The sequence below is a fragment of the Streptomyces sp. ICBB 8177 genome, assembly GCF_003144095.1.
Taxonomy (GTDB): Bacteria; Actinomycetota; Actinomycetes; order Streptomycetales; family Streptomycetaceae; genus Streptantibioticus_D.
The window spans coordinates 42,749-155,705 of record NZ_NSKH01000018.1; the positions used below are offsets into that span (position 1 = coordinate 42,749).

Consider the following 112,957-nt stretch of genomic DNA (forward strand, 5'->3'; position numbering starts at 1 on the left):
TTCTCCAGCTTATCAGATCTTTTCGGACCCGATTCCCGCCGGCGGGATTTTGTTTCGCGCCTTCCGGCGTGTCCACTACTTTAGCGGATTTCCCCGCCGACTCATAATCGAGCCGGTCGAATGCGATTCCGGGCAAGCCGAAATACATCCCGTTGGGGAGGCCGTGCAGTAGTGGTGTGCCGCCGGGCGGCAGGAGTGGCTGCCGTTTGCCCCTCTCGGGGCGTGGCAACTGTTCGACTCTACACCAGCGGGTCTGGCGCGTTCAAACCACGCCACGCCGGGGTGTGGGCTATGCTGCCGGCATGACTTCGCACGCGCTCACGCAGCAGTGGTGGGCCGCCTGACGGCGGCCGCCCTCCAGCGCATGCGATCCAACGGCCGCCGCCTCGGCGGCCGTTCGCGTATCTCCACCCAGACGGCGGCCACCGCGGGCAGCGGCCCCGAACCGTCGGGAGACAGACGAGATGACGCGCATCTTCAGCGGTATCAAGCCCACCGGCCACCTGACCCTGGGCAACTACCTGGGCGCCCTGCGCCGGTGGGTCCAGGTCGACCAGCACGCCGCTGACGCCCTGTTCAGCGTGGTCGACCTGCACGCCCTGACCGTCGACCACGACCCTGGGCGGGTACGCCGGCTGAGCCGGCAGGCGGCGACGCTCATGCTGGCGGCCGGGCTGGACCCACGGGTCTGCACGCTGTTCGTCCAGAGCCACGTCGACGAGCACACCCGGCTCGCGTACCTCATGGAGTGCACCGCGAGCGACGGCGAGATGCGGCGCATGATCCAGTACAAGGAGAAGGAGGCGCAGGAACGGGCGCGCGGGCGCGGTGTGCGCCTGTCGCTGCTGACGTATCCCGCGCTGATGGCGGCGGACATCCTGGCGTACCAGGCGGACGAGGTCCCGGTCGGCGAGGACCAGACGCAGCACGTCGAGCTGACCCGGGACCTGGCCGTGCGCTTCAACCAGCGGTACGGGCACACCTTCACGGTGCCGCGGGCGACGCGTCCGCCGGTGGCGGCGCGGGTGATGGACCTTCAGGACCCGACGTCGAAGATGGGCAAGTCGCACGCCGCGACCGCCGGGATCATCTACCTGCTGGACGAGCCGGAGGCGATCCGCAGGAAGGTCATGCGCGCGGTGACCGACAGCGGCAACGAGGTGGGCTACGACCGCGAGGAGCGGCCCGGCGTCTCCAACCTGCTGGACATCCTCGCCGCCTGCACCGACGGCGACCCGGAGCGGCTCGCGCAGGACTACGACAGCTACGGCGCGTTGAAGAAGGACACCGCCGAGGCGGTCGTGGAGGCGCTGCGGCCGGTGCGCGAACGGCACGCCGAGCTTTGCGCCCAGCCGGAGGTCGTGGCGGACGTGCTGCGCGAGGGGGCGGAACGCGCTCGGGCGCTGGCCCGGCCCACGGTGGACGCGGCGTACGCGGCGGTGGGGCTGCTGGGCCGGGAGTGAGACGGGAGTGGGAGGAGAGCGGGGCGGAGGGGGCGTGCGGGCGCGCCCCCTCCGCCCCCGTCCGCGCCCGCCTCGCTCGCCAGCCCGCGCCCCCTCGCCTCCGGCGAACGCGTCCCCGCCCGCCCGCGCGGCCTGCCTCAGCTCTTGCCCTCGGCCAGTTCGCGGCTGCGGTCGCGGGCGGCTTCCAGGGCGGCGAGCAGGGCCGCCCGTACCCCGTGGCTCTCCAGTTCGCGGATGGCGCTGATCGTGGTGCCCGCCGGGGAGGTGACCGCCTCGCGCAGCTTGACGGGGTGTTCACCGCTGTCGCGGAGCATCACGGCGGCCCCTATGGCGGACTGCACGATCAGGTCGTGCGCCTGGGAACGCGGCAGGCCGAGCAGGATGCCGGCGTCCGTCATGGCTTCGACCAGGTAGTAGAAGTACGCCGGGCCGGAGCCGGACAGCGCGGTGGCCGCGTCCTGGTGCTTCTCCGGGACGCGCAGCGTCTTGCCGACCGGGTTGAAGATCTCCTCGGCGCGCCGCAGGTGCTCCTCGGTGGCGTGGCTGCCGGCCGAGATGACGGACATGCCCTCGTCGACCAGGACCGGGGTGTTGGGCATGACGCGGACCACCGGGGTGCCCTCGGCGAGGCGTTCCTCGAAGAACGCGGTGGGCACGCCCGCCGCGGCGGAGATCACCAGGCGGTCGGCCGGGACGTGCGGGGCCAGCTCGTCCAGGAGGGCGGACATGTCCTGCGGTTTGACGGCGAGGATCAGGGTGTCGGCGGTCTTGGCGGCCTCGGCGTTGGTGACGCAGGCGACGCCGTAGCGTTCGCGCAGTGCGGCGGCGCGGTCGGCGCGGCGGGTGGTGACCAGGAGTTCGCCGGGCGCCCAGCCCGCGCGGATCATGCCGGACAGCAGCGCCTCACCGATCTTGCCGGTGCCAAGGACGGCGACTTTCTGGGTCATGGAGCGGCTCACCTCAGCCTTGCGGGGGTTACGCGTATCTGCCGTGCTGCGGTCATCCTCGCACCGGCGCGGGGTGCGGCGTACGGGCGTCTCACGGCGCGGGCGGGCGAGGGCCCCCGCCGGGGGTGGGCCTACCCCCACCCCGATCGGGGCGCTGCGGGCAGTGCCCCGAAGGGCCCGGCTGACCGAGACTGCTGGCATGAGGGAACGACGGGGTCACGGGCCGTACCGCGATGGCCGGGGCGGAGCCGGCGGGGACGGGTGGCGTTCGCAGTTGCGGGAGTGGCACGAGGAGCACCACCGCGAGCAGATGGCCGTGCACGACGAGATGGTGCGCGAGAGGCGCGAGCAGTGGCGCCGGCACCAGGAGGTCCACCGGGAGCGGGTGCGCGAGCGGCGCGAACGCCACCGGGAACGCACCGAGCACCGCCGGGAGCGGTACGAGCTGCGGCGGGCCCAGCGGCACGAGCGGGCCGTCGAGCGCCGCAGGGCGGTGGCCCTGGGCCTGCGGTTGTCCGGCCGGTCGCTCAGCACCGTCTTCGGACTGGTCGTCGCGGTGGCGGGGATCGCGCTGACGGTCTGCCTGCCGTTCGTCGGGCCTCCGGCGCTGCGCACGACGCGGTGGTTCGCGCGGCGGCAGCGGCGGTTGCTGGCTGAGGTCTTCGGGCGTGAGGTGCCGGAGGCGTACCTCCCGGCCATGACCGGGGAGCGCCTGCCGGGCGGGAAGTTCCGCTACGGGGACCGGATCGAGCGCAAGGAGCGGTCCCCCTGGGAGGTGGAGTTCTGGCGGCTTTTCGGTGATCCGGCGAGCTGGCGCGATCTGAGGTGGCTGGCGTGTGCGCCGCTGCTGGGGCTGGTGGCGCTGGTGCCGACGCTGTGCCTGCTGGTCGGGGCGCTGGGCCAGCTGCGGGTGATCAGCGGGCCGGGGCACGTGATGCTGGCGGCGCTGTTCGTCTCCGGCTGGCTGATCGCGCCGGGGTGCGTGGCCGCGTACCGGCGCTGGTCGGTGGCGCTGCTGGAGCCGCCGCGCAACGCCGCGCTGGAGCAGCGGGTGCAGCGGCTCACCGAGACCCGCGCGGACGCGGTGGACACCCAGGCGGCGGAGCTGCGGCGCATCGAACGCGATCTGCACGACGGGGTCCAGGCGCGGCTGGTGGCGATGGGCCTGAACCTGGGCACGGTCGAGCAGTTGATGGAGACCGACCCGGCGGCGGCCAGGGAACTGCTGGCGCAGTCGCGTGAGGCGTCGGCGAACGCGTTGCGGGAGCTGCGCGGTCTGGTGCGCGGCATCCATCCGCCGGTCCTGGCGGAACGCGGTCTGGCGGACGCGATCAAGGCGCTGGCGCTGGACAGCCCGCTGACGGTGGAGGTGGCGGAGGACCTGCCGGGGCGGGCCGAGCCGCCGGTGGAGTCGGCGGTGTACTTCGCGGTGAGCGAGCTGCTGACCAACGCGGCCCGGCACTCGGGGGCCGGCCGGGTCTGGATCGACCTGCACCACACCGGTGACGCGCTGCGGGTCCAGGTGACCGACGACGGACGGGGCGGCGCGGACCACCGGTCCGGCCCGGGCACCGGGCTGCGCGGGATCGAGCGGCGGCTCGGTACGTTCGACGGCGTACTCGCCCTGAGCAGTCCGCGGGGCGGCCCGACCATCGTGACCTTGGAGTTGCCGTGCGCGTTGTCCTCGCGGAGGACCTCTACCTGCTGAGGGAAGGCCTGATCCGGCTGCTGGAGGCCCACGGCTTCGAGATCGCGGCGGCGGTGGAGAGCGGGCCGGAGTTGCAGCGGGCGCTGGTGGAGTCGCGGCCGGACGTCGCGGTGGTGGACGTCCGCCTGCCGCCGACCTTCACCGACGAGGGGTTGCAGGCGGCGCTGGCGGCGCGGCGGCAGGTCCCGGGGCTGCCGGTGCTGGTGCTGTCGCAGCACGTGGAGCAGTTGTACGCGCGCGAGTTGCTGGCGGACGGCAGCGGCGGGGTGGGCTACCTGCTCAAGGACCGGGTGTTCAACGCGGAGCAGTTCACCGACGCGGTGCGGCGGGTGGCGGCGGGCGGTACGGCGATGGACCCTGACGTGATCGCCAAGCTGATGGCCAGCAACTCGCGCGACGAGCCGCTGGCGGCGCTGACGCCGCGCGAGCGGGAGGTGCTGGAGCTGATGGCGGAGGGGCGCTCCAACGCGGCGGTGGCGCAGCGGCTGTTCATCAGCGAGGGGGCGGTGGGCAAGCACACCACGAGCATCTTCACCAAGCTGGGCCTGGCCGCCTCGGACGACGACAACCGCCGGGTGCTGGCGGTGCTGGCGTACCTCAACGGCAGCTGAGCCCGGCCGCCGCGGGCGCGCTTTCCCGCGCTACTTGCGCTTGCGTTTGCCGTTCGCGCGCCGGGCCTTGGCCTTGCGCTCGTACGCGGTGCGGGCGGCCTCGTACTCGGCGCGGTGCAGGCCCTCCCCGGGGGCCTCGGTCAGGCAGCGCAGGGCGTAGGCGACCAGGATGCCGATGAAGCCGATGAACAGCAGGCCCCTGCTGTCCGCCCGGCTCGACTGCGACCTGCGCTGGAAGCCGCTCCAGGTCTGGCCGAAGGCCAGCGCGGTGCAGACGGCGACGGCGACGACGAACAGCAGCTCGACGAAGCCGCCGACGTTCGCGTCGTCGAAGCCCTGGTACGCGAAGCGGATCAAGAACGCGCCGGCCGCGGCGGCGACCAGCGCGCCGGTCCCGAGACCGGCGCGCCGCGCCGCGTAGCCGCCGTCGTGGTCGACCCAGGTCGTGCCGAAGAACCGCAGGGGTTCGGGGGCCGGGGCTTCGTCGTGCTGTGCTGCTGGTGTCTCGCTCACCCCGCGATTGTCACCCGAGCGCGTCGACGTCGCGCACGGCCCCCTTGTCGGCGCTGGTGGCCATCGCCGCGTAGGCGCGCAGCGCGGCGGAGACCTTGCGGTCGCGGGCCTTCGGCGCGTAGACGCCGCCCAGGGCCGCGCGCCGGGCGTCCAGTTCCTTCTGCGGGACCAGGACCTCGATGGTGCGGCCGGGGATGTCGATGCGGATCCGGTCGCCGTCCTGGACCAGCGCGATGGTGCCGCCCGCCGCCGCCTCCGGGGAGACGTGGCCGATGGACAGGCCCGAGGTGCCGCCGGAGAAGCGGCCGTCGGTGATCAGCGCGCAGGCCTTGCCGAGGCCGCGGCCCTTGAGGAATGCGGTCGGGTAGAGCATCTCCTGCATGCCGGGGCCGCCCTTGGGGCCCTCGTAGCGGACGACGACCACGTCGCCCTCCGCGACCCGCTTGCCGAGGATCGCCTCGACCGCCTGTTCCTGGGACTCCACGACCACGGCCGGGCCCTCGAAGACCAGGATCGACTCGTCGACACCGGCGGTCTTGACCACGCAGCCGTCGAAGGCGAGGTTGCCCTTGAGCACCGCGAGGCCGCCGTCGGCCGAGTAGGCGTGCGCCAGGTCGCGGACGCAGCCGTGCTCGGCGTCGGTGTCGAGCGACTCCCAGCGCTCGGACTGGGAGAACGCGGTGGACGAGCGCACGCAGCCGGGGGCGGCGTGGAACATCTCGACGGCCCGGGGCGACGGGGAGCCGCCGCGCACGTCCCACTGCTTGAGCCAGTCGGCGAGCGAGGCGGAGTGCACCGCGTGCACGTCCTCGTTGAGCAGTCCGGCTCGGTGCAGTTCGCCGAGGATGGCGGGGATGCCGCCGGCGCGGTGCACGTCCTCCATGTGGTACGAGCCGTTGGGCGCGACCTTGCACAGGCACGGCACGCCGCGCGAGAGCTGGTCGATGTCGTCCATGGTGAAGTCGAGCGCGGCCTCACGGGCGGCGGCCAGCAGGTGGAGGATGGTGTTGGTCGAGCCGCCCATGGCGATGTCCATGGCCATGGCGTTCTCGAACGCGGCGCGGTTGGCGGTGGCGCGCGGCAGGACGGTGGCGTCGTCCTGGTCGTGGTAGCGCTTGGTGATCTCCACGACCGTGCGGCCGGCGTCCTCGTAGAGGTCCTTGCGGGCGGTGTGGGTGGCGAGCACCGAGCCGTTGCCGGGCAGGGCCAGGCCAAGCGCCTCGACCAGGCAGTTCATCGAGTTGGCGGTGAACATGCCGGAACAGGAGCCGCAGGTGGGGCAGGCGGCCTCCTCGACGCGGGCGAGGTCCTCGTCGCTGACGGTCTCCGAGACCGCGTCGGACATGGCGGAGATCAGGTCGAGGCCGGTGCGCACGGTGCCGTCCACCAGGACCGCCTTGCCGGCCTCCATGGGGCCGCCGGAGACGAAGACGGTGGGGATGTTCAGGCGCAGCGCGGCCATCAGCATGCCGGGCGTGATCTTGTCGCAGTTGGAGATGCAGATCAGCGCGTCGGCGCAGTGCGCCTCGACCATGTACTCGACGGAGTCGGCGATCAGGTCGCGGGAGGGCAGGCTGTAGAGCATGCCGCCGTGGCCCATGGCGATGCCGTCGTCGACGGCGATGGTGTTGAACTCGCGCGGGATGCCGCCGGCGCGCTTGATCGCCTCGGAGACGATGCGGCCGACGGGCTGGAGGTGGGTGTGGCCGGGTACGAACTCGGTGAAGCTGTTGGCGACCGCGATGATCGGCTTGCCGAAGTCCTCGCGCTCGACTCCGGCGGCGCGCAGAAGGGCGCGCGCTCCCGCCATGTTGCGGCCGTGGGTGACCGTACGTGACCTCAGCTCGGGCACGGTTGCTCCACTCCTTCGACGTCCCGCCACGCCTCGCGGCGCGGTCCAGATCCTTCCGAGGGTACGCCTGACGCCCAAGATCTGGACGCGCTGTCCGAATGACGGACGCGGCGTTCAGTCCTCGGTCAGCGGCGGCCGACCTGGGCGGCGGAGGCGAGGTGGAGGCGGGTGAAGGCGAGCGCCTCTGCGAGGTCGGCCTCGCGTTCGGCGGCGGACAGCGAACGGCGGGTGTTGACCTCGACCACCACGTGCCCGGTGAAGCCGGAGGCGGCCAGCCGCTCCAGCAGCGCGGCGCACGGCTGCGTACCGCGGCCCGGCACCAGGTGCTCGTCCTTGGCCGACCCGTTGCCGTCGGCGAGGTGCACGTGGGCGAGGCGGTCGCCCATGCGGCCGACCATCTCCAGCGCGTCGTTGCGGGCGGTGGCGGTGTGCGACAGGTCGACGGTGAAGTGGCGGAAGTCCTCGGTGGTGGGGTCCCAGTCGGGCGCGTACGCGAGCATCTCGCGGTCGCGGTAGCGCCACGGGTACATGTTCTCCACCGCGAACCGCACGTCGGTCTCGTCCGCCATCCGCCACACGCCGCGCACGAAGTCGCGCGCGTAGCTGCGCTGCCAGCGGAACGGCGGGTGGACCACGACGGTCGAGGCGCCGAGCCGCTCGGCGGCGGTGCGGGCGCGCTGCAGCTTGGTCCACGGGTCGGTGGACCACACCCGCTGGGTGATCAGCAGGCAGGGGGCGTGCACCGCGAGGACGGGCACGCCGTGGTAGTCGGACAGGCGTCGCAGCGCCTCCACGTCCTGGCTGACGGGGTCGGTCCACACCATGACCTCGACGCCGTCGTAGCCGAGACGCGCGGCGATCTCGAAGGCGGTCGCCGTCGACTCCGGGTAGACGGAGGCGGTGGACAGCGCGACCTTGGCCTCCGGAACGGACACGGCGCGCCCGCGGGGCACGCCGTACGCCTGGGGGTCGTCTCCTGGGTCGGTCACGGGCAACAGCGTACGGCCCTGGCGTGAGGGGACGGCGGGGACGTCACGCGATTTCGGCCCGGGGGCCGTGCTGCGCGCCTGCCTTTGATGCCCGGTCGCTGCGCGACTGGGGTGGCTCACGGAAGGCGTTTGGCGCCGGGGAGGGCGGAGGGTTCGCGGATTAGTTGCTTCCCCCTTGTCTCCGGCAAGGAGTTGTCACCGCTAGATACTTGTCGGAGACAACGGTGAGGCAACTGATCCGGAACCCCTATGTCCCCCCGGGTCGCGAAGCGGACCGGTTCCCCTCAGTCTCGCCGGTCGCGCAGCGACCGGGGACCAAAGGCAGGTGCGCAGCACCGTGGGCACCCCGCCTCCGCCCCTCAAGCCGCGCAGCGGCGCAGACGCAACACTCCGCGGCAAGGCCGCTCACCCCATGTGGTCCAGCCTGCGCAGGATGACCCCCTCGCGCAGGGCCCACGGGCAGATCTCCAGTTCGTCCACGCCGAACAGGTCCATCGCCGCCTCCGCCACCAGCGCTCCCGCCAGCAGCTGGCCCGCGCGGCCCGGGGAGACGCCGGGCAGCGTCGCGCGTTCCCTCGTGGTCATTCCCGACAGCCGCGGCACCCACTCCTCCAGCGCCGTCCGGCCCAGGTGGCGCGGTACGTACACGCCTTCCGCCGAGCGCGCCGCGCCCGCGATGCGTGCCAGCTGCTTGAAGGTCTTCGACGTGCCGACGACGTGGTCGGGCGTGCCCAGGCGGGCGAACTCCGCGACGGTGCGGGCGATTTCGGCCCGTACGTGCTTGCGCAGCGCCCGTACGTCCTCCGGGCCCGGTGGGTCGCCGGGCAGCGCGGAGGCGGTGAGGCGGCCGGCGCCCAGCGGCAGCGAGATCGCCGCGTCCGGGTCCTCGTCCATCCCGTAGGCGACCTCCAGCGAGCCGCCGCCGATGTCCAGCACCAGCAGCCGGCCCGCCGACCAGCCGAACCAGCGGCGGGCGGCCAGGAAGGTCAGCCGGGCCTCGTCCTCGCCCGACAGCACGGTCAGCGCGGTGCCGGTCTCGTCGGCGACGCGGGCCAGCACCCGTTCGCCGTTGGGCGCCTCGCGTATCGCGGAGGTCGCGAACGGCAGGACCTCCTCGACGCCCTTGTCCTCGGCGACCTGGCGGGCCTCGGCGATGTGGGCCACCAGGCGCTCCACGCCGTCCTCGCGGATCGCGCCGTCCGCGTCGAGCAGTTCCGCCAGTCGCAGCTCCGCCTTGTGCGAGTAGGCGGGCAGCGGACGCGCGCCCGGGTGAGCGTCCACCACCAGCAGGTGAACGGTGTTGGATCCCACGTCGAGCACTCCGAGTCGCATGGGCAAGACGCTAGCGCGATCCGTGCCCCGCGATGACGGCACCCAGGACCTACCCTGGGCTGCGTGGCAAAAGCGGCAAAGGCGAAGTCCAAGATGAAGCACCGCGAGACGGTGGCCGACGAGGTCGGGCTCGACTTCGCGCGGGCGTGGGTGGAGTTTCCCGATCCGGCCGACGACGAACAGGTCTTCCGCTGCGATCTGACCTGGCTGACCTCGCGCTGGAACTGTGTGTTCGGCCGCGGCTGCCAGGGCATCGAGGCGGGCCGGGCCTCCGACGGGTGCTGCACGCTCGGCGCGCACTTCTCCGACGAGGAGGACGAGGAGCGGGTGGCCAAGCACGCGGCGCGGCTCACCCCGCAGCTGTGGCAGTACCACGCGACCGGGACCGGACCGGACGGCTGGGTGGAGGTCAACGAGGACGGCGACCGGCAGACCCGGCGGGTGGACGGCGCCTGCGTCTTCCTCAACCGGCCCGGCTTCCCGGCCGGCTCGGGCTGCGCGCTGCACACCCTGGCGCTGCGGGAGGGCCGCGAGCCGCTGGAGACCAAGCCGGACGTGTGCTGGCAGCTGCCGATCCGGCGCACCTTCGACTGGGTGGACCGGCCGGACGACACCCGGGTGCTGGTGGTCTCCATCGGTGAGTACGACCGGCGCGGCTGGGGCCCGGGCGGTCACGACCTGCACTGGTGGTGCACGAACGCCCTGTCCGCGCACGGCGCGAGCGATCCGGTCTACGTCTCCTACCGGCCCGAGCTGATCGAGCTGATGGGGGCGCCCGCGTACGAGCGGCTGGTGGAGCTGTGCGAGGCCCGGCTCGCCGCGGAGCTGCCGATGGCGCCGCACCCGGCGGACCCGGTGACGCCCACCGCGTGACGCGGGGCGCTCACGACGCCGACGGCACCGGGGTGGCCGTCGGCGTCGGGGTGGGGGTCGGCGTGGGCGTGCCGGTGGGCGTCGGGGTCGCTCCCTGGCCCTCGATGGTCACGGCGGAACCGGACGGCTCGAAGACGATGCGGCCGCGCCAGGCGCCCGCCGGTTCGCTGTCGTGGTCGACGGCGACGGTGATCGTGACGCTCTGTCCCGGGCCCAGTTCGCCCGCGGTCTCGCTGAGCTGGAGCCAGGAGGCGTGGGTCGTGGCCGTCCAGCGCACCGGCGAGCCGCCCTCGTCGGTGACCGTGATGACGGTGTCGTCGCCCTGCGGCTGCGCGGCCACCGTGATCCAGCCGGGGCCGGCCTGCGTCGGCGTGCCCGCCCGGGCCGAGGGCGAAGCGGAGGCCCGCGAGGGCGAGGGCGTCCCGCTCGCGGAACGGGACGGTGACGCGCTCGGGGCCGCGGCGGAGTGGCCGGGAGCGGTGGCCGGTGCGCCGCCGGTGCGGTCGCGGCCGAAGTCGTCCTTGCCGTCGGACTCGGTGGCCGAGACCGGGTTGGCTTCCTGGCCCTCGCCGGTGTGCGGCGCGTGGCGGTAGGCGGCCCACAGGGTGAGCGCGGGCGCGGCCACCACGGCGGCGACCACGGTCGTGGTGACCGCGCGGTGCCGGATCAGGGCGCGCCGGGCGGCCCGCTCCTTGTCGTCCAGCGGAAAGCCCCTGCGGTCGAAGTGCGGTACCAGGGGGGCGCCGCCCCGTGGATCGCGCACGCCTGCCCGGATCGCCCGCTGGGAGCGCAGCATCGCGGTGTACGCGGCCTGGCGTGGCGCCTCGACGATGCCGAGGACCGCCGGGGTGGCGGTGCCGGGCCAGGGTCCCGCCGCGTCGGCGCGTTCCGCGGTGTTGCGGCAGACCGGGCACTCGTCGACGTGGCGGACCAGGTCGCTGCGCAGGGCGTTGCCCAGCAGGACGCGGGTGTCGCCGGCGATCCGGGCGACCGAGGGGCAGCGGCCGAGTTCGGCCACCGCCAGCGCCGTGCGGGTGCGTTCGATCTCGCAGGCGGCGCGGGAGACCAGGGAGCGGGCGCCGTCCGGGTCGGTGCCCAGGACGGCGGCGATCTCCGATTCGGTGAGCTGGTGGCGTACCGCGAGTTCGATGGCCTCGCGTTGCTCGGGGGTGGTGCCCGCGGCCTCCGGCCAGGCCAGCGCGGCCAGTTCGGCGCGGTACCGGGACGCCGTCCCGGCGGAAGGGTCCGGTTCCGGCTCCGCCGGGCCGGGGCGGGGCGCGGGGCGGCGGCGGGCGAGGCGGCGCAGGCAGACCCAGCGGGCGAGCGCGTACAGCCAGGCGCGGCGCAGGCGCGGGTCGCGCAGGCGGCCGCGGGCGCGTTCGGCGAGGGCCAGGGTGTCGCCGAGCGCGGCGACGGCGGCCTCGTGCTCGCACAGTACGGACAGGCAGTAGGTGAACAGCCCGTCGAGGTACGGCTCGTCCTGCGTGGGCGGATGGTCGGGGAGCGCGCCCGCGGTCGTGCGCCGGGGCACACGCGGGACCGCCCGGTGTGCGCCGGTGATGGGGTGGTGCGACGGGGAGTGCTCAGACCTGCTCATCACTGGCCGACGGTAGGCGGAGGGCGCGCCCCCTCCTACCCCTGGAGGAGAGCTTTAACGCTTTCGGGTGGACTTCACCCCCTAAAGGGGACAGTTGAGCGATTCGTGTGGGTGACGCGGGGAGCCGGGCGCAGCGGGGGCGCACCGAAGCGCGGGGCGCTGTCGTACCCCACCGCTACGGTGACACCCATGGCTGCCCGTACGCGTACCGCTTCGAAGGACCGACCGTCCTACCGCTGCACCGAGTGCGGCTGGACCACCGTCAAGTGGCTGGGCCGGTGCGGCGAGTGCCAGGCGTGGGGCACCGTCGAGGAGTACGGCGGCGCGCCCGCCGTCCGCACCACCGCGCCGGGCCGGGTGACCGCGCCCGCGCGCCCCATCGGCCAGGTCGACGGCCGCCGGGCCACCGCGCGTGGCACGGGCGTGCCCGAGCTGGACCGGGTGCTCGGCGGCGGCCTGGTGCCCGGCGCGGTCGTGCTGCTCGCCGGTGAGCCGGGGGTCGGCAAGTCCACGCTGCTGCTGGACGTGGCGGCCAAGGCGGCGGGCGAGTCGGCGCGCACGCTGTACGTCACGGGCGAGGAGTCGGCCGGGCAGGTGCGGCTGCGGGCCGACCGCATCGGCGCGATCAACGACCACCTCTACCTGGCGGCGGAGACCGACCTGTCCGCCGTGCTGGGGCACTTGGACGACGTCAAGCCAGCGCTGCTGGTGCTGGACTCGGTGCAGACGGTCGCGTCGCCGGAGATCGACGGGGCGCCGGGCGGGATGGCGCAGGTGCGGGAGGTGGCGGGGGCGCTGATCAGGGCGTCGAAGGAGCGCGGGATGTCGACCATCCTGGTCGGTCACGTCACCAAGGACGGCGCGATCGCGGGCCCGAGGCTGCTGGAGCACCTGGTCGACGTCGTCCTGCACTTCGAGGGCGACCGGCACGCGCGCCTGCGGCTGATCCGCGGCGTGAAGAACCGCTACGGGGCGACCGACGAGGTCGGCTGCTTCGAACTGCACGACGAGGGCATCACGGGCCTGGCCGACCCCAGCGGGCTCTTCCTGACCCGGCGCGACGAGCCGGTGCCCGGCACCTGTCTGACGGTCACCCTGGAGGGGCGCAGGCCGCTGGTCGCCGAGGTGCAGGCGCTCACCGTGGCGTCGCAGATCCCCTCGCCGCGGCGTACCACCTCGGGCCTGGAGACCTCCCGGGTGTCGATGATGCTGGCGGTGCTTGAGCAGCGCGGGCGCATCCACCAGATCGGCAAGTGCGACATCTACAGCGCGACGGTCGGCGGCGTGCGGCTGTCGGAACCGGCCGCGGACCTCGCGGTGGCGCTGGCGCTGGCCAGCGCGGCGAGCGACACGCCGCTGCCGAAGAACCTGGTGGCGATCGGGGAGGTCGGGCTGGCCGGCGAGGTGCGCCGGGTGACGGGCGTGCAACGGCGCCTGGCGGAGGCGGCCCGGCTGGGCTTCACGCACGCGCTGGTGCCGCAGGACCCGGGGAAGGTCCCCGCGGGCATGAAGGTCACGGAGGTCGCGGACGTGGGCGAGGCGCTGCGGGTTCTCCCTCGGCGCGGCTGAGGCGACCGCCCCGCCGCCCACCCGTGCGGTCACCCGCCGCACCGGCCCCGAGACTCTCGGCGGCACCGGAGGCGTAAGTACACCGTCGCGCCCTTCCCCCCGTTCCCGCGGGCCATGCCCGGTGCGGGTGAAGCCCGCGCCCCTCGTGCGCCCCCCGGTAGACTTTGCCCCGGTCTCGCCCGTGCGCCGGGCATCCGTGCGACCGGAATCCGTACGACCGGAGGAGTGCAGTGGCAGCCAACGACCGGGCAGGATCTTCCGGCGGCGACGGCCTGATGCGGTCCTCGTTGAGCGCGGTGGCGCCGGGTACGGAGCTGCGGGACGGCCTGGAGCGCGTGGTGCGCGGCAACACCGGCGGGCTGATCGTGCTCGGGATGGACAAGACCGTCGAGTCGCTGTGCACCGGCGGCTTCGTGCTGGACGTGGAGTTCACCGCGACCCGGCTGCGCGAGCTGTGCAAGCTGGACGGCGCGCTCATCCTCGACAAGGACATCACCAAGATCCTGCGCGCCGGCGTGCAGTTGGTGCCCGACTCGACGATCCCCACCGAGGAGACCGGCACCCGGCACCGCACCGCCGACCGGGTCAGCAAGCAGGTCAACTTCCCCGTGGTGTCGGTCAGTCAGTCGATGCGGCTGATCGCGCTGTACGTCGGCGGCCAGCGCCGCGTGCTGGAGGACTCCGCCGCCATCCTGTCCCGCGCCAACCAGGCGCTCGCCACGCTGGAGCGCTACAAGCTGCGGCTGGACGAGGTGGCGGGCACGCTGTCCGCGCTGGAGATCGAGGACCTGGTGACGGTCCGCGACGTGACGGCGGTCGCGCAGCGGCTGGAGATGGTGCGCCGGATCGCCACCGAGATCGCCGAGTACGTGGTCGAGTTGGGCACCGACGGGCGGCTGCTGTCGCTCCAGCTGGACGAGCTGATCGCGGGCGTGGAGCCGGAGCGGGAGCTGGTGGTACGGGACTACGTGCCCGAGCCGACCGCCAAGCGCGCCCGTTCGGTGACCGACGCGCTGGCCGAGCTGGACGCGTTGCCGCAGAGCGAGCTGATCGAACTGACCACGGTGGCGCGGGCGTTGGGCTACACCGGTTCGCCCGAGTCGCTGGACGGCGCGGTCAGCCCGCGCGGCTACCGGCTGCTGGCGAAGGTGCCGCGGCTGCCGAACACCGTCATCGAGCGGCTGGTCGAGCACTTCGGCGGGCTGCAGAAGCTGCTCGCGGCGAGCGTGGACGACCTGCAGATGGTGGAGGGCGTCGGCGAGGCGCGCGCCCGTTCGGTACGCGAGGGGCTCTCCCGGCTGGCGGAGTCGTCGATCCTGGAGCGGTACGTCTGAGGACGCGCCGGGCGGGGGCGGCCGGCGTTCAGGAGAGCGTGAAGTCCGCGCGGGCGGTGCCCAGTCCGCTCGCCGCGACCTCGACCCGGTACGAACCGGAGCCGGCGGACCGCGCGGCGGGCGTCGCGCACTGCGGGGCGGTCTCGGCGCGGTTCCAGTCGACGTCGTAGGTGGCCGTGCCGTGCGCGGGGACGGCCACGAGGTACGCGGACCGGCTCGCCGGGCAGTCGTCGGACGCCCAGACGTGGTGGCCGGAGGAGTCGGTGACGGTGACCACCGCGGAGACGGCGGAGAAGTTCACCTTGCAGGCACTGCCGCCCGAGTTGACCGCCGTCAGCACGAAGCGGGGCTGCTCACCCGCCGCGTAGGACGGCTTCTCGCTGCGCACCGCGATCCGCACCTGCGACCCCCCGCAGTCCGGAAGCGAGCTCCCGGCCGCCAACGCGCCGCCCGAGGTGCCGCCCTCGGAACCCGCGCCGTTCGCGCCGCCCGATCCGGAACCGCCCGCGGAGCCCGAACCGCCCCCCGAACCCGTACCGTCGCCTCCGCCGTCCGAGCCCGACCCGCCGCCGGAACCAGAGCCTCCTGAGCCCGTGCCGCCGCTGCGTCCGCCCGGTTCCGTGGTGATCCCGGTCTGGCTGGTGGACGGGCCCGGGGTGATCGAGGGCAGCGGGGTGCGGCCGTGGCCGCCGGGGCCCTGGGCGCCGGTGTGGCTCCCGGAGGAACCGCCGGTCGAGGTCAGCGCCCACACGACGAGCGCGACGAGGGCCGCGAACAGGCAGAGCACAACCGCCCGCCGCCGCCAGTAGATGGAGGACGGCAGGGGGCCCACCGGATTGCGCACGTTGCCCACGCGCAAACTCTAGGGGAGATCGGCGACGCGTCCGTGCACCACCCGCCGCACGAACGCACTCTTTTCACGATCATCATCCCGCGCACCCGCCCGTGGTCACGCGGGCGCCTCGGCCACGGTCGCCAAGCCGCCCCGCCCGCGCTCGCCCGGCCGTCCAACGCGGTCCAGGAGCGGGACCGTTGGCGCCCCGATGTGCCCCGTTTCGCCGCCGCCGTGCCGGACGTGTCAGGATCGTCGGTGCCATGACTGCGACCACCCCCGCCGCCGAAGCCGCGCGCAGCGCCCCGGCCGCCGACACCGCCGCCCTGCACACCTCGGTCACCGCGTGGTTCGCCGCGCACGCCCGCGATCTGCCGTGGCGGCGGCCGGAAGCGGGGCCGTGGGGGGTGATGGTCAGCGAGTTCATGCTCCAGCAGACCCCGGTCAGCCGGGTGCTGCCGGTCTACGAGGAGTGGCTGGCGCGCTGGCCCCGCCCCGCCGGCCTGGCCGCCGAGCCGCCGGGCGAGGCGGTGCGCGCCTGGGGGCGGCTCGGCTACCCGCGCCGCGCCCTGCGTCTGCACGCCGCCGCGACCGCGATCACCGAGCGGCACGGCGGCGAAGTCCCGGACGACCACGACGCGTTGCTGGCGCTGCCGGGGGTCGGCGAGTACACCGCGGCTGCGGTGGCGTCGTTCGCGTACGGGCGGCGGCACGCGGTGCTGGACACCAACGTGCGCCGGGTCCTGGCCCGCGTGGTGACCGGTGTCCAGTACCCGCCGAACGCCACGACCGCCGCCGAACGCCGCCTGGCGCAGCGGCTGTTGCCGGGCGACGAGGCGACCGCGGCGCGCTGGGCGGCGGCCACGATGGAGCTGGGCGCGCTGGTGTGCACCGCCCGCACGCCGGACTGCGGGCGCTGCCCGGTGGCGGCGTACTGCGCCTGGCGGCTGGCCGGTTTCCCGGCGCACGACGGGCCGCCGCGCCGGGGCCAGACCTACGCGGGCACCGACCGCCAGGTGCGGGGCATGCTGCTCGCGGTGCTGCGCGAGGCCACCGGCCCCGTCACCCAGGAGCAGATCGACGCCGTCTGGGACGAACCGGTGCAACGCGCACGGGCGTTGGACGGCCTGGTGGCGGACGGCCTGGTGGAGCCGGTCGCGCAGGGTGTCTACCGGCTTCCCCTGGAGTGACATCCGGGCCCCCGGGTTCCCACTGTTACACAATCGACGGGTTGCTGTGAGCCTCCTGTGCGGTCGGCGCGCGTCATTCCGCAACAGCCCCTCCCTAGCGTCCTGTGCGTCGGCCTGACCAGTCGGCGGATCACAGGAGCGACCACGGCCAGGGGCGACCACGGCTGTGTGACGAACGGGACGGATGGAGGCGGTCATGGCGACTGGCACTGCGACGGACGGCAGGACGCTGGACTTCGAGGAGTACGTGCGGTCCCGGCAGGACTCCCTGCTGCGCAGCGCACGCCGCCTGGTGCCGGACCCGGTCGACGCGCAGGACCTCGTGCAGACCGCGCTGTGCCGCACGTTCCCGCGCTGGGACCGGATAGCCGACAAGGGCCTGGCCGACGCGTACATGCGCCGCGTCATGATCAACACGCGTACCGAGTGGTGGCGCTCGCGCAAGCTGGACGAGGTGCCCACCGAGAACCTCCCGGACGCGAGCGTCGACGACGGTACCGAGCAGCACGCCGACCGTGCGATGCTGCTGGCCGCGCTGGCCGTCCTGGCGCCCAAGCAGCGCCAGGTCGTCGTCCTGCGACACTGGGAGCAGATGAGCACCGAGGAGACCGCCCGGGCGCTCGGCATGTCCACGGGTACGGTCAAGAGCACCCTGCACCGCGCCCTGGCCCGGCTGCGCGAGGAACTGGAGCGGAACGCCTGCGGCTACGGCGCGGGCCACGGGGAACGGCAGGAGCTGAGGGAGGACGCGTGCGCCGCATAAGCCCCACGACGTGCGCGTTCTTCGCCGCCGCGCTCGTGCCGCTGGTCCTGGTGACCGGCTGCGCCGAGAGCGGCGGCGTCCGCGTCGAGGGGACCGCGGCGACCTCGGCGGTGAACACCTCGCCACCGCCGCCCAGGGCGACCGGGGTGCGCAAGATCGACCCGGTCGCGCTGCTGCGCGAGGACCCCAAGGTGGGTGCCGAGATCAAGTCCGACCTCAAGCCCTGCGGCGGCGACGAGTACCCCGTCGACACCAGCTACGGGAACCTGACCGGCGGCTCCGTGCCCGATGTGGTGATAAACGTCTCCAGCTGCGGCGATGGGGTCGGATTGGGTAGTTACGTCTACCGTATGGAGAATGGCCGGTACACCGACGTCTTCGGCGACGAGCAGCCGCCGGTCTACCTCGACATCGACAAGAGCGACCTGGAGCTGACCCGCCAGGTCTACAGCCCCGGCGACTCGGTGTGCTGCCCGTCCGGCGAGGACGTGATCACCTACCACTGGTCCGGGGACCGCTTCACCGAGACCTCCCGCACCCACAGCGACTACGGAAACAAGGCGAATGGCTGAGACGCATGTCCTGTTCGTGGAGGACGACGACGTCATCCGCGAGGCGACCCAGCTCACCCTGGAGCGTGACGGCTTCAAGGTGACCGCGGTGCCGGACGGGATCGTCGGGCTGGAGTCGTTCCGGGCCGCCAAGCCCGACATCGCGCTGCTCGACGTGATGGTGCCCGGCCTCGACGGGGTGAGCCTGTGCCGCCGCATCCGCGACGAGTCCACGGTGCCGGTGATCATGCTGTCCGCGCGGGCCGACTCCATCGACGTGGTGCTGGGCCTGGAGGCAGGTGCCGACGACTACGTGACCAAGCCGTTCGACTCCGCCGTGCTGGTCGCCAGGATCCGCGCGGTGCTGCGCCGCTTCGGGCACGCGGCGGGTGGCGGCGGTCCTGAGGCGGCCGACTCCGGTGACAGCGGTCCGCTGCGCTTCGGCGACCTGGAGATCGACACCGACGGCATGGAGGTACGACGGGACGGCGAACCGGTGGCGCTCACCCCGACCGAGATGCGGCTGCTGCTGGAGTTCTCCACCGCGCCGGGCTCGGTGCTCTCCCGCGACCGCCTGCTGACCAGCGTGTGGGACTACGAGTGGGGCGGCGACACCCGCGTCGTCGACGTCCACGTGCAGCGGCTGCGGACCAAGATCGGGCAGGACCGGATAGAGACCGTGCGCGGTTTCGGATACAAGCTCAGGGCCTGATCCGCGGTGTCCGAGTTGAACCGGCCCGGGCTGCGCTGGCCCGGCCTGCGCTGGAAGCTGACGGCGGCGATCGCCGTGGTCTCGGCACTCGTCGCGCTGGCGATGGCGGTCGTGGTGCACAACGCAGCCCGCGTCAGCATGCTCAACAACGCCCGCGATCTTCAGGACACCCGCCTGCAGATCGCGGCGAAGATGTACGAGTCCAACCACCAGCTGACCTTCCACGCCCGCCTCGACGACCCGAAGCTGCCGGCCGGGCTGCGCGTGACCGCCGCCAAGGGCCAGCGGGCCACCGACGTGCAGGAGACCGCGGGCGAGCCCATCATCTGGGCCTCCACCCCGCTGCCCGGCAACCACATCCTCAGCATCAACAGCCGCTTCACCGACCCCACCGCGATCCTGGAGAGCGTCGACGGCGTGCTGGTCGCGGGCTGCGTGGCGGTGGTGCTGGCCGGCTCCGCGCTGAGCGTGCTGGTCGGCGGGCAGTTGTCGCGGCGGCTGCGCAAGGCCGCGCTGGCCGCGCGCAGGGTCGCGGACGGCGACACCCACGTGCGCGTACGGGACTCCATCGGGCGTCGGGTGCGCGACGAGACCGACGAGCTGGCCCGGGCGGTCGACGCGATGGCCGACGCGCTCCAGGACCGGCTGGAGGCCGAGCGCCGGGTCACCGCCGACATCGCCCACGAACTGCGCACCCCCGTCACCGGCCTGGTCACCGCCGCCGAACTGCTGCCGCCGGGGCGCCCCTCGGAGCTGGTGCGGGACCGGGCGCAGGCGTTGCGCACGCTGGTCGAGGACGTGCTGGAGGTGGCCCGGCTGGACGGCGCGGAGGAACGCGCCGACCTCCAGGAGATCGCCCTGCCGGAGTTCGTGCGCCGCCGGGTCGCCAGGATCGCGCCCGAGGCCCGCGTGGAGGTCGTACGGGACGCCTGGGCGCAGACCGACGTACGGCGCCTGGAGCGCATCCTCGGCAACCTGCTGGCCAACGCCGAACGGCACGGCCGGGGTCCGGTCGAGGTCACGGTGGACGGCGCGGTCATCCGGGTGCGCGACCACGGGCCCGGCTTCCCCGAGGTGCTGTTGCGCGAGGGGCCGAGCCGTTTCCGCACCGGCAACAGCTCCCGGGCCGGCAGCGGACACGGCCTGGGGCTGACGATCGCGGCGGGGCAGGCCAGGGTGCTGGGCGCGACGCTCTCGTTCGACAACGCGTCCGAGGAGGAGGGTGGCGGCGCCATCGCTCAGCTGCGGCTCCCGGAGGCGGACGATCCGGAAGCGGACGACGTCCTGGAAAGCGGCGCGAACGCGTGAGGCGCGGTTCCGCGTAGTCGCGGTATTTTCACCGGCCCCGCGGCGGCCTATTCACGCGCACGGAGGGCAAGGCCCCATCCCGCCCGCAAATCAGGCAATATTCGCTTTCCACCCATAAGGCTCGGGCATTCCGTACGGGAATTCCTCTCGTTGAATCCGGGACGAGTTGGACGGGAGGGCCTTCGGGCATGGGCATGGGCATGGGCATGGACAAGGGGCTGCCCCCGGCGGCCGTGTGAACGGTGGCCGGGGGCAGCCCCTCAGCGGTGCGGCGTGCGGTTTCGCCCTTCCGCTTACGCGTCCTTCGACAGGTTCGGGCCGGTGCCGCCGCTGCCGGCCGCCTCGATGGGCGGCGCGTCGGCGACGGTGACCTTCTCCTCGCCGCGGAAGGTGAAGGTCTTGCTCTCGCCTTCGCCCTCCGTGCCGACGACCACGATGTGACCGGGGCGCAGCTCGCTGAAGAGGATCTTCTCCGACAGCGCGTCCTCGATCTCGCGCTGGATCGTCCGGCGCAGTGGCCGGGCGCCCAGGATCGGGTCGTAGCCCTTCTTCGCCAGCAGGGACTTGGCCTCCTGGCTGAGCTCGATGCCCATGTCGCGGTCCTTGAGGCGCTCGTCCACTTTGGCGATCATCAGGTCGACGATCTGGATGATGTCGTCCTCGCTGAGCTGGTGGAAGACCACGATGTCGTCGACGCGGTTGAGGAACTCCGGCCGGAAGTGCTGCTTGAGCTCCTCGCCGACCTTCGCCTTCATCCGGTCGTAGCCCGCCTGGACGTCGCCCGCGGCGGCGAAGCCGAGGTTGAAGCCCTTGGAGATGTCCCGGGTGCCGAGGTTGGTGGTCATGATGATCACCGTGTTCTTGAAGTCCACGACCCGGCCCTGGGAGTCGGTCAGGCGACCGTCCTCCAGGATCTGCAACAGCGAGTTGAAGATGTCCGGGTGGGCCTTCTCGACCTCGTCGAAGAGCACGACCGAGAACGGCTTGCGGCGCACCTTCTCGGTGAGCTGGCCGCCCTCCTCGTACCCGACGTAGCCGGGGGGCGAGCCGAAGAGCCGCGAGACGGTGTGCTTCTCGCTGAACTCCGACATGTCGAGCTGGATCAGCGCGTCCTCGTCGCCGAAGAGGAACTCCGCCAGCGTCTTGGACAGCTCGGTCTTACCGACACCGGACGGGCCGGCGAAGATGAACGAGCCACCGGGGCGCTTGGGGTCCTTCAGGCCCGCGCGGGTGCGGCGGATGGCCTGGGAGAGCGCCTTGATGGCGTCCTTCTGGCCGATGACGCGCTTGTGGAGCTCGTCCTCCATGCGCAGCAGCCGCGAGGACTCCTCCTCGGTGAGCTTGAAGACCGGGATGCCGGTGGCCGTCGCCAGGACCTCGGCGATCAGCTCCTCGTCCACCTCGGCGACGACGTCCATGTCGCCGGCCTTCCACTCCTTCTCCCGCTTGGCCTTCGCCGAGAGCAGCTGCTTCTCCTTGTCGCGCAGGGAGGCTGCCTTCTCGAAGTCCTGGGAGTCGATGGCCGACTCCTTCTCCCGGCGCACGTCGGCGATCTTCTCGTCGAACTCGCGCAGGTCCGGCGGAGCGGTCATCCGGCGGATGCGCATCCGGGAGCCGGCCTCGTCGATCAGGTCGATCGCCTTGTCCGGCAGGAAGCGGTCGGAGATGTAGCGGTCGGCCAGGGTGGCCGCCGCGACCAGGGCGGCGTCCGTGATCGAGACGCGGTGGTGCGCCTCGTAGCGGTCGCGCAGGCCCTTGAGGATCTCGATGGTGTGCGGCAGCGACGGCTCGGCGACCTGGATGGGCTGGAAGCGGCGCTCCAGGGCCGCGTCCTTCTCCAGGTACTTGCGGTACTCGTCGAGCGTCGTGGCACCGATGGTCTGCAGCTCGCCGCGGGCCAGCATCGGCTTGAGGATGCTGGCGGCGTCGATCGCGCCCTCGGCGGCGCCCGCGCCCACCAGGGTGTGCAGCTCGTCGATGAACAGGATGATGTCGCCGCGGGTGCGGATCTCCTTGAGCACCTTCTTCAGGCGCTCCTCGAAGTCACCGCGGTAGCGGGAGCCCGCGACCAGGGCGCCGAGGTCCAGCGTGTAGAGCTGCTTGTCCTTCAGCGTCTCGGGGACCTCGCCCTTGACGATGGCCTGGGCCAGGCCCTCGACGACGGCGGTCTTGCCGACGCCGGGCTCGCCGATGAGGACGGGGTTGTTCTTGGTACGGCGGGACAGCACCTGCATGACCCGCTCGATCTCCTTCTCGCGCCCGATGACCGGGTCGAGCTTGGACTCACGAGCGGCCTGGGTGAGGTTGCGGCCGAACTGGTCGAGGACCAGCGAGGTGGACGGCGTGCCCTCGGCGGGGCCGCCGGCCGTGGCCGACTCCTTGCCGCCCTGGTAGCCGGAGAGCAGCTGGATGACCTGCTGCCGCACCCGGTTCAGGTCGGCGCCCAGCTTGACCAGGACCTGGGCGGCGACGCCCTCGCCCTCGCGGATCAGGCCGAGCAGGATGTGCTCCGTACCGATGTAGTTGTGGCCGAGCTGGAGGGCCTCGCGGAGCGACAGCTCCAGGACCTTCTTCGCACGGGGCGTGAAGGGGATGTGGCCGGACGGGGCCTGCTGGCCCTGGCCGATGATCTCCTCCACTTGCTGGCGGACCGCCTCAAGCGAAATGCCGAGGCTCTCCAGGGCCTTAGCGGCGACACCCTCACCCTCGTGGATCAGACCCAGGAGGATGTGCTCGGTGCCGATGTAGTTGTGGTTGAGCATCCGGGCTTCTTCCTGAGCCAGGACGACAACCCGCCGCGCGCGGTCGGTGAACCTCTCGAACATCGTTAATCGCTCCTCAGAGCGGTCAGGCAGATCGGGGCCGGTCCCCTCCCTGTCCTTCCGCATGCTAGTCCCGGCGAGCGGGACAGCTCACTTCAACCGTCGACACCCATGCGGTCAGTTCCGCCCCGCACAGCCGACAACAGCTCCAACCCGATGGTGCGAGACGATGTTCCCGCAGGCCAGGCGGATGAACCGTTATCCCGTACGCCCGTGGCGAACGCCCACCTCTCCGGCCTCCTGGTCGCCCCATCCCACTAGGACCTTCTTACCCGCTCACCCTGGCAATCCATGCGGCGCGCACCCTTGCTGTCTGCTACCAGCGAACAACCTTGCGCCGGATCACCGCCGGTCGCGCGCCGTTCGCGGTGACCCGGGGCGATTCGTCCGCGACGGTGCGTAACCCTTGCGGCGTCCGGCAGTTGCTCCGGGCATGGGCGTCACACGCATCGGCGGGCGGCCGGGCATCCGCGAGTGGTACGCGAGCGAGCTGGGCTGGCCGACCGGTGGTACGGACGACGCGCCGCAGTTGCTCACCGGGGTGCGGTTCGACGCGCTGGACGTGCCGCTGGCGGCCGGGCTGGCGGTGCTGCGGCGGTTCGCGCGCACCGGTCCCGCGGCTGCGACGGGCGGCCGGGCGCTGCTGCTGGTGGCCGAGGGCTCAGGGGCGGAGCTGCCGGGGCTCCTCGACTGGCTGGAGTGGGGCGGCATCGCGCTGGACCTGGCGGTACGGGGAGCGGGCGACCGGATTCCGGCGCCGCGGCCCGCGTCGTGGGGTCCGGCGCCGCGGGGTCCGCGGGCGGTACGCGCCGCGGGCACGCGTGCGGCACGGGAGGCGTACTGGCTACGGCCTCCCGTGCCGGGGCACGCGGTGGAGCCCACGCTGCCGTCCCTGTGCGTCGGCACCGGTGTCGGCGTCGGCACCGGCGCGCGGGACAGCGAGGACGGCGACGGCCGTCCCGTGGATCTCGCGTCGCTGGTCGGGGCGGTGGCCACCGAGTGCCACCGGGCCCGGATCCTGACGGCTGCTCAGGTGCGGTGGGCGGGCCACCGGACCGGTCAGGCGTGCTCCTTCTCGTACGCCTCGCGGATGGTGGCGGGGACGCGGCCGCGGTCGTTGACCTCGTAGCCGTTCTCCTTGGCCCAGGCGCGGATCTTGGCGGTGTCCGGGCCGGAGGCGCTGCCGCCGGTGGCACGCGAGGCACGCGCCCGGCCGCGCGAGGCACGTCCGCCGGTCTTGCGGCCGGCGTCCACGTAATCGGCGAGCAGGCCGCGCAGCTTGTCCGCGTTCTCCGTGCTGAGGTCGATCTCGTACGTCGCACCGTCGAGGGCGAACGTCACGGTCTCGTCGGCCTCGCCGCCGGTGATGTCGTCAACGAGAAGAACCTGGACCTTCTGCGCCACGGGCTTCCCTTTCATCGATATGGACCGGGGAGTCCCCGGGATAATGGAGTACGGGTAAAAGCAAACCGCTTTTCCCCGGAAAACTCAAACCCTTGGGCGGAACCGGTCCGGGCATGGTTGTGTGAGTAGGACGTGCGCATGGCGCGATTCGGACATAACCGATCACAGATGCAAGAGCATGCGGCTGTTGCCCAAGGTGTTCGGCTTCACTCGTTCGAGGTCGAGGAACTCGGCGACACCCTCGTCATAGGAACGCAGCAGCTCGCTGTAGACATCCGTGTCCACCGGAGTCTCGCCGATCTCGACGAAGCCGTGCTTGGCGAAGAAGTCGACTTCGAAGGTGAGACAGAAAATTCGCCGCACGCCGAGCCAACGCGCCGTCTGCAACAGCTTGCCCAGCACGAGGTGCCCCACGCCTTTGCCGTGCAGATCGGGACGGACGGCAAGGGTGCGCACCTCGGCGAGGTCCTCCCACATCACGTGCAGCGCTCCGCATCCGACGACCTCGGCGTCCTCGTCGCGTTCGGCGACCCAGAACTCCTGGATGTCCTCGTAAAGGGTGACGGTCGGCTTGCCGAGCAGGATGCGGTCGCGCACATAGCCGTCCAGCAAGGCGCGGACCGCGGGGACGTCACTGGTCCTGGCGCGGCGGACGGTGAAGACTTTGGAGAGGGAAGACCCCGGCGCGGCTGACGACATAGCCGGACGTTATCGCCCGCCGCCTTCCCCGGGTCCGGCGGGTGGGGCGCCGGAACCGGTGCCCTGGCCGGGCGCGTCGGTACCGTCGGGCGGCGCTTCGGGCTGCACGATGCGCGAAGCGTCCCGCAAGGCTTCGCGTTGTTCCGGGGACATCATGCTGAAGAACTGCACAAGGGCCGCGGCGGGGTTGTCGCTCGCGGCCCAAGCTTCGTGCATCAGTGCGGCCGCGTAGGCGGGACGCGTGGAAACGGCCTCATAGCGATAGGCGCGCCCTTCGTGTTCGCGGCGCAGCCAGCCCTTCTGATGCAGGTTGTCCATTACGGTCATCACCGTCGTGTAGGCGATGGACCGTTCCTGCTGTAGGTCTTCGAGGACTTCGCGGACCGTGACCGGGCGGTTCCACTGCCACACCCTGGTCATGACCGCGTCTTCGAGATCTCCCAATGGCCGTGGCACACCTGAATTGTAGAGGCAAATGTCACGGATGCGGCTTTTTTCGGCGCGGAGCGTTAAGGACGGCTCTGCTGAAGGACCCGGTCGAGGATCACTCCGGCGGCCGAACGCGGGTCCCCGCTCCGCCCTTCCGCCCGTCTACCGCCCTACTGCTGCTCGGCGGTCTCCTTGGCGGCTTCGGCACGCGCCAGCATGCTGTCCACGACAGCGTCTTCCCTGGCCTTGTTGGCGCCGCCCTGGTGCTTGATGATCGTGACGACGAGGGCCGTGAAGGCGACCGCCATCACCAGGGGCGGTACCAGCGCCGAGACGTACTGCACGGTTCGCTCACTCCTTCTCCGGGGTTCCCCGGAGCGTTCTCCGGAGGCGCCTTTCGCGCGACTTCCAGAGTAGCCACGCCGGTTTCCCGCCCCGCGCCCAGGTGGCGCGTCGGGCGGAGCACGGGGCGGGAGGCGGCGCGGGCCAGGAATGTTGTGTGAATTCTGTGAGCAATTCCGCCGTGTGAACGTGGCCGATACGGCGCCGTTGCCGTGCGGCCGGGTGCGGATCAGCCGCCGATCGCGCGCCGTGCGGCCCGCTCGCCGTGGTCCGGCACGCTCCGGCGGCGCGGCGGCCACAGCTCGGCGGGGGTCGGCACCCGCCGGTCCGGATCGGGTTCCGGCTCGGGGGCGGGGCCGGACGGCTGGGGATCGGCCGCGCGGGCGCCGCGAGGCGTCGCACCGGACGCCGGTACGGGGATCAGGACGTCGAGCGCGCCGGGCCCGGCCGGCCTGACGACGCGTCCGCCCGGCACGGCCGACAACCGGGCGCGGTCGGCGGGGTGGTCCTCGCCGAGCGGCGCGCACCGGGGACGGCCCGCCAGCTCCTCGCAGCGGCGCCGCAGCCCGTCCCTGCGCCAGGCCTCCGCCTCGCCGCACGGGAGCCGCTCCAGCGAGCGCAACGCGTCCAGGTCCTCCGGGCCGGGCAGGTGGCCGGCGTCCAGTGCCTCGGACAGCCGCTCCAGGTAGTCGGCGGCGGTACCGGGCAGCGCGTCGCGGTAGAGGGCGAGGTCGGCGAGGAGGAACGCCCGCAGGCGCGCCCCCTCGTGGACCGCCTCGTCCAGCGCCTCGGACAGCCGCCGGTACTCCCGGGCCGACCCGGGCTCCCGGGCGGGCGCCGGGATCGGCGGGAACGGCGGGAACGGCTGGGCCGTCGTGGTGGTCGCTGCGGTGCGGAGGGCGTCGGCGAGGGCGCGCCGCAGGACGCGCAGTTCGTCCGCGCTGAACGCCATGCCGCCTCGGGTCCCGTGTGGCGTGGGCATGCGCCGACTTTACGTACTAAACGGACAATTGTTGCGGATTGTGTCCGCCCGGCGGGTCGCCGCCACCGCGCGCCCCCCGACGCGCCGGCGCGACCGCCCGCCCGGCGTGTCCGCGCCTCCGGACCGAGGCGTTCAGTTCCTGGGGAGCCTCAGGCGCCTCAGCTGGTAGAGACGTTCCGCTCGTACACCAGGCGCAGGCCGATCAGGGTCAGCCAGGGCTCGTGCTCGTCGATGATCGACGACTCGCCCAGCACCAGCGGGGCCAGTCCGCCGGTGGCGATGACCGTGACGTCGTCGGGGTCGTCGGCCAGTTCCCTGGCCATCCGTTCCCCGATGCCGTCCACCTGGCCCGCGAAGCCGTAGAGGATGCCGGACTGCATGGCCTCCACGGTGTTCTTGCCGATGACGCTGCGCGGCCGGGCCAGCTCGATCTTGCGCAGTTGCGCGCCGCGCACCCCCAGTGCCTCCACCGAGATCTCGATGCCGGGGGCGATCGCGCCGCCGAGGTACTCGCCGCGCGCCGAGACCGCGTCGAAGGTGGTCGCGGTGCCGAAGTCGACGACGATGCACGGGCCGCCGTACAGGTGGACGGCGGCGAGCGCGTTGATGATGCGGTCGGCGCCGACCTCCTTGGGGTTGTCCGCCAGGATCGGCACGCCGGTCTTGACGCCCGGCTCCACCAGCACCGACGGCACGTCGCCGTAGTAGCGCCGGGTCACCTCGCGCAGCTCGTGCAGGACGGACGGGACCGTCGAGCAGATGGAGATGCCGTCGATGCCCTCGCCCAGGTCGTCGCCGAGCAGCGGGTGCCGGCCCATCAACCCCTGCAACAGCACCGCCAGTTCGTCGGCGGTGCGCCGGGCGTCGGTGGAGATCCGCCAGTGCTCGACGATCTCGTCGCCGTCGAACAGGCCGAGCACGGTGTGGGTGTTGCCGACGTCGATGGTCAGGAGCATGCCGCTCAGTCCTCCGCGTCCGCGGTGTCGTCGGCGGCCTGCTCGCGCAGGTCCAGCCCGATGTCGAGGACCGGCGAGGAGTGGGTGAGTGCGCCGACGGCCAGGTAGTCCACGCCCGCGGCCGCGTAGGCGCGGGCGACGTCCAGGGTGAGGCGGCCGGAGGACTCCAGCGCGGCCCGCCCGGCGACGATCGCCACCGCCTCCTCGGTCTCCGCGGGGGTGAAGTTGTCCAGCAGGATCAGGTCGGCGCCCGCGTCCAGCACCTCGCGGACCTGGTGCAACGTGTCCACCTCGACCTCGATCGCCAGGTCGGGGAACTCCTCGCGCACCGCGCGGAACGCCTGCGCCACGCCGCCCGCCGCGACCACGTGGTTGTCCTTGACCAGCGCCGCGTCCGACAGCGACATGCGGTGGTTGACGCCGCCGCCGCAGCGCACCGCGTACTTCTCCAGGGCGCGCAGGCCCGGCGTCGTCTTGCGGGTGTCGCGCACCCGGGTCCTGGTGCCCTCCAGCACGTCGGCCCAGGCGCGGGTGGCGGTGGCGATGCCGGACAGGCGGCACAGCAGGTTCAGCGCGCTGCGCTCCGCGGTGAGCAGGTCGCGGGTGCGGGTGCGCACGCTCAGCAGCACCTGGCCGGGCTCGACCCGGTCGCCGTCCTCCACGTGCCGTTCCACCTCGAACTCGTCGGTGCACACCACCGACAGCACCGCCTCGGCGATCCGCAGGCCCGCCACCACGCCGGCCTGACGGGCCGTGAAGTCGCCCACCGCGACGGCGTCCTCGGGGATGGTCGCCACCGTGGTGACGTCGACGCCGTTGTCGAGGTCCTCCTCGATGGCCATGTGCGCGATGTCCTCGACCTGCACCGGGTCGAGACCGGCGTCGGCGAGCAGCTGCGCGAGGTCCGGGTCGAGGCCGCACTCCAGCGGGTCGAGGGCGTACGCGTCGTCGCCCCCGCAGCCGCAGCCGTCACCGCAGCCGCCGCCCGCGCCCTCGCCGGGGCGGCCGATCTGGATCAGGGGCAGGTCGGGGGTGCTCATGCGGAGTGCTCCGGGGTCTCGACGGGCGGGAAGTCCGTGCTGGTGGTGGAACGGACGGCGGGCGTGCCGTCCGGGGCGAGGGTCACGACGAGGTGCCGGGCCCAGGCCGCATCGTCGCGCTCCGGGTGGTCCTCGCGCCAGTGGCAGCCGCGGGTCTCCTCGCGGCGGGACGCCGCGGCGACCAGGACGCGGGCGACCAGGCTGAGGTTGGTGGCCTCCCAGGTCTCCACACAGGGCTCCGCGGTCTTCTCGTCGCGGGCCAGGTCCTCGGCGGCCCGGGAGTGGATGGCCTCCAGCGCGGCGGCGGCCCCCGCCAGGCTCTCCGCGCTGCGCAGCACGCCCGCGCCCGCCGTCATGATCCGCTGGACGTCGTAGCGCGCGCCGTGCTCCAGCAGCGGCGCCCCGGACGGCCCGGGCAGGACCGCGGGGCCCGGCGCGGGGCGCTCGCGGGCGAGGACGTCGTCGGCGATGCGCTCGGCGAAGACCAGGCCCTCCAGCAGGGAGTTGGACGCGAGCCGGTTGGCGCCGTGGACGCCGGTGCAGGCCACCTCGCCGCACGCGTACAGCCCGGGCACGGTGGTGCGGCCGCGCAGGTCGGTGCGGACGCCGCCGGAGGCGTAGTGGGCCGCCGGGGCGACCGGGACCGGCTCGGTCACCGGGTCGATGCCGTGCGCCCGGCAGGCGGCCAGGATGGTCGGGAAGCGCCTGGCCCACATCTCGGCGCCGAAGTGCCGGGCGTCCAGGTACATGTGCTCGGTGCCCTGCTCCAGCATCCGGCGGGTGATCGCCTTGGCCACGATGTCGCGCGGGGCCAGCTCCGCCAGCTCGTGCTGCCCCAGCATGAAGCGGACGCCGTCGGCGTCGACCAGGTGGGCGCCCTCGCCGCGTACCGCCTCGGAGACCAGCGGCTGCTGGCCCTCGGCCTGCGGGCCCAGCCACAGCACCGTCGGGTGGAACTGGACGAACTCCAGGTCGCTGACCTCGGCGCCGGCCCGCAGCGCCAGCGCCACGCCGTCGCCGGTGGACACGGCCGGGTTGGTGGTGGCCGAGAAGACCTGGCCCATGCCGCCGGTGGCCAGCACGACCGCCGGGGCCCGCACCGCGCCGACGCCGTCGCGCCGCCCCTCGCCCATCACATGCAGCGTGACGCCCGCGGTGCGGCCGTACGCGTCGGTGAGCAGGTCCAGCACGAGCGCGTTCTCGACCGTCTCGATGCCCGCGCCGCGCACCGCCTCGACCAGCGCGCGGGAGACCTCGGCGCCGGTGGCGTCGCCGCCCGCGTGGGCGATGCGGCTACGGTGGTGGCCGCCCTCGCGGGTCAGCAGGATCTCGCCGGTCGTCTCGGAGGTGTCGAAGCGGGCACCGGAGGCGATCAGCCGCCGCACCGCGTCCGGGCCCTCGGTCACCAGCAGCCGTACCGCGCCCTCGTCGCACAGCCCGGCGCCCGCCACCAGCGTGTCGTCCAGGTGCTGCGCCGGGGTGTCGCCGTCGCCGAGGGCCGCGGCGATGCCGCCCTGCGCCCAGCGGGTCGAGCCGTCGTCGAGGCGGGCCTTGGTGACCACGGTGACGCGGGCCCCGCCCGCCGCGCAGCGCAGCGCCGTGGTCAGCCCGGCGACGCCGGAGCCGACGACGACCACGTCCGCGTCGATCGCCCAGCCGGGCGCGGGGGCGAGCAGACGTATGTCGCTCATCGGGACGCTCCAAACTCCGCGGGCCGGGAGCGCGGGGTCCCGAACTCCAGGGGCAGGTTGTCGATCAGCCGGGTGGTGCCGACCCGGGCGGCCACCGCGAGGACCGCCGGGCCAGTGTGCGCCGGGCCCGCCTCGGTGAAGTCGGCGGGGTCCACCAGCGCGAGGTAGTCCACCGCGATCCCGTCCGTCTTCTCCAGGATCGCGCGGGCCGCCTCCCGTACGGCGTCGGGCCCGGCGTCCAGCGCGTCGCGGCCCGCGAACAGGGCGCGCGAGAGCGTCAGCGCGGTCTCGCGGTCCTCGGCGGACAGGTAGCGGTTGCGGCTGGAGAGGGCCAGGCCGTCCGGCTCGCGCACGGTGGGCACGCCGACGATGTCCACGCCGAAGTTCAGGTCGGCCGCCATCCGCTGGATCAGGGCGAGCTGCTGGGCGTCCTTGCGGCCGTAGAACGCGACGTCGGGGGCGGTGAGGTGGAGCAGCTTGGCGACGACGGTGAGCATGCCGTCGAAGTGCCCGGGGCGGGCGGCGCCCTCGTAGCGCTCGCCCATCGGTCCGGCCGCGATCCGCACCCGAGGCTCGCCGCCCGGGTAGACCTCCTCGACGGAGGGCGCGAACACGATGTCGGCGCCGGCCGCGGCGGCGACCTCGACGTCGGCGTCGAGGGTGCGCGGGTAGCGGTCGAGGTCCTCACCGGGGCCGAACTGCAACGGGTTGACGAAGACGGTGACCACGACCTGGCCGTCCGGGCCGACGTGGTCGCGGGCGGTGCGGATCAGCGTGGCGTGGCCCTCGTGCAGCGCGCCCATGGTCATCACCACGGCACGCCGGCCCGGGTGCGCAGCGCGCAGCCCGTCCGCGGTACGCAGCAGCTTCACGGTCATCGGGCTCCTTGGTCGTCCGGCCGGTCGGCGAGCGCGTCCAGCAGGGGTTCGGCGAGTTCCGGCTTGAGCATCCCGTTGACGAGGGCGCGGTCGGCGGTGGCCCGGGCCATCGCGACGTAACTGGCCACCGTCTGCGGCGAGTGCGCCCGCAGCTGGTCGAGGTGGGCCGCGACGGTGCCGGCGTCGCCGCGCGCCACCGGGCCGGTGAGTGCCTGGTCGCCGGAGCGCAGCGCGTTGTCGAGCGCGGCGCCGAGCAGCGGGCCGAGCATCCGGCCGGGGTGCGCGACGCCCGCCGCCTGGAGCAGTTCGCGGGCCTGGGCGACGAGGGTGACCAGGTGGTTGGAGCCGATGGCGAGCGCCGCGTGGTAGAGCGGGCGGTTCTCCTCGGCGATCCACTCCGGCTCGCCGCCCATCTCGACCACCAGGGCCTCGGCGGCCAGCCGCAGCTCCTGCGGCGCGGTCACCCCGAACGAGCAGCCCTCCAGGCGCTGGACGTCGACGGTGGTACCGGTGAAGGTCATCGCCGGGTGCAGGGCCAGCGGCAGCGCACCGGCCCGGCGCGCGGGGTCGAGCACGGCGACCCCGTACCGCCCGGAGGTGTGCGCCAGCAGTTGCCCGGGCCGTACCGCGCCGGTCTCCGCGAGCCCCGCCACGAGGGCGGGCAGCGCGTCGTCGGGCACGGTGAGCAGCACCAGGTCGGCGCGGGCCAGCACCTCGGCGGGCTCGACCAGCGGCACGTCCGGCAGCAGGGCGGCGGCACGGCGCCGGGAGGCGTCGGAGACCCCGGAGACGGCCACCGGGCGGTGTCCGGCCAGCCGCAACGAGGCGGCGAGGGCGGGCCCCACCCGTCCGGCGCCGACCACGCCGACGGTGAGCCGGGCCGGGCGGTCCTCGACCCCGCCGGGCCGGGGCCCGGGGGTGTGCGATGCGTTCACGCTTCGGTCGCCTTCCGTTCCAGTCCTCACACGGGTACCGGACGCATTCTCGTCAATGCTACGCGAAGGGTCGGGGAGGCAGCGGGGCCGAGGCGCGGCGGCCCACGGCGGACAGCGGGGGCGGTCGGTGGGCGGCTGCGGGGGGGAACGGCTGCTACGCCGCGCCTCCCGCGCGGACCAGGCCCGTCTCGTACGCCAGCACCACCGCCTGCACCCGGTCGCGCAGTTCCAGCTTGGTCAGGATGCGGCCGACGTGGGTCTTGACGGTGGCCTCGGACAGCACCAGGCGCTGGGCGATCTCGCCGTTGGACAGTCCCTGGGCGACCAGCAGCAGCACCTCGCGCTCGCGCTCGGTCAGCCGGCCCAGTCGCGGGCTGGTGGGCTCCGTGGCGTGCGGCAGCAGCGGCGCGAAGCGGTCGAGCAGCCGCCGGGTGGTGGACGGCGCGACGACCGCGTCGCCGCTGTGCACCGCGCGGATCGCGGTCAGCAGCTCGGCGGGCGGCACGTCCTTCAGCATGAAGCCGCTGGCCCCGGCCTTGAGCGCGGCGAAGGCGTACTCGTCGAGGTCGAAGGTGGTCAGGATGAGCACCCGGGGGCCGCCCTCGTGCTCGTGCTCCGGGCCGCCGCAGATGCGCCGGGTCGCCTCCACGCCGTCCATCTTCGGCATGCGCACGTCCATCAGCACCACGTCGACCTCGGCGGTGCGCAGCACCTCGATCGCCTCCCCGCCGTCCCCGGCCTCGGCGACGACCTCCATGTCGGGCTGCGCCTGGAGCACCATGCGGAAGCCGGTGCGCAGCAGCACCTGGTCGTCGACGAGCATCACGCGGATCGCCATGGGGGCCTCATCATTCGTCGGGTCTCGGGGGCGTACGGCGGGGTTGCGGGCAGGGGGCCGTGCCGATGGTCTCGCGGGCGCGGCCAGGACGGGTCAGCGGGCCGGCTTCAGGGGCAGCGCCGCGGCGATCCGGAAGCCGCCGCCGGGCCTCGGGCCGGTGTCGATCGTGCCGCCGACCATGGCGATCCGCTCCCGCATGCCGATCAGGCCCTGGCCGAGGCCGTCCGCCCCGCCAGCGCCGTTCTCGTAGTGCTCGCGCTGGGCGCCGCGGCCGTCGTCCTCGATGAGCATCCGCAGTTCGGCGTCGCCGTAGGTCAGCCGCACGGTGGCGCTCACGTCGGGGCCGCCGTGCTTGCGGGTGTTGGTCAGCGCCTCCTGCACGATGCGGTACGCGGTCAGCTCGACGCCGGAGGACAGCGGGCGCGGCCGGCCGGCCACCGCGAACTCCACCGGCAGGCCCGCGCCGCGCACCTGCTCGATCAGGTCGCCGAGCTGGTCGACGCCGGGCTGCGGCACGTACTCGCCGCCGCTGTCGTCGGAGGCGCGCAGCAGCCCGAGCAGTCGGCGCATCTCGGCCAGTGCCAGGCGGCCGGTCTGCGAGATCGTGCCGAGCGCCTGCTTGGCCTGGTCCGGAGAGGAGTCCAGCACGTAGGCCGCGCCGTCCGCCTGCACCACCATCACCGACACGTTGTGCGCGACCACGTCGTGCAGCTCACGCGCTATCCGGGCGCGCTCGGCGGCGACCGCGGCCTTGGCCTGCGCCTCCCTCTCGCGGTGCAGCCGCTCGGCGCGTTCCTCCAGCTGCGCGTAGTACGCCCTGCGGGTGCGCACGCTGTCGCCGATCACCCAGGCCAGCGCGAACGGGACGGTCAGGAAGACCACGCTGACGATCCGGTTGCCGCTGCTGTCGACGTTGGACGGCCAGCGCCAGTCGGCCAGCGCGGCCGCGCTCAGGGCGCCGAGGAGGGCGACCCGCGAGGCCCAGCGGGCTCCGCAGGACGCCACCGTGTAGACGATCATCAGCATCGCGAAGTCCGCGACGACCACCTGGGTGTCCAGCACCAGCTGGGCGACGCCCGCCGCGATGGCCAGCAGCAGCATCTTCTCCGGGTAGCGCCGGCGCAGCGCCCACACCAGGCACAGCAGCCCCGATGTCCCCGCCATGGCCAGCCGGTTCAGGCCGCCGTGCCCGCTCTCCTCCAGGACCTGGAGCGCCGACATGCCGAGCAGGATGACGGCCCAGAAGGAGTCGACCCCGGTCGGGTGTCTGCGGAGGAAGTCGTAGAGGCGCTGCACGTAACCCAGCGTAGGCACGGGTGGCGAGTACGGGGGTCAGCCGGTAGAGCGATCCTGCGCGGGGCGCGTACTCCCCAAGGTGGACGCCGGGTGGACCGCAGGCGCCGGGGGCCGGGGCGCAGGGCTCCGCCTTCGCCGAAGGCGGCGGGCCGGGCGCGTGTCCGCGGCGCCTACGGTGGAGCGGTGACGACGCGGTGGTGCGGGTGGCGGGAGGCCACCGAGCGGGCACTGTACGGGCCCGACGGCTTCTTCGTGACCCCTGACGGACCCGGTCCCGCCGGGCACTTCCGCACCTCGGTGCACGCCTCGCCGCTCTTCGCGGGCGCGGTCGCCCGGCTGCTGGAGCAGGTGGACGCGGCCCTCGGTCACCCGGACGGGCTGGCCCTGGTCGACGTGGGCGCCGGACGCGGTGAACTGCTGACCGGGGTACTGGCCCGGGTGCCGGAGGCGCTGGCCGCCCGGCTCGTCCCGTACGCGGTCGAGCGCGCGCCGCGCCCGGCCGGGGTCGAGCAGCGGGTGCGCTGGAGCGACCGGGTCCCGCGGGGCGTGCGCGGGCTGCTGTTCGCCAACGAGTGGCTGGACAACGTGCCCGTGGACGTCGCGGAGACCGGGGAGGACGGGGTGCCGCGGTACGTGGAGGTGTGCGAGGACGGCACCGAGCGGCCGGGCGCGGAGGTGGACGGCGCGGACGCGGCATGGCTGGCGCGCTGGTGGCCGATCGCCGGTGAGCCCGGGGCGCGCGCCGAGATCGGGCGGCCCCGCGACCTCGCCTGGGCGGCGGCGGCCGGGGAGCTGGCCGAGGGGCTGGCCGTCGCGGTGGACTACGCGCACGAACGCGGGGCCCGCCCACCGCTGGGCACGCTGACCGGCTTCCGCGGCGGGCGGGAGGTGCGGCCGGTGCCTAACGGCACGTGCGACCTGACCTGCCACGTCGCCCTGGACGCCTGCCGGGGCCCGGGCGCGGTCCTGCTCCCCCAGCGCGACGCGCTGCGCGCGCTGGGGGTGAGCGGGGCCAGGCCGCCGCTGGAGCTGGCCTCCCGCGACCCGGTGGGCTACGTGCGGGCGCTGGCCGCGGCGGGCGAGGCGGCCGAGCTGACCGCCCCCGGCGGGCTCGGCGCCTTCACCTGGCTCGCCCAGCCGGTGCGCGCCGAGCTGCCGCCCGCGCTGCGCGTGACCGGCCCGGGGGCACCGGGACCAGGGGCGGGCGGCGCGGGCTGAGAGACTGTGGGCATGACGGAGACGACGGTCGGCATCGGTGGGGCCGCCGAGGGCACCGACATGGTGCTCAACATCGGCCCGCAGCACCCCTCCACGCACGGCGTGCTGCGCCTGCGCCTGGTCCTGGACGGCGAGCGGATCCGCGAGGCCGAACCGGTCATCGGCTACATGCACCGGGGCGCGGAGAAGCTCTTCGAGGCCCGCGACTACCGGCAGATCATCATGCTGGCCAACCGGCACGACTGGCTGTCGGCCTTCTCCAACGAACTCGGCGTGGTGCTGGCCGTCGAGCGGATGCTCGGCATGGAGGTCCCCGAGCGCGCGGTGTGGACCCGCACCCTGCTCGCCGAGCTGAACCGGGTCCTCAACCACCTGATGTTCCTTGGCTCCTACCCGCTGGAACTCGGCGGCATCACCCCGGTCTTCCACGCGTTCCGGGAGCGCGAGGAGTTGCAGACCGTGATGGAGGAGATCTCCGGCGGCCGGATGCACTACATGTTCAACCGGGTCGGCGGCCTCAAGGAGGACCTGCCCGCCGGCTGGCTCGGCCGCGCCCGGCGGGCCGTCGCCGACGTGCGCTCCCGGATGGACGTCTTCGACCGGCTGGTGCTCGGCAACGAGATCTTCCGCGGCCGCACCCGCGGCGTCGGCGTCCTGGCCCCCGCGACCGTGCACGCCTACGGGGTCTCCGGGCCGATCGCCCGCGCCTGCGGTGTCGACTTCGACCTGCGCCGCGACGAGCCGTACCTCGCCTACGGCGAACTGGGCGACGTGCTGAAGGTGGTCACGCGGACCGACGGGGACTGCCTCGCGCGGTTCGAGTGCCTGCTGGAGCAGACGCACAACTCCCTGGAGCTGGCCGACGCCTGCCTGGACCGCCTGGAGCAGTTGCCGCCGGGCCCGGTCAACCAGCGACTGCCGAAGGTGCTGAAGGCCCCCGAGGGCACCACGTACGCCTGGACCGAGAACCCGCTCGGGATCAACGGCTACTACCTGGTCTCCAAGGGCGACAAGACGCCCTACCGGCTCAAGCTGCGCTCGGCGTCGTACAACAACATCCAGGCGCTCACCGAACTGCTGCCGGGCACCCTGGTCGCCGACATGGTGGCGATCCTCGGCTCGCTGTTCTTCGTCGTCGGCGACATCGACAAGTAGCGGCCCGCGGAAGGGACACGGCAGGAGGGGCGCGGCCACCGCGGCCTGCGCCCCTCCTGCCGTGCCGGTACGACGGCTACGAGTGGGCCCGCAGCACCGCCACGTCGATCTGCTCGGTCTCGTCGTGCGCGGTCAGGTCGATGACCGCCGCGTCCTTGTCGTCCCGCGCCGCGTCGGACTCCCGCTCGGCGCTCCTGCTGAGGGCGACGGCCTCGTCGCCGACCACGTCCGCCAGGTCGTCGGCGGCGGGCGTCTTGTGGACGCCGAAGAAGTCGAAGCCCCCCTGCGGCCTGCCCGCCGGGCGCTTGGGCTGCGCGTACGGCAGGACGGCGGCGGTCGCGACGGCCGCCGGGACGAGCCGGTGGTCGCGGGGCTCCTCGGCGGGTTCCCGGTCGCGGGCCTGACCGGAGGGGGCTTCCGCCTCCTGCCGGTCGGCCTTCTGGCGGGCGGCGTTGCGGCCGAAGTCGCGCAGCGCCTCGGCGGCCCTGCGGTAGGCGTCGGGGCCGACCGCCACGGTGGCCGGCATGTCGATCGCCTTCGGTGCGGCGGCGGCCTCGATGGCGAGGCGGCGGCGGCTCTCCAGCGCGCGGGCCCGCTCGCTCTCGGCGGTCGCGTACCGGCGCAGCAGCGCGGCGTGCTCCCCGCGCAGGCGGCCCATCTCGGCCCGCTTGGCGCGCAGTTCGCGCTCCAGGCGGTGCCGCAGCTCGCGGGACTCCTCGACGTCGCTCTCCAGCTCGGCTATGCGCTCGTCGGTGTGCCACTCGTCGCGCACCCGGGCGGCCTCCAGATCGGAGACCCGCTTGCCGGCGGCGCGGTCCCACTGGCGCAGCAGGACCGCTCCGGCGCACGCGGCGGCGGCCGCCGCCGCGACCAGCACGCGCAGCACCACGCCGTCGTCACCGGTGGGACTGAACCAGGCACCGACGGCGACGACCGAGGCGGACCCGGCGACCGTCAAAGGGGGAAGAAGCCGGTGCAGCGGCGGTGAATGGCGGTGTCGTCCACGTGGCATGGCTTGAAACTTAGCGTGGAAAAGGAGCCGGCGGGAGCCGACGGCCCGATTTCGCACAACCTGTTGTGTCACATACGGGATTGCGGGGCCCGATATACACGCAGGGCATTCACGCAAACACATTCCGCCCAACAAGAACGATCTTGCCGGGCCCCGCTCTCGATCACTCGGCTCTCCCGGTCGCTCAGCTGCCGAGCAGGCCCTTCGACTTCAGATACGCGTCGGCGACGTCGGAGGGCTTCTCGCGGTCCGCGTCGACCTGCTTGTCCAACTGGGTCAGGTCGGCGGTGGTGAGGACCTTCGTCAGCTTGTCCAGCGCGTCGGCGACGCCCGCGGACCCGGCGTGCGCGGCGTTGACCACCGGCAGCACGTAGTCGGCGTTCTGCAGGTGCTTGTCGTCGGTGAGCAGCACCAGGCCGAACTGGTCCAGCGTCGCGTCGGTGGTGGTGGTCAGCACCAGCTGGTCGGTGCCGTCCTTGACCGCCTGCTTGGACTGCGGGGTGCCCACGCCCTTGGGGTCGATGCCGGTGACGTCGATGCCGTAGCTCTTCTTCAGCCCCGGCTCGCAGTACGGCCGGTCCGGGCACTCGTCGCCGGCCGCCAGCTTCACCTTCAGGCCCGACTTGCCCAGGTCGGAGAGGGTCTTGAGGTGGTGCTGGGTGGCGAAGGCCTTCGAGACCGCGAACGCGTTCTGGTCCACCGCCTGGCCGGCGGGCAGCACCTTCAGGCCGCGCGGGGTGGCGAGTTTCGTCAGTGCCGCCACCGTGGAGGCCACGTCGGGAGAGGCGACGGGACGCGCGGAGGCGCCGTTCACCTTCTGGTTGAGGAATTCCGCGAGAGTCGCCGCGTACTCCGGAACGACGTCGATCTGGCCCTTCTCCAGAGCCGGTTCATAAAGCTCGCGGTTCTGCACCGTCTTGACGGAGGTGGCGTAACCGGCGTTCGACAGCAGCTTCGCGTACAACTGCGCCAGCACTTCGCTTTCGGTGAATCCGGCGGATCCTATGACCAGCGATCCCTTGCCGCCGCCGGACGCCGAGGCGGAACCGCCCTTGTCCTCCAGCGACTTGCCGCCGCACGCGGACAGCGACGCGGCCAGGACCGCCGCCACCGACACCGCGCCCACGGCACGCACGCCGCGCAGGCCCTTGTTCATTCGGTCACCCATCTCTTCGACATTCCACGGGAATTGACTCCTGCGCGACGTGAGCGGCGCTGGTGGCGCAGCGGATCGCCGAACCGCGCCACCCCCGCGAAGACCGCCTCGACCAACAGCGCCAGCGCCGCGACCAGCACCGCGCCGCCCACCACCTGGTAGGTGTGCTGCTGGGCGAAGCCCGCGGTGATCAGCCGGCCCAGACCGCCGCCGCCCGGCAGCGCGGCGAGGGTGGCGGTGGCGACGATCTGCACGGCGGCGGTGCGCACCCCGGTCATGATCAGCGGGAAGGCCAGCGGCAGTTCGACCCGCAGCAGTATCCGGGTGCCGGTCATGCCCATCCCGCGCGCCGACTCCACGACGTCGCGGTCGACCTCGGTCATCCCCACGTAGGCGTTGGTCAGCAGCGGCGGCACGGCGAACAGCACCAGCGCGATCACCGTCGGCCACTGCCCGTACCGCCCCAGCGGGCTGAGCACCAGCAGCACCAGCACCGCGAAGGTGGGCACCGCGCGGCCGACGTTGGACAGGTTGATCGCCAGCGTGCCGCCGCGCCGCAGGTGGCCCAGGACCAGGGCGACCGGCAGCGCCAGCGCGCAACTGACCGCCAGGCACACGACGGTGAGGTAGACGTGCTCGCCCAGCCGGTGCCAGATGCCGTCGCCGCCGGACCAACTGGCGCCGGTGGTGAGCCAGTCCCACGCCTGACCGATCGCGTCCATCAGGCCGCCGCCTCTCCGGTACGGGCTCGGGAGGCGCGGGCGGAGCGGGCCGTGCGCCGCGTGCGCGTCCAGGGCGTCAGCAGCCGCTGCACACCGAGCAGCAGCAGGTCGGCGGCGACCGCGAGCACCACGCAGATCGCCGAGGCGGTCAGCACCTCCGCCTTGAACAGGGTGTTCATGCCGTCGTAGATGAGGTTGCCCAGGCCGCCGTAGCCGACGATGGCGCCGACCGTGGTGAGCGAGACCGCGGAGACGGTGGCGATGCGCAGTCCCGCCATCACCGTGGGCAGCGCGAGCGGCAGTTCGACCCGCAGCAGCAGGCGCAGCGGCCCGTAGCCCATGCCGCGCGCCGCCTCCCGGGCGTCCTCTGGCACCGCCTGGAGTCCCGCGAGGATGTTGCGCACCAAGATGGTGAGCGAGTAGAGCACCAGGCCGGTCACCACCACCGAGGCGGAGATCCCGAAGACCGGCAGCAGCAGCGAGTACATCGCGAGCGAGGGGATCGTGTAGAGCACGGTGGTGAAGCCCAGCACGGGCCCGGCGACCGGTTTCCAGCGCCGCGCGACCAGCGCCAGCGGGAAGGCCACCACCAGCGCGAGCGCCACCGAGACCCCGGTGATCCACAGGTGCTGGAGGGTCGCCGCGGTCAGGTCGTGCGCGCGGGTGCGCACGTACTCACCGCAGATCCAGTCGTTGGCCACCAGGCAGTTGTCCGCCGCCATCGCGCACCTCCCCCGTCCCGTCCGTTTCTCCGAGTGCTCCGCGAGCCTAACCCGGGGCACCGACAACCGGGCCGGACCGCCACATCCCGGCAACACGGCCTTCACATCCGGGCGGCAGGGTACGGTCGGGGCACCGGCAGACCTACGGTCGGGGCACCCGCAGACCGCGAGCAACGAGGGCGCATGATCCGTTTCGAGCACGTCACCAAGCGCTACCCGGACGGCACCACCGCCGTGGACGACCTGTCGTTCGAGGTCGCCGAGGGCGAGCTGGTCACCCTCGTGGGCCCGTCCGGCTGCGGCAAGACGACGACGATGAAGATGGTCAACCGGCTGATCGAGCCGAGCGAGGGCCGCATCCTGGTCGACGGCGAGGACATCGCCGGCGTCGACCCGGTGAAGCTGCGCCGCCGCATCGGCTACGTCATCCAGCAGGTGGGCCTGTTCCCGCACAAGACCGTGCTGGAGAACACCGCGACCGTGCCGCACCTGCTGGGCTGGTCGCGGCGCAAGGCCCGCGAGCGCGCGGCGGAGCTGCTGGACCTGGTCGGCCTCGACCCGGCCGTCCACGGCGACCGCTACCCCGATCAGCTCTCCGGCGGCCAGCGCCAGCGCGTCGGCGTGGCCCGGGCGCTCGCCGCGGACCCGCCGGTGCTGCTGATGGACGAGCCGTTCGGCGCGGTCGACCCGGTGGTGCGCGACCACCTGCAAAGCGAGTTCCTCCGTCTTCAGCGGCAGGTCCGCAAGACGGTGCTGTTCGTCACCCACGACATCGAGGAGGCCGTGCGGCTCGGCGACCGCATGGCGGTCTACGGCGCCGGGCGCGTCGAGCAGTTCGACACCCCGGCCACGGTGCTGGGCGCCCCCGCGTCGCCGTACGTCGCCGACTTCGTCGGCTCCGACCGCGGGCTCAAGCGGCTGTCGGTGACCGCGATCGGCGAGGACGACCTGGAGCAGCCTCCGGTGGTGCGGCTGGACGACACGGTGGACGCCGCGGCCGTGACGCTGGCGGCACAGGACGCGCGGTGGGCGGTCGTGCTGGACGAGGGCGGCGCGCTGCACGGCTGGGTGGCCCGCGAGGCGCTGGCGGACGGCGCGGCGGTGCGCGACCACGCCCGGCGGATGGAGGCGTGGCTGCCGCTGGGCGCGTCGCTCAAGCAGGCGTTCAGCGTGATGCTCCAGCACGACGCGGGCTGGGTCGCCGTCCTCGACGAGGACGAGCGCTTCCGCGGCGTCCTGACCCCCGCGGGGCTGCACGAGGCGCTGCGGCGGTCGGTCTCCGGGGCCGAGGAGCTGGAGTCGGTCGCGGGCTCGTGAGCCGAGCCGGGCCGCCGGCCCGCCTCACGCCTTCGTCGCGTCTCACGCCTTCGTCGCGTTGCCCGGGCCCTGGTCCTCGTCGTCCGGGAGCTTGCAGACGCGTTCCATGAAGACCGCCGCGACGACCACCGCCGCGCCCGCGACCACCGCGAAGCCCGCGTAGACCGCCTGGTCGCGGCGGGCGGGGACGGACAGCTGGGAGGCGACCAGGTAGACGCACACGCCGCCGTAGACGCCGGCGACCAGCGCCGCGACCAGGGCGCTCGCCTGGCCGAAGACGACCGCGCGGGCGGCCAGCAGCGGATCGACCCCCTTGGCGTCCGGCTCGCGGTCGCGCTGGGCCCGCAGCCGGGCGCGCAGGCTCAGCGCCGTGCCGAGGATGACGACGGCGATCAGCGCCAGCACGATGGGCGCGGCGACCGGCACGCCGGGCAGCACGCCGACCGCGTTCCACAGCCGGGCCGCCGCCCAGGCCAGCACGCCGGCCACCACGAACAGCCCGATGAGCACCCGGAACCGCAGCTGCTTCACGAAGTCTCCTCCACACGTCGCCGCCGAAGCGGCAACGTCTACTCCGGGAGCCGGAGTTCCACGTCCTCGCGCTCCCGTACGTCGGATGCGTCCAGCCCCGCCAGCAGCTCGGTGACCGGACCGCGGCCCGGCAGCTGAGCCTGCGGGTCCACGTCGTGCCACGGTACGAGGACGAAGGCGCGCTCGTGCGCACGCGGGTGCGGCAGGGTCAGCTCCGGGTCCTCGCTGACCACGTCCTGGTACGCGACGATGTCCACGTCGATGGTGCGCGGGCCCCAGCGCTCGTCGCGCACCCGGTAGAACGCCTCCTCGATGGCGTGGGCGCGCTCCAGCAGGGACGACGGCGGCAGCGTCGTCTTCAGCAGCACGATCGCGTTGAGGTAGTTCGGCTGGGTGCCGGGCTCGACGCCCCACGGCTCGGTCTCGTACACCGGCGAGACCGCCTTGACCCGCAGACCCGGGGTGTCCGCGAGCGCGTCCACCGCGCCCTGGAGGGTCTCCAGCCGGTTGCCGAGGTTGCCGCCGATGGAGACCACGGCCCATTTGGGGTTGCTCAGCGTGCTGTCGGCCGCGTCGACCCGCTCCTCGACGGAGGCGGGGACCGGCTGCACGGTCGGGTCGGAACTCACGGGCGCCTCCTGAGGATGGTGATGGACACGTCGTCGAACGGGACGGTGATCGGGGCGTCCGGCTTGTGCACGGTCACCTCGACCTCCCGCACCACCTCGTGCGTGAAGCACTGGTCGGCGATGCGCTGGGCGAGCGTCTCGATCAGGTTGACCGGCTCGCCCGCCACGACGGCGGTCACCTGCTCCGCCACGATGCCGTAGTGGACGGTCCTGGTCAGGTCGTCCCCGGCGGCGGCCTCGGTGGTGTCGAGGCCGAGCACGAGGTCGACCAGGAAGGTCTGGCCCTCCTCCCGCTCCCGGGGAAAGACCCCGTGGTGCCCACGGGCCTTCAGGCCGCGCAGCGCGACGCGATCCACGAGACATCCTCCTGCTGGTCGAGACGTACGGGCGCCGTCCCGCCTCCGTCTGGAGGGCCGCCCTGCCGAAAGCTACGAGCCGAATCTACCTTCGGGCACCGACAGCCCGTTCCCACGGGGGTCCCCGGTGGACGCGCCCCTACCCTGCGTGCCGGGCTCGCACTCCCCTGCGGCCGCATTGTTGGCTCGATCGTGTGCACGGCGTTGACCTGGCTGACGGCCCGTCACCCGCCGGGCGGCTCAGGCGGACTCGTCCGGGCCCTGCGGGTACCCCCCGGCGGTACCGGTCCCGCCGTCCTCCTCCTCGGGGCCGTCGGACAGCACAGGCGATCCATGGTGGGACCACAGCCGCCAGCCCGCCGGTGTGCGGCGGAACACATTCGTGGCCACCACCAGACCGCCCACCAGGTCCCCGGCCGACCCGTCCTCCTGTGCGGGACCGCCGCTGAGGATGTTCTCGCTGCACGTCACGATCGCGGTGCCGTCCGCCGACGCGATCTCCACGTCGGTCAGGAAGAACTGCATGTAGTCGGTGTTCGCCATGATCAGCGCGTACGAGCGCAGCACGTGACCGCGCCCGCGCAGCACCGGCCAGCCCGGGTGCACCACGCTGACCGACTCGCCCTGCTCACCGTCGAGCAGCAGCTCCCCGAGGGCCTCCAGGTCACCGGCCTCCACCGCGTCGTAGAACGCCTGGTTGGCGCGCTCGACCGCCTCCCGCTCGGCCCGCGCCGCGCCGCCGTCCGCACCCCCCGCGCCGGCCGCCGTCACGTCGCCGCCTCGACCGCCCGGGCCACCCGCACCGCGTCGGCGGTCGGCCGCACCTGGTGCACCCGCACCGCCCAGGCCCCCTCGCGGGCCGCGATCGCGGAGACCGCGGCGGTCGCCGCGTCCCGCTCCCGCGCGGGCGGCGGATCGCCCTCGCCACCGGCCAGCACCCGGCCGAGGAACCGCTTGCGGGAGGCGGCGACCAGCAGCGGACGGCCCAGCGCACGCAACCGGTCGAGGTGCGCGACGAGCGCCAGGTCGTGATCGGCGTCCTTGGCGAAGCCCAGGCCCGGGTCGATCACCACGCGCTCGGGGTCGACACCCGCCGCGACCACCGCGTCCAGCCGCGCCCGCAACTCGTCGACGACCTCGGCCACCACGTCGCCGTAGACCGCGCGGGAGTTCATGTCGATGCTCGCGCCGCGCCAGTGCATCACCACGAACGGGACGCGGGCCTGCGCCGCCACGGAGAGCATCGCCGGGTCGGCCAGGCCGCCGCTGACGTCATTGACCAGCCGGGCGCCCGCCTCGACGGCCCGCTCCGCCACCGACGCCCGCATGGTGTCCACGCTGACCACCGCACCGGCCGCGGCCAGCTCCCGCACCACCGGGATCACCCGGCGCAGCTCCTCGGGCTCGTCGACCCTGCGGGCGCCGGGGCGGGTGGACTCGCCGCCGACGTCGACCAGGTCCGCGCCGGCGGCGATCAGGTCCAGGCCGTGCTTGACGGCACGCTCCGCGTCGAACCACAGCCCGCCGTCGCTGAACGAGTCGGGCGTGACGTTCACCACGCCCATCACCGCGCAGCGGTCCCAATCGGGCAGACCCGCCACCCGGCCTCGCAACGTACTCATACCCAAAGCGTAGGCGGTGCGCGGCGGGCCGAGGCCGGTCAGGCGGCCTTACGGCCGAGCGGGGTCACTCGCTTGTCCTGCGGATGCGCGCACTCCTGTTGGCGCGGCTCCCGGCTGACACCGGGAATCCAGCGGCGCACCCGGGCGGGCAGCTCCAGGGTGATGAAGGCCTCCGCCTGCATCACCGCGAAGCCGATCCTGGGCAGGTCGCGGTTGTTGGGGAAGACCATGAACCGCGGCTCCCAGACGGGCTGGAACTTCGCGTTGAACTTGTACAGCGACTCGATCTGGAACCAGCGGGAGAGGAAGACCAGAAGGCCGCGCCAGAAACGCAGCACCGGGCCGGCGCCGATCCGCTCGCCGCGGGCCAGCGCCGAGCGGAACATCGCGAAGTTCAGCGACACCCGCGTGATGCCCATCTCGGGTGCGTTGCTGAGCGCGTGCACGATCAGCAGCTCGTTCATCCCCGCGTCGGCCGAGCGGTCGCGGCGCATCAGCTCCAGCGAGATGCCGTCCTTGCCCCACGGCACGAAGTGCAGCACGGCCTTGAGGTCGCCGTGCGGCGAGGGGTCGTTCTCCTCGGTCTTGTGCGCGGTGACGACCACGCAGTCGCCGTCCTCCGGGTCGCCGAAGCGGCCCAGCGCCATCGAGAAGCCGCGCTCGGTGTCGGTGCCGCGCCAGTCGGCCGCCGCCGAGCGGATCCGGGCCCGCTCCTCCTCGGTCAGCTCGCTCACCCGGCGCATGCGGCAGGTGTAGCCGTTGCGCTCGACGCGCTTGACCATCTGCCGCACGTTGCGCATCGCCCGGCCGGACAGCGAGAAGGACCCGGTCTCCACGATCGCCTCGTCGCCCAGCTCCAGGGCGTCAAGACCGGTCTCGCGGGTCCACACCTCGCCGCCGGTCTCGCTGCACCCGACGACCGCCGGGATCCAGGCGTGCGCCCTGGCCTCGTCCATGAACCGCTCGATGGCGCCCGGCCAGGCCTCCACGTCGCCGATCGGGTCGCCGCTGGCGAGCATGACGCCGGAGATGACGCGGTAGGAGATGGCCGCCTTGCCGGTGGCGGAGAAGACGACCGACTTGTCGCGGCGCAGCGCGAAGTGGCCCAGCGAGTCACGCCGTCCGTGCTTGGCCAGCAGCCCCCGCAACCGCTCCTCGTCCTCCGCGCCCAGCACCGCGGTCGGGTGCTCCGGCCGCAGCACCAGGTACGCGGTGGTGAAGAGGATCAGGAAACCGAGGCCGCCCAGCGAGTAGCCGACCAGGTCGGCGGTGCGGTCCGAGGCGTAGTGCACCGGGCCGCCGAGGCCGAAGAGCCCGTAGAAGACCGTCTGGCACCGGTCGAGGAATCCCGGGTCGCCCATTTCCGACTTCGGGTGGGAACTGACGATCAGCAAACCGATGCCGAAACAGACGATGCTGAGCACCACGAAGTTGTAGACCGCGCGCCAGCGGGTACGAGGATCGGAGAGCGCCGCGAACTGCTCCCGATGGGTCAGCAAAGTGACGAACAGTCCGATCGAGAGCACGACGTCCACCGGGGACACGTGGTGGTGCAGCGCTTCCGCGGCCACCCCCGCCGGAAGCAGGACCACCGCCGCCGTCCAGGCACGTCGCTTGCGGCGCTTGAGGCCGTGGGCGAGCATCAGCAGCAGGAGGCCAACGATGATCGACGCGGCGGCCGCGATGCTGCTCACGGTGCCCGGCAGATACCCCGCCCAGGTGTGGATACGGCTGTGCCGGAACCGCGGAATGATGCCGTTGGCCAGGTTCAGCAGCCCGATCAGGGCGCACACCGTGCCCACCAGAGCGGGTGCCTTCGTCCCGGGTACGAGAACCACCCGGCGCTTCCGTGTGGCGGACGCCTCAGTCATCGATGCCGCCCTCTGACGGAACCCCTTTGAGGCAATCGGCATCTTTCTGTGCAGACATCGGTCTCCCAGCCCCGATAAGCGGATCTTGCGGCCCTGATACGCCCACGCGCTGCGTCAGGCGCCCTCTAGGACGTGAACACGGGCCCCGGGGTTCCACTCCCGGGCCAGGACGGCCGAACCACCGAACGGAAAGCGCCTCATGGGTCTCACCAGCAAAAAGCTCCTGGTCTTGGTCGTCGTCCTCGCGGTGGCCATGTTCTGCGCCACGATCTGGCTGTGGCCTCGGCTCTCCCGTACCGGAGTGAAGCCGGTGGCGGGCCGGGTCGGCCTGCTCTTCGGTGGCCAGCTGACGATCCTGGCGGCGCTGGGTCTGGCGATCAACTCGTACTTCGGCTTCTACTCCTCCTTCTCCGACCTGCTGGGCACCGACCAGGACCCCGGCCAGGTGGTGGACTACTCCTCCGGCGGCACCCCCGGCAAGCTCGGCCTGCAGCACCTGGGCCACGAGGCGGTCGGCGTGGCGGGCGGCGGCAACGCGGCGAAGGCCGGGCGGATCGACAAGGTGGAGATAAAGGGTGCGAAGACCGGCATCGTCACCCCGGCCTACGTCTACCTGCCCCCGCAGTACTTCCAGCCCGGCTTCAGCAAGGAGAACTTCCCGGCCGCGGTCATACTGACCGGCTACCCGGGCACCGCCGAGTCGCTGATCACCCGGATGAAGTACCCGCAGACGGCGACCGAGCACATCCAGAAGGGCAAGATGCAGCCCATGATCCTGGTCATGCTGCGGCCCTCGGTGGTGCCGCCGCGCGACACGGAGTGCATGGACGTCCCGAACGGCCCGCAGGTCGAGACCTTCTTCACCAAGGACCTGCGGCAGGCGATCTCGGCCAACTACCGGGTCGGCCCGAGCGCCCAGAACTGGGGCATCATGGGCGACTCCACCGGCGGGTACTGCGCGGTGAAGATGTCGATGCAGCACCCCGAGGCGTTCTCGGCGTCGGTCGCGCTGTCCGGCTACTACAGCACCCACAACGACCCGACCACCGGCGACCTGTTCGGCGGCAGCGCCCAGCTGAAGAACGAGAGCGACATGATGTGGTGGCTGAAGCACAAGCCGGCCCCCGACATCTGGACCCTGGTGACGACCAGCCGCAAGGGCGAGGGCAACTACAAGCAGACGCTGGCGTTCATCAAGGCGGTCAAGCAGCCGATGCAGGTCGCGTCGATCATCCTGCCGAGCGGCGGCCACAACTTCACCACGTGGAACCGTGAGCTGCCGGCCGCCCTCGACCAGCTGAGCCAGCACCTCACGCAGTGACCCCGGGCCCCGAAGCGGGGCGGCGATCCGTTCGCAGACAAAGCGGCCAGGAAGGCGACGCCTTCCTGGCCGCGGTGGTTTCCGGGGCCGGTCTGCCCTGGGGATCAGCGGGCCAGTATCAGGCTCATCGCCTCGGCCCGGGTGGCCGCGTGCCGCAGCTGGCCGCGCACCGCCGAGGTGGTGGTCTTGGCACCGGGCTTGCGGATGCCGCGCATCGACATGCACATGTGCTCGCACTCCACCACGACGATCACGCCGCGCGGCTCCAGGATCTCCATCAGGGAGTCGGCGATCTGCGTGGTGAGCCGCTCCTGCACCTGCGGGCGGCGGGCGTAGACGTCCACCAGCCGGGCCAGCTTGGACAGGCCGGTGATCTTGCCGGAGGTCGCCGGGATGTAGCCGATGTGCGCCACGCCGTGGAACGGCACGAGGTGGTGCTCGCAGGTGGAGTACACCTCGATGTCCTTCACCAGCACCATCTCGTCGTGCCCGAGGTCGAACGTGGTGGTCAGCACGTCCTCGGGGGACTGCCACAGGCCCGCGAAGATCTCCTTGTAGGCGCGGGCCACCCGGGCGGGGGTGTCGCGCAGGCCCTCGCGGTCGGGGTCCTCGCCCACCGCGATGAGCAGTTCCCGGACCGCGTTCTCGGCCCGCTTCTCGTCGAACTCGCCGGCAGGGCCGACGCCGTCCAGCGTCACCGGGTCGGTCATATGAGCCTCGTTCCTTTACAGCGTGCGCGCGCACGTGCGAAAAGCCGCGCCCCCCAGGCTAGAACCCTGGGGGGCACGGCGTTCATTCCGGGGGCGGACCAGGCCGCCCGGGCGTCAGCTGTCGCCGTTGCCCGAGTCCTCCGGCAGCTCGACCGCGTCGGCCGGCTTCTTGACCGTGGAGACCGACGGCGGGGTGGCGCCGTTGGCGGTCGTCGCACCGTTGGTCAGGGCCAGCTCCCGCGGGGAGAGCACCGCCGGACGGGTCGAGGGCGTCCGCCGGGAGGAGCCGGTCCAGGCCGGACGCGGCGGGCGCTTGACGACCGGCTTGAAGATCTCGGCGATCTCCTCCTTGTTCAGCGTCTCCTTCTCCAGGAGGGCCAGAACGAGGTTGTCGAGGACGTCGCGGTTCTCGACCAGGATCTCCCACGCCTCGTTGTGCGCGGTCTCGATGAGCTTCTTGACCTCTTCGTCGACCAGTCCGGCGACCTCTTCCGAGTAGTCGCGCTGGTGAGCCATCTCACGGCCGAGGAACGGCTCGGAGTTGTCCTGGCCGAACTTGATCGCGCCCAGTCGCTCGGTCATGCCGTACTGCGTGACCATCGCGCGGGCCGTCGCGGTCGCCTTCTCGATGTCGTTGGCCGCGCCCGTGGTCGGGTCGTGGAAGACCAGTTCCTCGGCGGCGCGCCCGCCCAGCATGTACGCGAGCTGGTCGAGCATCTCGTTGCGCGTCGTGGAGTACTTGTCCTCGTCGGGCAGGACCATGGTGTAGCCGAGCGCCCGGCCGCGCGACAGGATGGTGATCTTGTGCACCGGGTCGCTGTTCGGAGAGGCCGCCGCGACCAGGGCATGACCGCCCTCGTGGTACGCGGTGATCTTCTTCTCCTTCTCCGACATGATCCGGGTGCGCTTCTGCGGACCCGCGACCACGCGGTCGATCGCCTCGTCCAGGAAGCCGTTGTCGATCAGCTTCTTGCTGCTGCGGGCGGTCAGCAGGGCCGCCTCGTTGAGCACGTTGGCCAGGTCGGCGCCGGTGAAGCCGGGGGTGCGGCGGGCGACGGCCTGCAGGTCGACGTCCGGGGCGACCGGCTTGCCCTTCTGGTGGACCTTGAGGATCTCCAGGCGGCCCTGGAGGTCGGGGCGGTCCACCGCGATCTGGCGGTCGAAGCGGCCCGGACGCAGCAGCGCCGGGTCGAGGATGTCCGGCCGGTTGGTCGCGGCGATCAGGATCACGCCGCCCTTGACGTCGAAGCCGTCCATCTCGACCAGCAGCTGGTTGAGCGTCTGCTCGCGCTCGTCGTGGCCGCCGCCGAGGCCCGCGCCGCGGTGCCGGCCGACGGCGTCGATCTCGTCGACGAAGACGATGGCCGGGGCGTTCGCCTTGGCCTGCTCGAACAGGTCGCGGACCCGGGAGGCGCCGACGCCGACGAACATCTCGACGAAGTCGGAACCGGAGATCGAGTAGAACGGCACGCCCGCCTCACCCGCGACGGCGCGGGCCAGCAGCGTCTTGCCGGTGCCGGGCGGGCCGTAGAGCAGGACGCCCTTGGGGATCTTGGCGCCGACGGCCTGGAACTTGGCGGGCTCCTGGAGGAACTCCTTGATCTCCTGGAGCTCCTCGACCGCCTCGTCCGCGCCGGCGACGTCGGTGAACGTGGTCTTCGGGGTGTCCTTGGTGATCAGCTTGGCCTTGGACTTCCCGAAGTTCATCACCCGGGAGCCGCCGCCCTGCATCTGGTTCATCAGGAACAGGAAGACCACGACGATCAGCACGAACGGCAGCAGCGACAGCAGGATGCCGACGAACGGGTTCTGCTTCGACGGCGACACGGTGTAGCCGTCGGGCAGCTGGGTGCCGCCGCGCTGGTGGTCGCTGATCTGCGTCTGGAGCTTGTTGATGACCTCGGTCGCCTGCTGCGAGGTCGCGTAGCTGGCCTGGATCTTGCTGCCCAGGTCCTTGCCGTCGACCTTCGCGCCCGACTTGAGCTGGACCTGGATGGTCTGCGAATCGCCGGTGGTGATCTTGGCCGACTGGGCCTGGCCCGAGTCGATCGCGGCGACGACCTGGCCGGTGTCCACTGTCTTGTAGCCGCCCGAGGAACCGACGACCTGCATCAAGACGACCACGGCGAGGACGGCCAGCACGATCCACATGACCGGCCCACGGAAGTAGCGTTTGACGTCCATCCATGCGGGGCGGCGACGCCCCGTCCCTCCTGCCACAGTGAGAGCACCACGGCCACTTTCCGGCCGCCGTGCGCTAGCTAGGTGTATGACCCGACCTTCGGACGGTACCTCAGCATTGTCACTCCAAGCTGCCGAGGACCGTTAACAAACCCCTCTTCCCTTGCTCCAACGGCGAGAAACCGCGTTCGGTTCCATCAGGGGCATCCGAATGGCGGCCCGCCGTTCGACCTGCGGCGTCAGCCGCTTGTCAGCCGCCGTAGACGTGCGGAGCGAGGGTGCCGACGAACGGGAGGTTGCGGTACTTCTCCGCGTAGTCCAGGCCGTAGCCGACGACGAACTCGTTGGGGATGTCGTAGCCGACGTACTTCACGTCGATGGCGACCTTGGCCGCCTCCGGCTTGCGCAGCAGGGTGCAGACCTGGAGCGAGGCCGGGCCGCGGGAGCTGAGGTTGGACAGCAGCCAGGACAGCGTCAGGCCGGAGTCGATGATGTCCTCGACGATCAGGACGTCGCGGCCCGCGATGTCGGTGTCCAGGTCCTTGAGGATGCGGACCACGCCGGAGGACTTGGTGCCCGCCCCGTACGAGGAGACCGCCATCCAGTCCATGGTCACCGGGGTGGACAGCGCCCGGGCCAGGTCCGCCATCACCATGACGGCGCCCTTGAGGACACCGACGATCAGCAGGTCCTTGCCCTGGTAGTCCCGGTCGATCTCAGCCGCCAGCTCGGCGAGCTTGGCATCGATCTCTTCCTTGCTGATGAGCACCTTCTCCAGGTCGGTGCCCATGTCCTTCTCGTTCACCCGCGCTACTTCCTGCAAGGCCTGCCGGCTCGGAACGTCGATCAGTCATTCGGCTGCGGTTGCGCGCCGGAAGACCAGTCTGCCATCCGACCGGCGGGCCTCGACGCCCCCGGGCAGGTTGATGGGGCCCTGACCACGCCAGTCGGTGACCAGGCGGTCGGTTTCCTCCACGTGCCGTGCGAACAGCGATCCGGCGGGACTGCCCGCGCCCACCGCGGCCGACCGCAGCACCCGGCGGCGCACCGCGGCGGGCAGTAGGGCCAGCCGGTCGACGGCGAGCGCGCCGTCCGGGTCGCCGTCGACCGCCGCGTCCCGTCCGGCGCAGGCGGCCCACTGGTCGAGGGCGTCGGCGTCGTCGCGGAAGAGCTGGGCGGTGCGGGCCAGCGAGGCGACCACCCCGCGGCCGAGCGACTTCTCCAGCACCGGCAGCGCCTCGTGCCGCACCCGGGCCCGGGTGTAGGCGGGGTCGGCGTTGTGCGGGTCCTCCCACACGTCGATGCCCTGCGCCAGGCAGGCCTTGCGGGTGGTGTCGCGGTCCAGCAGCAGGAAGGGGCGCCGGTAGCGTCCGCCGGGCCCGGAGACGGCGGCCATGCCGGACAGTGAGCGGGTTCCGGAGCCGCGGGCGAGGCCGAGGAGAACGGTTTCCGCCTGGTCGTCCCGGGTGTGGCCGAGCAGGACCGCGGTCGCGCCCAGGTCGCGGGCGGTGCGCTCCAGCGCCGCGTAGCGGGCGTCGCGGGCGGCGGCCTCGGGACCGCCCTGGCGGCCGACGGTGACGCCGACCGCCTCGACCGGGTCGAGGCCCAGGTCGCGCAGGCGGGCGGCGACGTCCAGCGCGCGGGCGGCGGAGCCCGCCTGTAGGCCGTGGTCGATGGTGACGGCGCCGGCCCGTACGCCCAGTTTGCGGGCCTCGAAGGCGAGGGCGGAGGCGAGCGCCATGGAGTCGGCGCCTCCGCTGCATGCGGCGAGGACGAGGGGGACGGGCCGCGGATCGCGGCGCAGCGCGTCGGGGACGCCGGAGCGGTCGAGGGCGGCGGCCTGGCGGACGGCGGAAGCGGCGGACGCACCGGCGCGCAGGGCGCTCTCGCGGCGCCCGCCGGGCAGTCCCGCGCCCCGGACCGGCTGGACGGGGCCGCCGCAGGGAACGGTGTCGGGGGTGGTGCGGGGCCGGCCGGCCGCGGTGGCGGCGGTGTCGGCGGCCAGGTCTTCGGTGAGCGCGTCGTGCAGTACGTCGTGCAGTACGCGGCGGACCGCCAGGCGTATCGCGGCGACCGCGGGGTGGGGACCCATGTCCAAATCCCTCCTGGAGACCCAGTTCCTCCACGGGGACGAGCGGGGAGGCGATAGGGTGCAATGACGGAGCGTAGCTAGATGGTGACAGATGTCAGCCTGTACCCGAGCATCGCACGCCTACCCATCGGCCATGGTCCCTCGGACGGGTGAAAGCTGGGGCGCTCCGGGCTCACGCGTCCCCGTGCCGGTGCACCCTCGCGATCCAGTCCGCCGGTTTGGCGATCTCCGCCTTGGTCGGAAGGGTGTTGGGCGAGGTCCACACGCGGTTGAAGCCGTCCATGCCGACCTCGTCGACGACCGCGCGCACGAAGCGCTCGCCGTCGCGGTACTGGCGCAGCTTGGCGTCGAGGCCGAGCAGCTTGCGCAGCGCCTGGTCGAGGCGGCCCGCGCCGGAGGCCCGGCGCTTGGAGAACTTCTCCCGGATCTCGGCGACCGAGGGCACGACCGCGGGGCCGACCCCGTCCATCACGTAGTCGGCGTGGCCCTCCAGCAGCGACATCACGGCGGTCAGCCGGGCGAGGATCTCGCGCTGGGCCGGGGTCTGGACGATCTCCAGCATGCTCAGGTTCTCGCGGCCCTCGCCGCCCTCGCCGTCCTCCTCGGGCCGGGAGCCGCCGACCACCGACTGGGCGGCCTGCCGTACGCGTTCGAGCAGGGTGGCCGGGTCGATGTCGGTCTGGGCCAGGAACTCCTGGATCTCCGCCTCGATGTGGTCGCGCAGCCACGGCACGGCGGTGAACTGGGTGCGGTGGGTCTCCTCGTGCAGGCACACCCACAGCCTGAAGTCGTGCGGGTCGACGTCGAGTTCGCGTTCGACGTGCACGATGTTCGGCGCGACCAGCAGCAGGCGTCCGGTGCGGCGCTCGCCGGGTCCCGGGGTGGCGGGTCCCGCGGGCAGGTCGCGGGTGGCCGGGGCGAACGTCTCGTACTGCCCGAGCACCCGGGAGGACATGAACGACAGCAGGGCGCCCACCTCGACGCCGGTGACCTTGCCGCCGACGGTGCTGAGCACGGCGCCGCCCGGCAGCACGGAGCGGCGGGCGGCCATCTTCTCCAGCAGCGGCTTGAGGATCTCGCGGAACCCGGCGATGTTGGCCTTGATCCAGCCCGCCCGGTCCACCACCAGCACGGGCGTCCCGTTGTCCGCCGCGCCGTCCTCGGCCGGCTCGCCGGGGCCGTACATCCTGGTGAAGGCGCGGACGTGTTCCTCGGAGGACTTGGCGTGCGCGCGCAGTTCGGTCACCACCGCGCGGGCCTCCTCGCGGCTGACCTCCGGGCCGGGCCGCGCGAGCCGGGTGGCGGTCGCCACCGCGAGGTTCCAGTCGACCATCCCAGGAGATGCGGACCCACCGATGCTCGTCATGGCTTCACCGTACGTGCAGTGGCGCGCGTTTGGACGGCCCGGCGCCGGTTTCAGGGTTTTCCCGGGGTACGGACGCGGGCCGGGGCGTCCCTAGCGGCAGCCGCAGCCGGCGACCGCCGAGGCGAGCCGGTCCAGCGCGCCCTGGGCGGCGTCCGGGTCGGTGGTGCCGGAGGTCATGAAGGCGAAGACCAGCAGCCGTCCATCGCCGTCCACCACGGTGCCGGCGAGGGTGTTGACGCCGGTGAGGGTGCCGGTCTTGGCGCGCACCAGGCCGGCCGCGGAGGAGGGCGGGCCGCCGGCCGCGGCGGTGTCGCCCTCGCCGGACTGGAAGCGGTCGGCCAGCGTGCCGGTGAACCCGGCGACCGGCAGACCGCTCAGGACGGAGCGCAGTTCGGGGTGGGCCGGGCTCGCGGAGTCGAGCAGCAGGTGGGCGAGGAGGTCGGGGGTGAGCCGGTCGTCGCGGTCCAGGCCGCTGCCGTCGTCGAACACGGTGCCGGCCAGCGGCATGCGCAGCCGGGTCAGCTGCTCGCGGATCGCCTGCGCTCCCCCGGTGAAGCTGACGGGGGTCCCGGTGCCGAGGGCGGCCTGACGGGCGAGCGCCTCGGCGATGTCGTTGTCGCTGTTGGTCAGCATGCGTTCGACCAGCGCGGACAGCGGCATCGACAGCACCTGCGCGAGCGGCGCGTGCGTCCCGGCGGGTGCGGAGCCCGGCTTCACCTGGCCGCGGACGGTGATCCCGTCGCGTCCCAGCAGCGTCGCGAAGGTCCGCGCGGCGGAGGCGGCGGGGTCGGCCTGGCGGGGGGCGTCCTCGGTGGAGGCCGGGTCGGTCCTGCCCTCGTCGGCCATCAGCGCGGTGACCGGGGCGATGTTGTCGTTGACACCGATGGGGTGCAGGAGCGGGCCGGTGTAGAGCGAGGTGTCGTAGGTGAGCGTGACCTCGGTGGTGCGGCGGGCCCGCAGCGCCTTGGCGGTGTCGGCGGCGAGGGTGACGAGGGAGGCCGGGGTGGCGTCGGGGTCGGCGCCTGCCGGGGTGGGGCTCGCGGTCAGCGTGGGGTCGCCGCCGCCGACCAGCACGATCGCGCCGGGTCCCGCGCCGGGCAGCACGCGGGTGGCGATGCGGTGGCCGGGGCCGAGGGCCTCCAGGGCGGCGGTGGCGGTGGCGATCTTGGTGGTGGAGGCGGGGGCGGACGCCGTGTCCTGGTCGTGCCCGTACAGCAGGCGTCCGGTGCCCGCGTCGAGGACGGCGCCGGTGCGGGTGCCGCCGAGGGCGGGGTCGTCGAAGAGCGGGCCTGTCGCGTCGGCCAGGCCCTGCGTGGTGGGCGCGGGGACGTCGGGGCCGGCGGGCGCCGGTCCGGCCGACGTGGTCCCGGCGTCGAGGCCGGTGAGCACCGGTGGGGCGGCGGCGGAGGGCAGGGCGAGTCCCGGCGGCGGGCCGGGGCGGCGTATGCCGTCGCGGCGGTCGGCGGCGCGGCGCTCGGCGGTGCGCTGGCCCGACTGCCAGGGGCCCGCGGCGGCGACCGACGCGAGCGCCACCGCCAGACCCGCCCCGGCCGCGGTCACCACGAGCCTGCGGACCGCCGTGGCCTCGGTCTTCTCCACCCCGACCAGCCCCTTTCGCCAGCACACACCTGCGTGAGGGACACTTAATCACCCGAAGTATGTGCTGATCATCGCTGTCGATGGAGGAGTCTTGGAGTTCGACGTCACGATCGAGATCCCGAAGGGTTCGCGCAACAAGTACGAGGTGGACCACGAGACCGGTCGTATCCGCCTGGACCGCAGGCTCTTCACGTCCACCAGCTACCCGGCCGACTACGGCTTCGTGGAGAACACGCTGGGTGAGGACGGGGACCCGCTGGACGCGCTGGTCCTGCTGGACGAGCCGACGTTCCCGGGCTGCCTGATCAAGTGCCGTGCCATCGGCATGTTCCGGATGACCGACGAGGCGGGCGGCGACGACAAGCTGCTGTGCGTCCCGGCCTCCGACCCGCGTATGGAGCACCTGCGCGACATCCACCACGTCAGCGAGTTCGACCGCCTGGAGATCCAGCACTTCTTCGAGGTCTACAAGGACCTGGAGCCGGGCAAGTCGGTCGAGGGTGCCGACTGGGTGGGCCGTGCCGAGGCCGAGGCCGAGGTGGAGGCGTCCATAAAGCGTCTCGAGGCGGCGGGCGGCCACTGAGCCGTGCGCCCCGGTGGCGTGACGCCCCGAGGTGACGACGAGGACCCCGGACCAATGCGGTCCGGGGTCCTCGCGTTCGGGCGCTTCGTCGCGGCCGTACGGGTCAGAAGCCGCGGGTGCGCTTGGCCGCGCGGCGGGCCTGGCCGCCGATCGGGACCTTGACCATCATCCGCAGCAGCTCGCCGCCGAGGTTGACGCCGATGGCGATGGCCAGCGCCAGGGCGACCGCCTTGGCCAGCGAGGCGACGCCGAGGTCCTGGCGGCCCTGGGTGAAGGCGAGCAGCCCGAAGTAGGTCGCGCTGCCCGGCAGCAACGGGCCGATGGCGGCGGTGACGTAGGGCAGGGCCGAGGCGTGCTCGTAGCGGGCGAGCAGTTGGCCGAAGACGCCGACCATCCCGGCGGCGACCGCGGTGGCCGCGATCGGGGAGAGCCTGGCCTGATGGGTGAGGCTGCCGTAGACGACCCAGGCGATGCCGCCGTTGAGGGTGACGACCGGCAGCACGGCGCGTTCGCACTGGAGCATCACGGCGAACGCCAGTGTCAGCACCATCGCGGCGACCAGCTGCACGATCGGGTTGTCGTAGGTGCGCAGCGCCTCTTCCGGGTTGAGTCTGACGTGCAGTTTCACGCCGACGTACAGCACGATCGTGACGCCGAAGACGATGCCGACGATCAGGTACATGACCTCCAGCAGGCGGGCGGAGGCGGTGATGTAGAAGCCGGTCAGGCCGTCCTGGACGCCGGCGACCAGCGCGCGGCCGGGGATCAGCGCGTACAGCCCACCGGTGATCACGGCGGAGGCCTGGAGGTGGCCGCCGCCGGGCAGGTGGGTGCCGCCGAGGTTGAGCAGGACGCCCATCAGCGCGGCGGGCATCGCGGCGGACACGAACTGGTAGAACTCCGGCAGCCCGCGGCCCGCGCACAGCCAGGCCAGCCGGTCGCCGAGCATCGCGCCGATCGCGGCGGCGGCGAAGACCGTCGGCCCGCCGCCGACCAGCTGGCTCGCGGCGCCCGCCAGGATGCCCGCGGCGGCGGTCAGCAGCCAGCCGGGGTACGGGTGCCGGTTGCGGCGGATCTCGGCGAGGGTGCGGTAGGCCTCCTCCAGGGTCACCTCGTGCGCGCTGATGTCGTCGATGAGGCGGACGACTGCGGCGAGGCGGGTGTAGTCGGTGCCCCGGCGGCGCACCGTGCGGCTGACCGTGACGGGGTCGTCGACCAGCGACGGCTGGTGGGTGACCGACAGCAGCGTGAAGGTCACCGTGGGTTCGACGCGGTCGAGCCCGTAGGCGTGGCCGACGGCGAACATCGCCGCCTCGACGTCCTCGGCGCCCTCGCCCCCGGCCAGCAGCAGTTCGCCGATGCGCAGCGTCAGGTCGAGCACGCGGGGCACGGCGGGGCCCTCCGCCTCGGGCTTCGCCACGGCCTCCGGCGAGGGCCGCTCGGCGACCGGCATCCGCAGCATCGCCCGCATCCGGTCCTGCCAGGGCGCGTCGCTGGCCAGCCGGACCATGGGGATGCCCTCGGGCGGGGTGAAGGCGGGGAAGCGGTGCGAGCCGGTCGTGCTGCCCGAGGGCGTCCCGGGGCCGGGGGCGGCAGGGTGGGTCGTGCCCGAGGGCGGGGAGAAGGCCGAGCCCTCCGGTTCCGGCGCGGGCGGCAGCGGGACGCCGAGCGGCGGGGTGAACGCGGAGTGCGCCTCGTCCGAGTCCGGCTTGCCGTCCTCGTTGCCGGGGTTGCCGGGGTTGCCGGGGTGGCCCGGGCCCGCGGGCCCGCCGGGGGTGGTCATCGCTTGACGGCGCGGTGACGCCCGCGCTGCGGTGCGGCGGTCCCCCGGCGCGGCCCGGGCACGCCGACAGGCGGTGCGCCGGGAGTCGTGGCGGCGGACGCGGTGGCCGTGCCGGGGGCGGTCGCGGCGGGTGCGGGGGCGCGGCGGCGGGACCTGAGGTACTCGATGCCGATCGGCACCACCGACACCAGGACGATGACCACGAAGATGCCCTCGATGTGGTCGCGTACGAAGGCGACCTGTCCCAGGAAGTACCCGAGGACGGTGACGCCCGCGCCCCAGGCGGTGCCGCCGATCAGGTTGAAGACGAAGAACGTGCGGTAGTTCATCCGGCTGACGCCCGCGACGATCGGGGTGAAGGTGCGCACGATCGGCACGAAGCGGGCCAGCAGGATCGACTTGGGGCCGTGGTGCTCGAAGAAGGCGTGCGCCTTCTCCACGTTCTCCTGCTTGAACAGCCGGGAGTCGGGTCTGCTGAACAGCGTGGGCCCGACCTTGCGCCCGAACAGGTACCCAGCCTGGTCGCCCAGGACGGCGGCGACCGCGATGAGCGCGCACAGCAGCCACAGCGGGGTGTGCAGGTACTTGTCGCCCGCGACCAGCATGCCCGCGGTGAACAGCAGCGAGTCACCCGGCAGGAAGAAGCCGATCAGCAGTCCCGACTCGGCGAAGACCACGACCATGATCCCGATCGGCCCGAAGGTCTGGATGAGCTGGTCGGGGCTGAGCCACGCCGGGCCCAGGGCGAGGGTCGTCACGGTGGCGGGCTCCTGGTCGTGGGCTGCGGTCGGTAGGGGACTCCCCTGACAAGTATGAACGGACGTGATCGGCGCGCCGTTCCGGTCGGCCGTCCCGGGATGCGTCACACCTGCCCCACCGGGCACGCTCTACTCATGAGCATCGATGACTACGGCGGCGGCCCCGGCCCGCAGGCCGACATTCTGGTCGTGACGACGAACGACGTCCCCGGCTACCGGGTGGAGAAGGTGATCGGCGAGGTCTTCGGCCTCACGGTCCGCTCCCGGCACCTGGGCAGCCAGATCGGCGCGGGGCTGAAATCCATGATCGGCGGTGAGCTGCGCGGCCTGACCAAGACGCTGGTGCAGACCCGCAACCAGGCGATGGAACGGCTCATCGAGCAGGCGCGGGCGCGCGGCGGCAACGCGGTTTTGATGATGCGGTTCGACGTCACGGAGGCGGCCGACGTCGGCACGGAGGTCTGTGCCTACGGCACGGCAGTCGTGATCACCCGGGAGACGTGAGGCGCCCCCTGACGGGGCGAAGGACGGCCGCCCCGCCGCGGTGGCGGGGGCCGTCCCCGGCCCCACCGCCCGGCGGGGGGCGGTCGCGCAGTTCCCCGCGCCCCTTTCGGACTCAGGGAGCAGCAACCACCACGCCCCGTCAGGGGCGCGGGGAACTGCGCGAGCAGCCACGACGGGGCGGCAGAGGGTCACTCGCCAGGGGGCCCACGGTCGAGCCCGGACCCTCCCCGCGCCCCTTCGGGGCGCTCACGCGTTCACGCGGGCCCTGCGGCGGCCCTGGGGGCCGGTCAGGACCGGCTTCAGGCGGCCCAGGCGGGCGCGTTCCACCGCCGCCTCGCCGAAGCGGCCGCCCGCCAGGGTGAGCGGGATCGCCAGCGCCACGCCGACCACCACACCGGCGGCCACGTCGTGCGGGTAGTGCGCTCCGACCCACATCCGGGACGCGCCCATGGCGATCGCGGTCAGCACGGCCACGTACCCCAGCCTGCGGTCGATGATGATCAGCGCGGTCGCCGCGGAGAAGGCGACGACGGTGTGGTTGCTGGGGAACGCCCAGTCGGTCGGCGCCTGGCACGCCTCCAGGTGGTACAGGTGCGGAAGCTGGCGGCACGGCCGCACCTCCTGCACCACCGACTTGATCAGGTCGTTGACGACATAGACCAGCACCACCGTCACCGGCGTCACCAGCACGCGCGCCATCATCAGCGGCGTGTGCTGCCGCGCCGACCACCAGGCGATCCCCAGGTAGACCGCGAAGATCACGATCCCGTACGCCGACCAGTACTTGACGAGGTCGTCGAACCACGGCGGGGCGCTGTGCGCCCAGCCGGTGATGGTCGTCAGCAGGCCGCCGTCGATCGTGGCCCCGTCGAAGGCGAGGTCACGGACCCCGGGAGCGCTGTGGACCACATCGGCGGCGACGGGCGGTGCGAGCACGGGCGGACTTCCTCCGGTAATCGACGGCGACGGGCGCGGGACCGGCGTACGGAACGGGCGGACACGCTCGCCGCGCGCCCAGCCGAAGGTTACGCGTGCGTGTCGCTCCGTCTACAGACTCGTAGACTGTCAGCCAACTGTAGACGACGCCGGAGGGGGCGCTTCACGTGACGGACACCGGACGCCGCCCGGCCGGTGAACTGGAGTCCGCCGTCCTCGCGGCACTGTGGGCCGCGCACACCCCGCTGACTCCGCCGCAGGTGCAGCGCAGGCTGGACGGGGCGCTGGCCCGTACGACGGTCGCGACGATCCTGGCCAGACTGCACGAAAAGGGCACCGTGGCCAGGAGCCGCGCCGGTCGGGCCTACGCGTACACCCCCGTGGTGGAGGACCAGGCCGCGCTCGCCGCCCGCCGGATGCACTCGGAGCTGGCCAAGGGCGAGGACCGCGACGGCGTGCTCGCCCACTTCGTGTCCGGGCTCACCAGCGACGACGAGCGGCTGCTGCGCGACCTGCTGGACCGCATGGGCCATGGGACGATCGAAGGACCCGCGGGCGGCGGCCACCGGGAGCCGGAATCCGGGACCGGCTGAGGAACGCGGCGCGACGAGCCGGACGGCCCGTACGTCTACACTCGCGTAGACATCCCGGGTCCGCGCCCGCCGGGGCCCGGCCGTCGTCACCATCCGTAGAGGGACGCACATGTACGCCATGACCCACGGGTCGCAGCTCGCCGTCAACCTGCTGGACCCCACCTCACTGCTGTCCTCCTTCGGCACCTTCGGCATCTTCGTGGTGCTCTTCGCCGAGACGGGGCTGCTGGTGGGCTGCTTCCTGCCCGGCGACTCGCTGCTGTTCACCGCGGGTCTGTTCACCACCACCAGCGCGACCGCGGTGATCCACCTGTCGCTGGCGTGGGTGCTGGTGGCGGCGGGCTGCGGGGCGCTGCTGGGCGCCCAGACCGGCTACGTCATCGGTCGTCGCGGCGGCCCGGCGCTGCTGGCGAAGTACAAGAACCCCAAGCTGCACCAGGCGGTCGAGCGTTCCGCGGAGATGCTGGAGCGGTACGGCTACGGCAAGGCGGTCGTGCTGGCCAGGTTCATCCCGCTCGTGCGCACGGTGCTCAACCCGATGGCCGGGGTGCTCGGCGTGCCGGTGCGGACCTTCACCGGCTGGCAGGTGCTGGGCGGGCTGCTGTGGAGCCTGGGCGTGACCGTCGCCGGGCACGTGCTGGGGTCGACCATCCCCAACATCGACCACTACCTGCTGCCGATCGTGGCGCTGGTCGTCGTGGTCTCGCTGATCCCCGTGGCGCTGGAGATCCGCCGCGCCCGGCGCGCCCCGGCCAACGGCTCGTGACGGCCCCAGGCCCCTCGTGACGGCCTGAGGCCCGAAGGGCGCGGGCGTCAGGCTCCCGTGCCGCCGCTCGTGGCGCCTCCCCAGGTCTGCGGGCCGCCGCGCAGGAACGCGTCGCCGTGGGCGCTGATGTGGCTCTCCAGGGCGGTCAGAGCGCTTGCCACCGCCTCGTGGCTGCCGGAGCCGCGCTGCTCGGCGTAGTAGGCGGCGCCCAGCTTGCGCAGGAGTTCCTGGCCGGTCCTGGCGTTCTGGACCTCCTCCACCTTCTCCTTGCCCACATCCAGGCCCCGCTGAGCGGCTTCCTTCGCCCGATCCAGAAAACCAGCCATGCCGTGCCTCCGAAACGTCGGTTGTGTGGGGGGAACGCCCCGCCCAGGGAGAAGGGTTCCCCGGGGGTGACGTCGTTCACCCGGTCGGGTGCCTCTCCTGGCGGCCGGGCGACGTTTTCCGGGGGTTTTCCCTCCAGCGCTTCCGGATCGAGCCCCGAACGGGTGATACTCCGAGGCAGAGCCATCAATCGGAAGAGCAAGATCACCTCTGGTGAGAGCGAGGCTGCGCAATGTTCAGGAACGGGCTCGAACCGTGGCACGTCATCCTGGTCGTAGTGGTGTTCGTGTTGCTCTTCGGCTACAAGAAGCTGCCCGACGCCGCCCGCGGCCTCGGCAAGTCGTTGCGCATCCTGAAGTCCGAGACGAAGGCGCTGCGCGAGGAGGGCAAGGAGCCCGCCCAGCCCTCCGCCGACGACCGCACCGCGCGGGAGGGCACCGCGGAGCGCCGTGACGCCCTGGAGCACCCCGGCGCCGCCCCCGGCCAGGCAGGGGCCCGCACGGAGCCCGGCCCGGTCAAGAACGAGCAGCCGACGCCCTGACGCCAGGCGCCCCGCCCGCGCCGGCGCCCCTGCCGCCGCTCCCGCCCGCAGCGCGTCGTACGCCGGTCAGGTGACCGGCACGATGGGCGGCGGGCGGTAGGTGTCGTCCAGCACCTCGTCGCACGGCTCGTACAGCCGCAGCACCGGGCGGAACGGCCCCGCGGGCGTGGGCAGCCAGTTCGCCCGCTCGGCGGGGTCGGCCGGCTCGTCGTGCCGCAGCGAGATCGTGAGCGACCCGTCGTCGCCGTAGCGCAGTCCGGGCGTGCGGTCGCCGATCGCGTACCGGCCGATCGGGTTGGGCACCAGCAGGTACTCGTCCGCGTCGTACATCGTCACCGACCAGAACGCCTTGACCGGCGGCGGGCTGTCGAAGCGCAGGACGTAGGCGCGCTCGCCGGTGAGCCGGGCGCCGGTGGCGTCGGTGAAGGTGTGGGCGTAGGCGGCCTCGTAGGCGTGGTTGCCCCACAGCGCGGTGCGGGCGGCGACCGCGCGGGTGAGGTGGGCCGCGGCCCGGTCGGGGATGCGCCACCGCGGGGAGTCGACCGTGCCGGGGCCGAAGTGGTCCAGGTTGTAGTCGGACAGGTGGAGGTTCATCTCCCAGCCGCGCACGGCGGCCCGTGCCGCGTCCACCACGGCCGCGACCCCCGCGGCCACGCCCTCCGGATCGCCTGCCGCCCCCGCGGCGCCCGCGTCGACGGCACCCGCGCCGCCCGCTGCCGGCCCGTCGCCCGGCACCGTGAACGTGGGCCGGGTGCCCGGGTCCGGGTAGTCGTCGGCGCCCTCGTAGTCCAGTTCGTCGTAGGCCGGGTCGCCGTGGGCCTGCACGCCGTGGCCGGGACCGCTGGCCGCCTCGATGCGCTCCTTGCCGGCCGCGGCGCCCTTCTCCAGCGCGCGCAGCAGTTCCGGTTCCGGGTCGCGGTACGGGGACGGGCCGGTGGTGGTCAGCAGCCCGAGCGGCAGGAACGCCTCCTGGTAGGCCACCTCGGGCGCGGCGGGCGGGAACGCGGCCATCCAGACCCGCAGTTGCTCGAAGAACCGCACAGGGCCGAGGACCTCGGGGTCGGGGCGCGGCAGGCCGGAGGGCGCGGTGCCGTCCGGCTCCAGCGGACGCAGCGTCAGCCGCTCCTGGAGTTCGGCGACCCGGGTGACGTCCCGCGGGTCGTCGGGTCCGGCGCAGGCGAAGCGGCCGACGATGGTGGCGACGGTGGTGGGTGAGGAGATCACCGGTACGCCGCTGAAGGTGTGCCCGCTCCAGCCGGGCGGCTCGATGAGCCAGGTGGCCGCGGCGGTTCCGGTGGCGCGGCGGCCGACGTAGGCGAAGTTGTTGCTCCAGGCGTCGACGAACTGCAGGACGTAGTACCGCCCGCCGGTGTCCGGGACGCGCAGCAGCAGGGGCCCGGCGGACAGGTCGAGCTGGGCGACGGAGTAGAGAGTGTCGTTGCTCACGGAGACGAACTTCGCGTCAGGATCGGCGAACCGGGCCGAGTGGGCGAAGGTGTTGAACGGCGCGGGCGGCAGCGGTCCCATGCCGGCGGTGGTGAAACGCTCGACCGTCGACAGGTCGTAGACCAGCGGAAAGCCGTAGATGTAGGCGTCTGCGGCCAGGGCGGCGAGGTCGGTGCCGGGCACGGCGGTCCTCCTCCCGTAGGCCTTCCGGTCGAGCCCTTTGGCCGGGTTTGTCGACAGGTCCGTTTCGGATGCTTCCGTACGCCTTTGGATGCTAACGGGACTGACGCGTAATCGCCTTTCGAGACCCCCTAAGACGTTTGTGACCGGGGGTAAGTTCACTCACGCAAGCTACCTTTACTGTCCGCTTGCTCTATGGCCAACACTCATCGGGATAATTATGTGATCATTATGTAATCGACTCGGACGTATCGTGTGTAGCCGTTGACCGCATCTGCCGCGTCGTCACCTGAGCGAGAGGATCCCGTCCTGCAACCGGCTGACCGCGCGGCCCGCCGCCACCGCACCCGCCGCCGCGCCGACATGCCTCTGCTGGGCGGCGTCCGGCCGCCCATCGCGGCCCTGTTGGCCCTGCTGCTGGCCGTCGCCGCCATCACCGCCCTCACTCTCGGCCTCGGCCATGGCCAAGCCGTCCAGCAGGCGTCCCGGGACGCCGAGGCGCAGGTCGCCGCCGACGCCGCGGACTCGGTGCGTTCCGCCGTCGACGCGCAGGCCCAGCAGGTCCGGGACACGGCCGACGCCTACGCCGTCACCTCCCGCACCACCCCGGCCGCCGCCCTGAAGTCCCTGGTGACCGTCGGCACGTCGGAGCCCGGCGCCGCGCTGCTCGACCCGCGCGACGGCACCCGGCTGGCGGCCGTCGGCGAGGCGGTGCCGCTGACCGGCGTCGACGTGGTGGCGCAGGACGAGCAGAGCGCGGGCGGCCCGATCGCGCCCCGGCTGGTCTCCGGCGGCGCCACGCCCCGCCTGCTGTACTTCGCCCGGGTCACGCTGCCCGCCGACGCGCTCAACGACCCGGGCAACCAGGACCAGGGCCAGGACACCAGCGGGCAGAACGCGGCGAAGAACCCGCACCACTGGCTGCTGGTGGTCTCCGGCCCGGTCAGCGCTCCCCCGGTGCACGGCGACGGCCGCACCGTGCGGCTGGTCGACCGCGACGGCCAGGTACTGGCGGGCACCGCCACCGCCGCGCAGACCACCGGCGCCCCGGGAGCCGCCACCGGCACTGACCTGTCGGCCGCCGACCGCACGCTGCCCGAGACCGCCGCCGACGCGGCCAACGCCGCCCCGCGCGCCTCCGAGGCGTTCGGCAGCCTGCTCGGTGCCACCCAGGGCTCCTCCCGCACCGTCGCGGGCTGGGCGTCGGTCGCCCCGGCCGGCGGCAAGGGCGACACCGCGCAACTGGGCCTGACCGTGCTGACCGCCCGCCCGGTACCGCTCACCCCGGCCGGGGCCGACCACGCCGGCTCCGGGCTGATCGCCGCCGGGGTGCTGGTGCTGATCGCGCTGCTGGTCACCGCGGTGCTGTCGGTCACCGTGCAGCGCCCGCTGCTGCGGCTGCACCTGTCCGCCGCCCGCCTCGGCCGGGGCGTCCTGGACGACCCGGAGGCCACCGGTGACGAACTGCTGCGGCCGGTGCCAACTCCCGCGTTCGGCGAGCCGGCCCGGATCGGCGCCGCGCTGGAGTCGCTGCGCCGCCAGTTGCTGGGCGAGGCCGAGCCGCGTCCGGCGGCCGCCCGCCGCGGGCCCGGCACCCGCGCGGTCGTCGTGCTGTGCGCGGTGCTGGTGGCAGCCTGGTCGCTGCCGCTGCTGTTCCTCGTCAACCGCGCCGACCCGCGCACCGCGATCCCGGCCGACGTGATCGCCGACCAGCAGGCCCGCACCGAGGCCGCCGCCGACCGGGTACGCGACTCCCTCGACCAGCGCTACACCGACCTGGCCTCGGTGGCCCACCAGCTGTCCGGCCGCAACGCCGACGCGGACGCGACCGTGCTGCGGCACGCGCTGTCCCAGCACAGGCAGTACCGCTCGCTGTACGTCATCGACAGCGCGGGCGCGATCGTCCAGCGGGTCGGCCAGACGCCGCTGCGCACGATCGTGCACACCCCGACCGGCAGCGGCATCACCACGGTGAACACCTCGGGCCGCATCCCGTCCATCGCCGCCTACGCGCAGATCCCGGCGGCGAAGAACGCGCCCGGCGGCGACCGCGCCCCGGTGGTGCTCTTCGGCGAGCTCGACGTGCACGCGCTCGACGGCACCCTGTCGCGGCCCGCCCTGGGCAGCGTCTGGCTCACCGACCAGCGCTACAAGGTGCTCGCCGCCAACGTGGGCTTCACCGCCTTCCAGGCGCTGCCCGACTCCCGCCTCGACCGGCTCGCCGCCGGCACCCAGGCGGCGGTCGGCACCGCGGGCTCGGCGACCTCCACCGTGCTCGACAAGGGCCCGGCGCCCACCGGGGACTCCGCGGTGGCCGCCGCCGCGCCGCTGGCCACCACCGGCCCGGCGGCGGGCCTGAGCTGGCGGGTGGTCTCCTCGAAGCCGGCCGCCGCGCTGAAGCTGACCGCGTTCCAGGTGCAGTGGAACACCATGCTGGCCGGGCTGCTCGGGCTCAGCGTGGGCGTCGCCTGCCTGGCCTGGCTGCACATCGTGGTGGTCCGTCCGCTGCGGGCGCTGGCCGGGCTCGCCGAACGGCTCGCGGCCGGCGACCGGCGCACCGTGCTCTACCCCGTCAACCATGACGAGGCGGGCTCGGTCACCCGCGGCCTGGAACTGGTCCGCCAGGCCCTGGTCGCCCGCGACCGCCGCTCCGCCCGGGGCGCCGTCCCCACCGGCTCACCGGAACCGGCGGACCCGTCGGCGCCGTCGTCGTCGGGAGCGGCGGCTTCCTCGTCGTCCGCTCCGCCGTCCTCGACGGCGGGCAACTCCACCCACCCGACCGGCCCGCGCCACGGCGCGCCACGAGCGTAGAAGAAGCGATTCGACGTGTTGTTCCTCTATGTCGTGCTCCTGCTGAGTTGCGCCGTGCTGTTGGTGGCCGGCGTGCTGGAGCAGCGGCGTCATTACGCGTCGTTGGAGCAGATACCCGTGCGGGTGCTGGTCAACGGTATTCGTGGCAAGTCGTCGATCACGCGGTTGTGTGCGGGGGCGCTGCGGGGTGGTGGTCTGGTGACGGTGGGCAAGACCACGGGGACTGCGGCGCGGTTCATCCATCCGGACGCGACCGAGGAGCCGGTGTACCGGAAGTTCGGGCTGGCGAACGTGGTGGAGCAGATCGGGATCGTGCGCCGGGCGGCGACGTACCGTCCGGACGCTCTGGTGATCGAGTGCATGGCGGTGATGCCGGCGTTGCAGGAGATCAACCAGGAGAAGCTGATCAGGTCCACGATCGGTGTGCTGTGCAACGTGCGTGAGGACCATCTGGCGGAGATGGGTCCGACGCTGGACGACGTGGCGCGGTCGTTGTGCCGGTCGATGCCGGTGGGCGGGATCTGTGTGACCGCGGAGAAGGACCGGCTGCACATCCTCCAGGAGGAGGCCGACAAGCGGGACTGCCGTTTGGTGGCGGTGGATCCGGAGGCGGTCACGGACGAGGAGCTGCGGGGGTTCTCGTGGTTCACGTTCAAGGAGAACGTGGCGATCGCGTTGGCGGTGGCGGATCTGCTGGGGGTGGACCGGGCGACCGCGATGAAGGGGATGTGGGAGGCGCCGCCGGATCCGGGTGTGCTGTCGGTGGAGCGGTATGTGACGGGTGAGGGCAAGAAGCTGCGGTTCGCCAACGTCTTCGCGGCCAACGACCCGGAGTCGACGTTGATGAACGTCCAGCAGCTGGAGCAACTCGGCGCGATCCGGCGCCCGTTGAGCGTGGTCATCAACTGCCGTCCGGACCGGGTGGAGCGCAACGGGCAGATGGGTGCGATCGTGCCGGATCTGGACCCGGACACGGTGTTCCTGATCGGCCATCCGACGAAGTCCGCGCGGGACGGGATTCCGGCGTCCTGGCGGGGGAACGTGGTGGACCTGGGCGGGGACCGCCGTGATCCGCACGAGTTGACGCGGGAGATGCTGGCCGCGCTGGGGCCGGACTCCTCGATGGTCGCGGTCGGCAACATCCACGGCCAGGGCGAACTGTTCCTGGAATGCCTCGCCGAACTCCCCCTGGACGAGAGCGAGGACGCCCCGCTGCTGGCGCCGGACGGCACCGAGGCCGACACCGGCACCATGGCCGTGGCCCGCCCGCCCGAGCCGGAGCCGTACAGCTGGGTCGCGCCGCTGGACAGCCCCGCGCAGCACGGCGGTCACGACCACCAGACCCACCAGACCTACCCCGGCCAGTGGGCGCACGTCGGCTACGAGACGCTCGACCAGGACGCCGCGCAGGGCGGCTGGGGCTACGACGGCGGCTACGGCTCCCACGGCGGCGCCGGTCACGGGTCGCCGCAAGGCGCGCCCACCGCGGCCCTGCCGCCGGTGCCCGACGACCCGCCCGGCCACACACCGTCGCCGTACGACCGTGGGCCGCACGAACCGTTGCCCCACGAACCGTTGCCGCACCTGCCGCACGACCGGGCACCGCACGACCGCCCGCACCGCGACGACGCGCCGCACGTCCCCGGCCAGCGCGCGCGCCGCGCCGAAGACCCCGACCACCCGTACGACTCGCTGAGGAAGCCGCTGTGATCCCCGCCAACGTCACGCCCGAGGTCGCCGCCCTGGGCATCTCCCTCGGCCTGGTCTTCTCGCTCATCTGCTACCTGACCACCAACCTCTCCCCCGGCGGCATGATCACCCCCGGCTGGCTGGCGCTGACCCTGGTGACGGACGCGGGCATGGCGGCGCTGATGATCGGCGTGACCGCGCTGACCTTCTTCGCCACCAAGCTGCTCCAGCGCAACGTGATCCTGTACGGCAAGCGGCTGTTCGCCGCCGTCGTGCTGACCGCGGTGCTGCTCCAGGCGACCGTGATGCTCGCGCTCCAGCACGAGTTCCCGCTGCTCTACACCACCCAGACGCTCGGCTTCATCGTGCCCGGCCTGATCGCCTACCAGCTGGTGCGCCAGCCCATGGCCGCCACCGCCATCGCCACCACCGCGGTGACGCTCGGCGCGTACGTGGTGCTCGCCGCCGGTCTGCTGCTCGGCGCCCTGCCCACCTCCTGATCCAGCGACTTCGAGTACCGAGGAGTCCCCGAGATGCAACAGGTCCCGACCCGGCACGGCCCACCGGGCCGCCGTCCCAGCCGCCGCGCCGTCCTGGGCGGCGTGGCGGGCGCGGTGGCGGCCGGTGCGGTCGGCCTCTACGCGGTCGACCGGGCCAGTGGCGGCGGGCCCGACGACGCCGTGCCGCAGCACGAGAGCGGCTCGCCCAGCGCCGTACCGACCGGCGGCTACCGCTTCGAACGCGTCACGTCGCCCGACCGCACCGTCGTGCGCGACGCCTCCGGCAACCTGCTGGCGACCTTCACCGACGGCGCCCGCACCGCGCTGCTCAGCGGCCCGCAGCGCACCTTCAGCGAGCCGCGCACCACCGACGCCGTCGTGCACAGCACCGCCTGGGTGCGGCTGATGTCCACCGAGTGGTCGCGCGGCCGGGAGAACACCTCGTGGTTCCGCTCGTGGTTCCCCGAGACCCTCGCCGACCGCAGCCCCGACGTGCTGATGACCGCCTTCGAGTACGGCGACGGCGCGCCGCCGAAGTACAAGAACGGGCTGCGCTACGCGGGCGACGCCAACTTCGGTCCCCGGGTACCCGGTCAGACGGAGGACTCCTTCCACTCCCGGGACGAGAAGTCCGACTTCTACGACTACCTCGGCATCCCGTGGACCTTCCCGGACGGCATGCACGTCACGCCCGAGAAGGAGCGCTACGGCGACGTGGACTGCTCCGGCTTCATGCGGCTGCTGTGGGGCTACCGCATGGGCTACCCGCTGCACGGCACCAACGATCCGGGTGTCGGGCTGCCCCGGCGGGCCTACGCCATCGCCAAGTACGCCCCCGGCGTGGTGCTGATCCCCGACACCAACAGCCGGCCGGCCGACATCAGCATGCTGCAACCCGGCGACCTGGTCTTCTTCGCCATCAACATCGGCAAGCCGATCACCGTCGACCACTGCGGGATGTACCTGGGCATCGACAACGAGGGCCATCCCCGCTTCTATTCCAGTCGCTCGCAGGCCAACGGGCCGACGATGGGCGACAAGGCGGGCGTGGCCCGTCTCGACGGTGACGGCTTCTACGCCGCCGGACTGAGGGTGGCGCGTCGCCTGTGACCAACTCCCGCCGACGCCGCTCCTCCTCCCCCGCCCCGGGCGGCCCTCCGCCATCCGAGGGGGACTTCGCGACGACCCAACTCCCGCCAATACCAGGCGACTTCGCCACGACCCAACTCCCGCCGGCGCCGGACGACTTCGCCACGGCCCAACTCCCTCCGGTACCGGGCGACGACCCCACCGCGCGGATCACGCCCGTCTCCGGGGCGCCTGCCGCGGACACCGGCACCGCCGCCGTCCCGGACGCCAGGACCGGCCACCGTCGCGCCGCCGACCGGGGCCGCCGCCGCGCCCGCCCCGGCGGCGAGCGGGGACGGGCCACGACGCCCGCCAGGCCCGCGCCGCAGCCCGCACCGGTCTGGGAGCGTCCCGCACTCGCGGGCCTGCTGCTGCTGGCCACCGTGCTGTACGCCTGGGGCATGGGCCACGCCGCGGTCCACCCGTACTACGCCGCGGCCGTGCGGTCGATGGCGGCGAGCTGGCACGCCTTCGTCTACGGCGGCGTGGACGTCAGCGGTTCCATCACCATCGACAAACTGCCCGGGGGCCTGTGGCCGCAGGCGCTGTCGGTGCGGGTCTTCGGGCCTCACCTGTGGGCCGTGGCACTGCCGCAGGTGATCGAGGGCGTGGCGACCGTCTTCCTCCTGCACCGGATCGTCCGCGCCTGGGCGGGCCCGCTCGGCGCGATCTTCGCCGCGGCGGTCTTCACCCTCACCCCGGTCGCGGTCGTGCTGACCCGGCACGACATCCCCGACACGCTGCTGACGCTGCTGCTCGTGCTGGCGGCGGGCGCGGCGCAGAAGGCGGTGCGCACCGGGGGCTGGGCACCGCTGCTGACCTGCGCGGTGTGGATCGGCCTCGCCTTCCAGGCGAAGATGCTCCAGGCCTGGCTGGTGCTGCCCGCGTTCGCCCTGGCCCACCAACTCGCCGCGCCGGGAAGCGTGGTGCGCCGGATCACGCGGCTGGTGGCGGCCGGGGCGCTGGCGCTGCTGGTGTCCTGCTCGTGGCTGCTGTTGGTGTGGGCGACCCCGGCGGGCAGCCGCCCGTACCTCGACGGCACCACCAACAACAACCCGTTCACCCTGGTCTTCGGCTACAACGGCCTGAGCCGCTTCGGCGGCAACCCCAACGCCCTGGGCGCCGTGGCGGGCACCGCGGCGAGCCGCACCAGCGGCAACACCGGCTGGACGATGCTGGTCAACCACACGGTCGGGCCGCAGATCGCCTGGTTCCTGCCGCTCGCTGTGCTGGCGGTGGTGCTGGGGGTGCGGTGGCGCCGGGGCGAGCCGCGCACCGACGCGCTGCGCGCCGGGTTCGTGCTGTGGGGCGGCTGGCTGGTGCTGCACGTGATGGTCTTCAGCCTCTCCAACGGCAACCACGGCTACTACACCATCGTGCTGGCGCCCGCGCTGGCCGCGCTCGCGGGCGGCGGGGTCGCGATGATGTGGGAGCAGTACCAGACCGGCGGACCGCGCCGGGCCGCGCTGCCCGCGGCGATCGCGCTGAGCGCGGTGTGGGCGGCGGTGCTGGAGGAGCCCCATCCGGGCTTCCCCCGCTGGACGCTGCCGATCGCGCTGATGCTGGGGGTGTGCGGCGCGCTGGGCCTGTGGATCCGCGGTCCGCGCACCACGCGCCGCGGCGTGCTCGGCGCGCTGGGCGCGGGACTGGCGGCGACGCTGCTGGCGCCCGCCGCGTGGTCGCTGTCCTGCCTCGACCCGGTGTACGCGGGCTCCCCGACCTCACCGCTGGCCGGGCCGGTCGGCACCGCGTACTTCGCGTTGAAGGACGGGCAGACCAAGGTCGACACGACCGCGCTGAACGCCCCCGACAGGCGCGACCGCCAGCTGCTCGCCTACCTCCAGGCCAACCGCTCGGGCGCGAAGTACCTGGTGGCCACGCAGGCCGCGTACTCCGCGGAGCCGCTGCTGCGCGACACGGCGGCGCCGATGCTGGTGATGGGCGGCTTCACGGGCCTGACCCCGTTCCCCACGGCGCCGCAGCTGGCCTCGCTGGTCTCCTCCCACCAGGTCCGCTTCGCCCTGCTGACCACCCAGCGCCCGCCCACCCCGGCCACGAAGTGGGTCAAGTCCAACTGCACCCGCGTCCCGGCGAAGGCCTACGGCAGGACGTCCGACGGCAGCTTCCGCCTGTACGACTGCGCACCGGCGTTGTGAGGTAGGGATGTTACGGATCGAGGCGGTCGACCCGTCGCGGATCAGCCGGTTCTGGACCCTGCTGCACGTCGACACGCCCATGCAGGTATCGCTGGCCAAGGTGCCTGCCATGTGGATCGTCGTCCAGCCGCTGATCCGCAGTGTCGAGGACGAGGCCTCGTTCCTGGTGACCCAAGGCGCGGAAGTGGTCGGGGAGTTCGAGCACGGTCTGCTCATGCGCGACCCCGAGGGCAACCCGTTCTACCTGGAGCCCAATCCGGACCTGCACCTGCTCGACGACGGTCCGGCAGACTTGGAGCCCTGAGGGCTGCGCAACCCGGATCCGGGAGGGCGCTCGCGCGGGACGCGGCTCAGGACGCCAACTCCCGTTCCAGGGGCGTGCGGAAGCGGGGGGTGACTCTCGTGCCGGCCAGCCAGCCCACCAGGCGGGCTGCTTCCGTTTCGACGGCCTGCTGCGCCTGGCGGCCGATGTCGGTCAGCACGCGCCAGGCGATCGTGCCGTCCGGGCGCTGGGCCCACCCGCCCACGATGCGGCCGTCGCACCACACCGTGGGGCCGACGTTGCCCGCGCGGTCGTACAGCGCGGGGACGTGGGCCGGGTCGAGATACCAGTCGCGGCCGCGCCAGCCCATCGCCGTCGGGTCGAGCCCGGGCAGCAGCGCCACCCACGGCGCCACCTCCGCGTCCGGCTCCTCGTCGCCGGGCAGCACGTAACCCGCGCCGGTCTCCACCGCGCCCAGGTCGGCCAGCGCGGCCCGGGTGTCGCGCAGCGTCCAGCCGGTCCACCACTTCACGTCCGCCTCCGTGCCCGGCCCGTACGACGCGAGCCACCGCCGTACGATCTCCGCCCGCGCCCGCGCCGCCGGCACCTCGGGCCACTGCGGCGCCGGCGCCCACGGGTGGACGTTGCTGGTCCACGAACCGCGCGGCCGGGCGCGGCGCACGTGCCCGTCGGAGGCCAGCAGCCGCAGCAGTCTGCTGCCGACGCTCTGCCGCGCCTCGTACGGCTTGCCCGGCGACATCAGCATCGTCTCGCGCAACTCCGGTACGTCCTGGGTCAGTTCGGCGGTGGTCGCCTCGCCGCGCCGGGCGAGGGCGGCGAGCACCCGGTCCTGGGTCCGGGCGAGCCGCGCCTCGTCCCACCCCTGTGCGTGTTCGCTCAAGCGCTTGAGCAGCGTGGCCCGTTCGCGCGCCGCCACCGGCCGGGCGGCGCCCGCGCTGACGTACGGCGCGAACTCCTCGGTGACCGCGAAGAGGGTGCGCCGCATCGCCAGCAGCCGCACCAGCGTCACGTCCTCGTACAGCGCCCGGTCCACCTCCGCCGCGTCCGGGCGGGCGAGCCGGGCCCCGGCGGACAGGTAGACGGTGGCCGGGTCGGAGGCGTGCAGCGCGACGAGGGCGTCGGCGACGGCCTCCACGGTGTCCGCCCGCAGCGGCGGGGCGAGCAGGTGCCGCCGGGCGAGCCGGACGCTGCGCTGGGCGTCGGTGAGGGAGGGACGAGCGGTCATGCCCGGACGATACGACCCGCCGCGGACAACCCCCGTCCTGAACACGGGCCCGCCCGGCAGCGGCACCCCCACTCCCTGACCGGCCGTCGCCGGTGCCGCCTCACCGCCCCGGGCGCGGGCCGCTCCCCGCGGCGGAGGCCCGGTCGTGGGCAGCGCGGGCGATGTTGCGGGCCATGCCGCCGAACACCACGGCGTGGAACGGCGAGACGCTCCACCAGTAGGCGTGCCCGAGCAGCCCGCGCGGATGGAAGACGGCACGCTGCCGGTAGCGCGAGCGGCGCCCCGCGCCCAAGGCAGCGCCGTCGGCCGCGTCGCAGCGCATCTCCAGCCACGCCAGGCCCGGCAGCCGCATCTCGGCCCGCAGCCGCAGCAGGCGGCCGGGCTCGATCTCCTCCACCCGCCAGAAGTCCAGCGAGTCCCCGACCCGCAGCCGCGCCGCGTCCCGCCTCCCCCGGCGCAGCCCCACCCCGCCGGCCAGCCGGTCCAGCCAGCCGCGCACCGCCCAGGCGAGCGGGAAGGAGTACCAGCCGTTGTCGCCCCCGATGCCCTCGATGACGTCCCACAGCGCGGCGGGCGGCGCGTCGACGGTCAGTTCGCGGCGGTCGGTGTAGAGGCTGCCGCCCGCCCAGTCGGGGTCGGTCGGCAGCGGATCGCTCGGCGCGCCCGGCACCGCCGCCGACGACCACCGGGTGGCGACCTGGGCCTCCCGCACCCGCCGCAGCGCGAGGCGGACCGACTCGTCGAACCCGAGCGGGTGCCCCGGAGGGTCCGGCACGTAGCGGGCGATGTCGTGCTCGTGGCAGACGACCTCGTGCCGCAGCGACTCGGCCAGCGGGCGGGCGATGGAGGCCGGCACCGGTGTCACCAGCCCCACCCACTGGCTGGACAGCCCCGGGGTCAGTACCCGAACCGGCAGGATCAGCCGCCGCGGCAGCCCCGCCACTGCCGCGTACCGGCACATCATCTCCCGGTACGTCAGCACCTCGGGCCCGCCGACGTCGAACGTGCGGTTGACGTCGCCGGGCAGCCGCGCGCAGCCCACCAGGATCCGCAGCACGTCGCGTACGGCCAGTGGCTGGATGCGGGTGCCGACCCAGCTGGGGGTGACCATGACCGGCAGCCGCTCGGTGAGATAGCGCAGCATCTCGAAGGAGGCGGAGCCGGAGCCGATGATGACCGCCGCGCGCAGGACCGCGGTCGGCACGCCGCTGTCCAGCAGGATGCGGCCGACCTCGGCACGTGAACGCAGGTGCGGTGACAGGTCCCGTTCCGGCACGCCCGCCGGGGTGAGCCCGCCGAGGTAGACGATCCGGCGGACTCCGGCCTCGCGCGCCCTTTCTCCGAAGATCCGGGCGGCGCGGCGGTCGGTCTCCTCGAAGTCGCTCCCGGTGCCGAGCGCGTGCACCAGGTAGTACGCGACGTCCACGCCCCGCATCGCCTCGGCCACGTCCGCCGCGTCGGTGACGTCACCGCGCGCGATCTCGGCCTGGCCGGCCCAGGGGTGGTCGCGCAGCTTCTCCGGCGAGCGCGCGAGGCAGCGGACCCGGTACCCGGTGGCGAGCAGTTGGGGCACGAGGCGTCCGCCGATGTACCCGGTGGCCCCGGTGACCAGGCACCGCTCGCCCTCGCCGCTCACGCGCGCCTCCGTCGTCCCGTCGTCGCCCCCGCCGGTCGTCGTCCCGCCATCGGCGATGCCTACCCCGGCCGAGCACGGCCCCGTTCCGCCGGGCGGCTACAACTCGGCCGCACGTGCGCGCCGGCGCGGTCGGCAGGCTCGTCGTCCTGCCTGAGCGCGCGGGCGGCGATCGTGGCGTTATCCGGCGGCTTCGACGCCGCACGCACCGGCGCGAGCATGACGACCAGGGCGGAGGCCGACCCGGTCTTCACCCGCGAACGGCTCGCGCACACCGGGGCGGTGTACCTCGCGGGCCAGGATCCGCGGCAGGGACCTAGTCCGGCGCCAGGGCCCACCCCGGCGTCCACGTCGCGGCGTCGTCGCGGCCGGGGCGAGTGGACCTCAGGTGGGCGTCGAGCGCGGCGAGGAGCGGGTGGGAGTTGTCGCGGTGCCGCAGCAGGGAGTGCGGGTAGACCGGCACCGGGTCGCGAACCGGCAGCCGCCGCAGGCCGTGCTCGGCGGGCCAGACCAGGCGGGTGCGTTCACCGACGAACGTCGCCAGCGACCCGGAGCCCGCGAGGGTGTCCAGCAGCGGCTGCGTGCCGAAGCCGGGCCCGGTGATCTCGACGGTCAGGCCGAACGCGGCGGCCAGGTCGGCGTAGTAGGCGGTCGACTCGGTTCCGGGGGCCAGCCCCGGCATCCAGATCCGGTGCCCGGCCAGCTGTGCGGGTGTGACCGCGTGGGCCGCCGCCAGCGGGTGCGCCGGGCCGACCACCAGCTCGACGGGCTCGTCGAAGGCCCGCACGGCCCGGACCTCGTCGGGCAGCCTGCGGCCGGGCATCGTGACGGCGCGGAACGACGCGTCGATCGCGCCGGAGGCGATGGCCTCGACGGCCGCGTCCGCGTCCGGCAGCGTCACGACGTCCAGCTCGGCGTCGGGGTGGGCGCGGTGGAAGTCGTGCAGGACACCGGCCGGGCCGAGCCGCCGCCCGATCACGTCCACGCGCAGCGCCCGGCCGCCCGGCCGCACCGAGGCGAGCGCCCGCGCCTCGGCCCGCAGCAGGTCGCGGGCGTGCGGCAGGAACGCCTGCCCGTCGAGCGTGAGCCGGGCGCCCCGCGGGGTGCGGGTGAACAACCGCACCCCGAGCGCCTTCTCCAGTCCCGCGACGCGCTTGGAGACCGCCTGCTGGGTGACCGACAGCTCGACGGCGGCGTCCTGGAACCGCCCCGCCCGGGCGGCGGCCACGAAGGTGCGCACGGCGTCGAGGTCCACGTCACCCACGCTAGCCGCACAACGATCGGTTGTGCCGTCCCGGCCCGGCGGTTGTTTGCCCGCCGGGGCCCGCCCCCGCTTGGATGCCGGGGTCGGGGTGTGGCGGGTCGGGAGCGGGACGAGGGCTGCGTTGGGTATGACGGGCGGACGGCGGCGGTCGCTGGGGCGGCGGTTCGGATGGCTGTGGGCGGCGTACGCGGTCAGCTCGTACGGCTCCGGGCTCGGGTTCGGCGCGTTCCCGCTGATCGCGGTGCTGGTGCTGCACTCGGGACCGGCCCAGGTGGCGGCGCTGTCGGCGGCGGGCCGGGCGGTCGGGGCGCTGCTCGCGGTGCCGCTGGGGCCGTGGGTGGAGTTCCGCCGCAAGCGGCCGGTGATGATCGCGACGGACCTGGCGCGGTTCGCGGCGATGGCGAGCGTCCCCGCCGCGTACGCGCTCGGGTGCCTCGGCTTCGTCCAGCTCCTCGTCGTGTCGGTCGTCGTCGCGGCGGCCAACATCGCGTTCAAGGCGGCGAGCGGCGCGTACCTGAAGGCGCTGGTGCCGCCGGAGGACCTGCTGATCGCGAACGGCCGCTTCGAGTCGACGACCTGGACCTCCACGGTGGTCGGCCCCCCGCTCGGCGGCGCGGCGATCGCGCTGTTCGGCCCGGCGACGACGGTGATCGCGGACGCGGTGAGCTATCTGCTGTCGGCGGTGGGGATCCGGGCGATCGGCGGGAGCGAGGAGAGGCCGTCCGTTCCGCGACGGGCGGCAAGGACCCGGCGGCCCCGGCTCGGCGAGCTGCTGGAAGGCTGGCGCTATGTCCTGGCCAGTGCGGCGCTGCGTCCGCTGTTCTTCAACGCCATGCTCTCCAACGGCCTGATCATGGCGACGGAACCGCTGCTCGCCGTGCTCCTGCTGGGCCGGCTGGGCTTCGCCCCCTGGCAGTACGGTCTCGCGTTCGCGGCGCCGTGCGTGGGCGGGCTGATCGGGTCGCGGATGGCGCACCGGCTGGTGAATCGGTTCGGGCAGCACAGGGTGATGCTGTGGTCAGGGGCCGGGCGGGCGGTGTGGCTGGTCGGCCTGGCGTTCGTGCGGCCCGGGGCGGCGGGGATGGCGGTCGTGATCGTCTGCCAGCTGGGGCTGGTGACGTGCTGCGGGGTGTTCAACCCGGTGCTGGCCACGTACCGCCTCGCCCACACCGCGCCCGACCGCGTGGCCCGGACGCTGTCCGCGTGGTCGGTCAGCACCAGCGCGGCCATCGCGGCGACGACCGCGCTGTGGGGCGTCCTGGCGTCGGCCACCTCACCCAGGACCGCGTTGGCCCTGGCGGGCACCCTGTTCCTGGCGACCCCGCTGCTCCTGCCGCGCCGGGAGCGGGCACCGGGGGTGTCGGAGGTCGCGGTGACGGCGAGGTGACGCTGCCTCAGGCGTCGGTGGAGGCGGGGGGCGGCGTCGCGCCGCCGCTCAGCCTGGCCCGGGCGGTCTCGCCGCGCTCGTGTGCGGCGGCCTGGCGTTCCTGGGAGGCGATCTGCTCGCGCTGGACCTCGGCGTCGAGTTCGTTCTTGCGGCGCTGGGTGGTGGCCTCGATCCGCGCCTTGGCCACGGAAGCGGCGGCGGTGAAGCTGGCGGCGACGGCGCCGCCGGTGACGAGTTCGTTGATCAGGTCGAGTTCGGAGCCGCGCTCCAGCGCGGCGCAGGCGGACTCGATGGCGGGCATGGCCGCGGGCAGCGATGCGACTTCGCGGCCGAGAGGAGGGTGACTCGCAGTCCAGTCCCCGGCCGCCGGGGCGTCGACGTAGCCACACTCCGGGCAGTACGGCCCCGTCTCCGGCTCCCGCATGGCCCCGCACCGCTCGCAAGTCCCACCCGCGCCCGGCGGCCCGCCCTGACCGACCGCCGAGGCGCTCCCGCCGACCGGCAAGCCGCACACGTCGCAGTAGTCCTCAGCCTCGGAGCGATGGTTGCGCGGGCAAGTCGCCATGTGAGCATGGTAGTTGGAGACGGGACGCAGGGCGCGGGTCGAACGCACAGGACCCGGAGGCGCGGAACCGAACGAGCGCCCTGGGTCTCCGCGCGGTGCGAGAGCGTTCTACGGGCCCGCGCAGGGCCCAGGGGGCGAGAATGAAATTCCCCACCCTCGTGGGGCGGGGGACTGCGGAACGAGCGACAACACGGCATGGGTTGGCGCGTTCTCGGACTTCGGAACCACCGTGCACATCGCTATGCCGGCCTCGGCGGGATGGCCTCGCGGACACGCCGGTCCGCCGCAACGGAAAAGGCCCAGACCCCGACGCGAAGTCGATGACCTGGGCCTCTGCGGAGCCGCCTAAGGGAATCGAACCCTTGACCTACGCATTACGAGTGCGTCGCTCTGGCCGACTGAGCTAAGGCGGCAGCGCTGCCCCCGCTGGGGGCAACGGGTGCAAGTTTACACACGCCGCGGGGGTGCTTCGTACCGCGTTTCACGTGCGGCGGCCGCGCCCCGGCCAGCTCAGGTCCACGTGCGGCACCGACGCCCCCCGCCTCGGGTCCGCGTGCGGCGCCCCGCGCCCCGCCGCCTTCACGCGCAGCGCTTGCCCTCGGGCGGGAGCTTGTCCTGGAGGAGGTAGCCGTTGACCGCCGTGTCGATGCAGTCGTCGCCGTTGACGTAGGCCGTGTGGCCGTCGCCCTCGTAGGTCAGCAGGCGGCCGCTCGTCAGCTGGCCGGCCAGGGAGCGGGCCCAGGCGTACGGGGTCGCCGGGTCGCGGGTGGTGCCGACGACCAGGATCGGGGCGGCGCCCTTGGCGGGGATGCGTTCGGCGCGGCCGGTGGGCTTGACCGGCCAGTTCGCGCAGCTCAGGCTCATCCACGCGAAGTCGTCGCCGAAGCGCGGCGACTCCTTCATGAACGCGGGCATCGCCGCCTTCACCTGCGCCGGGGTGGTCGCCGCCGGGGGCAGGTCCAGGCAGTTCACGGCGGCGTTGGCGGCCATGAGGTTGGAGTACGTGCCGTCCGCGTTGCGTTCGTAGTACTGGTCGGACAGGGCGAGCAGCTGGCTGCCGTCGCCGCTATTGGCCGCACCGAGCGCCTGCCGCAGCAGGGGCCACAGCTCCTTGGAGTACATCGCCTCCATCAGCGCGGTCTCGCCGAGCGCCTGGCCGAGCCGGCGGCTCTGTCCGGTGGCCAGCGGGTGGGTCTCGAGCCGGTTCAGGAAAGACGCGATGTAGGTGTTCGCGGCGGCCGTGCTGCGGCCCATCGGGCAGTCGGCCCGCGTCACGCAGTCCTTGGCGAAGGCCTGGAACGCGGTCTCGAACCCGCCCGCCTGCGTCTCGGCCATCTTCAGCGAGGACAGCGACGGGTCCATCGCGCCGTCCAGCACGACGTGGCCGACCCGGCTCGGGAAGAGCCCCGCGTACGTCGCGCCCAGGAACGTGCCGTACGACTTGCCGACGTAGTTGAGCTTGGCGTCACCCAGCAGTGCGCGCAGGACGTCCATGTCGCGGGCCGAGTCGATGGTGCTGACATGGCCGAGCAGCTTGGCGGAGTGCTGTTCGCAGGCCTGGCCGAACGCCTCGTCCGCCTTGGACAGCGCGTCGATCTCGGGCTGGGTGCGCGGCGTCGTGTCGACCTCGGTGAACGCGTCCATCTGGGTGTCGCTCAGGCACTTGACCGGTGCGCTGCGGGCGACGCCGCGCGGGTCGACGGCGACCAGGTCGTAGCGGGCCCGCACCGGCGCCGGGTAGCCGGATGCCACGTTGTCCAGGTAGTCGATGGCCGAACCGCCCGGGCCGCCGGGGTTGAGCAGCAGCGAACCGATGCGGGAGCCGGGGCCGCTCGCGCGCTGGCGGGAGACGGCGAGCTTGAGGTCGTCGGAGGCCACCGGGTCGTCGTAGTCGAGCGGCACCCGCATCGTGGCGCACTGGAAGCCGGGGCCGTCGCAGGAGTGCCAGCTGAGCTTCTGCGTGTAGTACGGCTGGAGGCCGGCCGGGATTCCCGAGGGCAACGGGGCGAGGCTCGGGCCGTTCGACGAGTTGACCGCCGCCGCGCCCGCCGTGGCCCCGGTGCCCGTGGTGGCCGCCGCCGCGCCCCGGCTGTTGCCCGACGAGCAGCCGGAGAGCGTCAGGCCCGCGACGGCGAGCACGGTTGCCGAAGTGCGGAGCATGCGCGCGGTGTCCATGGCTGCCACAGGTCCTCCCGTCGGGTCTGGCGAGCGTATCCGCACCCCGGGCGGTGGCGCGCGTCCAGCGCAACTCGTACGAGTGACGCCGCAGCCGCCGGGCGTCGTGCGCCGGGGTCTCGTCACGAGGCGGAACGCGCCGGGCCGGCCAGTTCCTCGGTGAGGTATTCGGAGACCAGGGCCAGTTCGTGGCGGCGGGCGTCACCGCCGGTGCCACGGTCGGGCACGACGCCGTCGATGATCCGCACGCGTACGCCCACCCGGCGCAGCGCCGCCCGCAGCCGCAGCGCCGACGCCCGCGGCCCGTCCTCCCCCGTCGCCGACGCGAGCAGGACGTGCGGCGCGGAACGCGGCCGGGTGCGCGGGATGCCGACAGCCCCCTTGCCGTACGTGCCGGAGACACCCACCGCGGCGCCGAACCGTCCCGGGTGCGCGAGCGCCGCCCGCAGCGCGCACGCGGCCAGCGCGCCGACCCCCACCACCGCTCGGGCCCCGCGCCCGCCGACCGTGCGGTAATGCCGCGCCGCCGTGGCGAGGGCCCTGTCCGGATCGGCCGAGCAGTCGCGCGGCAGCACGATCACGAACGGATCGGCCAGCCCCTGCCGCACGTGCCGCACGAACGCGGGGTACAGCGGCTCGCGGTCCGGCGCGGTGGCCGGCAGGTAGGCGACCACCATCGGGAACGCCTGCGACGACCCGCCGCCGTACCGGTACTGCGGGGGCAGCCAGACGCGCGTGCCGTCCGCGAACCGCTGGAGGGTGCCGCCCGCCGGGCGCGCGATGGTGACGGGCGCCGGCTCCACGGCGTTCTGCGGCGCGGCGTGCGGCACGGGTGCCTTGCGGACCGGCGGCGCGGGCAGGGCCGGGGCGGCCACCGGCGTACGGGCGGCGGGCGCTCCGTCCGGCAGACTCACGGCGGCCACGATCCCGCAGGCCAGCACGGCGACGGCGGCGCCGGCGCGCAGGACGGCGGGGCGGTAGTTCTCGGGGAGGTCGTAGGCGCGGCCCGCGCGTTCCAGCGTCCAGCGGGCGACGGCGGCGCGCCCCAGCCGGACCGTCACGACGGCAGCGGCGCACAACAGCACGGCGCACAGCAGCGTGATCGCCCCGCCGGAGGTGAACACCGCCTCGTACGCCGGTCGCGGAAGCCCGCCGGACGCTCCGGGCAGCACCGTCGGCAGGGGCGGGCGCGGCGCGGACGCCGACGATGACGGCCACGGCCACAGCGGCGAGACCGAGGACGACGAGACGGATGACGACGCAGCCGAGGACGGGACGGGCAGCGACACGGGCAGGGACAACGGACGCACCACCTGGGGGACAGCGGCGGACAGCCGGGCGGGCCGGCCCGGCCGCGGTCGCCGGGTGGGGTCGCACGGCGTCGCGGCTGCGGCACCGCCCCGAGGGAACGGTCCCGGCCGGCCCCAGCCAGCGTGCAAGGCTTGCCCCCGCCGGGCGCGCAGCGAACCGCGCCGCGTCCGATGATCACCCGAAGGCACCAACCACCACGACACCGGACTGACGCGACGTCAGCCGCAAGGGCCGCGGTGCGCGTGCGGTCAGCCCGTCCGCGTGCGGTCAGCCGCACGCGCGACGCAGGCCGCTCGCGTGCGCCTCAGCCCCGCCCGGGCTTCTCAACCCGCCCGGTCGTCTCAGCCCGCGCGCAGCGCCATCGTCATCGCCTCGACCGCCAGCAGCGGGGCCACGTTGCCGTCGAGCGCCTCGCGGCAGGCGAGGATCGCCTCGATGCGGCGCAGCGTCTGCTCCGGGCGGCCGGAGGCGGCTATGCGGTCGATCGCGTCGCGCACCTCGGCGTTGGCGACCGGCGCGCTGGTGCCGAGCTGCACCGCCAGCACGTCGCGGTAGAAGCCGGCCAGGTCGGTCAGCGCGAGGTCGAGGGTGTCGCGCTGGGTGCGGGTGGAGCGGCGTTTCTGACGGTCGGCCAGGTCCTTCATCACGCCCGCCGTGCCGCGCGGCATCCGGCCGCCGGAGCCGGACGCGGCGCCCAGGGCGGCCCGCAGCTCCTCCGTCTCCTTGGCGTCGACCTCCTCGGCGACCTGCTTGGCGTCCTCCGTCGCGGAGTCGACCAGCGTCTGCGCCGCCTTCAGGCAGCCGCCGATGTCGCCGAGTTGGAGCGGCAGGCGCAGCACCGCCGCGCGACGGGCGCGGGCCCGCTCGTCGGTGGCGAGCCGCCGGGCCCGGTCGATGTGGCCCTGCGTGGCGCGGGCCACGACGGCGGCGAGCTCGGGCTCGATGCCGTCCCGGCGCACCAGCACGTCGGCCACCGCGTCCACCGGCGGCGTGCGCAGCGTCAGCAGGCGGCAGCGGGAGCGGATCGTGGGCAGGACGTCCTCGACGGAGGGCGCGCACAGCAGCCAGACGGTGCGGGGGGCGGGCTCCTCGACCGCCTTGAGCAGGACGTTGCCCGCGCCCTCGGTCAGGCGGTCGGCGTCCTGGAGCACGATGACCTGCCAGCGCCCGCCCGCCGGGGACAGCGACGAGCGGCGCACCAGGTCCCGGGTGTCCTTCACGCCGATCGACAGCTGATCGGTGGCGACCACCTCGACGTCGGCGTGCGTGCCCACCAGCGTCGTGTGGCAGCCGTCGCAGAAGCCGCAGCCTGGGACACCGCCCAGCGCGCGGTCGGGGCTGACGCACTGGAGCGCGGCGGCGAAGGCGCGCGCGGCGGTGGCACGGCCGGAACCGGGCGGACCGGTGAACAGCCACGCGTGCGTCATCTTCGAGGCGGCAGACGCGGCAGGGGAGGCCGCCTGGCCGGAGGCGACCGCGGTCACGAAGGCGTCGGCGTCCCGGGCGGCGGCGGTCAGCGACTCGACCACCGGGGCCTGGCCCACCAAGTCGTCCCACACGGGCATGAGCGGTCCCTCCTCTCCCTGCGTCCCTCTCCTGTGTCGTCTCTCATTGTGAGGGGTGGGTCTGACAACCCGGACCACGGACGACGACCCGGACGGCCGGAGGGGGCGGCGGCTTCGGAGAGCCGGTCAGCGCCTGCCGCGGCCCCGGCGGTCGTCGTGGCGGTCGTCGTGCCGCTCGTCGTGGTCGTCGTCCTCGTCGCGCGGGCCGAGGAGTTCGTCGGCCAGGGTCGGCAGGTCGTCGAGCGGGGTCTCCTCCGCCCAGCTCGGACGGGGGCGCTTGGCGGGACGCGACGGGGCGTTCTCCCCGGAGCCCGCAGGCGAGTCCGGCCCCGGCCGCGAGCCCGGGCCCGAGCCCGCGTGCCGCCGCGCGCTCGGGTCGATCACCTGCGGCAGTTCGCGGGTGCGCTCGACCGAGGACTCGGCGCGCTCGTCGCGGAACAGCCCGGGCGGAACGCGGTCCACCGGATTGCCGCGACCGCCGTCCGCGGGCCGCACCGGCGGCAGCACGGCCGTCTCGTCGCCGTCGTCGGGTGCCGCTGGCCGCACCGGCGGGAGCACGGCCGTCTCGTCGTCGGCGGGCGCCGCGGGACGGACCGGCGGCATGACCGTGGTCGCCTCGGCGTCCGGATCCGGGGCCGCAGGGTCCACCGTCGGGACCTCGATGGTGCGCGTCTCGTCGCCGCGCCCGAGGTGCGGGGTCTCGACCGTCTGTGTCACGTCGTCGGCGTGCGGGACGGGCGCGACGGCCGGGGTCCGGACCGTCTGCGTCGCCTCGGCGTCCGGCCCCTCGGGCTCGGCACCGGCACCGGCACGGCCAGCACCTTCGGGCTCGGCGGCGGAGCCGGCGGACTCCTGGGCCCGCCGCGCCTCCTCGGCCAGCCGCGCCTCCTCCGCCAAGCGGGCCTGCTCGCGGGCCTGTTCGGCGCGCAGCAGCGCTTCCTCGGCCTTGCGCTGCTTCTCCAGACGGCGGGCCTCGGCCTCGGCGCGCAGCCGGTCCTGCTCCTCCTTCTGGCGGCGCAACCGTTCCTGCTCCTCGGCGCGGGCGCGTTCCTCCGCCTCGCGGCAGGCGCGTTCCTCCTCCGCGCGCTTGCAGGCCTCCTCGGCCGCCTTGCGCGCGGCCTCCGCCTGCCGTTCGGCCTCCTCGCGCCTGCGCCGTTCCTCCTCCTGGCGCTTGCGCTCCTCCTCCTCGGCGCGCAGCTTGGCCAGCTGCTCCTGCCGCTCGCGCTCCAGCCGCTCTTCCTCGGCCTTGCGGGCGGCCTCTTCCTCTGCGCGCCTGCGGGCCTCCTCGGCGGCCTTCCGCTCGGCCTCGGCGCGGGCCTCGATCTCCTGCTGGGACAGCGGCAGCAGGTGGTCGAGCCGGTGCCGTACGACGCGGGTCACGGCCTGCGGCTCCTGGCCCGCGTCCACCACGAGGTAGCGCGAGGGGTCGGCGGCGGCGAGCGTCAGGAAGCCGCGGCGCACCCGGTCGTGGAACTCGGCGGGCTCGGACTCCAGCCGGTCCGGCGCCTCGGTGAAGCGCTCCCGCGCGGTCTGCGGCGAGACGTCGAGCAGCACGGTCAGATGCGGTACGAGCCCGCCGGTGGCCCAGCGCGAGATACGGGCGATCTCGGTGGGCGCCAGGTCGCGGCCCGCGCCCTGGTAGGCCACCGAGGAGTCGATGTAGCGGTCCGAGATGACGATCGCACCGCGCTCCAGGGCAGGCCGGACCACCGAGTCGACGTGCTCGGCGCGGTCCGCCGCGTACAGCAGTGCCTCGGCGCGGTGCGAGATGCCGGCGCTCGCCACGTCCAGCAGGATCGAGCGCAGCCGCTTGCCGATCGCGGTGGCACCGGGCTCGCGGGTGACGACGACCTCGTGGCCCTTGCCCCTGATCCACTCGGCGAGCGCCTCGACCTGCGTGGACTTGCCCGCCCCGTCGCCGCCCTCGACGGCGATGAAGAACCCGGAGGCCGCCGGGGCCTGCGCCGGGTCGTCGCCGCGCAGCGCCTCGCGCAGGTCGCGCCGCAGCGGCACGCCCTGCCGGTCGTCCAGCGTCCCGACGACCAGCGCGGCCACCGGCAGCAGCAGCGCGCCGACCAGCATCAGGGTGAACGCGGCGCCGCCGTGGTCGAAGGTGAACGACCCGTCGACCAGCCGGTGCGGACCGATCAGCCCGGCGACCGCGGGCGCGGCCACCGCGGCGACGGCCACCGCGACCCGGACCACCGCGTGCAGGTGTTCCGTGGTCCGCGTCCGGCGCGCCTCCTGGGCTTCCTGGTCGATCAGGGTGTGCCCGGTGTTGGCGGCGAGCCCGGCGGCGTAACCGGCCAGCAGCGACAGCGCCAGCACGGTCACCGGATCCGGGACCAGGCCGGTGAGCAGTAGCGCGATCCCCGTGACGCCGATCGCGAGTCCCAGCAGGCGGCGCCGGGAGAGCGTGGGCAGGACGCGCGGGGCGGTGCGGATGCCCCAGACCACGCCGCCGGTCAAAGCGAGCACCAGCAGGCCGAAGCCGACCGGCCCGAAGCCGAGGTCCACGGCGTGCAGGACGGCGACCGCGACCGCAGAGGCGATGGCCCCGGCGACGGCGGCGCAGGACAGGACCAGCGTCGGCAGCGCCCCGGTGCGGCCCTTCTCGGCACCGGCCGGGCCCTTGGGCAACCGCAGGCCCTCCAGCGGGGACCGCGGCCGCGGGGTCGCGCCGCCCGGGAGTTCGAGCAGGTGGAGCACCGCGATCGAGGCGGCGAACAGCCCTGCGGCGACATAGCTGACGAGGGCGACGTGGTGGGTGGCGAACCACTGCGACCACACGCCCAGCAGGTTGTTGACGAGCGCGGCGGCGACCAGCCCGGCCGCGGCGACCGGCAGCGCGACGAACCCGGTGCGCAGGTCCAGCCTGCGCAGCGCGTCGAGGTGGTCGGGTCCGGGGCGCACGCCGTCGGCGGGCGGCGCGGGCAGCAGCGCGGGGGCGGCGCCGTCCTTGGCGACGTTCCACACGCGTTCGGCGACGCCGGTGACGAAGACGGTGACGAGCAGCCAGGTCAGCGCGCTGCCCGGGAGCCAGTCGATCCACAGGGGCGCGACGACGAAGAGCCCGAGCCGGACCGCGTCCGATCCGATCATCGTCCAGCGCCGGTCGAGCACGCCCTGCGGCGCGGTGAGCGTGGAGAGCGGGCCGAGCAGGACCGCGCCGAACAGCAGTCCGGCCAGCAGCCGCAGAGCGAAGACCACGGCGATCGCGAAGCTGACACCCCGGTAGCCGCCGCCGAACCCCTGCTGGGCCACGGCCGCCTGGACCGTCAGGGCGAGCAGCGCCAGCAGCCCGAGGCGATCCCCGACGGAGCTGGTGGCCTGTGCGGTCCACAGCCTGCGCAGGGCCGGGATCCGCAGCAGAGCGGTCACGGCGCGCTCGCGGGAGTCGGCGGCGAGTGCGTTGGTGAAGTCTTCGGGCTCGCCCGTTGGCTGCTCGGCACGCGTCATCCTGCCAGCCTAACCAACACGCGGGTGGCGTAACCGCCCCGCCCGAACGCGCGCACCGTGCGGTGACACCCCCGTGACGCGATGATCAGACGATCGGATCGACCGGCGGTCGATCCGATCAGCCTGTCATCACACCGTCAGCACCGGGTCACTCGGCGGATTCCGCGGAGGACGCCGACTTCCCGGCCGCGGCGGTCTTCGCCGTGGTCGTCTTCTTGGCGGCGGCCTTGGCCGTGGTGGTCTTCTTGGCCGCCGTCTGCTTCGCCGCCGCGGTCTTCTTGGCGGGGGCCTTCTTGGCGGCGGCCTTCTTGGCCGGGGCCTTCTTCGCCGCCTTCTTGGCGGTCTTCTTCGCCGGGGCCTTCGCGCGCTTCTCCGCGAGCAGCTCGTAGCCGCGCTCCGGGGTGATGGTCTCCACGTCGTCGTCCCGGCGCAGCGTCGCGTTGGTCTCGCCGTCGGTGACGTAGGGGCCGAACCGGCCGTCCTTGACGACCACCGGCTTCTCGCTGACCGGGTCGGTGCCCAGTTCCTTCAGCGGCGGCTTGGCGGCGGCCCTGCCGCGCTGCTTGGGCTGGGCGTAGATGGCCAGCGCCTCGTCCAGGGTGATGGTGAAGATCTGGTCCTCGGAGGTGAGCGACCGCGAGTCCGTGCCCTTCTTCAGGTACGGGCCGTAGCGGCCGTTCTGCGCGGTGATCTCGACGCCCTCGGGGTCGGTGCCGACGACGCGCGGCAGCGACATCAGCCGCAGCGCGTCCTGAAGCGTCACCGTGTCCAGCGACATCGACTTGAAGAGCGAGGCGGTGCGCGGCTTGACCGCGTTCTTGCCGGTCTTCGGGGTGCCCTCGGGCAGCACCTCGGTGACGTACGGGCCGTAGCGGCCGTCCTTGGCGACGATCTCGCGGCCGGTGGCCGGGTCGGTGCCCAGCTCGAAGTCGCCGCTGGGCTTGTCCAGCAGCTCCTGGGCGTGCTCGACGGTCAGCTCGTCCGGCGGCAGGTCGTCGGGCACGTCGGCGCGGCGGCTGACCTCTTCGCCGTTCTCGTCGCGCGTCATGCGCTCGACGTACGGGCCGTAGCGGCCGACGCGCAGCACGATGCCGTCGCCGACCGGGAACGAGGAGACCTCGCGGGCGTCGATCGCGCCGAGGTCGGTCACGAGTTCCTTCAGGCCGCCGAGGTGGTCGCCGTCGCCGTTGCCCGCGGCGGCCGCCTCGCCGAGGGCGGCACCGGACTCCTCGCCGAAGTAGAAGCGCCGCAGCCACGGCACGGACTGCGCCTCGCCGCGGGCGATCCGGTCGAGGTCGTCCTCCATCCTGGCGGTGAAGTCGTAGTCGACCAGGCGCCCGAAGTGCTTCTCCAGCAGGCCGACGACGGCGAAGCTGAGGAAGGACGGGACGAGCGCGGTGCCCTTCTTGAAGACGTAGCCGCGGTCGAGGATGGTGCCCAGGATCGTCGCGTACGTCGACGGGCGGCCGATCTCGCGCTCTTCCAGCTCCTTCACCAGCGACGCCTCGGTGTAGCGCGCCGGGGGCTTGGTGGAGTGGCCGTCGGCGGTGATCTCCTCCGCGGTCAGCGCGTCGCCCTCGGCGACCTGCGGCAGCCTGCGCTCGCGGTCGTCCAGCTCGGCGTTGGGGTCGTCGGCGCCCTCGACGTAGGCCTTCATGAAGCCGTGGAACGTGATGATCTTGCCGGACGCGGAGAACTCGGCGTCCCGGCCGTCGGACGCGCGGCCGCCGACCCTGACGGTGACGGACTGGCCGACGGCGTCCTTCATCTGCGAGGCCACCGTGCGCATCCAGATCAGCTCGTACAGCTTGAACTGGTCGCCGGTCAGCCTGGTCTCGGCCGGGGTGCGGAAGCGGTCGCCGGAGGGGCGGATCGCCTCGTGCGCCTCCTGGGCGTTCTTGACCTTGCCGGCGTAGACGCGCGGCTTGTCCGGGAGGTAGTCGGCGCCGTAGAGCTGGGTGACCTGGGCGCGGGCCGCGGTGATCGCGGTCTCCGACAGCGTGGTGGAGTCGGTGCGCATATAGGTGATGAAGCCGTTCTCGTACAGCTTCTGGGCCACCGACATCGTGACGCTCGCGCTCATGCCGAGCTTGCGGGACGCCTCCTGCTGGAGGGTCGTCGTACGGAAGGGGGCGTACGGCGAGCGGCGGTACGGCTTGGACTCGACCGAGCGGACGCCGAACGAGCTGTCCGCGAGCGCGGCGGCCAGCGCGCGGGCGTTCGCCTCGTCCAGGTGCAGGACCTGGCTGCCTTCCTTCAGCCGCCCGTCCGCCCCGAAGTCGCGGCCCTGGGCGACCCGGTGGCCGTCGACGGAGGTCAGGCGGGCGGAGAAGGTGCCCGGGTCGGTGGCGTCGCCGGCGCGGCCGGTGGCGAAGGAGCCGGTCAGGTCCCAGTACGAGGCGGAGCGGAACGCGATGCGCTCGCGCTCCCGCTCGACGACCAGCCGGGTCGCGACCGACTGCACGCGCCCCGCCGACAGCCGGGGCATGACCTTCTTCCACAGCACCGGGGAGACCTCGTAGCCGTAGAGCCGGTCGAGGATGCGGCGGGTCTCCTGGGCGTCGACCAGGCGCTTGTTCAGCTCGCGGGGGTTGCGCACCGCGTCCTGGATGGCCTGCTTGGTGATCTCGTGGAAGACCATCCGGCGCACCGGCACCTTGGGCTTGAGGACCTCCTGGAGGTGCCAGGCGATGGCCTCGCCCTCGCGGTCCTCATCGGTGGCGAGCAGGAGTTCGTCGGCGTCCGCGAGAAGGTCCTTGAGCTTCTTGACCTGGCTCTTCTTGTCGCTGTTGACGACGTAGACCGGCTGGAAGTCGTGCTCGACGTCGACACCGAGGCGGCGCACCTCGCCGGTGTACTTGTCCGGCACCTCGGCGGCGCCGTTCGGCAGGTCGCGGATGTGCCCGACGCTCGCCTCGACCACGTAGCCAGGGCCGAGGTAGCCCTTGATCGTCTTCGCCTTGGCGGGCGACTCGACGATGACGAGGCGGTGGCCGCCCTGCGCGGTGTCGGTGGTCGGGGACAACTTCGGCTCTTCTCTCGGGGTCGGAAGGGTGACGCTGCGGAGTGTGACCGTAACCCAGCCCCCCGTGTCAAACGGGAAAAGTCCGCGGGCGCCACTCGAACGGTAACCCGACAACCGTGCTTTCCGCCGCACGGACCGGGTGGTACGGGCGGTTCCGGCATGCGGCGCGCCGGGCCGGGCCGGACCTGTCCGGAGGGCCGCACGGGGCGGGAGCGGGCCCGGCGCGGCCTGGAAGTGCCTGCTCAGTCGAGCCCCGGGGTCACTCCACCGCCTCCAGGAAGCCCTGCTCGACCAGCAGCCGGATCGAGGCGGGGGTGCGGTCGCGCAGCACCACCGGGTCCTCGCCGAGCAGCTGGGCGATCGCGTCGAGGATGCGGCCCGCGCTGAGCGTTCCGTCACACACCCCGGCGAAGCCCGCGCCGACCGTGTCGACCTTGGTGGCCCGCCGCATGCCCTGGTTGCCGCGCAGCACGACGTGCTCGGGGTCCTCGGCACCGGGCGCGCCGACCTGCTCCTGGACGACCTCCTCGGCCAGCCGGAAGCGCGCCGCCAGCAGCGAGGCGTCGTCGTGGGCCCGCAGGAAGTCCTGGCGGGCGAACCAGCGCTGGATCTCCTCGCCCAGCGGCCGGCGCACCGGGTGCGGCCACTCCTCGGCGGTGACGGAGGGGGCGTCGGCGCCCGAGTTGCGCAGCGTGATCCAGCCGAACCCGACGCCCTTGACCTTGGCGCGTTCGAACTCCCCCAGCCACGCGTCGTAGCGCGCCGCGTAGGTGGCCGGATCCGTACGGTGGTCGCCGCCGTCGCGCAGCCACAGCTCGGCGTACTGCGCCGGGTCCTGCACCTCGCGCTGCACGATCCACGCGTCGCAGCCCCGCGGCAGCCAGGAGGTGACGCGCTCGCGCCAGTCCTCGCCCTCGACGTGCTGCCAGTTGGCGAGCAGCTGGCAGTAGCCGCCGTCGGTCAGGTGGTCGGCCGACCGCTGGACGAGGGCGCGGCACAGGTCGTCGCCCGCCATGCCGCCGTCGCGGTAGGCGAAGCGCTCGCCGGGCGAGATCACGAAGGGCGGGTTGGAGACGACGAGGTCGAAGCGTTCGTCCCCGACCGGCTCGAAGAGGCTGCCCTGCCGCAGGTCGGCCTCGGGCACGCCGGACAGCGCGAGGGTGAGGCGGGCGAAGGCCAGGGCGCGCGGGTTGACGTCGGTCGCGGTGACCCGGGCGGCGTGGGTGGAGGCGTGCAGCGCCTGCACACCGGAGCCGGTGCCCAGGTCGAGGGCGGTGCGCACGGGTGTCCGTACGGTGATCCCGGCGAGCGTGGTGGACGCGCCGCCGACGCCCAGCACGAGCTGCGAGCGGTCGAGCGCCTTGTCCTTCGACAGCTCCGCATTCGACGGGCCGGCCCCGCCGCCGATGCCGCCGGCGCCGCCGACCGCGCAGCCCAGGTCGGAGACGATCCACCAGTCCTCGCCCGCGTCGCCCGCGTACGGCCGCACGTCCACGGTGGCGCGCACCATGCCGGCGCCGTCCTCGGGGGCCTCGCGCAGCCAGCCGTCGTCCAGCGCGTCGTCCAGCGGCAGCGCGGCACGGGCCTGCTCCCGGGTGGCCGAACGCTGGAGGAGGAAGACCCTGGTCAGCGTCTCCAGCGGACTGCCGCCCCGGGTGGCGCGCAGCGCGGGCACCGTCTCACCGCGCGAGAGCGCGGCGTAGGCGGTCGCGCCCAGCAGGTCCAGGCAGCCGTCGGCGGTGAAGGCGGCGGTCCGCAGCGCGTCACGCAGGCGGGCGGTGCGGGCGGGCTCGGGCGTGGGAAGGCTCTGCTGGATCACGCGGCCATTCTCGCCGAAGAGCCTTCCCCGCGCCCGAACCGGTACGACCTCCCGTATGGCGTCCGAGCCCGAACCGGCGCGGCGCGTGGTCTTTTCGGCCCCGGGACGACGGCTCTGGCCGTCCCGGGGACGTCGGCTCCGGACGGCCCGGGACATCCGCTCCCGACGTGGCCTGGGACGCTTCCGTCAGCTCTGGGACGACGCGGAGGACGACGCCGAGGGCTTCGCGGAGCCCGACGGCTTCGCGGAACCGGACGGCTTCGCGGACCCCGAGGGCTTCGCGGGACCCGAGGGAGCCGTGGACGCGGCCGGGCCGCCGGAGCCGGACGCGTCGGGCGACGGCGCGAGCGTCGGCGCGGTCGTGGCCTTCTGGCAGCCGGGCTGCTTGGCCATCGCCTGGCCGATGCCGTCGGCCTGGAGCTTGGCGAGCGCGTCGTCGCCGTTCTTGCTCAGCGTGGTCACCTGGTTGGGGATGGCCCCCAGGCCCTGCGCGAACTTCGCCTGGTCGGAGGCGTCGAGACCGTCGACCGTCTTCTTGAGGTTCGCGTACGCGCCGGAGATGGCGTTGAGCTGGTCGACCGCGTTCTTCTGCAGCGTGGCGCCGTTGCCGACCGGCGGCGCGCCGGCGTCCTGGATGCCGCTCGCCAGCGCCTTGTACGCGTCCGAGATCTGGCCGAAGGCCGTCGAGTCGGTGCTCTGGACCTGCGAGGGCGAGGCGCCGCTGCTGGAGACCGACGCGATGTCGTTGTCGGCGTTCTGGATCTTCTGCCGCTGCGGCTGGACCTGGTCGCAGACGCTCTTGGCGTAGTCGTCCGTCTTGTTGTCCGAGCTGCCGCACCCCGCGAGCGCGAGTGTCGCGGTCGCCGCGCAGCACAGGGCGGCGGCGAGCCTCTTGTTCAGCGGGCCGATGTTCACCGGGGGGACCCCTTCCGTGGTTCTCCGGCCCCGGAATATACGCGGCGAGGTGGGGGCGACCACGAGTCGATCAGGCGGTACGCCCCGTATTGGAGCCATATGCACCACGCGGCAGGCCGCCGGTGGACCGGGGCGCGCGCCCCGCACAGCGACGGGCGGCGCGCCCCCTGCGCGCCGCCCGTCGCTGTGTTGACGGTATGGCGGATATCACGAGCTGGACACCACCGCGGGGTCGGCTGATCGCGCGGCGGGCTCGCTGTTGTCCTCGTCACCCACGGCGACCGAACGCCGCTTGGAGACGTAGACGGCGCCGACGATCACCAGCAACGCGACCACCGCGACACCGACGCGCAGCCCGATGTTGGCCTTGTCGCCGTACGAGTACGTGACGATCGCGGGGGCGATCAGCAGCGAGACCAGGTTCATCACCTTGATCAACGGGTTGATGGCCGGGCCCGCGGTGTCCTTGAACGGGTCGCCCACGGTGTCGCCGATGACGGTGGCCTCGTGCGCCTCACTGCCCTTGCCGCCGTGGTGGCCGTCCTCGACCAGCTTCTTGGCGTTGTCCCAGGCGCCGCCGGAGTTGGCCAGGAAGACCGCCATGAGCGTGCCCGCCCCGATCGCGCCGGCCAGGTAGGCGCCGAGCGCGCCCACGCCCAGCGAGAACCCGACCGCGATCGGCGCCAGCACCGCGAGCAGGCCGGGGGTGGCCAGCTCCCGCAGCGCGTCCTTGGTGCAGATGTCCACCACGCGGCCGTACTCCGGCTTCTCGGAGTAGTCCATGATCCCGGGGTGCTCGCGGAACTGCCGGCGCACCTCGAAGACCACGGCGCCTGCCGAACGGGAGACCGCGTTGATGGCCAAGCCGGAGAAGAGGAAGACCACGGCCGCGCCCAGCAGCAGGCCGACCAGGTCGTTGGGCTGGGCGATGTTGAGGCTCAGGCTCAGCCCGTGCGCGGCCGAACCGACCTTGGCCACCTGGGTGTTGATGGCGTCGGTGAACGAGCCGAACAGCGCGGTCGCCGCCAGGACCGCGGTCGCGATCGCGATGCCCTTGGTGATGGCCTTGGTGGTGTTGCCGACCGCGTCGAGGTTGGTGAGCACCTGCGCGCCCTCGCCCTCGACGTCGCCGGACATCTCCGCGATGCCCTGGGCGTTGTCGGACACCGGCCCGAAGGTGTCCATGGCGACGATCACGCCGACGGTGGTCAGCAGGCCGGTCCCGGCGAGCGCGACCGCGAACAGCGCCAGCGTCAGCGAGCCGCTGCCGACCAGGAACGCGCCGTAGACCGCGAGCCCGATCAGCACCGCCGAGTAGACCGCCGACTCCAGGCCCAGCGAGATGCCGGAGAGCACCACGGTCGCGGGACCGGTCAGCGACGACTTGCCCACGTCGCGTACCGGTCGGCGGGAGGTCTCGGTGAAGTACCCGGTCAACTGCTGGATGAGCGCGGCCAGCACGATGCCGATGGCGACCGCGACCAGGGCGAAGATCCGCGGATTGCCGCTGTGGTCGGTGATGGCGGCCGGTACGCCCTTCAGATCGGAGAATCGCGCGGGCAGATAGACGAAGACGGCCGCCACCACGAGCACGAGGGAGATCACGGCCGAGATGAAGAATCCGCGGTTGATCGCGGACATTCCACTGCGGTCAGAACGGCGGGGCGCCACGGCGAAGATTCCGATCATCGCAGTGATCACACCGATTGCCGGGACGAGCAGCGGAAAGGCCAGCCCCGAATTGCCGAACGCGGCCTTGCCGAGGATCAACGCGGCGACCAGCGTCACCGCGTAACTCTCGAAGAGGTCGGCCGCCATACCGGCGCAGTCGCCCACGTTGTCGCCCACGTTGTCGGCGATGGTCGCGGCATTGCGCGGGTCGTCCTCGGGAATGCCCTGCTCGACCTTGCCGACCAGGTCCGCGCCGACGTCGGCGGCCTTGGTGAAGATGCCGCCGCCGACGCGCATGAACATCGCCAGCAGCGCGGCGCCGAAGCCGAAGCCCTCCAGCACCTTCGGTGCGTCCGCCTTGTAGACGAGCACGACGACCGAGGCGCCGAGCAGGCCGAGGCCCACGGTGCACATGCCGACCACGCCGCCGGTGCGGAACGCGATCTTCATGCCGCGGTGCGACACGGTCGTCAGGTCGGCGGCCGGTTCACCGGGGCCAGGGGTCGCCGCCCGGGCCGCCGCGGCGACCCGTACGTTCGCCCGGACCGCGAGCCACATGCCGATGTACCCGGTGGCGGCCGAGAAGACCGCGCCCACCAGGAAGAAGATCGACCGCCCGGCCCGCTGGGTCCAGTTGTCGGCGGGCAGCAGCATCAGCAGGAAGAAGACGACCACGGCGAAGACGCCGAGGGTCCTCAACTGCCGCATCAGATAGGCGTTGGCGCCTTCCTGCACGGCTTCCGCGATCCGCTTCATGCTCTCGGTGCCCTCGTCCGCGGCGAGCACCTGGCGGACCAGGACCACGGCGACGAGCAGCGCGATGACCGCCACGGCGGCGATGACCAGGACGAGGGTGCGGTTGCCACCGGTCAGTACCGGCGCGAGCGCGAACGCCCGGTGGAACTGGCCGACGGGGTGGAGCAGTTGGGCCGACTGGATCAGGCCCGGGTGGAGCAGGTGAGCCGGGTGGAGCAGCTGGGCTCCCTGGTCCGGAACGGATTGCTGTGACTGATGGAACTGGTGGAGCAGTGGGGAAATGTGGGGAAGCGTCTGCGCGTGGTACGCGAGAGGGGTGTCTGGCCCCGCCATTCGTCCTCCTTGACGTTTGGCACGTGGGCGCGCGGCCCGCGGTTCCACCGCATGCCGCGTCGCTCAGGCGAGCTGAGTCAGCGCTGAGTCAGTTGAGCAAAGATGGACGGATTGTAGGGAGCGGGAACCGATCAAAACAGTACGCGGGAACGAGAATTCGCCGGTGACCCGGCACGTCCTCCTGCGGAAAATCGCGCTCAGGGTGAAGAAATCACCGATTACGGTGAACGCGGCGGCGTGGAGTAGACCCCTGGAATTGATCTCCGCCCGGCGGATTTACGACGCGGCGGGGGCGTCTTCCGTTACGCGGGTGGGCTTTTGGGGCGTGGGATGTCTGAAGTGGCGGCGGGGCGGGGGGAATTGAGCCGGGGCGCGGGAGCGCCAGGGCGCGGCGGCGCGCAACGGGGGCAGGGCGGAGGGTTGCGCAGGCCGGGGAGGGGCGTTCCGAGAGGGCGGGCGGCCAAGGAGGGCGGCCCGGGGCGCAGCGGCGGGCAGAACGAAGACGGCCGCCGGGGGCAGCTGGCCCCGGGGCCGACGGGTGGCGGGCATGGGCGGTCCGGGCGCGGCAGGCACGGCGTGTGGCAGGCGCCGGGGCGGCAGGCACGGGGTGTGGCAGGCGCGGGGCGTGTCAGGCGCCAGGGCGGCGGCCCGGGGAAGGACGGCGCGAAGGCGGCGGGCCGGGGGAGGAAGGCGCGAAGGCGGCGGGCCGAGGAAGGAAGGCGCGAGGGCGGCGGGCGCGCCTCGCGGGGGCGCCGGCCGGAGCGCTACGGGAGGGTGGTCGGCGCGGTCGTCGGCCAGCTCATGCGGATGCTGCCGCCGGTCGGGCCCGCGATGACCTCGACGTCGTCCACCAGCCCGCTGATCACGGCGAGGCCCATTTGGCCGTCGTCGTCCCCGTCGTCCGCGCCGGGCTCGCCGGAACCAGGGGTGCTCGGGTGCGGGCGACCCGCCGCGTCGTCGGCGTCCGCGCGGTCGGCGGCCGTACCGGGCGCCTCGTCCGGCACCTCGTCGCCGACCTCGATGGAGAACTTCTTCTCCTCCTCGGTCAGCAGCACCCGCACCGGCAGGTCGACCCCGTTGAGCCGGTGCAGCCCCACCGCGCGGGTGCAGGCCTCGCCCACGGCGAGCCTGACCTCGTCCAGCACTGCCTCGTCCACACCGGCACGGCGCGCCACCGCGGCCGCCACCAGGCGGGCGGTGCGGACGTGCTCGGGCTGGGCGCTGAAACGCAGCTCAACGGTGGCCATGGCCTCCCCCTCGGTCTTTCAGGCGTGCACAACAGGGGCCCGGGCTCCTCTTCGGCCCGGTACCCCCGTTACTCAGGCGATCGCGAACGTGACGTGGCGGCGGCCAAGGCCCCGCCACGCCACCGCGCGCGGCTCAGTCAGTCGCCGAGACAGCCTCGTCGACCGAGGTGTGAATCGGGAACACCTTGGTCAGACCGGTGATACGGAAGATCTTCAGAATGCGCTCCTGGTTGCACACCAGGCGCAGCGAGCCCTCGTGGGCCCGCACTCGCTTCAGGCCGCCGACGAGCACGCCCAGGCCGGTGGAGTCGAGGAAGTCCACGCCTTCCATGTCCACGACCAGGTGGTAACTACCGTCGTTGACGAGCTCGACCAACTGCTCGCGCAGCTTGGGCGCGGTGTAAACATCAATCTCGCCACCGACCTCGACGACCGTACGGTCACCAACGGTTCGGGTCGACAGGGACAGGTCCACGAGTCCTCCAGCACCTTGCATCGAGCGGTCGCCCCCCAGGGGCCTCCCCACCGAAGGTAGGGGAGGGATCGGCAGCCGCGATGGCATTCAATCACTTACCAGCGGGCGAGCACGACGCCTTGCGGCGATTGTCCGTCACACCGGTGACACACTGAGTGCCGATGGCCCACGATCCCCGACCACACCCGGCGCACGACCGCCCTTCCCCAGCCACAGTCCTGCACCGGCTGGCGGCTGGAGCGGGCCGCGCCGCGCGCATCACTCATACGGAGCACTTGCCCCCGACCACCGCCAGACATGCCGATTGGCCTGATCAGATCCGGCCCGAGGTCCTGGCGGCGGTACGTGCCGCGGGCATCGCGCGCCCCTGGGAGCACCAGGCGTGCGCCATGGAGCACGCCCTGCGCGGCGAGTCCGTGGTGATCGCCACCGGCACCGCCTCCGGCAAGTCGCTCGCGTATCTCGCCCCGGTGCTCAGCGCCCTGGTCGAGGGCGCCGAGGCTCCGAACGGCCGGGGCGCCACCGCTTTGTACCTCGCGCCGACCAAGGCGCTCGCCGCCGACCAGCGCCGCGCGGTCTCGGCGCTGGCCGCCCCGCTCGGCACCGCCGTCCGCGCGGCGGTCTACGACGGCGACACGCCGTTCGAGGAGCGCGAGTGGGTCCGCCAGTACGCCACGTACGCGCTGACCAACCCGGACATGCTGCACCGCGGCATCCTCCCGGCCCACCAGCGCTGGGCCTCCTTCCTGCGCCAGCTGCGCTACGTCGTGGTCGACGAGTGCCACACCTACCGCGGCGTCTTCGGCTCGCACGTCGCCCAGGTGCTGCGGCGGCTGCGCCGGGTCTGCGCGCGCTACGGGGCCGATCCGGTCTTCCTGCTCGCGTCGGCCACGGCCGCGGACCCGGCCGAGGCGGCGGGCCGTCTCACCGGCGTCACGGTGCACGAGGTCACCGACGACGCCTCCCCGCACGGCGAACTCGTCTTCGCCCTGTGGGAGCCGCCGCTGACCGAGCTGAGCGGCGAACGCGGCGCGCCGGTCCGCCGCACCGCCACCGCCGAGACCGCCGACCTGCTGACCGACCTGGTCGCCCAGGGCAGCCGCACCGTCGCCTTCGTCCGCTCCCGGCGGGCCGCCGAGCTGATCGCGATACTCGCCCAGGACCGGCTGGCCGAGGTGGACCGCTCGCTGCCGGAGCGGGTCGCGGCCTATCGCGGCGGTTATCTGCCGGAGGAACGCAGGGCGCTGGAGCGGGACCTGCACAGCGGCCGCCTGCTCGGCCTGGCCTCCACCACCGCGCTGGAACTCGGCGTGGACGTATCCGGCCTCGACACCGTCCTGCTGGCCGGCTACCCAGGCACCCGGGCCTCGCTGTGGCAGCAGGCGGGCCGCGCCGGACGCGGCGGTCAGGGCGCGCTCGCGGTGCTGGTGGCCCGCGACGACCCGCTGGACACCTATCTCGTGCACCACCCGGACGCGCTGTTTCGTAGACCGGTCGAATCCACCGTCCTGGACCCGGACAACCCCTACGTCCTCGCGCCCCACCTGTGCGCCGCCGCCGCCGAACTGCCGCTCACCGACGACGACCTGACGCTCTTCGGCACCGAAGCCCCCGGTCTCGTACCGCAGTTGGTCAAGCGCGGACTGCTGCGCAGACGCAGCGGGGGCTGGTACTGGACGCGCCGGGAGCGTGCCGCCGATCTCACCGACATCCGCGGCGAGGGCGGCCGGCCGGTCCAGGTGGTCGAATCGGCGACCGGGCGGCTGCTGGGCACGGTGGACGCCTCCGCCGCCCACGCCTCCGTGCACGACGGCGCCGTCCACCTCCACCAGGGCCTCACCTACGTCGTCGAACGCCTCGACCTCGACGACGCCGTGGCCCTCGTCGAGCAGGCCGATCCGCCGTACTCCACGATGGCCCGCGAGACCACCGCGATCACCATCCTGGGCACCGACACCGAGGAGCCCTGGGGCGACGCGCGGCTGTGCTTCGGCTCGGTGGAGGTAACCCACCAGGTCGTCTCCTACCTGCGCCGCAAACTGATCACCGGCGAAGTGCTCGGCGAGACCAAGCTCGACCTGCCGCCGCGCACCCTGCGCACCCGCGCCGTGTGGTGGTCCGTCACCGACGACCAGCTCGACTCCGCGCGCGTCCACCCCGAGGAGCTGCCGGGCGCGCTGCACGCCGCCGAGCACGCCTCGATCGGCATGCTGCCGCTCTTCGCCACCTGCGACCGCTGGGACATCGGCGGCGTCTCCTTCCCCCTGCACCCCGACACCGGCCTGCCCACGGTCTTCGTCTACGACGGCCGCCCGGGCGGCGCGGGCTTCGCCGAACGCGGCTTCCGCACCGCGCGCGCCTGGCTGCTGGCCACCCGCGAGGCGATCGCGGCCTGCGAGTGCGACTTCGGCTGCCCGTCGTGCATCCAGTCGCCCAAGTGCGGCAACGGCAACGACCCGCTGGACAAGGCGGCCGCCGTCCGGCTGCTGGACTGCCTGCTGTCCGCGCGGCCCGAGCGGGAGGGCCCGGACGGCGGGGACGACGCGGGGGCCTCGGGGGACGCGAGAGGCTTCGGCGGCGGGGCCGAGGGCGGGCCTGCGACCGGGTGACCGTGAGGCGCGACGGACGGAGGTTCGATCGGCGGGTCCGCGTGCCGGGGACACCGACGGGTGCGCGGCCGTCCGCGCGCCCGGGGACGTCGAACGGGCCTTCACAGGCGTCGCGTTGGCCCCGGACGTCGCGACGGCCCACTGCGGTCCGGCGCGGGAGCGAACTCGGACAGGGCCGGTGAACGCCTCCGGTGCGCCTCGCGCCTCCGCCACGACATCGGCCACTTCGCCCCGCACGGCGCAGGTCACCAGCACCACACCCTGCGCCCGCGCCACGCGTTCGGCGTCACCGCACGCCGCCCGCTCACCGTCCAACGCGTGGTCCGCCGCCGCCAACGCCGCCAAGTCGGCCGCCCCGCCCGCCCGATGGCGTGCCGCGACCGTCTGGCCGAGGACGAGCAACGCCGCGAAGACGGCACAGAGCGCTCCGCTCACCACGACCGCCCAGACGGTCGCCGAACCCCGGTCGCCGGACATACCACGACGGCCTTCGCGCGTCGGGTCCCCGTTCACCGGACCGCCTCCTCCGCCAGGGCGACCGCGTCCGCGCCCACGGTCACCGACAGCAGTCCGGCGAGCCTGCCCGGGCCCAACGACCGCGCCGCCACCCGCACCCGCACCAGGTCCCCCTCGCGCCGCAGCACGACCTTCGCGCCGGGAGGCCCGGCCGACACGGCGGCGGCCATCGCGGCCTCCGGCGGTTCCGAACGCGCCGCCGCCCGCGCCCCGGCCCGCGCCGCGTCCACACAACGGATCTGCGCGGCGGCCGTCATCAGCCCCCACAGCAGCATCCCGGTGAACACCACCAGTACCGGCAGCACGACCGCCGCCTCGGCCGTCACGTATCCCGCGTCGCCGGGCCTGCCACGGCAGGCCTCAAAACGCCACATCGAGGGCCTTCTTGATCATCCCGCTGAGCGCCGAGGCGACCGCTGCACTGGTCACCACCTTGTAGAGCACCGCCGCGAAGGCACAGGCGGCCAACGTGCCCACCGCGTACTCCGCGGTCGACATCCCCGCCTGCGCGGCTTCCCCGCGCATCGCGTCCCACCGTCGCCGCATCCAACTGGTCATTTCTTCCTCCTGAGTTCACGTGTTCGTTCGCTGTTTTCGTTCGCTGTGTTCGCTGTGTTCGCTGTGTTCGCTGTGTTCGCTGCGTTCGCTGTCTGTGGTTCGTCGCGTGTGGTTTGTCGCGTGTGATTTGTCGCGTGTGGTTTGTCGCGTGTGATTTGTCGCGTGTGGTTTGTCGCGTGTGGTTTGTCGCGTGTGGTTTGTCGCGTGTGTTCGCTTCGGCTCGTCCGGCGGTCGCCGCGCTCGGTGAGCCGGGTCCCGTCCGGCGTCGCCGCACTTGAGCGAGCCACGTCCCGTGCGGGCGCGTGTCCGATCGCTCGTCTCACTTCATGTGCGCCATCCCCTCCGCCAGTCCGATCAGGACCGGCACGACGCCGACGACCAGGAAGGCGGGCAGGAAGCACAGGCCCAGTGGTGCGGTCGCCAGGACTCCGGCGCGCCGCGCCCTCGCTCCGGCCGCGCGGGTCCGCTCCGCGCGGTAGCCACTGGCCAGACGGGAGACCGTCGCGACCGGCGGTACCCCGGACACCGAGGCCCGCGCCATCCATCGCGCCAGATCCCCCGCCTGCGGCGCCGCCGCCAGGCGCTCCCAGCACTGCGCGGGATCGCCGCCGAGCCGCACCTCCGCCGCCACCCGCCGCAACGCCTCGCCCATCGGCCCGTCCACGCTGCGTCCCACGGCGTCCGCCGCCGCGGCGGGCGCGGCCCCGGCCGCCAGGCACGCGGCCAGCAGTTCCGCGGTGAGCGGGAGTTGGCGTGCCGCCGAGTCGTCCCCTGGTGGTGTGCGGGCGCGCGCCGTGCGTTGCCATCGCCGTGTGCCGTACGCCCCCGCGAGGCCCAGCAGGCAACCGGCCACCCCGCCCATCAGCACGGCCGCGGCGCACCCGACGCCGACCGGCGCGGCCCACTCGCGTCCCGTCGCCCGCGCGCGGTCGCTCAGTCCGGCCGTCCGGGGCCGACGGACACGGGCGATGCCCAGGAGCAGTTCGCGTCGCCGCCGCGCGAGCCGTCCACGGCGGGCGTCCGCCAGCCCGACCATCATCCACAGGAGTCCGGCTCCGCCCAGGAACGTCATCCCCAGGCTGTGGACAACTTCGCTCATGTCCCCTCCTCCGCCGCTCGCACGATCCGGGCGGTCCACACCAGCCCGGCGGTCTCCAGCGCTCCCCCGACCAGCAGGCACCCCAGCCCGGCCGCGGTCCGCAGCAGCACCCGAAAGGGATCCGCGCCCATCGCACATCCGAGCAGCAGCCCGAAGCCGGGAAGCAGCGCGAGCATCGCCGCAGTGGCCTTCGACCCGGCCAACTGCGCTCGCAGGTCCTCACGTTGGTCTCGCTCGGCCCGCAGGGCCGCCGCCACGCGGTCGAGTCCCTCGGCCAGTCCGCTGCCGCCGTCCACCGCGACTTCCCAGCACGCCGCCGCTCCTGCCAGGCCCTCCGCCCCCGGCACCCCGGCCGCCTGCCGCAGCGCCGCCGGAACGTCGCCACCGAACCGGGCCGCCGCCAGCAGCGGGGTCAGCGCACGGCGCGCACCGTCCGGGCCGCCGGGGCCCCGCAACCGCTCCACCGCCTCGGCCAGCACCGCCTCCGCGGGACGCCCGGCACGCAGTTCCCCCGCCACCGCACCGCACAGGCCGGCGACCGCGTCCCGCCAGCGCTCCTCCAGCAACCTTCGCTCTCTGGCTCGCAGTTGACGACCCAGGCCGACCGCCGCCGGCAGACCCACCAGCGCCGGAACCGGCGAGTGCGCGGGAACCGACAGCACCACTCCCACCGGCACGCACAGCGCCTCACGGCCGATGCGCGTGCCGAGCCGCTTCTCCGCCCAGCCACGACCGCGTTCCAGCACCGCCAGCGCCCGAGCCCCGCAGGCACGCCATCTCGCTCCGGCCTGCGGCACCTCGGCGGGCCCGCCGACCTGGGCGAACATCAGCCGTGCCCGGCGCACCGCCTCGTCCTGCCGGTGCAGCCACCAGACCGCCGGCGCGGCGCACAGCACCCCGCACCACACCGCGATCAACTCGACGCCCATCACCCGGCCCCCCGATCGCACAGCGCGGCGAACCGCTGCCATCCGCGCTCCCGCACGTAGCGGCCGTCCCGGCCCCGCACCACGGCCGGAACCGTGAAGACCAGTCCCGCGCCGTCCCGTTCCAGCACATGGACCTCCGCGAGCCTGCGGCAGCGCGAGCGGTCGCGGGCCAGGTGCACCACGACCGACAGCGCCGCACCGAGCTGGCTGTGCAACGCCATCCGCTCCAGCCCCGCCGTGGAACCGAGTGCCTCCAGCCGGGCCGGCACGTCGCTCGCGGCGTTGGCGTGCACCGTGCCGCACCCTCCCTCGTGGCCGGTGTTCAACGCCGTGAGCAGATCGAGGACTTCCGGCCCGCGCACCTCGCCGACCACCAGTCGGTCCGGCCGCATCCGCAGCGCCTGCCGCACGAGATCGCGCAAGGTCACCAGGCCGACGCCCTCCTGGTTGGCCGGGCGCGTCTCAAGACGCACCACGTGCGGGTGATCGGGCCGCAGCTCCGCCGAGTCCTCGGCCAGCACGATCCGCTCGCCCTGGCCGACCAGGCCGAGCAACGTCGACAGCATGGTGGTCTTGCCGCACCCGGTGCCGCCGCTGATCAGGAACGACAGCCTGGCGTCCACGACCGACCGCAGCAACCTGGCGGCCTCCGCGTCCATCGAACCCGCCGCCACCAGCTCCTCCAGGGTGAAGGCCCGCCCCCGAACCACCCGTAGCGACAGACACGGTGCCCCGACCGCCACCGGCGGCAGCACCGCGTGCAGCCTCGTCCCGTCCGGCAGCCTCGCGTCGACCCAGGGCCTCGCGTCGTCCAGCCTGCGCCCGGCGGCCGTCGCGAGCCGCTGCGCCAGCCGTCGCACCGCCGCCGCGTCGCGAAACCGCACCCCGGTCCGCTCCAGTCCGGCACCCCGGTCGACCCAGACCTCGTCCGGCCCGTTGACCAGCACGTCGGTGACTCCGGGCTCCGCGAGCAGCGGTTCCAGCAGTCCCGCACCGACCATCTCCGAGCGCAGCGCCCGCACCACGGCGAGTACCGCGGTGTCGCCCAGCAGCCGCCCCTGCGCCCGCAGGGCGGCGGCGACCCTGGCGGGAGTGGGCTCCTGGCCCGACTCCGCGAGCCTGAGCCGCACCGCGTCGAGCAACGCGCCCGCGTCCTCCGAGCCGAGCCCGCCCAGGGGCTCGGCGTTGCCCGTTTCCGTCGTGTTCACGCCACCACACCCCCTCGGCTGCGCAGCGCGTCGTCGAGGAAGGCGGCGCTGAAGCGTGCGAGCGGGCCGCGTCCGGCCGCCCCGGGCGGGGCCCCGGATTCCACCGCCTCCAACAGCCCCTTCTCCGGCGGCAGTTCTCCGGCCACCGGGAGCCGCAACAGCCGCGCGATCTCGGCGGTGTCCAGCCCCGAGGGGAACGGCCCACGCGTCACGACCCGCAGGTCCCGCAGCACCATGCCCACGCGCGACGCCACCCGGTCGGCCGCCGCCACCGCGCGCAACTCGGCCGGGACGACCAGCAACCCGACATCGATCTGCGACAACGCCTCGACGACGGCGTCGTCCAGCCGTCGCGGCAGGTCCACCACGACCACGCCACCGCGCCGCCGAGCCGCGCCCAGGACGGAACGCATCGCCTCGGCGCCGATCATCACCGAGTCGCCGCGGTCCCAGCTGAGGATGCTGAGGTCGTGCAACCTGGGCAGCGACTCCTCCAGGGCGCCGCCGCTGACCCGGCCCTGCGCCTCGGCGAGGTCCGGCCACCGCAGGCCCGAGACGCGTTCACCGCCGAGCAGGACGTCCAGGCCGCCGCCGAGCGGGTCTCCGTCCACCAGCATCGTGCGGCGGCCCGAGCGCGCCGCGGTCACCGCGAGGGCGCAGGCCAGCGTGCTGGCCCCGGCACCGCCCCGGCCGCCCACCACGCCGACCGTCAGCGCCGTCTCTCCGACGCCCTCCGCCGCGTCCGCGATGCGGTCGACCAGCCATCGTTCGGCGTCCGGCAGGAAGAGCACGTGGTCGGCGCCGATGTCCACCGCCCGGCGCCAGACGTCCTGGTCATCGAGGTCCCGCCCGATGAGCAGCACCCCCGGGCGGCGCTGGGCCCGGCGCAACGCCGTCGAGCAGTCGTCCCCCACAAGCACCAGCGGAGCCGCCTGCCACGTGCCCGGATACGGCGGCGGTCCGAAGGAGACCTCCGCTTCCGCGCCCGCGGCGGCACACAGCCGCAACAGGTCGTCGAGAAGTTCCTCGTCCTCGGTGACGATCAGCGGCGCGCCCGGCCGCCTCTCGGCCCCGCGCTCGGGCTCGCCGGTGTCGGGCGAGGCGGGCTCGCGCCGTGGCACACCTCGCCGGGTCGCTGGCGGACCGTGCGGGACGCTGTGCCCGTTCGGCTCATCGTCGCTGCCGCGCCCGGCCGAGGGCCCCGGAGGGGTCCGCCGCGTCTCCGGCCGATCGCGCTCCGCTCCGCCGCCTCCCCCGGCCGCGGGGGCTGCGCCTCCCCGAGCCGCCGCCACTACGCCTCGCAGGGCCACACCCCTTGCGCCTCGCGGGATCGCCGCCTCCGAGCCGTGGGGTGCCGCGGTCCCGGCGCCACGTGGTGCGACGGGCCCTGGAGGGTGGCCGCCCGCGGCCTGCGGAGCCGGCTCCCCGCCCGGCTCGTGGTGGCCGCGCTCGGCGTCCGGCGCAGCCGCCTCGCCGGAGGCGCCAACCGAGGAGGGCGCCACACCCGGGTGCCGAGTGCGTCCGGTCGGGTCGTGCGGGTAGTCCTGCCACCGGGCGGCCATCTTCCGCCCGATCGCGCGGGCTCCCAGCGGCCAGCCGGTGGCATTCGCGTCGCGCTCGGGAAGGACCGGAACCGCAACCGCCGCATCCCCCTCACCGGCCGGAAGGGCCGGCGCGGCGGGGACCGGGGCACCGCATGCACGGCCGTTCGCCGTCCCGGCCCCCGAGGCTCGCCATCGCTCATCCGGCCAGGTCCAGGTCCGTGTGTCGGCGGTGGGTCCGACAGGGTCCGGCCATGCGCGGGCGCCGGGTCGGCCCGAGGCGCCGGGGGCGGCGTCCCACTCGTCGGCAGCCCGACCGGGGGCCTCATGACCGGGCGGCTGATCGGGACCACGGCCGGACGGCGGGCCCGCTCGCCCTTCTCCGCTCCCACTCCCACACGGCTGTGCCCACTCGACTCCACCGCCGACGACCGCCTCCTTGCCGCCGCGCAGCACCTCGGCGCCCGGACCGGCACCGCCCCCTAGGAACGGCCCTGGCCCTGGCACCCCTCCGCCCTGATCAACGCCTCCCCCGGCCGAAGGGAAAGACCCCCTGCCGAGTGCCCCGCCGACATCGCCACCGCCACGTGCCCCGCCGACACCGGTCGCGCCGCGTGCCCCGCCGACACCGGCCCCGCCACCGCCGCCACCACAGCCCGGGCCCTGCTCGCAGTCGCCAACGGCTCCTCGGGCTCTCACCACCGACCCGAGCACGGAGGCCGGAACCGATCCCCCGCCGGCGCTCGGTCCGGCTCCGCCATCGGCCCATTCCACCCCGCCTCCACAACTCCCCCGCGCTTCCCGCCCCTCTCGTGCTTGCGTCTGATCCGGTCCACGCTTTCCGGCCACCACGCTCATTCCGAAGAGTCCGGACTTCACCGGCCATCCGCTTGCGGAAGGCGTGATTCCCCGTGCCGCCCGCTTCGCTTCTCGTCCCGCGCGCCCGTTCCAGCCGACGCGTTCCCGTTCCGCGGGCGAGTTGGATTCGGTCATGGCCCCTCACTTCTCTCGTTCGAGCCGCGTACCTCGCGGCTCTTCACAGTGAAGGGCGCCCGGGAATCGTGGGGATCTTGGTGGAAAACAGGGGATAACTCGGCCCTTGTGGAGAACTTCGCCACCCACACGGGTGAGTTCTCGGCGACCCGGCAACGATTACAGACCGTCACACGTCGTACCAGTCGTCGGACCGGGAGCGGAACGGAGAGGAGAGGTCGAAATGACCATGGAAGAGGAAGCGCGTCGGCCTACCGGACGCCCGCATTGGGGCTTCGACGTGCGACGACCTGGATCCGGACATGCGACGACCCCCGCCGGGGGGGAGAGCGGGGGTCGTCCCCACGGCCGACTCGGGGGGGGAGGAGCCGGACCGGGTTAGCACGGTCGCGAACGATCCGTGACTTCCATGGTGTACCCGAGAGCCTTCTCAGGCAAACCCACGCGCCTGAGCTTACGCCGAATGGTGGGTGCCTATGCTCGTCCTCGTGGAAAACCACTCCTTGCCGCGGACCGCCGCCTTCTTTGATCTCGACAAGACGGTCATCGCGAAGTCGAGCACGCTGGCCTTCAGCAAGTCCTTCTATCAAGGGGGACTGATCAACCGTCGGGCCGTCCTCCGCACCGCCTACGCCCAGTTCGTCTATCTGCTCGGTGGCGCGGACCACGATCAGATGGAGCGGATGCGCGAGTACCTTTCCGCGCTCTGCCGAGGGTGGAACGTACAACAGGTCCGCGAGATCGTCGCCGAAACGTTGCACGATCTCATCGATCCGCTCATCTACGACGAGGCCGCCTCCCTCATCGAGGAGCACCACGCCGCCGGTCGCGACGTCGTGATCGTCAGCACCTCGGGCGCCGAGGTCGTCGAGCCGATCGGTGCCATCCTCGGGGCCGACCACGTGGTCGCGACCCGGATGGTCGTGGAGGACGGGCGCTACACCGGCGAGGTCGAGTACTACGCCTACGGCGAGAACAAGGCGAAGGCGGTCGCCGAGCTGGCGGAGGCCGAGGGCTACGACCTCGCGCGGTCGTACGCGTACAGCGACTCGGCGACGGACGTGCCGATGCTGGAGTCGGTCGGTCATCCCTACGCGGTCAACCCCGATCGGGCGCTGCGCCGCGAGGCCGTGGCACGGGAGTGGCCGGTGCTGACGTTCAGCCGTCCGGTGCGACTGCGCCAGCGCGTGCCGTCGTTGCAGAGCCGCCCGGTCCTCGCCCTGACGGTCGCCATGGCGGGGGCCGCGTTCACCGCCGGCCTGCTCTGGTACGTCTCGCGCCGCCGCAGGCCCCTGCTCTCCTAGGCCTCCCGGGCGCCCGGAGTTCCGCCGAGCTTCGCGACCCGGGCCTCGCCGGCTCCCAGCGGCGCGCGTCCGGAACAGGCGCGGGCGGCCTCATCCCCCTTGCGCGAGGCCCGAATTGTTCCACTACTTCGGGGTAAGTAGCAATAGGGGCATTAGTTATTGATTGAGGGGAAAAGTAAAGAACGGCAGGCAGGGGTTCCGCTTCCAGAGGGAGCGGAGTAGAAAGGACTCAACGGCCCGCGAGACCACGGACATCCGAGAGGACCCCCGTCGATACAGGCCCCACGGACCGAGCACGTACATCGGGCACCCACGCGAAGCCAGCCCGCTGACCGGGTAGCCGACCAGGCGCCGGGCGAAGTCCCCGACCTGATGGGCATGTGAGTGCACGCATGGTCACTTGATGTACGTGCCAGCGGCGGTACCCGCGGGTACCGCCGCAACCCTGTCGAGGCTCCTCGGGCCCCGGGCGCTCCCCGGCTGCCGCAGGCGCATCGAGCCGCATCGCGCGAGCGGGCAGCCGATTCGGGGCGGCGAAGCGTTCACGCCGACCGTGCCCGTACGAGCCGCATGCCGCGAACCCGAGCCGTGGCCCGCTGCTCCGGGCCAGGACGCCGCTCCCCCGTCGGCAGCACGGCGCACCGCGCCGTGCCACCCATCCTGCGCCACGCCCGCCGCACAGCGAACGCGGAACGACGGAGCGGCACGCATCCGCGCCGCCCCGCTCCGCCCCTACGCCGCCCCTCGCTGCAACGCCTCGCACACCGCAGTGCTCTCCCGTACGCCGAGGCCGACGGCCTGCGCGCAGTGGGCGATCCAGAACGCCATGCCCTCCGGGGTGCCGGACGCGTAGGCCTCGACCGCCTTCTGGTACTCCGCCCGGCCCAGTTCGGCGTGGCCCACTTCCGCCGGGCAGATCGACTTCGGGTCCAGGCCGGAGCCGACGAGCACGATGCGCTGCGCTGCCCGGGCGACCAGGCCGTTGTGGGTGCCGAACGGCCGGAGCGCGAGCAGTTCGCCGTGCACCACGGCGGCCACCACGAGCGCCGGGGCCTCGCTGCCCGCGAGCAGCAGTTCGGCGAGGCCTTCCAGCCGGGCGCCCACCTCGGCGGCGTCCGGCAACGGCAGCGTGGCGAGCGACTCCTCGTCCACCGCCTCGCCGGCCTGTCGCGGACGCCCCACCGTCTCGTCCGGGGCGATGCCGCCCGCCGCCACCAGGTGCAGCCTGGCCAGCGTCTGGAGCGGCGACTGCCGCCACACGCTGAGGAGTTGGCCCGCCTCGGCGGTCAGCCGCAACGCGGCGCCGACCGTGCGCGACTCCGCGTCGCCACTGAAGTCGCTGCGGCGGCGCACCTCCTCCAGCGGCCAGTCCGCCCCGCTCAGGGCGCCCGAGCCGCGCGCCCCGCGCAGCGCCGCCTCCGAGGTGATCTCGTTGGAGCGCCGCCGCATCACCCGGTGCCCGTAGACCCGGTCGACCGCCTGCCGCACCGTGTCGACGGACTCCGGCACGCCGGGGAGCGAGCCCAGCACCGCGAGCGGATCGGCCGAGGGGCCGGGGGTCGCCCCCCGGGAGTACGAAGTCATGGTGTCGACCCTACGCACAGGTGACCCGGACCCCTCAATGGAGTGGTCTTCGTCACCGGAGTGCGCACCTCGCGGCTTCGGCGGCGCTACGCTCCTGAACATGAAGATCGCTTTCGTTGGCAAGGGCGGGAGCGGCAAGACCACGCTCTCCTCCCTGTTCATCCGGCACCTCGCCGCGGCGGGGCTGCCCGTCGTCGCCGTCGACGCCGACATCAACCAGCACCTCGGCCCGGCGCTCGGGCTCGACGAGGACGATGCCGCCGCGCTGCCCGCGATGGGTGCCCACCTGCCCGAGATCAAGGAGTACCTGCGCGGCGCCAACCCGCGCATCGCCTCCGCGGACACCATGATCAAGACCACCCCGCCGGGGCGCGGCTCACGCCTGCTGCGGGTGTCCGAGGACAACCCGGTCTACGCGGCCTGCGCCACGACCGTGCACCTCGACGGCGGCCCGGTGCGCCTGATGGTCACCGGTCCGTTCAACGAGTCCGACCTCGGTGTGGCCTGCTACCACTCCAAGGTGGGCGCGGTCGAGCTGTGCCTGAACCACCTGGTCGACGGGCGCGGCGAGTACGTGGTGGTCGACATGACGGCGGGCAGCGACTCGTTCGCGTCGGGCATGTTCACGCGGTTCGACATGACGTTCCTGGTCGCCGAGCCGACGCGCAAGGGGGTCGCGGTGTACCGCCAGTACAAGGAGTACGCGCGGGACTTCGACGTGGCGCTGCGGGTCGTCGGGAACAAGGTGCAGGGGCCGGACGACCTGGCGTTCCTGCGTGACGAGGTGGGCGAGGACCTGTTCGCGACGGTCGGGCACTCCGACTGGGTCCGGGCGATGGAGAAGGGGCGCCCGCCGCGCTTCGACCTGCTGGAGGAGCCGAACCGCGAGACCCTGCGACGACTCCAGGAGGCGGTCGACGCGAGCTACGAACATCGCGACTGGGCCCGCTACACCCGGCAGATGGTCCACTTCCACCTGAAGAACGCGGCGAGTTGGGGCAACGAGCGCACGGGCGCGGACCTCGCGGCGCAGGTCGACCCGGAGTTCGTCCTGACGGAGTCGGCGACCGCGGCGCCGGCCTGAGTCCGGCCCCGCTCCCCATCCCCCACGAGCCGTCCGCTCCGGACCTCCACAAGCCGTCCACCCCCACCCCCGCCCCGGACCGCCTCCGCTGGTGCGATCGCCCGAATCGGGTCTCCCGCGAGAGCCGACCCATCATCCGGAAAGGAGCACAGGTCTACACCAATCGTCTGAGAGCCCTTGTCAGCACGTCTTTGGCCTGGTGAGGTAGGGCCCGGGACAGATAGGGCGATCCTCGGATGCCCTGCGGCCGAACGAACACCCGAGCCGACAAGGGGAGATGGCGCGTGAGCAGCAACGAGAGCCTGGCCAACCTGCTGAAGGAGGAGCGGCGTTTCACTCCGCCGGAGACGTTGGCCGCGTCGGCGAACGTGACGGCACAGGCGTACGACCAGGCCGCTGCCGACCGGCTGGGGTTCTGGGCGGAGCAGGCGCGCCGGCTGTCGTGGGCGACCGAGCCGCAGCAGACGCTGGACTGGTCGAACGCGCCGTTCGCGAAGTGGTTCGCCGACGGTGAGCTGAACGTCGCGTACAACTGCGTGGACCGGCACGTGGAGGCGGGACTCGGCGACCGCGTGGCGCTGCACTTCGAGGGCGAGCCGGGCGACACCCGGACGGTGACCTACGCCGAGTTGAAGGACGAGGTCTCCAGGGCCGCCAACGCGCTCACCGAACTCGGGGTGCGCGCCGGGGACCGGGTCGCGGTGTACCTGCCGATGATCCCGGAAGCGGTCATCGCCATGCTGGCCTGCGCCCGCATCGGCGCGCCGCACTCGGTGGTGTTCGGCGGGTTCTCGGCGGACGCGGTGGCGTCCCGGATCCAGGACGCGGACGCGAAGGTCGTCATCACCGCGGACGGCGGCTGGCGGCGCGGCAAGCCGTCGGCGCTCAAGCCCGCCATCGACCAGGCGGTCGCTTCCTGCCCTCAGGTGGAGCACGTCCTGGTGGTGCGCCGCACCGGGCAGGACGTCGCCTGGGACGAGAGCCACGACGTGTGGTGGCACGAGGTCACCGGGCGGCAGTCGACCGAGCACGAGCCGCAGGCGTTCAGCGCCGAGCACCCGTTGTTCATCCTCTACACGTCCGGCACGACCGGGAAGCCCAAGGGCATCCTGCACACGTCCGGCGGGTACCTGACGCAGGCCGCGTTCACCCACCACGCGGTGTTCGACCTGAAGCCGGAGACGGACGTGTACTGGTGCACGGCCGACATCGGCTGGGTGACGGGGCACTCGTACATCGTCTACGGGCCGTTGGCCAACGGTGCCACGCAGGTGCTGTACGAGGGCACGCCGGACACCCCGCACCAGGGGCGGTTCTGGGAGATCGTGCAGAAGTACGGGGTGAGCATCCTGTACACCGCGCCGACCGCGATCCGTACGTTCATGAAGTGGGGCGACGACATCCCCGCGAAGTTCGACCTGTCCAGCCTGCGGGTGCTGGGCAGCGTCGGGGAGCCGATCAATCCCGAGGCGTGGATGTGGTACCGCAAGAACATCGGCGGGGACCGGTGCCCGATCGTGGACACCTGGTGGCAGACCGAGACCGGCGCGATGATGATCAGCCCGCTGCCCGGGGTGACGGCGACGAAGCCGGGTTCGGCGCAGACCCCGCTGCCCGGGATCGCGGCGACCGTCGTGGACGACGAGGGCCGTGAGGTGCCGAACGGTTCGGGCGGCTATCTGGTGCTCAC

General features: G+C 73.3%; 95 protein-coding genes, 1 tRNA gene and 1 pseudogene. 32 read left to right on the forward strand and 65 right to left on the reverse strand.

Annotated features, from left to right (window positions below; translation table 11 throughout):
- On the reverse strand, positions 1-229 hold a 229-nt coding region (locus CK485_RS29240; RefSeq protein WP_206749853.1), incomplete at its 3' end, for a hypothetical protein.
- 235 nt (positions 230-464) lie between these two features.
- Here CK485_RS29240 and trpS point away from each other — a divergent pair.
- On the forward strand, positions 465-1,463 hold the full coding sequence (gene trpS / locus CK485_RS08525; RefSeq protein ID WP_109448692.1) for a tryptophan--tRNA ligase: 999 nt from the start codon (positions 465-467) through the stop codon (positions 1,461-1,463).
- A gap of 137 nt (positions 1,464-1,600) precedes the next feature.
- On the opposite strand, the gene proC is transcribed toward trpS, so the two are convergent.
- Entirely contained in the window at positions 1,601-2,410 is an 810-nt protein-coding gene (gene proC / locus CK485_RS08530) for a pyrroline-5-carboxylate reductase (protein ID WP_109448694.1), read from the reverse strand.
- A 199-nt stretch (positions 2,411-2,609) separates the two neighbouring features.
- Between proC and CK485_RS08535 the strand changes: the two genes are divergently transcribed.
- The gene (locus tag CK485_RS08535) at positions 2,610-4,118 is read left to right on the forward strand and encodes a histidine kinase (RefSeq protein ID WP_241968229.1); all 1,509 of its coding nucleotides are present in this window, start codon (positions 2,610-2,612) and stop codon (positions 4,116-4,118) included.
- Complete coding sequence (locus CK485_RS08540; protein ID WP_109448696.1) at positions 4,082-4,729, forward strand: response regulator transcription factor; 648 nt, start codon at positions 4,082-4,084, stop codon at positions 4,727-4,729. The genes CK485_RS08535 and CK485_RS08540 overlap by 37 nt, the downstream gene beginning before the upstream one ends.
- 30 nt (positions 4,730-4,759) lie before the next feature.
- Here the strand turns inward: CK485_RS08540 and CK485_RS08545 are convergent, their stop codons facing one another.
- The 4 genes from CK485_RS08545 to CK485_RS08560 form a co-directional block, all read right to left on the reverse strand.
- Positions 4,760-5,242 (reverse strand): hypothetical protein, encoded by a 483-nt coding sequence (locus CK485_RS08545; RefSeq protein ID WP_109448698.1) that lies wholly within the window; start codon positions 5,240-5,242, stop codon positions 4,760-4,762.
- Between the two features lie 10 nt (positions 5,243-5,252).
- Positions 5,253-7,094: a dihydroxy-acid dehydratase gene (gene ilvD / locus CK485_RS08550; RefSeq protein ID WP_109448700.1), complete on the reverse strand. Its 1,842-nt coding sequence runs from the start codon at positions 7,092-7,094 to the stop codon at positions 5,253-5,255.
- Between the two features lie 125 nt (positions 7,095-7,219).
- Positions 7,220-8,083 (reverse strand): sugar phosphate isomerase/epimerase, encoded by an 864-nt coding sequence (locus CK485_RS08555; RefSeq protein WP_241968230.1) that lies wholly within the window; start codon positions 8,081-8,083, stop codon positions 7,220-7,222.
- A gap of 405 nt (positions 8,084-8,488) precedes the next feature.
- Positions 8,489-9,415 (reverse strand): Ppx/GppA phosphatase family protein, encoded by a 927-nt coding sequence (locus CK485_RS08560; protein ID WP_109448704.1) that lies wholly within the window; start codon positions 9,413-9,415, stop codon positions 8,489-8,491.
- A 93-nt stretch (positions 9,416-9,508) separates the two neighbouring features.
- Here CK485_RS08560 and CK485_RS08565 point away from each other — a divergent pair, with 93 nt between their 5' ends.
- Complete coding sequence (locus CK485_RS08565; protein WP_109448706.1) at positions 9,509-10,288, forward strand: hypothetical protein; 780 nt, start codon at positions 9,509-9,511, stop codon at positions 10,286-10,288.
- Between the two features lie 10 nt (positions 10,289-10,298).
- Here CK485_RS08565 and CK485_RS08570 read toward each other — a convergent pair whose 3' ends face one another.
- On the reverse strand, positions 10,299-11,885 hold the full coding sequence (locus tag CK485_RS08570) for a sigma-70 family RNA polymerase sigma factor (RefSeq protein ID WP_241968231.1): 1,587 nt from the start codon (positions 11,883-11,885) through the stop codon (positions 10,299-10,301).
- Positions 11,886-12,074: 189 nt separating this feature from the next.
- On the opposite strand from CK485_RS08570, the gene radA reads away from it, so the two are divergent.
- Positions 12,075-13,454: a DNA repair protein RadA gene (gene radA, locus CK485_RS08575; RefSeq protein WP_109448710.1), complete on the forward strand. Its 1,380-nt coding sequence runs from the start codon at positions 12,075-12,077 to the stop codon at positions 13,452-13,454.
- 275 nt (positions 13,455-13,729) lie between these two features.
- Entirely contained in the window at positions 13,730-14,788 is a 1,059-nt protein-coding gene (gene disA / locus CK485_RS08580; RefSeq protein ID WP_109452642.1) for a DNA integrity scanning diadenylate cyclase DisA, read from the forward strand.
- 28 nt (positions 14,789-14,816) lie between these two features.
- On the opposite strand, the gene CK485_RS28735 is transcribed toward disA, so the two are convergent.
- Positions 14,817-15,641, reverse strand: a complete 825-nt coding sequence (locus CK485_RS28735; RefSeq protein ID WP_158288193.1) for a hypothetical protein — start codon at positions 15,639-15,641, stop codon at positions 14,817-14,819.
- A 242-nt stretch (positions 15,642-15,883) separates the two neighbouring features.
- Here CK485_RS28735 and CK485_RS08595 point away from each other — a divergent pair, with 242 nt between their 5' ends.
- From CK485_RS08595 to CK485_RS08615, 5 genes are all read left to right on the forward strand, one after another.
- Positions 15,884-16,810 (forward strand): A/G-specific adenine glycosylase, encoded by a 927-nt coding sequence (locus tag CK485_RS08595; protein WP_109448715.1) that lies wholly within the window; start codon positions 15,884-15,886, stop codon positions 16,808-16,810.
- A gap of 196 nt (positions 16,811-17,006) precedes the next feature.
- Positions 17,007-17,573, forward strand: coding sequence for a SigE family RNA polymerase sigma factor (locus CK485_RS08600; protein WP_241968232.1), 567 nt, complete (start codon positions 17,007-17,009; stop codon positions 17,571-17,573).
- Positions 17,561-18,145 (forward strand): LppP/LprE family lipoprotein, encoded by a 585-nt coding sequence (locus CK485_RS08605; protein WP_109448717.1) that lies wholly within the window; start codon positions 17,561-17,563, stop codon positions 18,143-18,145. The genes CK485_RS08600 and CK485_RS08605 overlap by 13 nt, the downstream gene beginning before the upstream one ends.
- Entirely contained in the window at positions 18,138-18,836 is a 699-nt protein-coding gene (cseB, locus tag CK485_RS08610) for a two-component system response regulator CseB (RefSeq protein WP_109448719.1), read from the forward strand. Before CK485_RS08605 ends, cseB begins: the two co-directional genes overlap by 8 nt.
- Before the next feature lie 15 nt (positions 18,837-18,851).
- Positions 18,852-20,144 (forward strand): HAMP domain-containing sensor histidine kinase, encoded by a 1,293-nt coding sequence (locus CK485_RS08615; RefSeq protein ID WP_199239405.1) that lies wholly within the window; start codon positions 18,852-18,854, stop codon positions 20,142-20,144.
- A gap of 293 nt (positions 20,145-20,437) precedes the next feature.
- Here CK485_RS08615 and CK485_RS08620 read toward each other — a convergent pair whose 3' ends face one another.
- Complete coding sequence (locus CK485_RS08620; RefSeq protein WP_109448721.1) at positions 20,438-22,969, reverse strand: ATP-dependent Clp protease ATP-binding subunit; 2,532 nt, start codon at positions 22,967-22,969, stop codon at positions 20,438-20,440.
- Positions 22,970-23,399: 430 nt separating this feature from the next.
- On the opposite strand from CK485_RS08620, the gene CK485_RS08630 reads away from it, so the two are divergent.
- Complete coding sequence (locus CK485_RS08630) at positions 23,400-24,095, forward strand: SCO3374 family protein (protein ID WP_109448723.1); 696 nt, start codon at positions 23,400-23,402, stop codon at positions 24,093-24,095.
- On the opposite strand, the gene CK485_RS08635 is transcribed toward CK485_RS08630, so the two are convergent.
- The 12 genes from CK485_RS08635 to CK485_RS08685 all read right to left on the reverse strand — a co-directional run bounded on the left by CK485_RS08635 (position 24,026) and on the right by CK485_RS08685 (position 34,456).
- Positions 24,026-24,370, reverse strand: coding sequence for an Lsr2 family protein (locus CK485_RS08635; protein WP_109448725.1), 345 nt, complete (start codon positions 24,368-24,370; stop codon positions 24,026-24,028). The genes CK485_RS08630 and CK485_RS08635 overlap by 70 nt on opposite strands.
- 162 nt (positions 24,371-24,532) lie before the next feature.
- On the reverse strand, positions 24,533-25,069 hold the full coding sequence (locus CK485_RS08640; RefSeq protein ID WP_109448727.1) for an amino-acid N-acetyltransferase: 537 nt from the start codon (positions 25,067-25,069) through the stop codon (positions 24,533-24,535).
- A 9-nt stretch (positions 25,070-25,078) separates the two neighbouring features.
- Positions 25,079-25,525, reverse strand: coding sequence for a BlaI/MecI/CopY family transcriptional regulator (locus CK485_RS08645; protein ID WP_109448729.1), 447 nt, complete (start codon positions 25,523-25,525; stop codon positions 25,079-25,081).
- Positions 25,526-25,668: 143 nt separating this feature from the next.
- Complete coding sequence (locus CK485_RS29010) at positions 25,669-25,842, reverse strand: hypothetical protein (protein ID WP_199239289.1); 174 nt, start codon at positions 25,840-25,842, stop codon at positions 25,669-25,671.
- Positions 25,843-26,069: 227 nt separating this feature from the next.
- On the reverse strand, positions 26,070-26,822 hold the full coding sequence (locus CK485_RS08650; protein ID WP_241968233.1) for a hypothetical protein: 753 nt from the start codon (positions 26,820-26,822) through the stop codon (positions 26,070-26,072).
- Positions 26,823-26,980: 158 nt separating this feature from the next.
- Complete coding sequence (locus CK485_RS08655; protein WP_109448733.1) at positions 26,981-27,778, reverse strand: type III pantothenate kinase; 798 nt, start codon at positions 27,776-27,778, stop codon at positions 26,981-26,983.
- Positions 27,779-27,783: 5 nt separating this feature from the next.
- Positions 27,784-28,818, reverse strand: a complete 1,035-nt coding sequence (nadC, locus tag CK485_RS08660) for a carboxylating nicotinate-nucleotide diphosphorylase (protein ID WP_109448735.1) — start codon at positions 28,816-28,818, stop codon at positions 27,784-27,786.
- Positions 28,815-30,509, reverse strand: a complete 1,695-nt coding sequence (locus tag CK485_RS08665; protein ID WP_109448736.1) for an L-aspartate oxidase — start codon at positions 30,507-30,509, stop codon at positions 28,815-28,817. Before CK485_RS08665 ends, nadC begins: the two co-directional genes overlap by 4 nt.
- Positions 30,506-31,387 (reverse strand): pantoate--beta-alanine ligase, encoded by an 882-nt coding sequence (gene panC / locus CK485_RS08670; RefSeq protein ID WP_109448738.1) that lies wholly within the window; start codon positions 31,385-31,387, stop codon positions 30,506-30,508. The genes CK485_RS08665 and panC overlap by 4 nt, the downstream gene beginning before the upstream one ends.
- Positions 31,384-32,322 carry a DUF2520 domain-containing protein gene (locus CK485_RS08675; protein ID WP_109448740.1) on the reverse strand — a complete coding sequence of 313 codons (939 nt, stop codon included), beginning with the start codon at positions 32,320-32,322 and terminating at the stop codon, positions 31,384-31,386. Before CK485_RS08675 ends, panC begins: the two co-directional genes overlap by 4 nt.
- 154 nt (positions 32,323-32,476) lie before the next feature.
- On the reverse strand, positions 32,477-33,160 hold the full coding sequence (locus CK485_RS08680; protein WP_109448742.1) for a response regulator transcription factor: 684 nt from the start codon (positions 33,158-33,160) through the stop codon (positions 32,477-32,479).
- 93 nt (positions 33,161-33,253) lie between these two features.
- Entirely contained in the window at positions 33,254-34,456 is a 1,203-nt protein-coding gene (locus CK485_RS08685) for a histidine kinase (RefSeq protein ID WP_109452646.1), read from the reverse strand.
- Between the two features lie 183 nt (positions 34,457-34,639).
- On the opposite strand from CK485_RS08685, the gene CK485_RS08690 reads away from it, so the two are divergent.
- A complete protein-coding gene (locus CK485_RS08690) occupies positions 34,640-35,674 on the forward strand; it encodes an SAM-dependent methyltransferase (RefSeq protein WP_109448744.1) in 1,035 nt (344 codons plus the stop codon).
- 12 nt (positions 35,675-35,686) lie between these two features.
- Positions 35,687-36,829: an NADH-quinone oxidoreductase subunit D gene (locus CK485_RS08695; protein ID WP_109448746.1), complete on the forward strand. Its 1,143-nt coding sequence runs from the start codon at positions 35,687-35,689 to the stop codon at positions 36,827-36,829.
- Positions 36,830-36,905: 76 nt separating this feature from the next.
- Here CK485_RS08695 and CK485_RS08700 read toward each other — a convergent pair whose 3' ends face one another.
- The 4 genes from CK485_RS08700 to CK485_RS08715 form a co-directional block, all read right to left on the reverse strand.
- Positions 36,906-37,841: a hypothetical protein gene (locus CK485_RS08700; protein WP_109448748.1), complete on the reverse strand. Its 936-nt coding sequence runs from the start codon at positions 37,839-37,841 to the stop codon at positions 36,906-36,908.
- Positions 37,842-38,025: 184 nt separating this feature from the next.
- Positions 38,026-39,009, reverse strand: coding sequence for an ABC transporter substrate-binding protein (locus CK485_RS08705; protein WP_241968234.1), 984 nt, complete (start codon positions 39,007-39,009; stop codon positions 38,026-38,028).
- Positions 38,994-39,719 (reverse strand): ABC transporter permease, encoded by a 726-nt coding sequence (locus tag CK485_RS08710; RefSeq protein WP_109448752.1) that lies wholly within the window; start codon positions 39,717-39,719, stop codon positions 38,994-38,996. Before CK485_RS08710 ends, CK485_RS08705 begins: the two co-directional genes overlap by 16 nt.
- Positions 39,719-40,441, reverse strand: coding sequence for an ABC transporter permease (locus CK485_RS08715; RefSeq protein WP_109448754.1), 723 nt, complete (start codon positions 40,439-40,441; stop codon positions 39,719-39,721). Before CK485_RS08715 ends, CK485_RS08710 begins: the two co-directional genes overlap by 1 nt.
- 183 nt (positions 40,442-40,624) lie before the next feature.
- On the opposite strand from CK485_RS08715, the gene CK485_RS08720 reads away from it, so the two are divergent.
- Positions 40,625-41,758: a betaine/proline/choline family ABC transporter ATP-binding protein gene (locus CK485_RS08720; protein WP_109448756.1), complete on the forward strand. Its 1,134-nt coding sequence runs from the start codon at positions 40,625-40,627 to the stop codon at positions 41,756-41,758.
- 42 nt (positions 41,759-41,800) lie between these two features.
- Here the strand turns inward: CK485_RS08720 and CK485_RS08725 are convergent, their stop codons facing one another.
- The 6 genes from CK485_RS08725 to CK485_RS08750 form a co-directional block, all read right to left on the reverse strand.
- The gene (locus CK485_RS08725) at positions 41,801-42,289 is read right to left on the reverse strand and encodes a DUF3180 domain-containing protein (protein WP_109448757.1); all 489 of its coding nucleotides are present in this window, start codon (positions 42,287-42,289) and stop codon (positions 41,801-41,803) included.
- 38 nt (positions 42,290-42,327) lie between these two features.
- Entirely contained in the window at positions 42,328-42,918 is a 591-nt protein-coding gene (gene folK, locus CK485_RS08730) for a 2-amino-4-hydroxy-6-hydroxymethyldihydropteridine diphosphokinase (protein WP_109448759.1), read from the reverse strand.
- Positions 42,915-43,274, reverse strand: coding sequence for a dihydroneopterin aldolase (gene folB, locus CK485_RS08735; RefSeq protein ID WP_109448761.1), 360 nt, complete (start codon positions 43,272-43,274; stop codon positions 42,915-42,917). Before folB ends, folK begins: the two co-directional genes overlap by 4 nt.
- A 240-nt stretch (positions 43,275-43,514) precedes the next feature.
- Positions 43,515-44,045, reverse strand: a complete 531-nt coding sequence (locus CK485_RS08740) for a nuclear transport factor 2 family protein (RefSeq protein WP_109448762.1) — start codon at positions 44,043-44,045, stop codon at positions 43,515-43,517.
- The gene (gene folP / locus CK485_RS08745) at positions 44,042-44,896 is read right to left on the reverse strand and encodes a dihydropteroate synthase (protein WP_109452648.1); all 855 of its coding nucleotides are present in this window, start codon (positions 44,894-44,896) and stop codon (positions 44,042-44,044) included. The genes CK485_RS08740 and folP overlap by 4 nt, the downstream gene beginning before the upstream one ends.
- Before the next feature lie 38 nt (positions 44,897-44,934).
- The gene (locus CK485_RS08750) at positions 44,935-46,767 is read right to left on the reverse strand and encodes a phosphatidylglycerol lysyltransferase domain-containing protein (protein WP_109448764.1); all 1,833 of its coding nucleotides are present in this window, start codon (positions 46,765-46,767) and stop codon (positions 44,935-44,937) included.
- A gap of 199 nt (positions 46,768-46,966) precedes the next feature.
- On the opposite strand from CK485_RS08750, the gene CK485_RS08755 reads away from it, so the two are divergent.
- Positions 46,967-48,088, forward strand: a complete 1,122-nt coding sequence (locus CK485_RS08755; RefSeq protein WP_109448766.1) for an alpha/beta hydrolase-fold protein — start codon at positions 46,967-46,969, stop codon at positions 48,086-48,088.
- Positions 48,089-48,192: 104 nt separating this feature from the next.
- Here the strand turns inward: CK485_RS08755 and folE are convergent, their stop codons facing one another.
- The 6 genes from folE to dacB all read right to left on the reverse strand — a co-directional run bounded on the left by folE (position 48,193) and on the right by dacB (position 56,036).
- Complete coding sequence (gene folE / locus CK485_RS08760; protein ID WP_109448768.1) at positions 48,193-48,798, reverse strand: GTP cyclohydrolase I FolE; 606 nt, start codon at positions 48,796-48,798, stop codon at positions 48,193-48,195.
- A 114-nt stretch (positions 48,799-48,912) separates the two neighbouring features.
- Entirely contained in the window at positions 48,913-50,982 is a 2,070-nt protein-coding gene (gene ftsH, locus CK485_RS08765) for an ATP-dependent zinc metalloprotease FtsH (protein ID WP_109448770.1), read from the reverse strand.
- 247 nt (positions 50,983-51,229) lie between these two features.
- Positions 51,230-51,769, reverse strand: coding sequence for a hypoxanthine phosphoribosyltransferase (gene hpt / locus CK485_RS08770; RefSeq protein WP_109452650.1), 540 nt, complete (start codon positions 51,767-51,769; stop codon positions 51,230-51,232).
- A gap of 60 nt (positions 51,770-51,829) precedes the next feature.
- Positions 51,830-53,071, reverse strand: a complete 1,242-nt coding sequence (tilS, locus tag CK485_RS08775) for a tRNA lysidine(34) synthetase TilS (RefSeq protein WP_109448772.1) — start codon at positions 53,069-53,071, stop codon at positions 51,830-51,832.
- A 172-nt stretch (positions 53,072-53,243) separates the two neighbouring features.
- Positions 53,244-54,437 carry a zinc-dependent metalloprotease gene (locus CK485_RS08780; RefSeq protein ID WP_109448774.1) on the reverse strand — a complete coding sequence of 398 codons (1,194 nt, stop codon included), beginning with the start codon at positions 54,435-54,437 and terminating at the stop codon, positions 53,244-53,246.
- A 90-nt stretch (positions 54,438-54,527) separates the two neighbouring features.
- Positions 54,528-56,036: a D-alanyl-D-alanine carboxypeptidase/D-alanyl-D-alanine-endopeptidase gene (dacB, locus tag CK485_RS08785; RefSeq protein WP_241968235.1), complete on the reverse strand. Its 1,509-nt coding sequence runs from the start codon at positions 56,034-56,036 to the stop codon at positions 54,528-54,530.
- 91 nt (positions 56,037-56,127) lie between these two features.
- Here dacB and CK485_RS08790 point away from each other — a divergent pair, with 91 nt between their 5' ends.
- Positions 56,128-56,619, forward strand: a complete 492-nt coding sequence (locus tag CK485_RS08790) for an inorganic diphosphatase (protein WP_109448776.1) — start codon at positions 56,128-56,130, stop codon at positions 56,617-56,619.
- A gap of 103 nt (positions 56,620-56,722) precedes the next feature.
- Here CK485_RS08790 and CK485_RS08795 read toward each other — a convergent pair whose 3' ends face one another.
- Both CK485_RS08795 and CK485_RS08800 read right to left on the reverse strand, forming a co-directional pair.
- Positions 56,723-58,402, reverse strand: coding sequence for a threonine/serine exporter family protein (locus tag CK485_RS08795; RefSeq protein ID WP_109448778.1), 1,680 nt, complete (start codon positions 58,400-58,402; stop codon positions 56,723-56,725).
- On the reverse strand, positions 58,399-59,160 hold the full coding sequence (locus CK485_RS08800; RefSeq protein WP_109448779.1) for a VTT domain-containing protein: 762 nt from the start codon (positions 59,158-59,160) through the stop codon (positions 58,399-58,401). The genes CK485_RS08795 and CK485_RS08800 overlap by 4 nt, the downstream gene beginning before the upstream one ends.
- Before the next feature lie 135 nt (positions 59,161-59,295).
- Between CK485_RS08800 and CK485_RS08805 the strand changes: the two genes are divergently transcribed.
- Entirely contained in the window at positions 59,296-59,664 is a 369-nt protein-coding gene (locus CK485_RS08805; RefSeq protein ID WP_109448781.1) for a YbjQ family protein, read from the forward strand.
- Positions 59,665-59,910: 246 nt separating this feature from the next.
- Here the strand turns inward: CK485_RS08805 and CK485_RS08810 are convergent, their stop codons facing one another.
- The gene (locus CK485_RS08810; protein ID WP_109448783.1) at positions 59,911-60,600 is read right to left on the reverse strand and encodes a phosphatase PAP2 family protein; all 690 of its coding nucleotides are present in this window, start codon (positions 60,598-60,600) and stop codon (positions 59,911-59,913) included.
- A 167-nt stretch (positions 60,601-60,767) separates the two neighbouring features.
- Between CK485_RS08810 and CK485_RS08815 the strand changes: the two genes are divergently transcribed.
- Together CK485_RS08815 and CK485_RS08820 are read left to right on the forward strand one after the other, a co-directional pair.
- A complete protein-coding gene (locus CK485_RS08815; RefSeq protein ID WP_109448785.1) occupies positions 60,768-61,193 on the forward strand; it encodes a BlaI/MecI/CopY family transcriptional regulator in 426 nt (141 codons plus the stop codon).
- A gap of 109 nt (positions 61,194-61,302) precedes the next feature.
- The gene (locus tag CK485_RS08820) at positions 61,303-61,959 is read left to right on the forward strand and encodes a DedA family protein (RefSeq protein WP_109448787.1); all 657 of its coding nucleotides are present in this window, start codon (positions 61,303-61,305) and stop codon (positions 61,957-61,959) included.
- A gap of 47 nt (positions 61,960-62,006) precedes the next feature.
- Here CK485_RS08820 and CK485_RS08825 read toward each other — a convergent pair whose 3' ends face one another.
- Positions 62,007-62,285 (reverse strand): hypothetical protein, encoded by a 279-nt coding sequence (locus tag CK485_RS08825; protein ID WP_109448789.1) that lies wholly within the window; start codon positions 62,283-62,285, stop codon positions 62,007-62,009.
- Positions 62,286-62,515: 230 nt separating this feature from the next.
- Here CK485_RS08825 and tatA point away from each other — a divergent pair, with 230 nt between their 5' ends.
- On the forward strand, positions 62,516-62,824 hold the full coding sequence (gene tatA / locus CK485_RS08830) for a Sec-independent protein translocase subunit TatA (RefSeq protein ID WP_109448791.1): 309 nt from the start codon (positions 62,516-62,518) through the stop codon (positions 62,822-62,824).
- 66 nt (positions 62,825-62,890) lie between these two features.
- Here the strand turns inward: tatA and CK485_RS08835 are convergent, their stop codons facing one another.
- Entirely contained in the window at positions 62,891-64,453 is a 1,563-nt protein-coding gene (locus tag CK485_RS08835; RefSeq protein ID WP_109448793.1) for a DUF1254 domain-containing protein, read from the reverse strand.
- Between the two features lie 261 nt (positions 64,454-64,714).
- On the opposite strand from CK485_RS08835, the gene CK485_RS30035 reads away from it, so the two are divergent.
- Genes CK485_RS30035 through CK485_RS08865 form a run of 6 tightly spaced genes read left to right on the forward strand, consistent with a single transcriptional unit; the run spans position 64,715 to position 73,038 of the window.
- Positions 64,715-67,261 (forward strand): HAMP domain-containing protein, encoded by a 2,547-nt coding sequence (locus CK485_RS30035; RefSeq protein ID WP_275124594.1) that lies wholly within the window; start codon positions 64,715-64,717, stop codon positions 67,259-67,261.
- Positions 67,262-67,276: 15 nt separating this feature from the next.
- Entirely contained in the window at positions 67,277-68,971 is a 1,695-nt protein-coding gene (gene pgsB / locus CK485_RS08845) for a poly-gamma-glutamate synthase PgsB (protein ID WP_109448797.1), read from the forward strand.
- Positions 68,968-69,450: a poly-gamma-glutamate biosynthesis protein PgsC/CapC gene (locus CK485_RS08850; RefSeq protein ID WP_109448799.1), complete on the forward strand. Its 483-nt coding sequence runs from the start codon at positions 68,968-68,970 to the stop codon at positions 69,448-69,450. The genes pgsB and CK485_RS08850 overlap by 4 nt, the downstream gene beginning before the upstream one ends.
- Before the next feature lie 33 nt (positions 69,451-69,483).
- Positions 69,484-70,560: an NlpC/P60 family protein gene (locus tag CK485_RS08855; RefSeq protein WP_109448800.1), complete on the forward strand. Its 1,077-nt coding sequence runs from the start codon at positions 69,484-69,486 to the stop codon at positions 70,558-70,560.
- Positions 70,557-72,734: a glycosyltransferase family 39 protein gene (locus CK485_RS08860; protein WP_241968236.1), complete on the forward strand. Its 2,178-nt coding sequence runs from the start codon at positions 70,557-70,559 to the stop codon at positions 72,732-72,734. Before CK485_RS08855 ends, CK485_RS08860 begins: the two co-directional genes overlap by 4 nt.
- A 7-nt stretch (positions 72,735-72,741) precedes the next feature.
- Positions 72,742-73,038: a hypothetical protein gene (locus CK485_RS08865; protein ID WP_109448802.1), complete on the forward strand. Its 297-nt coding sequence runs from the start codon at positions 72,742-72,744 to the stop codon at positions 73,036-73,038.
- 46 nt (positions 73,039-73,084) lie between these two features.
- Here the strand turns inward: CK485_RS08865 and CK485_RS08870 are convergent, their stop codons facing one another.
- From CK485_RS08870 to CK485_RS08880, 3 genes are all read right to left on the reverse strand, one after another.
- Positions 73,085-74,242 carry a winged helix DNA-binding domain-containing protein gene (locus tag CK485_RS08870; RefSeq protein WP_109448804.1) on the reverse strand — a complete coding sequence of 386 codons (1,158 nt, stop codon included), beginning with the start codon at positions 74,240-74,242 and terminating at the stop codon, positions 73,085-73,087.
- Between the two features lie 100 nt (positions 74,243-74,342).
- Positions 74,343-75,878, reverse strand: a complete 1,536-nt coding sequence (locus tag CK485_RS08875; RefSeq protein ID WP_199239291.1) for an SDR family oxidoreductase — start codon at positions 75,876-75,878, stop codon at positions 74,343-74,345.
- Positions 75,879-76,191: 313 nt separating this feature from the next.
- Complete coding sequence (locus CK485_RS08880; RefSeq protein WP_109452656.1) at positions 76,192-77,130, reverse strand: LysR family transcriptional regulator; 939 nt, start codon at positions 77,128-77,130, stop codon at positions 76,192-76,194.
- Between the two features lie 136 nt (positions 77,131-77,266).
- Here CK485_RS08880 and CK485_RS08885 point away from each other — a divergent pair, with 136 nt between their 5' ends.
- Positions 77,267-78,526 carry an MFS transporter gene (locus CK485_RS08885; protein WP_109448808.1) on the forward strand — a complete coding sequence of 420 codons (1,260 nt, stop codon included), beginning with the start codon at positions 77,267-77,269 and terminating at the stop codon, positions 78,524-78,526.
- Between the two features lie 7 nt (positions 78,527-78,533).
- Here the strand turns inward: CK485_RS08885 and CK485_RS08890 are convergent, their stop codons facing one another.
- From CK485_RS08890 to bldG, 12 genes are all read right to left on the reverse strand, one after another.
- Complete coding sequence (locus CK485_RS08890; RefSeq protein WP_109448810.1) at positions 78,534-78,827, reverse strand: hypothetical protein; 294 nt, start codon at positions 78,825-78,827, stop codon at positions 78,534-78,536.
- Between the two features lie 603 nt (positions 78,828-79,430).
- Positions 79,431-79,504, reverse strand: a tRNA-Thr gene (locus CK485_RS08895).
- Between the two features lie 166 nt (positions 79,505-79,670).
- On the reverse strand, positions 79,671-81,266 hold the full coding sequence (locus CK485_RS08900) for an alpha/beta hydrolase (protein ID WP_199239292.1): 1,596 nt from the start codon (positions 81,264-81,266) through the stop codon (positions 79,671-79,673).
- 122 nt (positions 81,267-81,388) lie between these two features.
- A complete protein-coding gene (locus CK485_RS08905; protein ID WP_109448814.1) occupies positions 81,389-82,567 on the reverse strand; it encodes a hypothetical protein in 1,179 nt (392 codons plus the stop codon).
- Between the two features lie 351 nt (positions 82,568-82,918).
- Entirely contained in the window at positions 82,919-84,142 is a 1,224-nt protein-coding gene (locus CK485_RS08910) for a DNA polymerase III subunit delta' (RefSeq protein ID WP_109448816.1), read from the reverse strand.
- A gap of 126 nt (positions 84,143-84,268) precedes the next feature.
- Positions 84,269-87,601, reverse strand: coding sequence for a dTMP kinase (tmk, locus tag CK485_RS08915; protein ID WP_109448818.1), 3,333 nt, complete (start codon positions 87,599-87,601; stop codon positions 84,269-84,271).
- A gap of 148 nt (positions 87,602-87,749) precedes the next feature.
- On the reverse strand, positions 87,750-90,626 hold the full coding sequence (gene topA / locus CK485_RS08920; protein WP_109448820.1) for a type I DNA topoisomerase: 2,877 nt from the start codon (positions 90,624-90,626) through the stop codon (positions 87,750-87,752).
- A 259-nt stretch (positions 90,627-90,885) separates the two neighbouring features.
- Entirely contained in the window at positions 90,886-92,445 is a 1,560-nt protein-coding gene (locus CK485_RS08925; protein WP_241968237.1) for a class I SAM-dependent methyltransferase, read from the reverse strand.
- A gap of 186 nt (positions 92,446-92,631) precedes the next feature.
- Entirely contained in the window at positions 92,632-93,360 is a 729-nt protein-coding gene (locus tag CK485_RS08930; protein ID WP_342673470.1) for a small secreted protein, read from the reverse strand.
- A 207-nt stretch (positions 93,361-93,567) separates the two neighbouring features.
- The gene (locus tag CK485_RS08935; protein WP_241968238.1) at positions 93,568-96,120 is read right to left on the reverse strand and encodes a sodium-translocating pyrophosphatase; all 2,553 of its coding nucleotides are present in this window, start codon (positions 96,118-96,120) and stop codon (positions 93,568-93,570) included.
- 764 nt (positions 96,121-96,884) lie between these two features.
- Entirely contained in the window at positions 96,885-97,367 is a 483-nt protein-coding gene (locus CK485_RS08940; RefSeq protein WP_109448824.1) for an ATP-binding protein, read from the reverse strand.
- 133 nt (positions 97,368-97,500) lie between these two features.
- On the reverse strand, positions 97,501-97,842 hold the full coding sequence (gene bldG, locus CK485_RS08945; protein ID WP_109448826.1) for an anti-sigma factor antagonist BldG: 342 nt from the start codon (positions 97,840-97,842) through the stop codon (positions 97,501-97,503).
- A gap of 161 nt (positions 97,843-98,003) precedes the next feature.
- Between bldG and CK485_RS08950 the strand changes: the two genes are divergently transcribed.
- Complete coding sequence (locus tag CK485_RS08950; protein WP_109448828.1) at positions 98,004-100,451, forward strand: DEAD/DEAH box helicase; 2,448 nt, start codon at positions 98,004-98,006, stop codon at positions 100,449-100,451.
- Between the two features lie 156 nt (positions 100,452-100,607).
- Here the strand turns inward: CK485_RS08950 and CK485_RS08955 are convergent.
- From CK485_RS08955 to ssd, 7 genes and pseudogenes are all read right to left on the reverse strand, one after another.
- Positions 100,608-100,928 (reverse strand): annotated as a pseudogene (locus tag CK485_RS08955) (Rv3654c family TadE-like protein); the annotation flags it as partial.
- Positions 100,929-100,960: 32 nt separating this feature from the next.
- Positions 100,961-101,341 (reverse strand): TadE family type IV pilus minor pilin, encoded by a 381-nt coding sequence (locus CK485_RS08960; RefSeq protein WP_109448830.1) that lies wholly within the window; start codon positions 101,339-101,341, stop codon positions 100,961-100,963.
- Entirely contained in the window at positions 101,328-101,525 is a 198-nt protein-coding gene (locus CK485_RS08965) for a DUF4244 domain-containing protein (RefSeq protein WP_199239293.1), read from the reverse strand. Before CK485_RS08965 ends, CK485_RS08960 begins: the two co-directional genes overlap by 14 nt.
- Positions 101,526-101,844: 319 nt before the next feature.
- Complete coding sequence (locus tag CK485_RS08970) at positions 101,845-102,624, reverse strand: type II secretion system F family protein (protein ID WP_109448832.1); 780 nt, start codon at positions 102,622-102,624, stop codon at positions 101,845-101,847.
- Complete coding sequence (locus CK485_RS08975; protein ID WP_109452663.1) at positions 102,621-103,553, reverse strand: type II secretion system F family protein; 933 nt, start codon at positions 103,551-103,553, stop codon at positions 102,621-102,623. Before CK485_RS08975 ends, CK485_RS08970 begins: the two co-directional genes overlap by 4 nt.
- Positions 103,553-104,728 carry a TadA family conjugal transfer-associated ATPase gene (locus CK485_RS08980; protein ID WP_241968424.1) on the reverse strand — a complete coding sequence of 392 codons (1,176 nt, stop codon included), beginning with the start codon at positions 104,726-104,728 and terminating at the stop codon, positions 103,553-103,555. The genes CK485_RS08975 and CK485_RS08980 overlap by 1 nt, the downstream gene beginning before the upstream one ends.
- Positions 104,729-104,757: 29 nt before the next feature.
- Entirely contained in the window at positions 104,758-105,882 is a 1,125-nt protein-coding gene (ssd, locus tag CK485_RS08985) for a septum site-determining protein Ssd (RefSeq protein WP_241968239.1), read from the reverse strand.
- A 1,889-nt stretch (positions 105,883-107,771) separates the two neighbouring features.
- Here ssd and CK485_RS08990 point away from each other — a divergent pair.
- Positions 107,772-108,599, forward strand: a complete 828-nt coding sequence (locus CK485_RS08990) for an HAD family hydrolase (protein ID WP_109448838.1) — start codon at positions 107,772-107,774, stop codon at positions 108,597-108,599.
- A 732-nt stretch (positions 108,600-109,331) separates the two neighbouring features.
- On the opposite strand, the gene CK485_RS08995 is transcribed toward CK485_RS08990, so the two are convergent.
- Positions 109,332-110,183 (reverse strand): Fic family protein, encoded by an 852-nt coding sequence (locus CK485_RS08995; protein WP_109448840.1) that lies wholly within the window; start codon positions 110,181-110,183, stop codon positions 109,332-109,334.
- A gap of 100 nt (positions 110,184-110,283) precedes the next feature.
- On the opposite strand from CK485_RS08995, the gene CK485_RS09000 reads away from it, so the two are divergent.
- Both CK485_RS09000 and CK485_RS09005 read left to right on the forward strand, forming a co-directional pair.
- A complete protein-coding gene (locus CK485_RS09000) occupies positions 110,284-111,267 on the forward strand; it encodes an ATP-binding protein (RefSeq protein WP_109448842.1) in 984 nt (327 codons plus the stop codon).
- 284 nt (positions 111,268-111,551) lie between these two features.
- On the forward strand, positions 111,552-112,957 hold a 1,406-nt coding region (locus CK485_RS09005; RefSeq protein ID WP_241968240.1), incomplete at its 3' end, for an acetate--CoA ligase.

What these genes read in the sequence shown, in the direction of transcription:
- CK485_RS08795 (WP_109448778.1), bottom strand. Translation starts at nt 58,402, where the DNA reads ATGACCACCCCCGGCGGGCCCGCGGGCCCGGGCCACCCCGGCAACCCC.
- CK485_RS08595 (WP_109448715.1), top strand. Translation starts at nt 15,884, where the DNA reads ATGACTGCGACCACCCCCGCCGCCGAAGCCGCGCGCAGCGCCCCGGCC.
- disA (WP_109452642.1), top strand. Translation starts at nt 13,730, where the DNA reads ATGCGGTCCTCGTTGAGCGCGGTGGCGCCGGGTACGGAGCTGCGGGAC.
- CK485_RS08820 (WP_109448787.1), top strand. Translation starts at nt 61,303, where the DNA reads ATGTACGCCATGACCCACGGGTCGCAGCTCGCCGTCAACCTGCTGGAC.
- CK485_RS08705 (WP_241968234.1), bottom strand. Translation starts at nt 39,009, where the DNA reads ATGGGTGACCGAATGAACAAGGGCCTGCGCGGCGTGCGTGCCGTGGGC.
- CK485_RS08965 (WP_199239293.1), bottom strand. Translation starts at nt 101,525, where the DNA reads ATGACCAGTTGGATGCGGCGACGGTGGGACGCGATGCGCGGGGAAGCC.
- panC (WP_109448738.1), bottom strand. Translation starts at nt 31,387, where the DNA reads ATGACCGTGAAGCTGCTGCGTACCGCGGACGGGCTGCGCGCTGCGCAC.
- CK485_RS08885 (WP_109448808.1), top strand. Translation starts at nt 77,267, where the DNA reads ATGACGGGCGGACGGCGGCGGTCGCTGGGGCGGCGGTTCGGATGGCTG.
- CK485_RS08655 (WP_109448733.1), bottom strand. Translation starts at nt 27,778, where the DNA reads ATGCTCCTGACCATCGACGTCGGCAACACCCACACCGTGCTCGGCCTG.
- CK485_RS08940 (WP_109448824.1), bottom strand. Translation starts at nt 97,367, where the DNA reads ATGGCCACCGTTGAGCTGCGTTTCAGCGCCCAGCCCGAGCACGTCCGC.
- CK485_RS08970 (WP_109448832.1), bottom strand. Translation starts at nt 102,624, where the DNA reads ATGAGCGAAGTTGTCCACAGCCTGGGGATGACGTTCCTGGGCGGAGCC.
- CK485_RS08715 (WP_109448754.1), bottom strand. Translation starts at nt 40,441, where the DNA reads ATGGCGGCGGACAACTGCCTGGTGGCCAACGACTGGATCTGCGGTGAG.
- CK485_RS08950 (WP_109448828.1), top strand. Translation starts at nt 98,004, where the DNA reads ATGGCCCACGATCCCCGACCACACCCGGCGCACGACCGCCCTTCCCCA.
- folE (WP_109448768.1), bottom strand. Translation starts at nt 48,798, where the DNA reads ATGACCGACCCGGTGACGCTGGACGGCGTCGGCCCTGCCGGCGAGTTC.
- trpS (WP_109448692.1), top strand. Translation starts at nt 465, where the DNA reads ATGACGCGCATCTTCAGCGGTATCAAGCCCACCGGCCACCTGACCCTG.
- CK485_RS08565 (WP_109448706.1), top strand. Translation starts at nt 9,509, where the DNA reads ATGAAGCACCGCGAGACGGTGGCCGACGAGGTCGGGCTCGACTTCGCG.
- CK485_RS08825 (WP_109448789.1), bottom strand. Translation starts at nt 62,285, where the DNA reads ATGGCTGGTTTTCTGGATCGGGCGAAGGAAGCCGCTCAGCGGGGCCTG.
- CK485_RS08620 (WP_109448721.1), bottom strand. Translation starts at nt 22,969, where the DNA reads ATGTTCGAGAGGTTCACCGACCGCGCGCGGCGGGTTGTCGTCCTGGCT.
- tmk (WP_109448818.1), bottom strand. Translation starts at nt 87,601, where the DNA reads ATGACGCGTGCCGAGCAGCCAACGGGCGAGCCCGAAGACTTCACCAAC.
- CK485_RS08755 (WP_109448766.1), top strand. Translation starts at nt 46,967, where the DNA reads ATGGGTCTCACCAGCAAAAAGCTCCTGGTCTTGGTCGTCGTCCTCGCG.
- CK485_RS08870 (WP_109448804.1), bottom strand. Translation starts at nt 74,242, where the DNA reads ATGACCGCTCGTCCCTCCCTCACCGACGCCCAGCGCAGCGTCCGGCTC.
- ftsH (WP_109448770.1), bottom strand. Translation starts at nt 50,982, where the DNA reads ATGGACGTCAAACGCTACTTCCGTGGGCCGGTCATGTGGATCGTGCTG.
- CK485_RS08560 (WP_109448704.1), bottom strand. Translation starts at nt 9,415, where the DNA reads ATGCGACTCGGAGTGCTCGACGTGGGATCCAACACCGTTCACCTGCTG.
- CK485_RS08710 (WP_109448752.1), bottom strand. Translation starts at nt 39,719, where the DNA reads ATGGACGCGATCGGTCAGGCGTGGGACTGGCTCACCACCGGCGCCAGT.
- CK485_RS08630 (WP_109448723.1), top strand. Translation starts at nt 23,400, where the DNA reads ATGGGCGTCACACGCATCGGCGGGCGGCCGGGCATCCGCGAGTGGTAC.
- CK485_RS08680 (WP_109448742.1), bottom strand. Translation starts at nt 33,160, where the DNA reads ATGGCGATCCGCGTGATGCTCGTCGACGACCAGGTGCTGCTGCGCACC.
- CK485_RS08780 (WP_109448774.1), bottom strand. Translation starts at nt 54,437, where the DNA reads ATGACGAGCATCGGTGGGTCCGCATCTCCTGGGATGGTCGACTGGAAC.
- hpt (WP_109452650.1), bottom strand. Translation starts at nt 51,769, where the DNA reads ATGGGCACCGACCTGGAGAAGGTGCTCATCAGCAAGGAAGAGATCGAT.
- CK485_RS08935 (WP_241968238.1), bottom strand. Translation starts at nt 96,120, where the DNA reads ATGGCGGGGCCAGACACCCCTCTCGCGTACCACGCGCAGACGCTTCCC.
- CK485_RS08900 (WP_199239292.1), bottom strand. Translation starts at nt 81,266, where the DNA reads ATGGACACCGCGCGCATGCTCCGCACTTCGGCAACCGTGCTCGCCGTC.
- proC (WP_109448694.1), bottom strand. Translation starts at nt 2,410, where the DNA reads ATGACCCAGAAAGTCGCCGTCCTTGGCACCGGCAAGATCGGTGAGGCG.
- CK485_RS08960 (WP_109448830.1), bottom strand. Translation starts at nt 101,341, where the DNA reads ATGTGGCGTTTTGAGGCCTGCCGTGGCAGGCCCGGCGACGCGGGATAC.
- CK485_RS08990 (WP_109448838.1), top strand. Translation starts at nt 107,772, where the DNA reads ATGCTCGTCCTCGTGGAAAACCACTCCTTGCCGCGGACCGCCGCCTTC.
- CK485_RS08865 (WP_109448802.1), top strand. Translation starts at nt 72,742, where the DNA reads ATGTTACGGATCGAGGCGGTCGACCCGTCGCGGATCAGCCGGTTCTGG.
- CK485_RS08535 (WP_241968229.1), top strand. Translation starts at nt 2,610, where the DNA reads ATGAGGGAACGACGGGGTCACGGGCCGTACCGCGATGGCCGGGGCGGA.
- CK485_RS08805 (WP_109448781.1), top strand. Translation starts at nt 59,296, where the DNA reads ATGAGCATCGATGACTACGGCGGCGGCCCCGGCCCGCAGGCCGACATT.
- CK485_RS08855 (WP_109448800.1), top strand. Translation starts at nt 69,484, where the DNA reads ATGCAACAGGTCCCGACCCGGCACGGCCCACCGGGCCGCCGTCCCAGC.
- CK485_RS08910 (WP_109448816.1), bottom strand. Translation starts at nt 84,142, where the DNA reads ATGCCCGTGTGGGACGACTTGGTGGGCCAGGCCCCGGTGGTCGAGTCG.
- CK485_RS08640 (WP_109448727.1), bottom strand. Translation starts at nt 25,069, where the DNA reads ATGTCGTCAGCCGCGCCGGGGTCTTCCCTCTCCAAAGTCTTCACCGTC.
- radA (WP_109448710.1), top strand. Translation starts at nt 12,075, where the DNA reads ATGGCTGCCCGTACGCGTACCGCTTCGAAGGACCGACCGTCCTACCGC.
- cseB (WP_109448719.1), top strand. Translation starts at nt 18,138, where the DNA reads ATGGCTGAGACGCATGTCCTGTTCGTGGAGGACGACGACGTCATCCGC.
- CK485_RS08720 (WP_109448756.1), top strand. Translation starts at nt 40,625, where the DNA reads ATGATCCGTTTCGAGCACGTCACCAAGCGCTACCCGGACGGCACCACC.
- tilS (WP_109448772.1), bottom strand. Translation starts at nt 53,071, where the DNA reads ATGGGTCCCCACCCCGCGGTCGCCGCGATACGCCTGGCGGTCCGCCGC.
- CK485_RS08650 (WP_241968233.1), bottom strand. Translation starts at nt 26,822, where the DNA reads ATGCCCACGCCACACGGGACCCGAGGCGGCATGGCGTTCAGCGCGGAC.
- CK485_RS08695 (WP_109448746.1), top strand. Translation starts at nt 35,687, where the DNA reads ATGACGGAGACGACGGTCGGCATCGGTGGGGCCGCCGAGGGCACCGAC.
- CK485_RS08890 (WP_109448810.1), bottom strand. Translation starts at nt 78,827, where the DNA reads ATGCCCGCCATCGAGTCCGCCTGCGCCGCGCTGGAGCGCGGCTCCGAA.
- CK485_RS08665 (WP_109448736.1), bottom strand. Translation starts at nt 30,509, where the DNA reads ATGAGCGACATACGTCTGCTCGCCCCCGCGCCCGGCTGGGCGATCGAC.
- tatA (WP_109448791.1), top strand. Translation starts at nt 62,516, where the DNA reads ATGTTCAGGAACGGGCTCGAACCGTGGCACGTCATCCTGGTCGTAGTG.
- folP (WP_109452648.1), bottom strand. Translation starts at nt 44,896, where the DNA reads ATGAGTACGTTGCGAGGCCGGGTGGCGGGTCTGCCCGATTGGGACCGC.
- nadC (WP_109448735.1), bottom strand. Translation starts at nt 28,818, where the DNA reads ATGAGCACCCCCGACCTGCCCCTGATCCAGATCGGCCGCCCCGGCGAG.
- CK485_RS08600 (WP_241968232.1), top strand. Translation starts at nt 17,007, where the DNA reads ATGGCGACTGGCACTGCGACGGACGGCAGGACGCTGGACTTCGAGGAG.
- CK485_RS08995 (WP_109448840.1), bottom strand. Translation starts at nt 110,183, where the DNA reads ATGACTTCGTACTCCCGGGGGGCGACCCCCGGCCCCTCGGCCGATCCG.
- CK485_RS08750 (WP_109448764.1), bottom strand. Translation starts at nt 46,767, where the DNA reads ATGACTGAGGCGTCCGCCACACGGAAGCGCCGGGTGGTTCTCGTACCC.
- CK485_RS08570 (WP_241968231.1), bottom strand. Translation starts at nt 11,885, where the DNA reads ATGAGCAGGTCTGAGCACTCCCCGTCGCACCACCCCATCACCGGCGCA.
- CK485_RS08975 (WP_109452663.1), bottom strand. Translation starts at nt 103,553, where the DNA reads ATGGGCGTCGAGTTGATCGCGGTGTGGTGCGGGGTGCTGTGCGCCGCG.
- CK485_RS09000 (WP_109448842.1), top strand. Translation starts at nt 110,284, where the DNA reads ATGAAGATCGCTTTCGTTGGCAAGGGCGGGAGCGGCAAGACCACGCTC.
- CK485_RS08700 (WP_109448748.1), bottom strand. Translation starts at nt 37,841, where the DNA reads ATGCCACGTGGACGACACCGCCATTCACCGCCGCTGCACCGGCTTCTT.